A 112,398-nucleotide genomic window follows, 5' to 3' on the forward strand; every position below is an offset into this window, starting at 1 on the left:
TTCGTCACCGAAGCCATATTTCGCTCCCTCCGCAGGCGGTAGGCGCATAAGTCACGCCCCATTAGTCTGAAGAATGCGCGAATACACGACCAGTGTGCTCGACACCGACCATCGGGGCATCACACACAAACCTCGCGCTGATTTCCGCACGGAACGGGCGTGACGAATTCACGGCGCGAATAAGCGCACGTTCGGAGTGGATTTGTGTGCCGCCGACCGGACTCTTGGGGGGTTGTCCGGTCGGCGGCGGCGTCGCCCGCGCGCTGGCGGCGTGCGTCCGACGGCATGGGGGACACCGCCGGGAAACGTCCGTCAGCCCTGATTCAGGAAGCGACACCCCAATAACGCGAATAGCCGCGGCATCGTTCCCAGCCCTGGGTGGCCCTGGTCACCGCATGGCGGCGAGCACGGACCGCAGCGCCGATTCCGCGGCGGGCGCGTCGCCGGCCCGCAGCGCCGCGATCGCCTGGCGGACACCGGCGACCGGGCCCGTCAGCTGGCAGGTCTGCCCGCACGCGGCGGTCCAGGCCAGCCCCGCGATCAGGTCGTCGACCGCCCCGGGACGGGACACGTCGCGAACCACCTTCTCGACGGCGGCCCGCAGCCGCGCGCCCACCTCGACCACCGGAGTCGTCCGACTCGCAACGGCAAGCATGATGGTTCCTCTCGGGATGGCACATCGGTGTGCTTCCAGTATCCACTGTGGAAGAGCGACACGCGCACTGAACACCTGTTCGATGATTTGTGTATGATTTCGGGGTGAGCGTGGCACTGCAGGGATCGCTGTGGGACACCCCGGAGACGGCCGGGTTCCCGCCGCTGTCCGGGGTGCGCCGAGTCCCCCTGTCCGACGGCGCGTGGCTTGACCTGTTCCCCGGATGGCTGCCCGGAGCCGACGACCTGTTCGACCGCCTGGTCGACACCGTGCCGTGGAAAGCCGAACGCCGAAAAATGTACGACTCGGTGGTCGACGTGCCCAGGTTGCTGTGCCACTACCGGGAGGGGGCCACACTGCCCGACGCGGCGCTCACGCAGGCAAGGGACGCGCTCAACGAGCACTACCACCCAGAACACTTCGCCACCGCGGGCCTGTGCTTCTACCGCGACGGCCACGATTCCGTCGCCTGGCATGGCGACCGAATCGGCCGGGGCGCCACGGAGGACACGATGGTCGCGATCGTGTCCGTGGGCGCACCCAGAGCCCTGATGCTGCGGCCCAGGGGTGGCGGCCACACGCTGCGCCATGAGGTGGGACACGGGGACCTGCTGGTGATGGGCGGATCGTGCCAGCGAACGTGGGAACACGCCGTCCCCAAGACCAGCAAACCGGTCGGCCCCCGCATCAGCATCCAGTTCCGCCCGCGCGGGGTGCTCTGACCACCGGTTCCTGTGCGTCGGATTGTCGCAGCGCATGGACGAACCCAGCGACGAGGTGGGAACCTCCGACAACTGGCGTGGACTGACGCGCCTGCGTGCCATGGTCCGGTTGGTCAGGGAGCAGCGTCGTGGTCGGCAATGAACCGACCGCGCTGATCGGTGGGCGAATGAGGCCGCGCCAGTTGGCTGATTCAGGCGCCGTGGACTGAACAGGGCGATCGCCCAGGCCGGGTCAGGCCAGGCCGGGTCGGAGGGCTGGGCTGGGTCGGGTCGGATCGGGCCGCGTTAAGCCGATCACCACCGCGCCCCCTCGACACCACCCCTCCCCACCGCTATCTTGATATCGGATAACTGCTACCGCTTACCCAGGAGCGCCCAATGGACGCAGGCGATGTCGGTCGGCTCATGTTCGGCAGGCCGAGCAGGCTGCGGCTGGCGCTGTGGATTCATCAGCATGCGGGGGCCCGGTTCTACCAGTCCGAGCCGCCCAAGACGGTGATCGCGCAGAGTGCCTGCGGGATCGAGCTGACTCGGTTGGTCGATCTTGGGATGCTGGTGGAGCACCGGGAACCCGCGAACCGCCGCGTCTACTACGAACGCACGCGCAGTCCACTGTGGTCGATCATCGTGGCGGCGTCGAAGGTGGTTGATCCGGTGGACAAGTGATCGACTCGCCGGATGCACCCATGCGCATAAGCATGATGGTATGACGACGATCGAGCACCAGCCCGCGGAACAGCACCGGCACACCCACGGCCCCGAGTGCGGGCACGCGGCCATCGTGCACGGCGACCACGTCGACTACGTCCACGACGGCCACCTGCACCGCGAGCACCGCGAGAACGGCACGGTCCACTACGACGAGTGCGACCGCTGCCAGTGCGACAGCTGCGACGACTCCTGCGCCATCTGCGGCTGCACCGACTGCACCTGCCCCACCTGCAACCACGCCACCTGCGAGTGCGAGGGCTGCGCCGACAGCTGCAACAACTGCACCTGCGCCGACTGCACCTGCCCGACCTGCCACCACGCGGCCTGACACCAGTGCCCCCGACGCGGGAGTATCGAACCTGAACCGAGTGCGCCGGAATGCGGTTACACAGCAGGCTCACAGGTTCAGCACAGGCCTGCCGCATCCGCGTGCCGGATGATTCCAGCCATGTCCGCACACCGGCCGGAGTTGCGTCGATCCGATGGGTCGCCCGTTCGGGTACTCGTCGTCGATGACGAGCCGACGCTCGCCGAGTTGGTGACGCTCGCGCTGCGGTACGAGGGGTGGGACGTGCGCGGCGCGCTCGACGGTGGGAGCGCGGTGCGGGTCGCGCGGGAGTTTCGGCCGACGTGGTGGTGCTCGACATCATGCTGCCCGACTTCGACGGGCTGGAAGTCCTCCGCCGCCTGCGTGCCGAGGCCGGGTCGCTGCCCGTCCTGTTCCTCACCGCGAAGGACTCCGTGGAGGACCGCATCGCCGGGCTGACCGCGGGCGGCGACGACTACGTGACCAAGCCCTTCAGCATCGAGGAGGTCGTGCTGCGGCTGCGCGCCCTGCTGCGCCGCACCGGCATCACCGAGGCCTCCGCCGGGGCGAACCTGGTCGTCGGGGACCTCACGCTCGACGAGGACACCCGCGAGGTGTTTCGCGGCGGCACCGAGATCACCCTGACCGCGACCGAGTTCGAACTCCTGCGCTTCCTCATGCGCAACCCGCGCCGGGTCCTGAGCAAGACCCAGATCCTCGACCGGGTCTGGAACTACGACTTCGGCGGGCAGGCCAACATCGTCGAGCTCTACATCTCCTACCTGCGCAAGAAGGTCGACGCGGGCCGCGAGCCGATGATCCACACGATGCGCGGCGCCGGATATGTCCTCAAACCGGCGCGCTAGGACGCTGCGGGCGCGGCTGATCACCGAGCAGGTGGTCCTGCTGGCGATGGTCTGCCTGGTCATCGGCGTGGTCACCCTCGTGGTGCTGCGCGCGTTCCTGGTCGCCCAGCTCGACCGGCAACTCGCCGACGCGGGGGTGCGGGCCAGCGACTACGTCGGCCGCGACCAGGGCCCCCACCGCGGCAGGCCGCCGATCGACGCCCCCGGCCAGGGCCCCGGCACCCTCAACGTGCTGGTCTACGACGGCCGCGTGCTCGACGCCAAGCTGCAGCGCACCACCGGCAGCCGCGACGACATCCCCGCCGCCCTGCTGCCGACCCTGGCGGCCCTCCCGGCCGACGGCACCGTCCGCGAGCGCGACCTGCGCGGCCTCGGGTCCTACCGGCTCATCGCGAGCCAGGCCGGGCCCGCCACCGTGGTCACCGGCCTGCCGATGGACTCCGTCGACGAGACCCTGTGGGCGGTCGGCCTCGTCCTGGGCGCGGTCTCCCTGGCCGGTCTCACCGTCGCCGCTGTCGCGGGCGTGGTCATCGTCCGTCGCACGCTGCGGCCGCTCGACCGGATGGCCGCGACCGCGCGCCGGGTGGCCGAACTGCCGCTCGACAAAGGCGAGGTGGCGCTGCCGGACCGGGTCGAGGCGGCCGACACCGATCCGCGCACCGAGGTCGGCCAGGTCGGCTCGGCGCTCAACAAGATGCTGGGTCACGTCGCGAACGCGCTCGCCGCCCGGCATGCCAGCGAGACTCGGGTCCGCCAGTTCGTCGCCGACGCCAGCCACGAGTTGCGCACTCCCCTGGCCGCGATCAGCGGCTACGCCGAACTGGCCCGCAGGCAGGGCGACGAGGTGCCCGCGCCGATCGCGCACGCGCTGTCGCGGGTCGAGTCCGAGGCGGCCCGGATGACGACGCTGGTCGAGGACCTGCTGCTGCTGGCCCGGCTCGACTCGGGCCGCCCGCTGTTCGCCGAGCCGGTCGACCTGTCGCGGCTGGTGGTCGACGCGGTCAGCGACGCCCAGGTGGCCGGGCCGGCGCATCACTGGCGGCTCGACCTGCCCGCCGACCCCGTGGTGGTGACCGGCGACGAGGCGCGGCTGCACCAGGTCGTGGCGAACCTGCTGGCCAACGGCCGCACCCACACGCCGCCGGGCACCACGGTCACGATCGGGCTGTCGCGCACCGAGCACCAAGTCGTCCTGACCGTCGCCGACGACGGTCCGGGCATCCCCGCCGACCTGCGCGGCGACGTCTTCGAACGCTTCGTGCGCGGCGACGGCTCCCGTTCGCGCGCGGCGGGCGGCACCGGCCTCGGGCTGGCGATCGTGGCGGCTGTCCTGCACGCTCATGGTGGGTCGGTTTCGGTGGACAGCGAACCCGGGAGGACGTGCTTGACGGTCTTGTTGCCCGCCGGACCCGGCTGAGGACTTTGGACCTGGGACACGTGCCGTACTCACGCGTAGGCTCGGCGGTCACTGGATCCGCTGCGCCCGGGAGGGGTGAAGGCATGAGCACGGCTGGCGGGCCCAAGGCTCCTCCGCGAGGCGGTGGCGGCGATCACTGACCTCTTCTCGCTGCCCGAGCCGAGCCCCGACGGTCACGACAGCGACGCCGATCACCCGCATGGCGCGCGTGTGTCCGGGCACGCCGATCTCAGTACCCGCCCCGATTTCGAGCAATTGCTGCTCGCCCTGTGCAGGCAGGCCGATGGCGACGTGCACCTGGACTTCGCCGAGTTGGACTTCATCGACATCTCCGGCGTGATCACGGTGGTCCGGGCCGCGGGCTCACTGGGCGAAGGCCGGTTCCTGGTGCTGCACAACCCGCCCCCGTCCATGCGCCGAATTCTCGAGCTGCTGGGCCCGGCGGCGGTCGCGCGGAGTGTGCGGATCGACGAAGAAGTGTCCTAGCGGCCCAAGATCGCGCGGACCTCGGAATCCTGCACCTGGTTGAAGTCCTCGTACCAGTACCCGACAGCCACGAAGCGCTGCGGGGTCAGCGGGCACACCACTTCGTCGGCGACTTTTCGCAAGCGCACCAACACATCCGGCGGCGCGACGGGCACCGCGACGACAACGCGGGCCGCGCCCATCCCCCGCACCACCCGCACGGCGGCGGCCATCGTCGACCCGGTCGCCACGCCGTCGTCGACGAGGATCACCGTGCGGCCGGCGAGGTCTCGCGGCGCGGCGCCTGCGCGCAGCAGGTCGGCCCGGCGGTGGATCTCGGCGCGCTCGCCCGCCACGGTGGCGGCCACGTCGGACCAGGACAGGTCGAGGTCGCGCAAGACGTCCTCCGCGCGAACGGTGACGTCGCCCTCCCCCACGGCGCCGACGGCGAGTTCGGGGTGTCCGGGGGCGCCGACCTTGCGCACCAGGACGACGTCGACCTCGGCGCCGAGCCGGGTGGCGACCTCGGCGGCGACCGGCACACCGCCGCGCGGCAGGCCCAGGACCAGTGGGTTCTCCGCGCGCAGGTGAGTGAGCCGACCCGCGAGCACGCGGCCGGCGTCCGCCCGGTCGGCGAAGCGCATGGACCCAGTGTGCGCCAGAGTTGACCTCGGAGGTAATCGACAGCCGTCGTACGGTGGTCTCATGACCACCGCCGCCGCACTCGACCGGTCCGCTGGAGCGCTGCTGCGCCAGTGGCGCGAGCACCGCCGACTCAGCCAGATGGAACTGTCGCTGCGGGCCGACATCTCCACCCGGCACCTCAGTTTCATCGAGACCGGGCGCTCGGTGCCCAGCCGGGACATGGTGCTGCTCCTCGCCGACACTCTGGAGCTGCCGCTACGGGACCGCAACCAGTTGCTCCTTGCCGCCGGCTACGCCCCGGTGTATTCCCAGGACGCCCTGGACTCGCCGCGGCTGGCCGCGGTGCGCACGGCGGTGCGGCAAGTCCTCACCGGGCACAACCCGTTCCCCGCGGTGGCGGTCGACCGGGGCTGGAACCTGGTGGAGGCCAACGAAAGCCTCCTCGCGCAGCTCGACGGTGTCGCCGCGGACCTGTTGGCCTCACCGGTGAACGTGCTGCGGGTCAGCCTGCATCCGCTGGGCTTGGCGTCGCGCATCGTGAACCTCGGTGAGTGGCGGGCACACCTGTTGAGCAGGCTGCGCAGGCAGATCGTCATCACCGCGGACGAGTCGCTCGCCGAACTGCATGACGAGTTGGCGGCGTATCCGTGCGCCGAAGCGGAACCGGTGGTGGACTCGGCGGATGTCGTTGTGCCGCTGCGGTTGCGGCACGACGGCGCGGAGTTGGCGCTGATCAGCACGGTGACGACGTTCGGGACGCCCATGGATGTCACGGTGGCGGAACTCGCGATCGAATCGTTCTTCCCCGCCGACGCGGCCACGGCGGCGGTGCTTCGGGGCTGAACCGTGCTGGTCACCACCGCCGAGGTCGCCCCGGAAAATCCCTAGGGGATCATGCTCCGGTCAGCCACGAGGTCACCAGGAAGTGCTCGATCGAGTCGGTCCGACCCGTCCCCGCGATTCGGTGTTCCTCCTGCAGCGCAAGCACTTCGTCGCGACTGAACCACCGGGCCGCAAGAAGTTCGTCGCGGTCGACGGCGATCTCCGGGCCCTCGGCGACGGCCCGGAAGCCAAGCATCAGCCCCGACGGGAACGGCCATGCCTGCGACGCCCGGTACTCGACCGCGCTCACCGCCACGCCTGCCTCCTCGGCGACCTCGCGTCGGACGGCGTCCTCCAGGCTCTCGCCGATCTCGACGAACCCGGCCAGTGTGGAGAAGGCGTTCGCCGCGGCCCCCCGGTGCCTGCCCAGCAGACAGCGGTCGCCGTACTCGACGAGGGTGATCACAGCGGGCTCGATGCGCGGGAACAGCAGCTTGCCGCAGCCGGTGCAGATCCGCAGGTGGCCACCGTGGGCGGCGCGGGCGGGTGAACCGCAGGCGCCGCAGAACCGCTGGTTGCGGTTCCAGTGCAGCAGGCCCCGCGCGTAGGCGAGCCGGGTCGCGCCCTGCGGGTCCAGGCCGCTCACCAGCCGCCGGATGTCGACGGCCGCGTCGGCCCCGACGGATTCGGTCGCGTCTGCCTCCTCCAGGTCCGACAGGTCGACGGCGAACACGCCCGTGTCGCCGTCGAGGCCGAGGAAGACTGTGTCCTCCCGGCCCTCCGGCACGTCCATCCAGACCGGCTGCTCGGCGCGGACCAGGCAGTGGTCGCGCCACAGGGCGACGGCCTTGGCGTCCTTGCGCAGCCCTGCCAGCCACTGGTCGTCCGAGCGCCTGCCGCCCGCGCGGTCGAGTGTCAGTCCGGTGTAGGCGAGCTCAGACATCGACGGGCCGTTGGAAGAACGTCTCGAGGACCACGATCGTCTGCGTCCCGGTGACGCCGTCGATGTCGAAGATCCCCTTGAGCGCCTGCTGCAACTCGCTGGTGGTCTTGGCGCGCACCTTCGCCAGCAGCGACGGGCTGCCCGCGACGATGTGGGCCTCTTCGACCCACGGGAGCGCGCGCAGGGCCTCGCCGGTCTCGGGCCCGCCCATCCAGGCGGCCGCCTCGATCATCACGTAGGCGAGGACCCCTTTGCCGACGGCGGCCGGGTCGACGTCGATGGTCGTGCGGCGGATGACGCCGCGCTCGCGCAGCTTGCGCACCCGCTCGTGCGCCGCCGCTCCGGAAAGTCCCACCTCCTGCCCCAGCGCCGCATAAGGTGTGGTCGCGTCCTGCTGCAGCCGGGCTAAGAGAGTCCGGTCAATCTCATCCATGCAAACCCCATTGTTTGGTTGACGCCATCCTGCCATAACGGGATCTTGCCGAATCAAATACATACGTGGCTGGACTGCGCGCGGTCGGCGACACTGCGGGGATGACTCCACCGGACTCCTGCGACGTCGCCCACGGGGCCGTCGTGCCCGACACCGACACCCGCACGCTCGTGGCCGTGTTCGCCACCCAGGTGGCCGAGCACCTGCTGCGCTACGGCGCCGACCTCGGCTACCACGTCATCCTGGTCGATCCCGAACCCGCGTCCGGGGGGCTCTCCGCCGTGCCCGCCGACCTCGGACCGGACGCCGACGTCATCGTCACCGACCACCACCGCGAAGAACTCGGCGACGTCCTGCGTGACGTCCTCGCGGCGAACCCGCGCTGGGTCGGCGTGATGGGCAATCCGCGGCACCCCGCGCCGCACGTCCCCGCACTGCGCGCCCTCGGCATCGATGAGGAGCGGATCGCCGCGGTGCACCGGCCGATCGGGCTCAACATCGGCTCGCGCACTCCCGCCGAGATCGCCATCGCGACGCTGGCCGGCCTCATCGCCGACCGCAACGGCAAGCCCGCCGGGTTCGAATTCTGAGGCTGGACACCGTCGAACACCCGGGAGTAGGTTCGCTAAGCGATCGCTTAGCAACTCGACCATCCGGAGGAGTCCGTGTCCCAGCCCCGCACCGCCATCGTCACCGGCGCAGCCCGAGGCATCGGCGCCGCTGTCGCCAAACGCCTCGCCCGTGACGGGTTCGCCGTCGCCGTGATCGACCTGAACGAGGCGAGCTGCGCGGACACCGTCGCGGCGATCGAGGCCGAGGGCGGCAAGGCCCTGGCCGTCGGCGCCGACGTCAGCGACTCCGCGCAGGTCGAGGCCGCCGTCACGAAGGTCGCCGAGGAGCTGGGCACGCCGACCGTGCTGGTCAACAACGCGGGCATCCTGCGCGACAACCTGCTGTTCAAGATGACCGACGACGACTGGGACCTGGTCATGAACGTGCACCTGCGGGGGTCGTTCCTGATGACCCGCGCGGTCCAGAAGCACCAGACCGAGCAGAAGTACGGCCGGATCGTGAACCTGTCGAGCACGTCGGCACTGGGCAACCGCGGCCAGGCCAACTACGCCACCGCGAAAGCCGGTCTGCAGGGCTTCACCAAGACGCTGGCCATCGAGCTGGGCAAGTTCGGCGTCACCGCCAACGCGATCGCCCCCGGGTTCATCGAGACCGAGATGACCGCGGCCACCGCCGAGCGGATGGGGGTCTCCTTCGAGGACTTCAAGAAGGGCGCGGCCTCGATGATCCCGGTCGGGCGCATCGGCCACCCGGACGACATCGCGGCCACCGCGTCGTTCCTGTGCAGCGAGGAAGCCGGGTTCGTCTCCGGCCAGGTCATCTACGTCGCCGGCGGACCGAAGGACTGAGAGTCCGTCCAGGGAGAGAGGTGCGTGAGAGTCGTGATCGAAACGGTTCCTGACGGTCCGGACGGATCGTCCTCATACCGGGAGTATTCGGGCGACCCGTCCGGGCCGTCAGGGGCCGATTCGGCGCGGTTCTCGCGCGCCTCGCTCCCTGGACGGACTCTCCCGCACACCTTCGACGGACTCGACTCACTGACGCGGGCCCAGGGCAAACACTTGGGCTACGGCGAGTGGCACGAGATCACCCAGGAGCAGGTCCAACAGTTCGCCGACGCCACCGGCGACCACCAGTGGATCCACCTCGACACCGAGCGCGCGGCGAAGGGTCCCTTCGGCGGCACGGTGGCGCACGGCTACCTCACGCTGTCGCTGCTTCCCATGCTGGGCCGGGAGATCTACGACTTCCGCGGCTTCTCGATGGGCGTCAACTACGGGCTCAACAAGGTCCGGTTCCCCAGCGCGGTGCGGGTCGGCAAGCGGGTGCGCGCCGGCGCCGAGCTCAAGTCGGTCACCCCGGTCGCGATGGGCGTCCAGGCGGTCTTCGCCTACACCATCGAGATCGAGGGCGAAGCGAAGCCGGGCTGCGTCGCCGAGGCCGTCGTGCTGCTCGTCGCGGGAAAGGACACGACATGACCGACGTCCGCGAGCGGGTCGCCGCGCTCCTCGCCGAGCACGACCCGGCGACGACCGACCGGCTCGACTTCCTGCGCGCCCGGTTCGACGCCGGGCTCGCGTGGGTGCACTTTCCCGAAGGTTTGGGCGGTCTGGGGCTGCCCCGGGCGCAGCAGGAGATCGTGGAGGCCGAGTTGGCCGCCGCGGGCGCGCCCGACAACGACCCGCGGCGCATCGGCATCGGGCTGGGCATGGCCGCGCCGACGATCCTCGCCTTCGGGTCCGAGGAGCTGAAGAAGCGGCTGCTGCGTCCACTGTGGACGGGCGAAGAGGTGTGGTGCCAGCTGTTCTCCGAGCCGGGCGCCGGATCGGACCTGGCCGCCCTGGGCACCAGGGCCCGCCGCGACGGTGACGACTGGCTGGTCACCGGGCAGAAGGTGTGGACGTCGAGCGCGCACACCGCGCGCTGGGCGATCCTGGTGACCCGCACCGACCCGGACGTGCCCAAGCACGCGGGCATGACGTACTTCGTGTGCGACATGACCGACCCGGGTGTCGAGGTGCGGCCGCTGCGCCAGATCACCGGCGAGGCCGAGTTCAACGAGGTCTTCCTGACCGACGTGCGCATCCCGGACGCGCACCGCCTCGGCGAGGTCGGCGACGGCTGGCGGGTCGCGCAGACCACGCTGATGAACGAGCGCGTCGCCATCGGCGGCCGGTCGACCCCGCGCGAGGGCGGGATGATCGGGGTCGTCTCCGACACCTGGCGGGCCAACCCGGACCGGCGCACCCCGGAGGCACACGACCGGCTGCTGAAGCTGTGGGTCGAGGCCGAGGCGTTGCGGCTGGCCGGGATCCGGCTGCGCCAGCAGCTGGCGAACGGCGCGCCGGGACCGGAGGGGTCGGCGATGAAGCTGGCGTTCGCCCGGCTCGCCCAGGAGCTGTCCGGGTTGGAACTGGAGATCACCGAGGACGGCCTGCGCTACGACGACTGGACGCTGCGCCGCCCCGACATGGTCGACTTCACCGGGCGGGACGCGGGATACCGCTACCTGCGCGCCAAGGGGAACTCGATCGAGGGCGGCACGTCGGAGATCCTGCGCAACATCATCGCCGAGCGGGTGCTGGGCCTGCCGAGCGAACCCCGGGTCGACAAGGACGTCGCGTGGAAGGACCTGCCGAAATGAGCGACCCCAACCTGCTGACCTCCGACGTCGAGGAAGCGCTGCGCGCGGGCGTGCGGGACTTGTTGGCGGACAAGGCGGACGCGGACGCCGTGCTGGGCCGCGTCGAGTCGTCCTCCCCGCTGGACATGGACCTGTGGCGAACCTTGGTGGACCTGGGCGCGACGTCGCTGCCGATCCCCGAGTCCCTGGGCGGTCAGGGCGCGGGTTGGCGTGAGGCAGCCGTTGTCGCGGAGGAGGTGGGCCGCGCGGTGGCGCCGGTCCCGTTCCTGGGCAGCACGCTGGCCACGGCCGCGCTGCTACACCTGTCCGATGACACCGACGCGCAGGAAGCGCTGAAGTCGATGGCGTCGGGCGAATCAGTGGTGGTGCTGGCGATCCCGTTGTCCGGTCCGGTGGACGGTCCGCTCGCGCGCACCGTGCGCTCGGTCGCGGACGCCGGGGTTGCGACTCGGTTCCTGGTGCCCGCAGATGGTGGGTTGCACCTGGTCGAGGCGGCTTCCGTGGAGCCGGTGGTGTCGCTCGACCTGACCCGGCCGGTGTGGGATGTGACGTTCGCCGATTCCGGTGTGCGGCTGACCGGTTCCGGTGAGTCCGCTGTGGACAGTGCGCTGCTGGCCGGGTCGGCGATGCTGGCGGCCGAGCAGGTGGGCATCGCCGAGTGGTGCCTGACGACGACGGTGGCGTACCTCAAGCAGCGCTACCAGTTCGGCAGGCCGGTGGGGTCCTTCCAGGCGCTCAAGCACCGGCTGGCGGACCTGTGGCAGTCCATCGTCCTGGCGCGCGCGGCCGCCCTCAACGCGGCCGACGCCCTCGCGACGTCGAGTGCGGACACACGGGTGGCGGTGGCCGTCGCACAGTCCCTCTGCTCGACCGTCGCCGTCCGCGCGGCGGAGGAGTGCGTGCAGCTGCACGGCGGCATCGGGATGACTTGGGAACACCCAGCCCACCTGTACCTGAAGCGCGCCAAGGCCGACGAGCTGGCGCTCGGCACCCCTGGGAAACATCGAGCGACCCTGGCGTCATTGGTTAACCTGCCAGGATGAGCGAGCTGGTTGCCGGGGCCTTCCCCGACGTCACCGCCGCGGCGGCCCGCCGACTCATGGCCGCCGCGGTGGAGTCGTTCGCCGACAACGGTTACCACGCCACCACCACCCGCGACATCTCCACGGCGGCGGGCATGAGCCCGGCGGCGCTGTACGTCCACTTCCCGTCGAAGGCGGCGGTGCTGTCGGCGATCAGTTTGAGCGGCCACGAACGAGCTTTGGCGATCGTCGAGGCAGCCGCCGCGGGCCCCGGAACCCCTATCGACCGAATGCGCGTGTTGGTGGCGGAAATGGCCTCCTGGCACGCCACGCACCACCGGATCGCCCGGATCGTCCAGTACGAGATCACCGCGTTGCCGAAGGCGGATTACGCCACCGTCGCCGATCTGCGCAGGCGCACGGAACGGGTAGTGCGGGCACTGATCGAGGACGGTCTCAGCACCGGCGTCTTCGACTGCGACATCCGTTCGGCGGCAAGGGCGACACTGTCCCTGTGCGTGGACATCGCACGCTGGTACACGGCCGCGAGCACCCCGGGACCGACCGAACTCGGCAAGCGCTACGCAACACTTGTGCTGGCGATGTTGGGTGCGGGCCACCGCTAAGACCGCCAGGCCCAGCTAAAACAGCCAGCCCCTGCTCGCGGCCCACCGCGGCCAGTGGCGTGAGGTGCCTGCATGGATGTTCAAGTGCCGGAACATCAGCCAATCGCCGACCTACCGGTGGGTCGCCAAGCTGCGCGAAGCGCTTCGAGTTCGAAGGTCGGAAACGGGCGTCCCCACATGGCCTGATATCCGTCCACCCCGTGCACGTGTGCCACCTCATCGAAGCAGCGGACGAACGCCCGCCCCAAGGCATCAATGCCTTGACTGCCAACCCAGACCTCGGTCCCCCGAGGCATATGGAGCACCCGCACTCCCACCGAACGCCCGTCCCGGCGGAAGACCCACCGAAACGCCTCAGGCTCGGCCTCGAACTGGACCGTCGTCTCCGGCTCGCCCAGCACAAGCCGCGTCACAGCCGTCAGCAGGTCTTCCGGTGCCGCGCTGATGTAGGACGCTTCGATTTCCGCGGTGGTGTTGTCGTCGCTGACGAGGCATCGGGCCCAGCCGTGGCCGCTGAGGGTCCAGTCGATCCTCATCACACGATGCGGACGTCGACGCCCTCAGCCTCGAAGGCCGCGACGGTCTCCGCGGACGCTTCCGAGTCGGTGATCAGGATGTTGATCGCCGCGGTCGGGCAGATCTGGGCGAACGCGTGCTTGCCCAGTTTCGAGCTGTCGGCAATGCACACCACCTGCCGTGCCCGCTGGGTCATCAGGCGGTTGATGCTGGCCTCGCCCTCATGGTGGGCATAAGCACCTCGAAGGGGGTCCACCGCGTCGACGCCCAGGAAGATGATGTCCAGGGTGATCTCGTCAAGGATTCGCGTCGCCAGGGGGCCGCTCAGTTCGAAGGACTGGGGGCGGGCCACTCCCCCGGTGACCACGATCTTCACGTGTGGGCGGACCGCGAGTTCGTTGGCGATGTTCAGCGCGTTGGTCACCACGGTGACGCCCGGTTCATCCGATTGGGCGAAGTCCGGGCGGATGGCCAGGGCACGGCCGATCTCGGTGGTGGTGGTGCCTCCATTGAGGCCGATGACCGCACCGCGGGACACCAGCGCCGCGGCGGCCTTGCCGATGCGCTCCTTCTCCGAGGCGTGGCGGGCCGTCTTGTAGCGCAGCGGCAGGTCGTAGGCCACGTTGTTCGCGACCGCTCCCCCGCGAGTGCGGGTCAGCAGCTGCTGCTCAGCCAGGTGGTCGAGGTCGCGACGGATGGTGGCCGCGGAGACGTCGAGGTCCCGGGCCAAGTCTTCGACGTCCACCTTGCCGCTCTGGCCGAGCATGTCGAGCAGAGCGCTCAAGCGTTCGTATCGATCCACCACAAACCTCCACGATGCGTCGCGCCCCTTCGATCATGCGCGGTGTCGCAAGGTATCGCCTTGTGGAGCGGTATTCAACGACCAAAACACCTCACTGCGCGTGCGGGAACACGCAGGGATTCTGTCATTTACCGACAACTCCGAACGTCGCTGGTCAGGGCCCCAGCAGCGGCAGCAGCGTGGGTTTCCACACCCCGTCGTGCGCTCGGGCCGTCGCGAGGCGTTCCTCCGGCACGACACCGTAGGTGGTGGTCCGCTGCCTCGACGGCCTGCCCGCCGCGGTGGCGAGGGCCTCCAGGTCGGCGATCGTCTTGTAGCTGCCGTTGTCGCTGCCCGCCATGCGGCTGATGGTCTCCTCCATCAGGGTGCCGCCGAGGTCGTTCGCCCCGCCGCGAAGCACGTCGACCACGCCGCCGTCGCCGAGCTTGACCCAGCTGGTCTGGATGTTGGCGATCCGCCCGTGCAACAGGATCCGGGCCAGCGCGTGCACCGCGCGGTTCTCCAGGTGCGTGGGGCCCGGCCGGGCGATGCCCGCCAGGTACAGCGGCGCGTTGGTGTGGACGAACGGCAGCAGGACGAACTCGCTGAACCCGCCCGTGCGCTCCTGGGTGCGGGCGAGCAGCTTGAGGTGCGCGACCCAGTGCTCGGGCCGGTCGACGTGGCCGTACATCATCGTCGACGTCGTGGGAATGCCCAGGTCGTGCGCGGTCGTCACCACTTCGAGCCAGGTGGCGGTGGGCAGCTTGCCCTTGGTGAGCACCCACCGCACCTCGTCGTCGAGGATTTCCGCGGCCGTGCCGGGCAGCGAGTCGACACCCGCCTCCCGGGCCGCGGTCAGCCAGTCGCGGATGGACAGGTCGGTGCGGCTGGCGCCGTTGACGACCTCCATCGGCGAGAACGCGTGCACATGCAGGCCGGGCGCGCGGCGCTTGACCTCGGCGGCGATGTCGAAGTACGCGGTGCCGGGCAGGTCGGGGTGGATGCCGCCCTGCATGCAGACCTCGGTGGCGCCCACCGACCAGGCCTCCTCGGCGCGCTGCCCGACCTGGTCCAGCGACAGCGTGTACGCGTCGGCGTCGGTGCGGCGCTGGGCGAACGCGCAGAACCGGCAGCCGGTGTAGCAGACGTTGGTGAAGTTGATGTTGCGCGTGACCACGTAGGTGACCACGTCGCCCACCGCGTCGCGGCGCAGGCCGTCGGCCAGCTCCGCCAGGGCTTCGATCTCCGCGCCCGCACCGGCCGACAGCAGAGTCAACGAGTCCGCATCGGACAGTCCGCTCGGGTCCTTCTCCGCGTGCCGCAACGCCTCCAGGAACTCCGGGCGCACGACACCGTCGGATAAGGCCGCGGCGGGACGCTGCGTGACCTGTCCGCGCAACTCGTCCCAGTCGCCGTAGACGGAGTCGAAGTCGTCGCGGCGGTCGCTCGTGCGGCCCTCGGTGTCGATCGACGTGTTCAGGTCGGTTCGGCCGGACTGGGCGAGCGAGACCTCCGGCTCCTGCCACGGCCTGCCGACCAGCGGCGCCGACTCGACGGCCAGCCCGGTGTCCGGGTCGGCCAGCGCGGCCACGTGCGCGGACAGCCGGGGGTCGAGCCACGGCTCGCCGCGGCGCAGGTACTCGGGGTAGATCGTCAGCCGCTCGGCCAGCCGGAATCCGGCCGCCGCCGTCCGCTCCGCCAGCTCGTCGATGTGCGGCCAGGGGCGTTCGGGGTTGACATGGTCCGGGGTGAGCGGTGAGACGCCGCCCCAGTCGTCGATGCCCGCGCGCACGAGGAGCTCGAACTCGCCGCCGATGAGATTCGGCGGGGCCTGGATGCGGGCCTTCGGCCCGAGGATGACCCGGGCGACGGCGACAGTCGCGGCCAACTCCTCGGCCTCCGCGTCCGGCATGCCGCGCATCGCCGTGTCGGGCTTCGCGCGAAAGTTCTGGATGATGACTTCCTGGATGCCGCCGTAGCGCCGGGACACACCGCGGATCGCGAACAGCGACTCGATCCGGTCGGCCAGAGTCTCGCCGATGCCGATCAGCACACCCGTGGTGAACGGCACAGCCGAGCGGCCCGCGTCCTCCAGCACCCGCAGCCGGACCGAGGGCTCCTTGTCCGGGGAGCCGTAGTGGGGCCCACCGGGCTCGGCCCACAGCTTCTCCGAGGTCGTCTCCAGCATCATGCCCATCGACGGCGCGACCGGCTTGAGCCGCTGCAGGTCGGTCCAGCTGAGCACGCCCGGGTTGAGGTGCGGCAGCAGGCCGGTCTCCTCCAACACCCGGATGGCCATCGCGCGGACATAGGACAGCGTGTCGGGGTAGCCGGCGGCTTCCAGCCAGTCCGCGGCGGCGTCCCAGCGGTCCTCCGGCCGGTCGCCTAGGGTGAACAGCGCTTCCTTGCAGCCCATCGCCGCGCCTGCGCGCGCGATCTCCAGGACCTCGTCGGGGCTCAGGAACGGCGCGGGAAGGCGGTGCGGGACCGTGGCGAACGTGCAGTAGTGGCAGCGGTCGCGGCACAGCCGGGTCAGCGGGATGAAGACCTTGCGCGAGTACGTGATGACCCCGGGCCGCCCGGCCGCCTCCAGACCCGCGTCGCGGATGCGGGAGGCGGTGTCGTACAGGTCGTCGAGGTGCTCGCCGCGAGCGTGCAGCAGCACCTCGGCTTCGACCTGGTCAAGCGTGACACCGTCGCGCGCTCGGCGCAGGGCTCGACGCAGCGCGGACTCGGCGGGCACACGGATCACGGACACCTCCACGGGACTTTGTCCCAACCTAATAGGAGGTCAGGACAAAACCCGCGTCCCGCGGAGCAGTCGGACGTGACCCGCGCCTCAGTGGGCTCAGCCGGGCAGCACGCCCGCCAGCGCCTTGCGGGCCTTGCGCGGCGCCTCGGCCACCGTCTCGGTCACCGACTCACCCGCGTCATGGGCCCATTCGCCCAGCTCATGAGCCCGCTTGTTGACCTGGCGGGTGGCCCGCCGAGCCCGCCAGCCCAGCGACGGCTTGCCCTCGGTGTCGCCCACGGCCAGCAGCAGGCCGCCGAGCAGCCCGACGTTCTTCATGAAGTGGATCCGCTGGTTGGTCGCGACCGCGCTGTCCTTCTCGTCCCAGAAGCGGTGCGTGGCCAACGTGGTCGGCACCAGGCTCCCCGCGAGCAGTAGCGACGCGGCCCGCGGGAACTTGTTCAGGGCGAGCGCCACCCCCGCGCCGACCTTGACCGCGCCGTCGATCTTCACCAGGGTCTGCGGGTCGGTCGGCACCTGGGCGGGCAGCCGGTCGCCCGCCGTGCCGATCATGGTGTCCAGCAACGGCTTCGCCGCCTCCGCGTGTGCCGCCGGGTTGCGCAACGCCTCGATCCCGCCGGAGATGAAGATCGCGGCGAGCATCGGTCGGGCCAGCCTGCGCAGGATCATCGTTCTCGTCCTCTCACTCGTCGATCCGGTCCTCGGTGCGCGCCGCCAGTTCGCGGACGTACTCCAGGTCCCCGCACCCCGCGGCGATCCGGTCCTCACGCGCCTCGGCGAACTTCGTCCCCAGTTCGGCGCGCCGCTCGTCGGGCACCGTGTCGCGGGCGTCGTTGAGGATCGTCCGCTCCTCCTCGTCGAGGTGGTGGTTGATTGCCTCGACCAGCTTCTGCAGGTGGTCTTCCCACTCCTCGGAGGAGGTGTCCTCGATCTCGAGGAGGGCCAGCAGCGCCTGGTGCCCCTCCGCGTGCTCCTCCGCGCCGTGCTCGACCTCTTCGGCGTCGATCTTGCGGAACTTCCGCAGCGCCGGGTAGACCTCGGCCTCCTCGGCCTCGGCGTGCGCGACCAGGCGGGTGGACAACTCGGCCAGCACCTTCGCCCGGTCGTTCGTGTCGTCCCGCAGGTCTCGGAACAGGTCCTCGAAGAGCCGGTGGTCAGCGAGGATCAGTTCGATCACGTCGTCGGTCATCTCAATCCCTTCGCCGTCTGAAGACCGGGGTACCCGCGCGCGGCGCGGGTCAACCGTCAGTCACGGTAGGTCGAACGCGAGGCGCGCGCTCGCCGACGCTAGTGCCGACGCCGACGCGGGCAAGAGCGGAAGCCGCACCGCGGGGGTGGCGATTCGGCCCTGGTCGTGCAGGACCGCCTTGATCACCGCGGGGTTGGGCTCGGCGAACAGAGCGGCGGAGAGATCAGCCAATCGGTGGCCCAGGACGCGGGCCCGCTCGACGTCGCCCTTGGCCCAGGCGTCGACCAGTTCGACGTGGGCCGCGGTGCGCACATGAGCGGAGGCGAGGATGCCGCCTTCGGCGCCGAGGGCGAGCAGCGGTCCGGCGAGGACGTCGTCACCCGCGAGCACGGCGAAGCCTGCTGGGCGATGGGCCAGAATCGCGATCGTGGCGGCGTCGAGCGCGCCGACGCTGTGCTTGGTGCCGATGATTCCGGGGATCTCGGCTATGCGGAGGACTGTTTCGGCGGAGAGGGTGAGGGCTGTTCGGTAGGGGACGTTGTAGACGATCAGGGGGACTGGGCTGTTCTTCGCGAGGACGCGGAAGTGCTCGACCACGCCTTCCTCGCTGGGGCGGGTGAAGGGTGGGACGAGGGTGAGGGCGGCCGCTGCCTCCGGGAGTTCGTTGAGGGCTCGCACGGCGGCCGCGGTTGCGTTGCCTCCGGCGCCGATGATCAGGGGGACGTGGCGTTCTCGGGCCACTTCCGCGCAGATTTCGATGACTGTGGCGCGTTCTTGGGGGTCGAGAGTTGCTACCTCGGCTGTGGTTCCGAGGGCGACCAGGCCGGTGGCGCCGTCCGTCAGGACTTCGTGGGCGAGCGCTGCCAGGGAGCGGCGGTCGACCTGATCATCTGCGGTGAAGGGGGTGATCAGTGGGACGAAGATGCCTGTGAGGTTCATGTCTTCGACACTGGTGGCTTTTGTGTCCCTGCACCAGTTCGCGTTGCTTCACAGGGTCGTTAGCGGGGGGTGCCTGTTTGGCTGTTGCGTTCTATTGGTGGTCAGGTCGGGCCGCCGCCTGCTCGCTGGTGGGATCGGCCCGTCTGCTTCCGCGTCTCGGGCCGAATCCACAGCCATCGCTACTGCACTACTCCGAGCCTGCTTCGATGTCACCCTCTACCTGCAGGTATAGCTCCTGGAGCTGCTGCAGGGTCGCCGGGTCGGGGTCGGCCCACATCTTGCGTTCCGCCGCTTCCAGCAGTCGTTCCGCGATGCCGTGCAGGGCCCAGGGGTTGGACTCGGTGAGGAACTTGCGGTTCTCCGGGTCCAGGGCGTAGGTCTGCGCCAGTTTGTCGTACATCCAGTCGGCGACTACGCCTGTCGTGGCGTCGTAGCCGAACAGGTAGTCCACAGTCGCCGCCAGTTCGAAAGCGCCCTTGTAGCCGTGGCGGCGCATGGCTTCGATCCAGCGGGGGTTGACCACCCTGGAGCGGAAGACCCTGTTGGTCTCCTCTTCCAGCGAGCGGGTGCGGACCGACTCCGGCCTGGTGCTGTCGCCGATGTAGGCGGCCGGGGCCTTTCCGGTGAGCGCGCGGACGGTGGCGATCATGCCGCCGTGGTACTGGTAGTAGTCGTCGGAGTCGGCGATGTCGTGTTCGCGGCTGTCGACGTTCTTGGCGGCCACCGCGATCCGCTTGTAGGCCGATTCCATGTCCTCGCGGGCGGGGGCTCCGTCGAGGTCGCGGCCGTAGGCGAAGCCGCCCCAGACCGCGTAGACCTCGGCCAGGTCCGAGTCGTCGCGCCAGTTGTGGCTGTCGATCAGGGGCAGCAGGCCCGCGCCGTAGGCGCCGGGCTTGGAGCCGAAGATTCGAGTCGTCGCGCGGCGTTCGTCCTTGGCGTTGTCCGCCAGGACATGAGCGCGCACATAGTTGTCCTCTTCGGACTCTTCCAGGGCCGCCACCAGTCGCACGGCGTCGTCCAAGAGGTAGACGACGTGGGGGAAAGCGTCGCGGAAGAACCCGGAGATGCGTACGGTGACGTCGATGCGCGGACGGCCCAGTTCCTCCAGGGAGATCACTTCCAGGCCGCTGACCCGGCGCGACGCCTCGTCCCACACCGGGCGGACACCCATGAGTGCCAACACCTCGGCGATGTCGTCGCCCGCCGTGCGCATGGCGGAGGTGCCCCACACCGACAGGCCGACCGAGCGGGGAAACTCGCCGGTGTCGGTCTTGTAGCGGTCCACAAGAGACTCCGCCATGGCCGCGCCGGTCTCCCAGGCGAGCCTGCTCGGGATCGCCTTCGGGTCCACCGAGTAGAAGTTTCGGCCGGTGGGCAGCACGTTGATCAGGCCGCGCAGCGGCGAGCCGCTCGGGCCCGCGGGGACGTAGCCGCCGTCGAGGGCGTGCAGGATGTGGTCGATCTCGTCGGTCGTCTTCGCCAGCCGCGGGACGACCTCCAAGGCGGCGAAGGTCAGGACCTCGGTGACGGCCTCGTTGGCAGTCCCGAGCACCTCGCGGGTGACCTGGGTGGCCGCGTCGATCGACCAGTCGTGGGTCTCCATGGCCTCGACGAGGGCAAGTGCCCGGGCGTCGATCTCGTCGGTCTTGGTGCGGGTCTCCGAACCGTCCTCCGACAGCCCGAGCGCCTCGCGCAGGCCGGGGAGCGCGGACGCCTTGCCGCCCCACATCTGGCGGGCGCGCAGCATCGAGTTGACCAGGTTGACCCGGGCCGCCCCGGTCGGCGCGAGGCCGAGGGTGTGCAGGCCGTCGCGGATCTGGACGTCCTTGATCTCGCACAGCCAGCCGTCGACGTGCAGCAGGAAGTCATCGAACTCGGCGTCGTGCGGGCGGTCTTCCAGGCCGAGGTCGTGGTCGAGCTTGGCGGCCTGGATCAGCGTCCAGATCTGGGCGCGGATCGCGGGCAGCTTCGCCGGGTCCATCGCGGCGATGTTGGAGTGCTCGTCGAGCAGCTGCTCCAGGCGGGCGGTGTCGCCGTAGCTCTCGGCCCGGGCCATCGGCGGGACCAGGTGGTCGACCAGGGTGGCGTGGGCGCGGCGCTTGGCCTGGGTGCCCTCGCCAGGGTCGTTGACCAGGAACGGGTAGATCAGCGGCATGTCGCCGAGCGCGGCGTCGGTCCCGCAGGAGGCGGACATGCCGAGGTTCTTGCCGGGCAGCCATTCCAGGTTGCCGTGCTTGCCGAGGTGGATCATCGCGTGCGCGCCGAAGCTGCCCGCGACCCAGCGGTACGCGGCCAGGTAGTGGTGGCTCGGCGGCAGGTCCGGGTCGTGGTAGATCGCGACTGGGTTCTCGCCGAAGCCGCGCGGCGGCTGGACGATGAGCACGACGTTGTTCGCCTGCAGCGCGGCGAGGACGATCTCACCCTCGGGGTCGTTCGAGTGGTCGACGAACAGTGTGCCCGGGGCCGGGCCCCAGTGCTCCTCCATCGACGCGCGCAGGTCCTCGGGCAGCGTCTCGTACCAGGTGCGGTACTCGGCTGCGGAGATGCGGACCGGGTTGCCGGAGAGCTGCTTCTCGGTGAGCCAGTTCGGGTCCTGGCCGCCCGCCTCGATGAGCGCGTGGATCAGTGCGTCGCCGTCGCCCGCCGAGACGCCGGGCAGGTCGCCGACGTCGTAGCCCGCGTCCTTCATGGCGTTGAGCAGGGCGATCGCGCTGGCCGGGGTGTCGAGGCCGACGGCGTTGCCGATGCGGGCGTGCTTGGTCGGGTAGGCCGACAGCATCAGCGCGATCTTGCGCTCGGCGGCCGGGACGTGGCGCAGGGTCGCGTGCTTGACGGCGATTCCGGCGACGCGGGCGGCCCGCTCGGGGTCGGCGACGTAGACCGACAGGCCGTCCTTGTCCTGCTCCTTGAAGGAGAACGGGACGGTGATGATCCGGCCGTCGAACTCGGGCACGGCGACCTGGGTGGCGGTGTCGAGCGGGGACAGGCCGTCGTCGCTCTCCTCCCACGTGGACCGGCTCGACGTCAGGCACAGGCCTTGCAGGATCGGGATGTCGAGCGCGGCCAGCGCGCCGACGTCCCAGGCGCCGTCGTCGCCGCCCGCACCCGCGTCGGCGGGGCGGGTGCCGCCCGCCGCGAGCACGGTGACGACCAGCGCGTCGACCGTGCCCAGCACTTCGAGGAGCTCTTCGGAGGCGGTGCGCAGCGAGGCGCAGTAGACCGGGACGGCCTGGCCGCCCGCGTCCTCGACGGCACAGGACAGGGCTTCGACGAACGCGGTGTTCCCGGCGATGTGGTGGGCGCGGTAGTAGAGGATGCCGATCTTCGGCCCCTCGGTGCGTCGCGGCTCGCGCTCCAGCGGTCCCCAGGTGGCCAGCTCGACCGGCTTGGCGAAGCCGTTGCCGGTGAGCAGCAGCGTGTCGGACAGGAAGTGGAAAAGCTCGCGCAGGTTGTCGCCGCCGCCGTGCGCGAGGTAGCTGTGCGCCTGCGCGACCACGCCGACGGGAGCGGTCGAGCACTCCATCAGCTCCGCGTCCGGCGCCGCCTCGCCACCGAGGACGACGACTGGGCGGTTGTCCGCGAGGAGGGCGTCGAGGCCTTCCTCCCAGGCCCGGCGGCCGCCGAGGAGGCGGACGATGACCACGTCGACGCCGTCGAGCAGGGCGGGCAGGTCGTCCACACCCAGCCGGGCGGGGTTGCCGAGCCGGTAGTCGGCGCCGCTGGCACGCGCGGAGAGCAGGTCGGTGTCGGAGGTCGACAAGAGCAGGATCATGAGGCCCTTCCTGGGGTCCGCGCCCCGGGTCGTGGTCGCGATGACGGGAGTTCCTGGCTTTCCGGGGAAGCGATTCCCCGGTGACAGTGGCGGGACCGCGCCGGATTCGCACCGGCTTCCTCCACCTGCCATCGCAGTGTCGGGCTCACCCTATATTCGGTCGGTGCCTATCTCCCACCGCCGCTCGGGTGCCGACGCCTGCCCGGGCGCGCTCGACGTCCACCGGGCTGCTGACGGTGGCCTGGCGCGGGTGCGGATCCCGGGCGGTCGACTGACGTTCGCGCAGCTCAGGGCCGTCGCAGAAGCGTCTGCTGACCTGGGCGACGGGGTATTGGAGTTGACCTCCCGGGCGAACCTTCAGGTGCGCGGTTTGGCCGAGGGCGCCGAGGTCGAGTTGGGCGCACGGCTGGCCGAAGCGGGCCTGCTGCCGTCGCTGACGCACGAGAAAGTGCGCAACATCATGTCTTCGCCGCTGGGCGATCCCGGCTTGGCCGCCGAACTGGACGCCGAGCTGTGTGCGACGCCGGAGTTGGCGGCACTGTCCGGCCGGTTCCTGTTCGTCTTCGACGACGGCCGCGGCGACGTGGCGTGGCTGGGCGCGGACGTCGCCGCCCTGCCGGTGGGCGCGGAGGTCGCGATCTTGCTCGGCGGAGCGGACCACGGCGTCCGGGTGCCGCGGCCGGACGTGGTCTCGACGATGCTGGCGTGTGCCCGCACGTTCCTCGAACTGCGCGCCGAGCAGTGGCGGGTCTCCGAGTTGGACGCGAGCGCCATCGCCGCACGGTTCCCCACCACGACCGACCGCGTCGAGCCGGGTGCGCCCGCCGTGGTCGGCCCGGTGGGTCCCGTCGAGTTCGCCGATGGCACGGCCGGGTTCGGTGTCGCGGTCCCCTTGGGCCGGTTGACCTCCGAGCAGGCGCTGAGGCTGGGCCGTGACGTCGTGGTGACTCCGTGGCGCGGTCTGGTGGTCACCGGGCCGGAGCCCGACGTGCCCGATTTGATCACCGACCCCGCTTCGCCGTGGGTCGGGGTCACCGCGTGCACCGGGCGGCCCGGCTGCGCGAAATCCCTGGCCGACGTCCGCGCGGACGCCCGGCCCCTTGACCGACCCGCGCACTGGTCCGGCTGCGCTCGGCGCTGCGGACGACCCGCGGGCGAGGTGATCGACGTGGTGGCCACCGAGAGCGGCTACCAGGTGTCTGGAAGGCAGGAACCTTGATCGACTACATCCGGGACGGCGCGGAGATCTACCGCCGCTCGTTCGCCACGATCCGGGCCGAGGCGGATCTCGCCGGGCTGCCCGAGGACGTGGCCCGCGTCGCGGTCCGCATGATCCACGCCTGCGGCATGGTCGACTTGGTGCGCGACCTCGCTTACTCCCCCGACGTCGTCCGGGCCGCCCGCACGGCCCTGCTCGACGGCGCTCCGGTCCTGTGCGACGCGCACATGGTCGCCTCCGGGGTCACGCGCAAGCGGTTGCCCGCGGACAACGAGATCCTCTGCACCCTGTCGGACCCGAGCGTCCCCGACCTGGCGTCTACTTTGGACAACACGCGCAGCGCGGCGGCCATGGAGCTGTGGCGCGACAGGCTCGAAGGCTCCGTGGTGGCGATCGGCAATGCCCCGACCGCGCTGTTCCGCCTGCTGGAGATGATCGACGAAGGCGCGGGCAAGCCGGCGGCCGTTCTCGGCCTGCCGGTGGGCTTCATCGGGGCGGCAGAGTCGAAGGAAGCTTTGGCGGCACACGGAAGCGTGCCGTACCTGGTGGTTCGCGGGCGGCGGGGCGGCAGCGCCATGGCCGTGGCCGCGATCAACGCGATCGCGAGTGAGCTGGAATGACGGGCACCCTGTACGGAGTCGGGCTCGGCCCCGGCGACCCGGAACTGATGACGGTCAAGGCCGCGCGGCTGATCGGCGAAGCCGACGTGATCGCCTACCACAGCGCCCGCCACGGCAAGTCGATCGCGCGTGGTGTGGCCGCGAAGTACTTGCGGGAAGGACAGATCGAGGAACAGTTGGTCTACCCGCTGACCGTCGAGACCACCGACCACCCGGGCGGCTACGCGGGCGCCATGGCGGAGTTCTACGAGCAGAGCGCTGCCCGGTTGGCCGTGCACCTGGACGCGGGCCGCGATGTCGTGGTCCTGGCCGAGGGCGACCCGCTGTTCTACGGCTCGTACATGCACATGCACAAGCGGCTGTGCGACCGGTACAAGACCGAGGTCGTCCCCGGCGTCACGTCGGTGAGCGCGGCGGCGGCGGTCCTGGGCAGGCCGCTGGTCGAGGGCGAGGAAGTCCTGACCGTGCTGCCCGGAACCCTGCCCGAGGAGGACCTCGCCCGACACCTCGCGGCCACGGACTCGGCAGCGGTGATGAAGCTGGGCCGCACCTTCGGCAAGGTCCGCGCGGCCTTCGAGGCGGCGGGCAAGCTTGACCGGGCGCTGTATGTGGAACGCGCGACCTGGGACCAGGGCCGCAGCATGCCGCTGTCCGAAGTGGACCCGACCACGGTTCCATACTTCTCGCTGGCGCTGCTGCCCAGCCCGATCAACGACGGGGTCGCAGGGCGGGCCGCCGCACCGGTGCCGACGGAGTCGGTCGGCGAGGTCGTCGTGGTCGGCACCGGGCCGGCGGGCCGACCGTGGCTCACCCCCGAAGCACAGGACGCTTTGGCCACGGCCGACGACCTGGTCGGCTACGTCACCTACCTCGACCGCGTGCCCCCGAACCCGCGTCAGCGAAGGCACGCCTCGGACAACCAGGTCGAGGCAGAGCGCGCCGCGTTCGCCTTGGACCTGGCCAAGCGCGGCAGGCGCGTGGCGGTCGTGTCCTCGGGCGACCCAGGCGTGTTCGCCATGGCCGCCGCCGTGCTGGAGGTGGCCGGCGATCCACAGTGGATGGATGTGCCGGTGCGAATCCTTCCCGGCCTCACCGCCGCGCAGGCGGTGGCCAGCCGGGTCGGCGCGCCCTTGGGCCACGACTTCTGCACTATCTCGCTGTCGGATCGACTGAAGCCATGGGACGTCATCACCAATCGCCTCGACGCGGTGGCGGCAGCCGACTTGGTGATCGCCATTTACAACCCGGCATCGAAATCCCGCACCTGGCAACTCGGCGAAGCAAGGGATCTACTACTCAAGCACCGCAAGCCTGACACCCCGGTCGTCATCGGCCGTGACGTCGGCGGCCCAGAGGAGACAATCCGTATCATTGGTCTGGAAGACCTGGACCCAACCACGGTCGACATGCGCTGTCTCCTCCTGATCGGCTCATCACAAACACGAGTAGTCGACCGGGGCAACGGCTCGCGAGTGGTCTTCACCCCCCGCACCTACCCCGGCTAGCCGACACCTATCCCAAGCCCCACGAAACGCAACGGGCCCACGCAACGGCCTGTTTGGGTGGCGTGGCATCTTTGGGGGTGAAGAAAGACCCCTGAACTTACGGTGTTCGTGGGCCGAAGGCTCCCCACTCGCTCTCCACGACAGGGGTCTTTCTTCGTAGGGGCCACAAAGAAACCACTCCACCCAAACAGGCACCCCGACCTCAGGCGAGCACAGCGATCAAGGCAGCAGCGACATCAGCCTGAGGCGGAGCGGCAGGCCACCACTCCCCACCTCGGTCCCGATACGGATACCAACGCTCATCCCGCCCCAACCGAAGCTGCACCTCCCCCACAGTCCACCGATTGCGATACACCGCAACGGAACGTTCCGCGACAGAAGCCAAAGCATCATCCGCGCGAGCACGGGATGCAGCAGGCGGCTGCCAGGAAGTCTCCAACACCCGCAACCCCTGCTCCCCACCATTGCGCCAAGCAGCGACCGCCCGATCAAGCCCCTCAACCGACCGCAGCCGAGCTTCCGCGGCCGGATAGGTCGCCGCGTAGCGAATCGCGTCAGGTCGGCGCGCGAGGTCGAGGACGTCGCCGGTCAGCATCTCGCGGGCACGAGCAGCCGCGTCGGTCGCGAGCAGCTCCAAGGCTTCCGGATCGATGCCCTCGGCAATCGGAACCGACAACACAGTCGGCTGACCGTCAGGAATCGGCGGCGGCTCCGGCAGCCCCACCGGCAACCGAGCGAAGACCTCAGTCGCCTGCTCCGTCACAGCTGGAACGGAACGACCATGCAGATCGCCCAACAACTCCGCCTCATCCTTGCCGCGCAGCAGGAGCAGCACGAACGGATCAGCGTCCAACAGCCAGGACACCTGATACGCCAGGGCCGCCGCGTGACGGCACGGCATCTCCCAGCCCGGACACGAGCAGTCCGGGTCGAGGTCACCGATGTCCGGCAGCAGCCGCACGCCCGCGTCCGCCGCCGCGTCCACCAGTTCGGCAGGCACGTCCCGGTCGAGCAGAGCGGCGATGTGACCGGCCTGCACCGCGACCTGATCGAGAAACCGCCGCCATTCGGCTTCCGACAACGGTTCCAGCCGCATCACCGTCTGATACGACGTGTCGTCCTCGTAGTCGCGCACGGTCGCCGCGAGCCGACCAGGGCTGACCGTGATCGACCCGACGTACCCGGTGTACGCGTACTTGCGCCCCTGCCGCAGTTGCTGCTCGTCGAGCGCCGAGTCCTCCATGGCCTTGATCCACGCCCGCCCCCACCAGGTGCGCGCGAAGTGGCCCGGACGCCGCTTGGCGGGTGGGAAGGCGGGGAATCCGCGGGCTGTCATCGGCCACCCCGCAGTTCCACCAACGCCGCCAGGTCCACATCGGACAGCTCGGTCAGCGCGGACTCGCCGGAGGCGAGGATCGAGTCGGCCAGGTCTCGCTTGGTGCCGAGCATTTCGGCGATGCGGTCCTCCAGTGTTCCCTCGGCGATGAGCCGGTGCACCTGGACCGGCCGGGTCTGGCCGATCCGGTAGGCCCGGTCCGTCGCCTGGTCCTCGACCGCCGGGTTCCACCAGCGGTCGTAGTGCACGACGTGGTCGGCGCGGGTCAGGTTGAGCCCGGTGCCCGCCGCCTTCAGCGACAGCAGGAACACCGGGAACGTCCCCTCGGTGAACTCGGCGACCAGTTGCTCCCGGCGCGGAATGGGCGTGCCGCCGTGCAGCAGGGCCGCGCCGATCCCGCGCTCGCGCAGGTGTCGCTCGATCAGCCGGGCCATGGTCACGTACTGGGTGAAGACCAGGACCGAGCCGTCCTCGGCGAGGATCGTGTCGAGCAGTTCGTCGAGGAGTTCGAGCTTTCCGGACCGGCAGGCCAACTTCGCCGACGGCTCCTTGAGGTACTGCGCGGGGTGGTTGCAGACCTGCTTGAGCCCGGTGATCAGCTTCATCACCAGCCCGCGCCGGGCCATCCCGTCGGCCTGGCGAATGCTTTCCATCGTCTCGCGCACGACGGCCGTGTACAGCGCGGCCTGCTCGTGGCTCAGCGACACCGGCTGGTCGGTCTCGGTCTTGGGCGGCAACTCCGGCGCGATGCCCGGGTCGGACTTGCGCCGCCGCAACAGGAACGGCCGAACCAGCTTGGACAGCCGCCGGGCGAGTTCCTCGTCACGGTCGGCCTCGATCGGCTTGGCCCACTGGGTGCGGAAAGCACCAAGCGTGCCGAGCAGGCCGGGCGTGGTCCAGTCGAGAACCGCCCACAGCTCCGACAGGTTGTTCTCCACGGGCGTGCCGGTGAGCGCGACCCGGGCGTCGGCGGGAATCGTGCGCAGCGCCTTGGCCGTGCTGGACGACGGGTTCTTCACGTGCTGGGCCTCGTCGGCGACGAGCAGGCCCCAGCGGTGCGCGCCCAGTTGTTCGGCGTCCATCCGCATGGTGCCGTAGGTGGTGAGGACGAAGCCGTCGTCGGCCAGGGTGCGGGCGTTGCCGTGGTAGCGGCGGACCGGCGTCCCCGGCGCGAACCGGGTGATCTCGCGCTCCCAGTTTCCCAGCAGCGAAGCCGGGCACACGACCAGCGTCGGACCCTGAGTGTCCTTTTCGGACTGCCGGTGCAGGTGTAGGGCGATCAGCGTGATCGTCTTGCCCAAGCCCATGTCGTCGGCGAGGCAGCCGCCGAGGCCGAGAGACGTCATCCGGGCCAGCCACCGCAGGCCGCGCAACTGGTAGTCGCGCAGCGTCGCGGCGAGCGCGGCGGGCTGGGGCACCGCGTCGGCGCCGCTGTCGGGGTCTGCGATGCGCGCCCGCAGGTCGTCGAGCCACTTGGTGCTGATGACCGCGACCCGCTCACCGTCGATCTCGGTGGTGCCCGCGAGCGCGACCCCGAGCGCCTCCACGGCGCTGACCGGCTTCAACTCGCGATCACGCGCCTTGCGGGCGATCTCCGGGTCGACGAGAACCCACTGGTCGCGAAGCCGCACGACCGGTCGGTGCGCCTCGGCGAGTCGGTCGAGTTCGGCCTTGGTCAGCGGCTGGTCGCCGAGGGCGAGCTGCCAGTCGAACGACAGCACGCCGTCGCCGCCGAGCAGCGAGCGCAGATTCGACGGTGGCTGTGACACGGCGCCGGACTGGCCGATCACGACCTTCGCCGAGATGGACGTCAGTAGCTCCTTGGGCCAGTGGACGTCGATCCCGGCCGCGGCCAGGCGCGGGGCCTGGAGGAACAGGTCGGTGATGTCGGCGTCGTCGAGGATCAGCCGGTCGGGCACCCCGCGAGACAGCAGCGGTTCCAGCGGCGGCCACACCCGGGCGGCGCGGCGCAGGGCGAGGGTGACCTCGATGCGGGCCGAGGGGCCAAGCCCGCCATCGGCCCACAGCTTCTCCACGTCGACCACCACGGCCGAGTCGGCGAGCGAGTGTGCTTGGACGACGGCGTGGAACGCGCCCGAGTTGTAGTCGCCGCCGGGCACCTCCAGCCGCAACGAGACCCGCACGCCCGCGTCGATGCCCGCCGACAGCTCGTCGGACCACGCCCGCAGCTTGGGTGCCTTCGTCGGTGTCCGGGCCGCGAACAGCGGGCCACCCGCGACGAGCGGCGCCGCGGCGGTGCGGGGCATGCCGTCGGCCACCGCGTCGACGAATCCGCGCACCAGCGTGTGCGCGTCAGACAACTCCAGTGGCGTGCGGCCGGGGACCGGGACCGCCCGGGCCGCCGCGGGCATGGCGGCGGCCAGTTCGCGGATGCGTTCGGCGTCGGCCGGGTCGAGTGGGCCCGCCCGCCAGGCGTCGAAGCCGTTCTCGGTGACCCCGGGCATGATCCGCCCGCGAGCCACCAGTTGCAGGCCCACCAGGGCGGCCGCGCCCCAGAACGCGGCCGCCGGGTGGGCGTCGGAGCCGCGCCGGGCGCGGGTGAGCACGGGCACGGCGTCGGCGACGGAGAGCCGCACGACGGGCACCGTCACCGCCTCGCCGTTCGGCTCGGCGATCTCCAGCTCACCGGGCGCGCCGACCCCGTCGGGCAGGTCGCCGTGGAAGGCCACGGACCCGGTCCGCGCGGGCTCGCCCGGTTCGAAAACCGCCGCACACTTGGCGAGGCGGGTTGCGGCGGCGGCCGCGATCATCCCCATAAGTCGTGATTGTCCCTTCGTCGGCGATGGGTCGCGCACTACGCCGGGCGTTCGCCCACCCACTGCACGAGCTGCACCGTGAGCCCGTTGGGGTCGGTGACCTGACAGAGCCGCTCGCCCCACTCCTCGTCCTGGATCGGGACGGTGATCGACACGCCTACGGCCTCAAGCCTGGCGACCTCGGCCTCGATGTCCTCGACTTCCAGCGCGAGGACGACACCCGCCGCGTGCGGGCCTTCGCCGAAGGTGCCGGTCTTGATCAGGCACAGCTCGTACGCCGGGTCGTCGTGCAGGAGCTTGGCGAGGAAGTCCTCGGCCACGACCGTCCGGAACCCGAAGTGCTTGACGTAGAACTCCGCTCCCGCGACCACGTCATCGACGGTGACGGCCACGGTGAAACGGGTGATTCGCATGCGCTCTCCTAGACTGGCGGTACAGCGTACGATCTGCTTTCGTACACCGTATCGTACAGCATACGGAAGGTGTTGCGAGCGTGGCCGAAAAAGTTGAGCGCAGAGAACCCGCGAGGACGATGGCGCTGCTCTGGCGCTCGCCCGGGGACACCGGCCGGGGGCGCAGGCCGGACCTGACCGTGGACGCGGTGGTCGCCGCGGGAATCGAGCTGGCCGACCGCGACGGGCTGGCCGACCTGTCGATGCGCCGGGTCGCGGAGAAGCTCGGCGTCGGGACCATGTCGCTCTACACCTATGTCCCCGGCAAAGCCGACCTCGTCGCCGCGATGCGGGACCAGGTGTCGGGCGAGTTGCCCGTGCCGGACCCGGCCGCAGGGTGGCGGCCCGCCCTGGAGGGATACGCGCGGGAGCTGTGGGCGGCGTATCACCGGCACCCCTGGCTGCTGATGGCGCCGCTCGCGCACGAGTTGCCGGGGCCCAACGAGACGGCGCGGATGGACGCGCTGCTCGCGGTGGCCGAGTCGGCGGGGCTCGGACCCGACGACATGCTCGGCGTGTACCTGCTGCTGGACAGCTACGTGCGCGGCCTGGCGTTCGTCTCGGTCGACGCGCAGAAGGCGTCGGCGCGCAGCGGGCTGACCGAGGTGGAGTGGTGGGCCGAGCGGGAGCCGGTGCTCAACGCCTACGTCACCGCGGCGAAGTTCCCGGCGATGACGAAGGTCGCCGCGGCGGGCGCGTTCGACACCGACGGGTTCGAGTTCGGGCTCGCGCGGACCCTCGACGGGATCGAACTACTGATCCAGTCCCGTCCCTGAACCGCGAACTCACTGTCGGGAACGTGGAACTCAGTGTCGGGAACGTGGGACTCAGTGTCGGGAACGTGGGACTCGCGTGAGCCAGGTGGTGGCTTCGGCGACGGTGGGGACTTGCTCGACGTCCGGGGTCGGGGGTCGGCGGACGATCACGACAGGCAGGTCCAGGTCGCGGGCGGCGTCGAGCTTGGCGACGGTGAGGGCGCCGCCGCTGTCCTTGGTGACGAGCACGTCGATCCGGTGTTCGGTCAGCAAGGCGCGTTCGCCGTCGACGGTGTAGGGGCCGCGGTCGAGCAGCAGGTGCGTCTCGGTGGGCATAGGCGGTTCGGGCGCGTCCACACAGCGGACCAGGAACCAGCCCGGGCAGTCGGCGAACTCGGCGAGGCCCTGGCGGCCGGTGGTGAGGAACACCCGCTCCCCCAGGGTCGGGAGCAGGCGGGCGGCGGCCGGGAGATCGTCGACCCAGTGCCAGTCGTCGCCGGGGCGGGCCGACCAACCGGGGCGGCGCAGCATGAGCAGTGGGACGCCCGAGCGCCTGGCCGCTTCGGCGGCGGAGGCGCTGATGCGTTGGGCGAACGGGTGGGTGGCATCGACCACGGCGTCGACTTGCTCGGCCGTCAGCCAGTCCGCGAGCCCTTCCGGCCCGCCGAAACCGCCGACCCGCACGTCGCCGACCGGAAGCTTCGGGTTCCGGACCCGCCCGGCCAGTGACGACACGACCTCGGTGTCCGGGCGCTCCACCAGCGCGGCGGCCAGGGACCGGGCCTCCCCCGTGCCGCCCAGGATCAAGACCTTCACCACGCCACCCCCGGTGACATCGGGCCGAGCCGACCAGGCACCCTGGTGGTATGACCGAGGAACGGCGCACGCCGGAAGGGCTGCGCTACGGCTGGACGACGGGCGCGTGCGCCACGGCGGCGACGACGGCCGCCTACACCGCGCTGCTCACCGGCGAGTTCCCCGACCCGGTCACCATCACGCTCCCCAAAGGACAGACACCGGCCTTCGCCCTGGCCGTGGAGGACCTCGATCCCGGCAGCGCCATGGCGGGCGTGGTCAAGGACGCGGGCGACGACCCGGACGTCACCCATGGCGCGCTGATCCGCTCGACGGTGCGGCACGGCGAGCCGGGCAGCGGGGTCACGTTCGTCGCGGGGCCGGGCGTCGGCACGGTCACCAAAGCCGGGCTGCCGCTCGCCGTCGGCGAGCCCGCGATCAATCCGGTGCCCCGCACGCTCATGCGCGACCACGTCGCCGTGGTCGCCGCACTGCATGGCGGGACCGGTGACGTCGTGGTCGAGATCTCGGTGGACCGCGGCGAGGAACTGGCCCGCAAGACGTGGAACCCGCGGCTGGGAATCCTTGGCGGGCTGTCCATCCTGGGCACGACGGGAGTCGTGGTCCCGTACTCCTGCTCGGCGTGGATCGACAGCATCCGCCGCGGCATCGACGTCGCCCGGGCGGCAGGCTACCAGCATGTGGCGGGCTGCACCGGCTCGACGTCGGAGCGCACGGTGATGGACCTGTACGGGCTGCCCGAGGACGCCCTGCTCGACATGGGCGACTTCGCGGGAGCGGTGCTCAAGTACCTGCGCCGCCACCCGGTGCCCAAGCTGACCATCGCCGGCGGATTCGCGAAGCTCTCCAAACTCGCCGACGGCCACCTCGACCTGCATTCCGCCCGCTCCCAGGTCAATCTGGCCGCCCTCGCGCGGACCGCCACGGAAGCAGGCGGCGACACCGAGTTGGCAGAACGAATCCTCGGCGCCAACACCGCGCTCGAAGCCCTCACCTTGTCGCAGGCCAACGGAATCCCACTGGGCGACGCCGTCGCCGAGGGCGCCAGGCGCACCGCCGTGGAAGTCCTGCGCGGCGCCGAGGTGGCGGTGGACGTGGTCGCGATCGACCGCGCGGGCGCGATCGTCGGCCGCGCTCACTGACGCTCGCGCGCGGCCGAGTACAGGTGGCTGTCGCAGAATCCCTCCGCCGCGAGCACCCGGCCGACGATGATCACCGCGGTCCGCTTGATGCCCGCTTCCCGCACGCGGGCGGCGATGTCGGACAGCGTGCCGCGCAGGATCACCTCGTCCGCACGCGACGCGTAGGCCACCACCGCGACCGGACACAGTGGACCGTAGTTCGGCACCAGCTCGGCGACGACCTCGTCGATCCGCTGCACGGCCAGGTGCAGCACCATCGTCGCGCGGCTGCGGCCGAGGGTGTCGAGGTCCTCGCCCGCAGGCATCGGGGTGGCGCGCGCCGAGGTCCTGGTCAGCACCACCGTCTGACCGACACCCGGGACGGTCAGCTCGGTGCGCAAAGACGCCGCCGCGGCGGCGAAGGCGGGCACGCCGGGGGTGATGTCGTACGGGATTCCCGCCGCGTCGAGTCGGCGGGCCTGCTCCGCCACCGCGCTGAACACCGACGGGTCGCCGGAGTGCAGGCGGGCGATGTCGTGGCCCTGCGCGTGCGCGGCGATGATCTCGTCGATGATCTCGTCGAGGGTCAGGTTCGCCGTATCGACCTTTCGGGCCCCGGGCGGACACAGGTCGAGCAGCTCGTCGGGCACCAGGGCGCCTGCGTACAAGCACACCGGCGACGCCGAGATGATCCGCTGTCCGCGCACGGTGATCAGGTCCGCCGCTCCCGGGCCGGCCCCGATGAAGTGCACGGTCATGTGTCCTCCTTCTGCACGGTCCACTGCGTGACCGGCAACATCGGCCGCCAGGCGGTGAACCCACCCAGCGGCGCGGCCCGGCTGATCGCCAAGCGGATCAGCTCGCCGCCGAGGTCGGCTCGCCACCGGGTGACGAGCGCCTCGGACTCCAACGTCACGGCGTTGACCACCAGCCTGCCGCCAGGTTTCAGCGCCGCCCAGCCCGCCGCGATCACGCCTTCGACCGTGACCCCGCCGCCGATGAACACCGCGTCCGGCTCGGGCAGGTCCGCGAGCGCGTCCGGCGCGAACCCCGGCACGACGCGCAGCGCGGGGACACCGAGCCTGCTCGCGTTGCGGGCGATGCGGGCCGCGCGGTCCTCGTTCGGCTCGATCGCGATGGCCCGGCAGGACGGGTGGCTGCGCATCCATTCGATGCCGATGCTCCCCGACCCGCCGCCGACGTCCCACAGGAGCTGCCCTGGTTCGGGGGCCAACGCGGCGATGGTGACCGCGCGGATCTCCCGCTTGGTGATCTGGCCATCGTGCTCATACGTGTCGTCCGGTAACCCGGGCGCCGTCGCCAATCGGCGGGCGCCGACGCTGGCCACGCACTCCACGGCCACCACGTTCAGCGCGCCGACCTCGGCCGACCAGCCGTCGGCGATGCCGGTGTCGACCCGCTCACCCGGGCCGCCCACGTCGGTCAGCACGGTCATGACGCTCTCCCCGAACCCACGGGCGGTCAGCAGGGAGGCCACGGCGGCCGGAGTCGAGGCGTCCTCGCTGAGCACCAGCACCCGGGCACCGGGGTGGACCACCGCGTGCAGCCGGGCGACCGGCCGGGCCACCGCGCTGATGATCTCCACGTCCTCCAGCGCCCAGCCCAGCCGCGCGCACGCCAGCGACGCCGACGACGGGTGCGGCAGCACACGGACCTCGGTGAAGCGGCTCAGCGTGGTCCCGATGCCGTAGAAGGTCGGGTCGCCGCTGGCCAGCACGCACACCTCCCGACCGCGGTGCGTGTCGAGCAAGCCCGGGATCGCGGGCAGCAGCGGCGAGGGCCACTCGACCTGTTCTGCCTTGACATCGTCGGGCAGCAGCCCCAGCTGGCGCGCGCCGCCGACGACAACGTCGGCCCTGGCCAACGCGTCGCGGGCCGGGTCGGTCAGTCCCGCCCAGCCGTCCGCTCCGATGCCCACCACTGTCACCACAAATGAAGACGTTAACCGACGGGTAGTCGAGATCCACGCCACGTGGCTTGGCCACCGCATCCCCATCTGCGACGATGTGACCGACCAAGCAGGGTGAGCGAGGAAACCGGTGCGAATCCGGTGCGGTCCCGCCACTGTCACCGGGGAGCGCCACTCCCCCGCGCGCCACCGGGGCACCCGCCCTGGGAAGGCCGGAGCGGCGCGGCGATCCGGGAGCCAGGACACTCCACCCCTGCCAAGACCGACCCGGGCGCGGACCCGGAGTGAGGATCATGGCGTGCTGCCAGCCATCCCTGTTGTGCCGTCTGTCTCCGTCGTGCGCCGATGAGCGGCTACCCGTTCTCCGCCGTCGTCGGCCACGACGATCTCCGCCTCGCCCTGCTGCTCAACTCGGTGCACCCCGGAATCGGCGGCGTGCTGGTCCGAGGGGAGAAGGGCACCGCGAAGTCGACCATCGTGCGCGCGCTGGCCGCCCTGTTGCCGGAGGCCTCGGTTGTCGCGGGCTGCCGGTTCAGCTGCGACCCCGAGCGACCCGACCCGCATTGTCCCGACGGCCCGCACACCGACTTCGACGACGACACCCGGCCCGCGCGGCTCGTCGAGCTGCCGGTCGGCGCGACCGAGGACCGGCTCATCGGCTCCCTCGACCTGGAGCGCGCGTTGACCGAGGGCGTCCGGGCCTACCAGCCGGGTCTGCTCGCCGCAGCGCACCGCGGTGTCCTCTACGTCGACGAAGTCAACCTGCTGCACGACCACCTGGTCGATCTGCTGCTCGACGCCGCCGCCATGGGCCGCGCGCACGTCGAGCGCGAAGGCGTGTCGGTCTCGCACGCCGCGTCGTTCCTGCTGGTCGGCACCATGAACCCGGAGGAAGGCGAGCTGCGCCCGCAGCTGCTCGACCGGTTCGGGCTCACCGTCGAGGTGCGTGCCTCACGGGACGTGCCCACCCGCACCGAGGTCATCCGCCGCAGGCTCGCCTTCGAAGCCGACCCCGCCGGGTTCGCCGAGCGCTGGTCCTCTTCGGACTCCGAGCTGGCGACCCGGATCGTGGCGGCCCGCAAGGCGCTGCCCGAGGTGTCGCTGCCCGACTCCGAGCTGCGTCGCATCGCCGCTGTCTGCGCAGCGTTCGACGTCGACGGCATGCGCGCCGACCTCGTGCTCGCGCGCACCGCGGTCGCGCACGCCGCGTGGCGCGGCGCGGAGCGGGTCGAGGAGTCCGATGTGGAGGTCGCCGCCCGGCTGGCGCTGCCGCACCGGCGCAGGCGCGACCCGTTCGACGAGCCCGGCATCGAGCAGGACCAGCTCGACCAGGCGCTCAAGGACGCGGCTGAGGACGCTGAGCCCGATCCTGATCCCGGACCCGACGGCCCTGGTGGTGGCGCACCCGAGCCCGGCGAGGGACCGAGCGGACCTTCACAAGGACCACAGAACGCCGAAGCGCCGCCGTCACCGTCCGGTGGTCAAGGCCCGGCGACACCGGACCCGGCGTTCCGGGCCCGGCAGCTGGAGATCGCCGGTGTCGGCGAAGGCGCCCCAGGCCGCCGATCCCGCTCGCGCGCGGGCTCCGGTCGGGCGCTGAGGGCCTCGACCTCGCAGGGCTCCGGCATCCACCTGGTCGGCACGCTGACCGCCGCCGCGCCCTACCAGCGCGACCGGGGGCGCACCGGCGCCGGGCTGATCGTGCGCTCCGCCGACGTGCGCAAAGCCGTGCGCGAAGGCCGCGAGAGCAACCTGGTCCTGTTCCTGGTCGACGCGTCCGGGTCCATGGCCGCGCGCAAGCGGATGTCCGCGGTGACCGGCGCCGTCGTCTCCCTGCTGCGCGACGCCTACCAGCGCCGCGACAAGGTCGGCCTGGTCACCTTCCGCGGGTCGTCCGCCGAACTCGCGCTGCCGCCGACCTCGTCGGTGGAAGCGGCGGTGGCGAGGCTGCGTGACCTGCGCACGGGCGGGCGCACCCCGCTGGCCGACGGCCTGCTCCGCGCCCGCAAAACCCTTGCCGTGGAACGTCTCCGTGACCCGCGCAGGCGCGCGCTCCTCGTCGTCGTGACCGACGGCCGGGCCACGGTGGCGGTCTCGCGCGACGCTGTCGGCGACGCGATGCGGGCCGCGGCGATGATCGCGGCCGAAGGCACGGCGAGCGTCGTCGTGGACTGCGAGAGCGGCCCGGTCCGGCTCGGCCTGGCGGGCAAGCTCACCGCCGCGCTCGGCGGCACCGGCCTGCGTCTGGAAGAACTGTCGGCGGACTCGGTGGCGGGCGTGGTTCGCGCCGCCCGCGCCGCGTAGAGGGAGAGAAACACCGATGCCACAAGGCAAACCCGAAGTCGTCCCCGACGACGGCCGAACCACCCGGCAGCGCCGCAACCGGCCGCTGGTGGTGGTCCACACCGGTGAGATGAAAGGCAAGTCGACCGCCGCTTTCGGGCTCGCGCTGCGCGGTTGGAACCAGGGCTGGTCGATCGGCGTGTTCCAGTTCGTGAAGTCCGCGAAGTGGCGCGTCGGCGAGGAGACCGCGTTCCTCGCGCTGGGCAAGGTGCACGAGGAGACCGGCGAGGGCGGACCGGTCGAGTGGCACAAGATGGGTTCGGGGTGGTCCTGGTCGCGCAAGGCGGGCACCGACGACGACCATGCCGAGGCCGCGCGTGAGGGCTGGGCGGAGATCAAGCGCAGGCTCGGCGAGGAGACCCACGGGCTCTACGTGCTCGACGAGTTCACCTACCCGCTCAAGTGGGGCTGGATCGACGTCGAGGATGTCGTGCACACCCTGGCGAACCGGCCCGGCCACCAGCACGTGGTGATCACCGGCCGCGACGCGCCGCAGTCCCTTGTGGACGCCGCCGACCTGGTGACGCACATGACCAAGGTCAAGCACCCGATGGACGCGGGACAGAAGGGCCAGAAGGGCATCGAGTGGTAGCCAGACTGGTCATCGCCGCGCCCGGGTCGGGCAGTGGCAAGACCACGATCGCCACCGGCCTCATGGCCGCGCTGCGCAGACGCGGGCACGCCGTGGCGCCGTTCAAGGTCGGCCCGGACTACATTGATCCCGGCTATCACACGCTGGCCGGTGGCAGGCCGGGGCGCAACCTCGACCCCGTGCTCGTCGGTGAACACCGCGTCGGACCGATGTTCCGCCATGGCGCGCTGGGCGCGGACATCGCGGTCGTCGAGGGCGTGATGGGCCTGTTCGACGGGCGCATCGGCCATCAGGTCGAGGCGGGCGGGTATGGCTCGACCGCGCACGTGGCCGAGCTGATCGACGCGCCCGTTGTGCTGGTGGTCGACACCCGCGGGCAGAGTACGAGCCTGGCCGCCCTGCTGCACGGTTTCCGGTCGTACCGGGCAGGCGTGCGGATGACTGGCGTGGTGCTCAACCAGGTCGGCTCCGACCGGCACGACCAGGTGCTGCGCGAGGCCTGCGCCGATGTCGGGCTGCCCGTGCTGGGCTCGGTGCGGCGCGCGGTCGAGGTCGATGTCCCGTCGCGGCACCTCGGGCTGATCCCCGCGGTCGAGCACGGCGCCGCGGCGATGCGCGCGGTCGAGGCTATGGCCGACCTGATCGACGCCTCGGTGGACCTCGACGCGGTCGTGGGGCTGGCCCGCTCAGCACCGGATTTCCCCGGCCCCGTCTGGGATCCCGCCGAGGAGGTCGCGGCCGTGCCGGGCCGCCCGGTGATCGCGGTCGCCGGGGGCCCGGCCTTCACCTTCGGCTACGCCGAGCATGTGGAGCTGCTCCGGGCGGCCGGCGCGGAGATCGCGGTGGTCGACCCGCTGCGGGATGAGAGCCTTCCTCCGGGCACGGCCGGGCTGGTGCTGCCCGGCGGATTCCCCGAACAGCACGCCGAAGCGCTGTCGGCCAACGAGAAGCTCCGTGCGGACGTCCGCGCGCTGGCCGAGTCGGGCGCGCCGATCCACGCCGAGTGCGGCGGCCTGCTCTACCTGGTGTCCGAACTGGACGGCAAGCCCATGTGCGGCGTCCTGCCCGCGACTGCCGCCATGAACCCCCGGCTGACCCTGGGCTACCGCGACGCCGTCTCGATGGCGGCGTCGCCACTGCGGCCCGAGGGCAGGAGGGTGACCGGCCACGAGTTCCACCGCACGGTCACCACCCCCGTCCACGGCGCCACACCGGCGTGGGCTTGGCGTGACCACGAGGGTGTGACCCGCCGCGAGGGCTTCATCCAGGGCAACGTCCACGCCTCCTACCTGCACACGCACCCGGCGGGCGACCCGGACGCGATCACCGCGTTCGTCACCGCGACCTGAAAGACCGAACCGCCGAGCTCCTCACAAGAGGGGCTCGGCGGTTCGGGTACGACGAAATCAGGCCGTGCGGCGCAGGCTCCGAGTCATCAGAACCGCGAAGGTGACGCCGATAGCCGCCCACAGCACCGCGGAGGTGCCCAGGGAAGCGATCCGGAAGTCCCAGATCAAGTCACCGGGGAAATCCTTTGGGATCTCCTGGAACGACGGCAGCAGCTTCGCCACCGCCGTCACCACGACCACGTACCCGAGCACGGACACCGCGGTGGCGGTGAAGCCGCCGAGCCTCGGGGTCAGCGATCGGGCGAGCACCGTCCCGGCGATCACCAGCACCACCGAGATGCCGATCATCGCGAAGAACAGGGCGGTGCGGTCGCCGATGGTGTCGGCGCTGCCGACGGCGGGCGGGTTCGCCGGGTACGTCAGGAATGGCACCAGCACCACCGCGACGTAGCCGATGCCCGCCACCGCCAGCGCGGTGGAACCCGGGGTGCGGGTGCCGATCCGGCCGTAGGCGAACGCGAAGGCGAGGCCGAACAGCCCACCCAGGCCGAGTCCGAAGACGACGGAGCCGATGCCCAGGCCGACCGTGGACTGGAAGGCCCTGGTGAAGCCCTCTTCCTCCTCGGCGGCCCCTTCGGCGTGGCCATGGGACTCGCCCGCGGGCGCCCCCGCCGCCTCTTCGAGTTCGATTGCGCGGTCGACCGAGGGCTCGCCGAAAGCGGCGGCGAACCCGAAGGCCAAGAGCCCGCCGACCAGACCGGCCAGCAGACCCCAGATCAACACCGATCGGACGGTGAGCGCGGCGGACGCGCTCTCCGGCCGGGTCTCAGAGGTCACGGAGTCGGTCAGTGGCACGGGAAGCCCAGCAGGTGACGCGCGTCGTGAACGAGTTCGTGGACAGAGGTGCCCTCGAAGATCGCCAGCGCACCCTGCTCGGCTCCGACGAAGTACATGGCGAGCAGGGACAGAACACCCACGAAGATCGCGTACGGCAGGGTCTGCCGAATCGGGATGCTCAGCGGGATCGGAGTGGGGTTCGCGACGGCATGCGTCATGAGATCCTCCTCGGGGCTTCACGCGGCCCAGTCAGTGGAGCGGGACGATGGTGGAGGGTCTGACTTCGGCTCCGGGTGCTCCGGGACCGATCACAGTGGCGCGGCCGTGCCGGATTCTCACCGGCTTCCTTCTACCATCAGGGTCGACTCTGAAAAGTATTGGAGCCGGGATGGCACTGTCAACGCGGCCGTTCGGACGGTGGGATATCTCATGAGCGCGACGTTGACCGTGGTCAGCCATGGCGCGACCGCGGCCACCCGAATGGCGGCGTTTCCCCGCGACGAACCGGTCGAGCGGTCGCTCGACGTAGCCGGGCCGGGTCGGGTGGACAGTGCCTCGCGCGGGCCGGAGACGCGATGCGCGCAGACCGCCGCGGCGCTCGGGATCACCGCGGAGATCGACGACCGGCTGCGCGACTGCGACTACGGGCGGTGGCGGGGCCGGACGCTCGACGAGGTCGCGGGCGCCGAACCCGAGGAGGTCGCCCGCTGGCTCACCGACCCGAAGGCCGCCCCGCACGGCGGAGAGTCCATTGTGGACTTGCTGACCCGGGTCGCGGACTGGCTCGACGATCTTCAGCCGGGCAGGCGGATCGTCGCCGTCACACATCCGGCCGTGGTGAAGGCGATGATCGTGACCACCCTTGGCGCCGATCCGCCGGCGTTCTGGCGAATCGACGTGGCACCATTGTCGCGCACGGTTTTCCGTGGCGGCCCGCACCGCTGGAATTTGCGCTGGATTTCCGCAAGCGAATTGACGGAATGACACGCGAACATTTCCGAATACCGGTCGGACCCTGTCGAGAGACCAAGGGACTGACCCACTCGGCCTACCTGTTGTAGCCAATCGTGGTCAATCAGGCGCGGACGGTCGCAATCCGTGAGGAGATCACCAGCCAAACGATCTTCATGGCGGCGACTAACCGATAGCACCGCGTCACATCCGCTCTTGCGCGGAGCGCCGAATGGGGCCACGGTAGTACCAACGAAAGACTCGATCGCGCGCAATTCGACGAATCGATGTATCACCCGCGTGAGCGGACACGATCCCTCCGCGGGTGCAGGCGCCAAGCGGCACCCGGGCGAAAGCGGTGGGCGGTGTTGAGGACAGGGGCGGACAAGGGGCGCGGCAAAGAGGGCAGCCGCACGGACGCGCCGCCCGCCGGAGCCGGGCCGCACGCCAGATCCCCCGATCCGATCCTGCACGACCTCATCGACCTGGCCGCCGCCGCGAAGGTGTCGCAGGACCGGGTCCGCCACCTCCTCGACGCTGTGCTCTCGGTCGGGAGCGACCTGTCCCTGCGCAATGTCATGCGGCGCATCGTCGCCGCGGGCTGCGAGTTGGTCGGCGCCCGCTACGGCGCGCTGGCTGCCCTCGGCGAGAACGGCGAGGTGGTCGAATTCACCCATACGGGCGTCGATGCCGCGACCGAGGCCGCCATCGGCACGCTCCCCTCGGGCGAGGGCGTTCTCGGCCTGGTGATCGACGCGGTCGGCCCGGTCCGCATCGACAAGGTCACGGGCCACGCGGCCGCCGCGGGCTTCCCGGAGCACCATCCCGTGATGGGCTCCTTCATCGGCGTCCCCATCCGGGCCAGGGGTGTGACCCTGGGCGCGCTGTACCTGGCCGACAAGGTCGGCGACGAGGGATTCGACGAGGAGGACGACGAGGTCCTCGGCGCACTGGCCGCGGCGGCAGGCCTCGCGATCGAGAACGCCCGGATGTACCAGGCCAGCCACCGGCGCGAGCAGTGGCTGCGGGCCACCAACGAGGTCACCTCGGTGCTACGCACCGGACCGGACACCGACGAGGGGCTGCGCCTGGTCGCGGCCCGGGCCAGGGCCGTGCCCGACGCCGCCATCGCCGCCGTCTGTGTGCCCGACGGACCCGAGTACCTGGCGGTCCGCGCGGGCGACGGCGCGCCGGCCCCGGCGTTCCACGGTCTGCGCATCCCCATCGTCGACAGCATCACCGGCGACGTGTTCAGCACCGGGCGCGGCCGGATGATCGAGCAACTCGGGAAGGCCGCGTTCACCCGGTCCGCGCACACCTTCCAGCGGCTGCCCGGGCCGATCGCCGACCTGGGGCCCGCGATGTTCGTCCCGCTGCGCACCGGCCCGCACCCGATGGGGGTCCTGATCGTCGCGAAGTACCTGGGCGCCGCGCCATTCGACCAGGACGACCTGGGCATGATCGAGAACTACGCCGGGCACGCCGCGCAGGCCATGGACTTCGCCGAGGCGCAGCAGGACCGGCAGCGGCTGGCACTGTTCGAGGAGCGCGACCGCATCGCGCGCGACCTGCACGACCTGGTGATCCAGCGGCTGTTCGCGGTGGGCATCGGCATCCAGGGCCTGTGCCGTGGGCTCGACGACCAGCCGACCGTCGACCGGCTCAGCACCTACGTCGCCGATGTCGACCAGACGATCCGGGAGATCCGCCGCAGCATCTTCTCGCTGCAGGAGCCCGCGAACGGCCCGTACAGCCTGCGTGGGGAGATCCTCCGGACCATATCCGACGCGACAGTCTCATTGGGCTACGAACCCACCGTGCGGCTTGAGGGGCCGCTCGACTCCGTCGTCCCGCCCGACGCCCACGGCGACCTGATCGCGACCCTGCGCGAGGCCCTGTCCAACGTCGTGCGCCACGCGCACGCCTTCGGTGTGCAGGTCACGGTGGCCGTCGACCGCCGGGCCACCCGGCTGGAGCTGCTCGTCCAGGACGACGGCGTCGGGCTGCCCGGGGACCTTCCCTACCGCAGCGGTCTGGCCAACATGGTCCAACGCGCACACCGCTGGGGCGGCCAGTGTGACTTCGAGATCCCCGCGCGCGGCGGCACCCGGGTGTGCTGGACCGTGCCACTGCCCAGACATGCCGACGCCGAACCGGACGAGGAGACCGATCCATGAGCATCTCGGTGTTCGTGCTCGACGACCACGAAGTCGTTCGTCGGGGCCTGCGGCAACTCCTCGACGCCGAACCGGACATCACCGTGGTGGGTGAGGCCGCCAGCGCCGCCCAGGCCCTGGCCCGGGTGCCCGCGCTGCGACCGCAGGTAGCGATCCTCGACGTCCGGCTGCCCGACGGCGAGGGCGTCAGCGTGTGCCGGGACCTGCGGTCCTCGGTCGTGCCGCCGCCCGCGTGCCTGATGCTGACCTCGTTCTCCGACGACGAGGCCCTGTTCGGCGCGATCATGGCGGGTGCGGCCGGGTACATGCTCAAGCAGGTCAGCGGCAACGACCTGGTCGCCGCGGTGCGCACCCTGGCGGGCGGCGGGTCGCTGCTCGACGCCGGGGTCACCGCTACCGTCCTCGACCGGCTGCGCAGCGGCCGCGGCGAGGACCCGCGCTACAGCACGCTGAGCCCACAGGAGCGCAAGATCCTCGACCTGATCGCCCTGGGCATGACCAACCGGCAGATCGCGGCGCAGCTCTACCTCGCCGAGAAGACCGTGAAGAACTACGTCTCGACCTTGCTGCACAAGCTCGGGTTCGACCGCCGCACCGAGGCCGCCGTCTACGCGACCCGGCTGCAGAACACGCGGACCCCGGCGCCCCGCGAGTGACGTTCGCCCATTGTCACCAGGCTGGGTGGTAAACGCCGAGGTCGGCGTGTCGAATCCGTGTCCGGTTACCGCCGGCGGTAGCGTCGGAGCCGTCCAAGTCTTACCGCGCAACGAATTCCGGTCACACGGGATTGCAGGCGGAAGGGTGACGGTCATGCCGAACACGCTTGTCCCGCTCCCCGCACCCGAACCGGGCCGCATGCCCCACGTCTGCCTGGTCGCGGGCGACGCGCCCGCCGCGGTGAAGATCGCCCCGATAGTCGCGGCGATGCGCCGAAGCGCCCGGGTCCGCCCCCTCGTCATCGCCTGCGGCGACCAGACCGAGGAAGTAGTCGAGGCGCTCTCGGCCTTCGGCATCCTGCCCAGCCTGGTCGTCGAGTCCACTCTGGACGGCCAGACGACGCAAGGAGCCGCCTGGCTGCTCAACACCCTTGACCGCGTCTACGCGGATCTGGCGCCGGACGCGGTCTTCGTCCAGGGCGACAACGCCATCGCGTTCAGCGCGGCCATGGCGGCGTTCTGGCGGCGGATCCCGGTGGTCCACCTCGACGCAGGTGTGCGCTCGCATGACCTGACGGCGCCGTTCCCCCAGGAAGGCCACCGGAGGCTGATCGCCCAGATCAGCTCCCTGCACCTGGCCGCCACGGCCGACGCCGCCGCGAACCTGGCCTGCGAGGCCCACGGCGGCCCCAAGGTCGTCACAGTCGGCAGCACAGCCGTCGACGCGGGCTTCGGCGCCATCGAACGCCACCACGAACACGCCGACGACCGGGTGCGGGCGCTGGAGGAGGCAGTCCTGCACGGCGGCAGCCGAATGGTGCTCGTCTGCCTCGACTCCACACGCTGGAGCCAGGACGACCTGGCGGCCGTGCTGCATGGCGTCGCCGATCTCGTGCTGGCCACCCCGGACCTGGAAGTGGTGCTCCCCGCCGCATACGACAGCGAACTACGCCTGGTGGCCGACGACGTCCTGGGCAGGCTGGTGCGGGTGACGATCATCGACCCGGTGGACCACACCGACCAGGTCTGCCTGCTCTCGATCGCGGCGGCGGTGGTCACCGACTCGAACGTGCTCGCCGAACAGGCTCCCAGCTTCGGTGTGCCCGTACTTGTCCTGGTCGGCGGCGTCGGCGCGTGGGCAGAACCGGAGCGACCCGGCTACCCATGGACAGCCTCCCCCGAACGCGGACTGGTCGCCCGAATCGCGGAGAAGCTGGTCCTAAGCCAAGTGGAACGGCTCGCGGTCCCCCCGGCGCACAACCCTTTCGGCGACGGCTTCGCCGCAGTGCGCTGCGAACAAGCGGTGGAATGGCTGCTGGGCCTACGATCCCGCCCCAGAGAATTCGCCCCCGAGCTGTAATTCGGCCTCCGGCACGCCGGCGCGGCTCGGTCGCGGTGATCCCCATGATCTCCACTCCTGCCCATCCCCGTCCCCATCCACCAAACGCAAGGGCCCGAACAGGCACCCGCACACCAGGCCGGCACGGCCACCCCACATCAGGCCCGCAACGCAGCGCCCCTTGACGGAACAGCCCCCACCCACAATTCTTACGTGATTCTGTCTCACGTTAGCGGGGAGGCTCGCCCATGGTCACCAAGACGGCGACCCCACAGGCAACCACCCGCTGGATCCTCGCCTTCTGCCTGGCCACAGTAGCCACCTTCGTAGGCTGGTACGGACCCCTCCAAATCCTCCTGGGCACCCAAGCCAACCTCATCGACCCAACAGCCAAAGAGAGCATCCTCGCCCTGGTAGCAGGCATCGGCGCCGTCTTCTCGATGATCGCCAACCCCCTCTGGGGCGCCCTCTCCGACCGCACCACCTCAAGGTTCGGCCAACGGGTCCCCTGGGTCGCGGGCGGTGCGATAGCAGGCGCGGGCGGCCTGATGGTGCTGGCCACGGCGGACTCGACCGCGGGCATGATCGCCGGCTGGTCACTGACCCAGATAGCGCTCAACGCCCCCTTCGCCGCCCTCAGCGCCGCGATCCCCGACCAGGTGCCAGTCGACAGACGCGGTGTCGCAGGCGGGTACTTCGGCGTGGCCCAGACGGTGGGCGTCCTTGGCGGCACGGGGCTTGCCTACGCGGGCGGGACCGTCATGAGTGGATACGTGGCCTGCGCGACGTTCGTCGTCCTCGGGTCGCTGCCGTTCGTGCTGCTCCGTCGCGATCGGACAATCACCGAAGCGCCCGCGTGGGACACCAAAGCGTTCCTGCGCGGCTTCTGGATCAGCCCCCGCCTGCACCCGGACTTCGCCTGGGCGTGGCTCACCAGGTTCCTGATCAACCTCGGCAACGCCATCGCGCTCCTGTATCTCCTGTTCTACCTCAAAGACCAGGTCCGGGTCAGCGACCCCGAGGGCGGGGTCGTCGTCCTCACCGGCGTCTACGCGTTGGCGCTGCTGGGCACGGTGCTGGTCGGCGGGTACTGGTCGGACCGGGTCGGCAGGCGGCGGGTCTTCGTGGCAGGGTCGGGAATCGTGATGTCGGTCGCCGCGATGCTGCTCGCCGTTTGGCCGACCTGGCCTGGCGCCATGGTCGCCGCGACCGTGCTGGGTGTCTCGTTCGGGATCTACACCTCGGTGGACTTCGCGCTGATCACCCAGGTGCTGCCCGCCGCCGCCGACCGGGGCAAGGACCTCGGCGTCATCAACATCGCCAACACGCTCCCCCAGGTGCTCGCCCCCGTCGTCGCCGCGCCGATCGTGGGCAGGCTGGGCGGCTATCCCGCGCTGTACACGGTGTCCGCGGGCGTCGGCCTGCTCGGCGCCGCACTGGTCTACCGGATCAAAACAGTTCGCTGAGAGGAACCCGCATGCCGCAGCCCTTCCCGGACTTCCCCGCAGACTTCCTCTGGGGCGCGGCGTCGGCCGCCTACCAGGTGGAGGGGGCGGTCGACGAGGACGGCCGCGGCCGTTCCGTCTGGGACACGTTCACCGCCGAACCGGGCCGGGTGGCAGGCGGTGACACCGGGGCCGTCGCGACGGACCACTACCACCGCTACCGCGAGGACGTGGCCCTGCTGCGCGACCTCGGTGTCGGCGCGTACCGCTTCTCCATCGCGTGGCCGCGGATCGTCCCGGACGGCAAGGGCGCGGTCAACGTCAAGGGGCTCGACTTCTACGACCGGCTGGTCGACGAGCTGTGCGCGGCCGGGATCGCCCCCGCGGCCACCCTGTTCCACTGGGACACCCCGCAGGCCCTGGAGGACGACGGCGGCTGGATCGGCCGCGACATCGTCCACCACTTCGCCGACTACGCCACCGCGGTCGGCGAGCGGCTCGGCGACCGGGTGCGGATGTGGATGCCGCTCAACGAACCCGTGGTCGTCACCATGTTCGGCTACGCGCTGGGCAACCACGCGCCCGGCCGGGCGCTGGGTTTCGAGGCGCTACCCGCCGTGCACCACCAACTTCTCGGGCACGGTCTGGCCACCCAGGCACTGCGCGCGGCCGGGTGTTCCAACATCGGCATCGCGAGCAACCACGGCCCGGTGTGGCCCGCGTCGGACGCCGACGCGGACGTGACCGCCGCGGAGACCTACACGACCCTGGTGAACTGGCTGTTCTCGGATCCGTTGCTGCGCGGACGTTACCCGGTCGACGAGCTGGCCGAGGCGATGCCCGGGCCGGTCGCCGAGGACCTCAAGGTGATCTCCACGCCGCTGGACTTCTTCGGCGTCAACTACTACCAGCCAACCGTGGTGGGCGCCGCGTCAGCGACCGACGGGCCGTCCCCGGTGGTCGAAGGTGCTCTGCTGCCACCAGGTCTGCCGTTCGAGCCGCGCCCGGTCGTCGGCTACCAGACGACCGACTTCGGCTGGCCCGTCGTGCCCGAAGGCCTGCGCGAGACGGTGTCGATGTTCGCCGACCGGTACCGCGAGGATCTGCCGCCGCTCTACATCACCGAAAGCGGCTGCTCCTACCACGACCCCGACCCCGTCGACGGCCGCGTTCCGGACCAGGCCCGCATCGACTACCACGACGCGCATCTGCGCGCCCTGGCCGAAGCGATCGCCGACGGAATCGACGTCCGCGGCTATTTCGCCTGGTCGATCACCGACAACTTCGAATGGGCGGCCGGATACGCGGAACGGTTCGGCCTCGTCCACATCGACTACGCCACGCTGAAGCGGACGCCGAAAGATTCCTACCACTGGTTCCAGGAGCTGATCGGCAAGCAGGCCGGATAATTCCGCTCAGGCATTCACCGGCACTTTTTCGGAAATCTTCGGAAAACGCACGACCTGGGCCGCGTAGGTGAGTCCCGCGCCGAATCCGACGAGCAGCGCCAGCCCGTCGGGGTCGACCTGGCCCTCGCGGATCATCCGCTCCATCGCCATCGGGATGGACGCGGCGGAGGTGTTGCCGTGGTCGACGACGTCGCGCGCCACCACGGCGTCCGGGGCGCCGATCTTGCGGGCGAGCGCCTCGACGATGCGCAGGTTCGCCTGGTGCGGAACGATCGCGGCCAGGTCCTCGGGCCGCACGCCCGCGCGGTCGCAGGCCTGCACCGCGATCGGGTGGATCTCGGTGGTGGCCCAGCGGAAGACGGCCTGGCCCTCCATGTGCATCAGGCCACCCTCGGGGATGTGGATCAGGTCGGCGGCGGAGCCGTCGCTGCCCCACACGATCGGGCCGATCCCGGGGTCGGCCGACGCGCCGACCACGACGGCGCCCGCGCCGTCGCCGAAGATGATGGAGGTGCCCAGGTCGGTCTGGTCGACCAGGGAGGTCATCTTCTCCGTCCCGATGACCAGGACGTGCCGGGCCGAGCCGGAGCGCACCGCGTCGGCGGCCACGGCGAGGGAGTAGCAGAACCCGGAGCAGGCGGCGTTGAGGTCGAACGCGGCCGCGGTGAGCGCGCCGAGGCGGACGGCGACACCGGAGGCGATGCTCGGGATGGGTGCGGGATGGCTGCACGTCGCCACGATCACCAGGTCGACGTCGGCGGCGGTTAACCCCGACGCGGTCAGCGCCTCGAGTCCGGCCGCGACGGCCATGCCCTCGACGGTCTCCTCGTCGCCCGCGAAGCGGCGGGAGACGATCCCGGTGCGCTCACGGATCCACTCGCCGGTGCGGCCGAAGCGGGCCGCGATGACGTCGCTGGGAACCGCCGCGGTGGGGCGATATGAGCCAACGCCGATGAGGCGGGCTCCGGTCGTTCGATCCTGGTCGCGCAAGGCGATGACTGCCACTTCGTCACTTTGTACAACTACCGAAGAGTAACACTTGAGTTGTGACCGAATTCTCACACTAAACGGTGATCTCGCATTCCATACCGGCATTATCTTCGCGTTCCAAAAGTGACCCACGAGTAACACCCGTCGGTAATGTAATCCTCATTTCCTCGACCACTACGGCAGGATGGCCAGGTGAGCACTGACCTGCTGCGGCGCGGCCACTTCATCTTCGAGTCCGGGCACCACGGCGACACCTGGCTGGACCTGGACGTGCTCATCACCGATCCCCGGCAGGCACGCGCCGAAGCCGACCGGCTCGCGGCGATCCTGCGTTATCACCCAGCCGACGCGGTGGTCGGCCCGCTCGACGGCGGGGCTTTCCTCGCACAATGGGTCGCGGCCGCGTTGGGCCTTCGATTCGGCTACACGACCCGAGAACTGGTCGACGGCACACCGAGATACGCCCTGCCCACCTCGATCGACCTGAGAGGCGCGCGGGTGGTGGTGGTCGACGACGCGATCAACCTCGGGTCGGCCACCGAGGCGACCGTGCGCGCGCTGGCCGAGGCGGGCGCGCACCCTGTCGCCCTCGCGAGCGTGTTCGTGTGCGCACCCACCGGCCCGGCTGTCGGGCCGCGCCTAGGGCTCCCCCAGGTGTGGCTGACCGAGGTCCACACCCGCACCTGGCCTGCCGGAAGCTGCCCGACCTGTGTCGGCTGATCAGGCGAAGAACGCGTCGTCGCCCGCCTGATCGAGGTGCAGCTCCAGCAGGTCGGTGGCGTGGCCGCCGTAGAAGGTGAACAGGAGCGATCCACGGCTGACCCTGGTGACGCCGTTGCGGGTCGCGGAGACCTGGTGGATGGCGCAGACATGGCTCTTGCCGTCGCTGTGCACCTCGGACAGGTCGACCCGGAAGGTGCCGTCGGTCAGCTCGCCGAGCTTGCCGTAGTACCCCAGCACCGCTTCGACTCCCTTGTACTCACCGGCGAGTTGGCCCTTGCCCGGCACGTGCTGCACGCAGTCCTTGGCGAGGATCGCCATCAAGGTGTCGATGTCGCCGCTGTTGAACGCGGCGTAGCCCGCGCGCACGGCGGCCACGTTGTCGTCCGCGTAGGGTGCGACCCGCTGGGCCGGACCGGTCGCGTACCCGGTGGCCTCCGGTGAGGCGTCGAGCATCACGCAGGTCTCGTCGCCGATCACCCAGGCATCGTGCCCCGGCGGGATGTCGACCAGGTCGTCGGCGTGGATCTCGAACTCGCGGCCGTCGTCGAGCCGGATGCCCATGGCGCCCGCCTGGACGTAGCCGAGGTGGTGGACCTGACAGGAGTCCGTGCCCGCGAGCGGTTTGACGTCTTCGGACCAGCGCCAGCCCGGCTCGAACATCCCCTTGCCGAGAGTCATCGCGCCCGCGGTGCCCAACACCATCTTGCCGTGGTCACGGAACCTGCGAACCTCGCCGGTCCGCTCCACTCCACTGATTTTGAGGTCTGCCATGGCGACTCCCACGGTTGCCAGCCGGGCGCCACCCGTCCGACTGCTGAGGCGCGGCGGCCCCCAGCCCGCCAACCGTGAATACTGCGCCGTTCGGGTGTACCCGGCTAGGACCAAAGGACCCGTCAGTACTGGTAGAAGCCGCGTCCCGACTTCTTGCCCAACAGACCCGCGTCGACCATGCGCAGCAGCAGCGGGGGCGCGGAGTACAGCTGCTCCTTGAACTCCGAGTACAGGGAGTCGGCGATGGCCTTGGTGGTGTCGAGGCCGATCAGGTCCGTGAGCCGCAGCGGGCCCATCGGGTGGGCGCAGCCCAGGACCATGCCGTTGTCGATGTCCTCGGCGGAGGCGAAGCCGGACTCCATCATCCGGATCGCCGAGAGCAGGTACGGGACCAGGAGCGCGTTGACGACGAAGCCCGCGCGGTCCTGCGACAGGATCACCTGCTTGCCCAGCGCGGTCTCGACGAACGCCTGCGCGCGGGTCTTGGTCTCCTCCGCCGTCAGCAGTGACGGGACAAGCTCGACCAGCTTCAGCACCGGCACCGGGTTGAAGAAGTGGACGCCGATGACGTGTTCCGGGCGGGCGGTGGCCATGCCCAGCTTCATGATCGGGATGGACGAGGTGTTGGAGGCGAAGATGGCGTCGTCGGCCTCGACGACCTTGTCGAGGGTCGCGAAGATCTCGGTCTTGATCGCCTCGTCCTCGGCCACCGCCTCGATGGTGACCTCGCGGTCGGCGAAGTCGGCCAGGTCCGTGGTGAACCGGATGCGCGACAGCGCCGCGTCGCGGTCTTCCTCGGCGAGCTTGCCGCTCTTCACGCCCCGGGCCAGCGACTTCTCGATGCGGGCGCGGCCCGAGTCGAGGGCCGTGGCGTTCACCTCGGCGACGATGACGTCCAAGCCCGCGCGGGCGCAGACCTCCGCGATGCCCGATCCCATCAGGCCCGATCCGATCACGCCGACGCGACTGGTCTCGCTCACTGCTTCACTCCCTGAATTCGACGCCATTGTCGACAACACTGCCGTCACACTGCTTACCAACACTGTTTACCGCAAGCGCTACACATTGCGGCGGTACTGGCCGCCGACCTCGAAGAACGCCTCGGTGATCTGGCCGAGGGTGCACACCCGGGCCGCGTCCATCAGGACCGCGAAGACGTTGCCGTCCGACGCGGCGACCTCGCGCAGCCTGGCCAGGGCCTCCTGCGCTTCGGCGCGGTGGGCTTCCTGGTAGGCGCGGGTGCGGTCGACCTGGGAGCGCTTCTCCTCCTCGGTGGCGCGGGCGAGTTCGATCTCGAAGACCTCGTCCTCGCTGCCCTTCTCCGGCAGGAACGTGTTGACGCCGACCAGCGGCAGCGTGCCGTCGTGCTTGCGGTGCTCGTAGAGCATCGACTCGTCCTGGATGCGGCCGCGCTGGTAGCCGGTCTCCATGGCGCCGAGGACGCCGCCGCGGTCGGAGATGCGGTCGAACTCCGTCAGCACCGCCTCTTCCACCAGGTCGGTCAGCTCGTCGATGACGAAGGAACCCTGCAGCGGGTTCTCGTTCATCGACAGGCCCCACTCCTTGTTGATGATCAACTGGATCGCCATCGCCCGGCGCACCGACGACTCGGTGGGCGTGGTGATCGCCTCGTCATAGGCGTTGGTGTGCAACGAGTTGGCGTTGTCGTAGAGCGCGCACAGGGCCTGCAGCGTGGTGCGGATGTCGTTGAAGTTCATCTCCTGCGCGTGCAGGGACCGGCCCGAGGTCTGCACGTGGTACTTGAGCTTCTGCGACCGCTCCCCCGCGCCGTAGCGCTCCTTCATCGCCACCGCCCAGATCCGCCGCGCGACCCGGCCGATGACCGAGTACTCGGCGTCCATGCCGTTGGAGAAGAAGAACGACAGGTTCGGCGCGAAGTCATCGATGTCCATGCCGCGCGCGAGGTACGACTCGACATAGGTGAAGCCGTTGGCCAACGTGAAGGCGAGCTGGCTGATGGGGTTCGCCCCGGCCTCCGCGATGTGGTAGCCGGAGATCGACACCGAGTAGAAGTTCCGCACCTTGTGCTGGATGAACCATTCCTGGATGTCGGCCATCATCCGCAGCGAGAACTCGGTGGAGAAGATGCAGGTGTTCTGCCCCTGGTCCTCCTTGAGGATGTCGGCCTGCACCGTGCCGCGCACGTTGGCCAGCGCCCAGGCCGAAAGCTCCTGGTATTCCTCAGGATTGGGCTGGCGGTTGTGCTCCATCACGAACGCGTCGACGCGCTGGTCGATCGCGGTGTTGAGGAAGTACGCCAGGATCGTCGGCGCCGGGCCGTTGATCGTCATCGACACCGACGTGGTCGGCGCGGTCAGGTCGAAGCCGTCGTAGAGCGCCTTCATGTCGTCGAGCGAGGCGATGGACACCCCGGAGGTGCCGATCTTGCCGTAGACGTCCGGCGGGGTGTCGGGGTCGCGCCCGTACAGCGTCACCGAGTCGAACGCGGTCGACAGGCGGGTGGCCGGGTTGCCGTGCGAGAGCATCTTGAACCGGCGGTTGGTGCGGTTCGCGTCGCCCTCACCGGCGAACATGCGCGCCGGGTCCTCGCCCTCACGCTTGAACGGGAAGACACCCGCGGTGAACGGGTAGCTGCCGGGCAGGTTCTCCTTGCGCAGGAAGCGAAGCAGCGTCGGCTCGTCGTCGTAGCGGGGCAGCGCGACGCGCGGGACCTTGTTGCCGGACAGGGTTTCCCGCCACAGCTGGGTGTGCAGCTCCTTGTCGCGGACCTTCACGACGAGTTCCTCGGCCCGGTACTGCTCGGCCGTGATCTTCCACTGGGCCAGCAGGTCCTCGGTGTCGCGGTCGACCCGGCGCGCGGCCTCGGCGGCGATCCGGTCGAGGTCGGTGCTCGGCGCGTCGGCCTCGGCGAGCGCGGTCAGCGCCTCCTTGAGCGCGGCGTGCCTGCGGACGGCCTCGACCTGGGCGTCGGTGGCCCGGTGGTAGCCGCGCACGGTCTCGGCGATGTCGGAGAGGTACCGGGCGCGCGCGGGCGGCACGATGGTCGCGGCCGACGTGGAGACCAAGGTGTCGACGTGCGGCAGGACGCCCTCGGCGAACGGGACGCCCTTCTCGGCGAGCAGGCCGCGCAGCTCCTGGTAGAGCGCGGTGACGCCGTCGTCGTTGAAGGTGGCGGCGCTGGTGCCGAAGACCGGCATGTCCTCCCAGGACTTGCCGAACGCCTCGCGGTTGCGCACGATCTGGCGCGCCACGTCGCGGCGGGCGTCCTCGGCGCCGCGGCGCTCGAACTTGTTGATCGCCACGACGTCGGCGAAGTCGAGCATGTCGATCTTCTCCAGCTGCGACGCGGCGCCGAACTCCGGCGTCATCACGTACAGCGAGGTGTCGACGAACGGGACGATCGCGGCGTCGCCCTGGCCGATGCCGGGGGTCTCGACGATGACCAGGTCGTTGCCCGCGGCCTTGCAGGCGGCGATGACGTCGGCGAGCCCGTCGGGGACCTCCGAGGCCGCGCCGCGGGTGGCCAGGCTGCGGAAGAACGTCTGCTCGCCGTCGAGGGAGTTCATCCGGATGCGGTCACCGAGCAGCGCGCCGCCGCCGCGACGGCGGGTCGGGTCGACGGCGATGACCGCGACGCGCAGCTTGTCCTGCTGGTCGAGGCGCAGGCGGCGGACCAGTTCGTCGGTGAGCGAGGACTTGCCGGAGCCGCCGGTGCCGGTGATGCCCAGGACCGGGACGCGCCGGGACGCGGAGGCCTCGGCGATGGCGGCGCGGGCGTCGTCGGCGAGGTTGCCCGCCTCGATCTGGGTGATGGTCCTGGCCAGCGCCCGCTGGTCGCCCGCGAGCAGCGCGTGCGCGTCGGCGGCGGCGACCTCGGACGGGTCGTGGTCGCAGGCCTCGATCATCGAGTTGATCATCTTGGCCAGGCCGAGCGTCTGCCCGTCCTCCGGGGAGAAGATGCGCTCCACGCCGCGCGCGTGCAGCAGCTTGATCTCGTCGGGGACGATGACGCCGCCACCGCCGCCGAAGACCTTGATGTGGCCCGCGCCCTGCTCGGCGAGGAGTTCGACGAGGTAGGTGAAGTACTCGACGTGTCCGCCCTGGTAGGCGCTGATGGCCACACCCTGGACGTCTTCCTGGATGGCCGCGGCGACGACCTCGCGGACCGAGCGGTTGTGGCCGAGGTGGATGACCTCGGCGCCCTGCGACTGCAGGATGCGCCGCATGATGTTGATCGCCGCGTCATGCCCGTCGAACAGGCTCGCCGCCGTCACGAAGCGGACGGGGTGCGCGGGTCGGTACAACTGCGGTGCGGACATGCTCGAGCCTCCGTGGGTCGCCGTACCTAAATAGTTTGTCTTCCTACTATCGGAAGCGCAACCACGCTGTTGTGCACGTCTCCGCCTACGATGACTGCGTGACGACCGTACCGACACCTGAGTCCGTCGCCCGCATGCTCTCCGACGACCTCGCCTCGGCTTCGCTGGGCATCGAGTTGCTGGAGGCCGGGCCCGGGCACGCCACCATGCGGATGACGGTCACCGAGACCATGGTGAACGGCCACGCCATCGGCCACGGCGGGTACGTGTTCCTGCTGGCCGACACCGCTTTCGCCTGCGCGTGCAACAGCCACGGACCGGTCACGGTGGCCGCGGGTGCGGACATCACCTTCGTGGCGTCGGTCAAGCTGGGCGACGAGCTGGTCGCCACGGCGCAGGAGCGCACCCGTTACGGCCGCAGCGGCATCTACGACGTCACAGTGACCAGGGGCGACGAGGTCGTGGCCGAGTTCCGCGGCCGGAGCCGAACCCTGAGATAGGGAGGCGTCATGCTGCCCTGGCTGACCGAGGTGGTCCAGCTGGCGAAGGACAACGTCGCCGCGGGCGGCGGCCCGTTCGGCGCCTTGGTGGTCCGCGAGGGGAAGGTTCTCTCGCGCGGGACCAATCAGGTGACGACGGACCTTGACCCCACGGCGCACGCCGAGGTCGTCGCGATCCGGCGGGCCTGCCAGGTGCTCGGCGATTTCCGGCTGACCGGCTGCGTCCTGGTCTCGTCTTGTGAGCCGTGCCCGCTGTGCCTGGCGGCGGCGCTGTGGGCCCGCGTCGACCGGGTCGTCTACGCCGCGGACCGCGATGACGCGGCCCAGGCGGGCTTCGACGACCGCCGCTTCTACGACGTGTTCACCCAGCCCCGGCGGACGTGGCCGATCGCGGTGGACAACATCCGCACCGGCACCGAACACACCCCGTTCGCCGCGTGGGAGGCCCGACCCGATCGGGTGGACTACTAGCGGGCGAGCAATAACACGGCCAGCCCCTTCCGCGGGCCCCAGGACCGCGCCCACCGCGACGCGTTTCAGGGGGTGGTGGCCAACCCGAACCGGCGCCCAAGCCACGACGGCGGCCAACACGCCCACGATCCAGTGACCGGCGAACGCCGCCACCGTGGTCGCCGCCAGGGCGACCACCTGCAGCGACCCCTTCACAGCGAACGTCGCGAGCAGTGTCGCCGCCATCGCCGCGGCCAACGCCACCATGACACGTGGCGCCCCCACGGCCACCAGGATCGCCACACCCACCAGTGGCGCGACATACCCGAGCAACCGGGTGAGGGCTCGATCGCCCACCCCGCGCACGACCAGGACATAGGGCGCCAGCACCGAGAAGGTCTCGGTGATCGCCACCAGGAGAGCGCTGAACCCGTGCCGCGCATGGTCGAACTAGAACAGGCCCATCAGATGAACGTCTCGGCCAAGTCGGCCTGCCTGACCCGCTCCCGCGAACCGGCGAGCGGCACCTTCACCTGGCCACCAGGAACACGACCAGGCCCGCCGCCGGCCCCACGACCGTGCTCATCGCCACCCGCGGCAGGCTGTGCTCACCGATCTTGACAAGTGCCCAGCCGACCACGACCAGCACCGCCACCGCGATCGGGAGCTGGGCCTGGAGGTTGAAGACGGCGGCCATAGCGACCAAGCCGCCCCAAGCCGCCACCTGGGCCGAGCCGTTCACCAGCGAGGTCATGGCCAATGTCGCCGCCATGGCGAGGGTCAGCGCCACCACCTCGCGAGGCACGCCCGCGGCCAGCATGACCGCCACCCCCACCAGCGGCGCGGCGTACCCGACCAGCGCCCTCGGGAAACCGGGAGCGGGTTCACGCACGACAAGGTTCTGCGGCAGATGTACCGCGCAGATTCCCGCCAGCACACCCCATAACACCGGCAGCCAGAAGCCACCCATGGCCCGCGTGGCCACCATGGCCGCCGCGATGACCGGCAAAAAGTTCGGATACAACGCGTCCCGCACGTTCCGCGCGAACCGCGTGGCGCGGGACTCGGTCATGTGATCGCGAGGAACACGGCGCCGCCGACCGCCGGGCCCAACAGGGCGCCCACCACCACCTGGGCGACGGTGTGGTCGCGCAGGACCACCCGAGACCAGCACACGATGACGAGCGGCACCAGCAAGAGGAAAGACCACGGTCCGTAGAGCAGCGCCACCATCACCACCGCTCCCCCGGCCACCGCGGCGTGCAGCGAGACCTTCCACCACGCCGTCACCGCGATACAGGCGGCCAGGGTGACCGCCATGGCCACCGTCAACGCCACCACCGCCCTCGGCGCGTCACCGACCAGCAGGATCGCCAACCCGACGCCGGTGGACGCGAGCCCGACCAGCAACGGGACGACCCGGTGCTCCCGGTCCCGGACATGGTGGCCGTCCCACCGGCCCTGGCGGGCCCCGCGGATGATGAAGACCATCGGCAGGATGCTCGAGAAGAGCGCCACCACGATCCCCCACATGAGCGTCGGCCCCACCCGATACCCCGTCGCCTGCCAGGCGACGGCCAAGGGCAGCAGGAGAACCACCACCGCGGGCGACAACACCTCGGTCGCCACCTTCGCCAACCGCTTCACCGACAACCACCCGCGGCCAAGAAACCCACGCCCATCCACCCATCCCCGAAACGGCTCGCCCCGATCGACGCCCCCATCCAAGCGGATATCCGACCCTGGCACCTCAACGGCCCACGAGGTACACGGTCCCTGTGGTCCTCAGGCGAAACGTCGTTGCCCGCCCATCAAGGCGGCGGCGAGCATGCCATATGGAAACCGACGTAGTCCGGCACTACTCCTACGGGGTCGAGACCTCCCGACTGGCGAGGACACCGCACGGCGGGCTTGAGTTTCTGCGCACCCAGGAACTGCTCCGTCGAGTTCTCCCGCCGCGAGCGAAGGTGCTCGATGTGGGCGGCGGGACCGGCGTGCACGCCGAGTGGCTGGCCCGCGATGGGCACACGGTGCACCTGATCGACGTGGTCGCCGCACACGCGACCGCCGCCGTGAACCTGCCAGGCGTTACCGCGGTCGTCGGTGACGCCCGCGAACTTCCCGTTGTCGACAACAGCATGGATGTCGTGCTGATGCTCGGCCCGCTCTACCACCTCATTGACGCCGCCGACCGCGCGAAGGCGTTGGCTGAAGGAGTGCGGGTGCTGCGGCCCGGCGGTGTGCTCGCCGCGGCAGGGATCAGCCGCTACCTCTCGATCCTGGAGACGGGCACCGACGGGACTCTCGACGCGGACCTGACGCCCTCGATCGAGGCGGTCATCGCGACGGGCCGCTACGACGGCCACGTCGGGTTCGTCTCGACGCACTGGCACACCGCTGACGAGCTTCGGGCCGAAGTCCAAAGCTGCGGCCTCGACGATGTCGAGGTCTACGGCGTCGAAGGACCTGCCTGGCCCGCCCTGGATGTCGCGGGCGCAAGCGAGTTCGCGGCCCGGGCGGACGCTGCCCTGCGCTGCGCGCGCCTTGTCGAGCGGGATCCGCTGCTGATCAACGCCAGTGCGCACCTCCTGGCACTCGGGATGAAGACCACCGGTTGACAATAGGCAGGCATTTACCTGCATAATGGTCGAGTGACCCTCGAAGTGAACGCGGTGGACTCGGTGTTCAAGGCGCTCGCCGACCCCACCCGACGGCTGCTGCTCGACCGGCTCCGCGAACACAACGGCCAGACGCTGCGCGAACTGTGCGAACACCTGGACATGGCCCGCCAGTCCGCGACCCAGCACCTGGACGTCCTGCGCCGGGCCGACCTGGTGATCGTCGTGCGACGGGGGCGCGAGCGCCTGCACTACCTGAACCCGGCGCCGATCCACGACATCGAGGAACGCTGGATCTCCGGATTCGACAAGCCCCGCCTGCGAACCCTGAACGCCATCAGAAACCAAGCCGAGGAGATAGCCGTGACCGCCACGTCGATTCCGACCTACGTCTACGCCACCTACATCCGCGCGTCCGCGGAACAGGTCTGGCAGGCGCTGACCGACGCCGATCTGACCGCGAAGTACTGGAACCACGCCAACGTCTCGGACTGGCAGCCAGGCTCGACCTGGGAACACCGACGCGTCGACGGGTCGGGCGTCGACGTCGTCGGCAAGGTGATCGAGTCCGAGCCGCCCACCCGTCTGGTCATCACCTTCGAAGACACCCCCGACGCCGAAAGGGAACCGTCGGTCGTCACGTTCCTCATCGAGCCGCACCAAGAGATCGTCCGCCTCACGGTGACCCACGAAAACCTGCCCAACCGCGAAATGCTCGGCGGCATCTCCCACGGGTGGCCCGCCGTGCTGGCGAACCTCAAGTCGCTGATGGAGACCGGCGAGGTGCTCCCCCAGGCCCCGTGGGACATGTCCAAAGTGGACGCCTGACCGACCCCAGCGCACATAAGGAAAACGAGACATGGACACCACCCCGCTCCGCGACGCCTACCGCACCCTGTTGGAGGCGGCAGCCACCGTCGCGAAGGCCGACCCGGCCCCCACCCCGCCCGCGGGCGAATGGGACGCCGACCAGATCCTGGCGCACGTCGCCATTGTCGGCGCCGCCACCATTTCCACCCTTTCCGCGGTCGCCTCGGGCATCCCGACGACCTACGACAACCGCGTCTCCCAGGACGTCTGGACTCTCGCTTACGTCACCGAGGCAGCCGGCGGGAGCGAAGGCCTCAGCGAACGAATCCGCACCCAGGGCGAAGCCCTCTGCTCGCTCGCAGGCCCGGTACTGAGCGAGACCGAATCAGCCACCCTGATACCGGCCCGATTGGTATCCAAAGACCTGATCCTGGTCGACCAGCCCCTCACGCTGGGCGACATCGTCAACGGCCTCGCAGAGTCCGAGCTACCGGGCCACACGGCTCAACTCCTCGCGCTCCTTCCCGAATATGCCGCCGCTTAAGGGAACGGTGGCTACGCTGATCACATGAAAGATGCGGGTGGGCGGCTATCCCAGGACGAGTTCGACCTGTTCAACAAGCTGCTGCACCGCTACTGCGAGTCCGAACTCGACCAGTGGGATCTGTGCATCGTCGACACGACGTACGGCGAGGTGTTTCTCACCCTCACTCGCCACCTTCTGCCCGATCATCCTCACGAGGCGTACACCCGCCTTCCCCGACCGGAATAGCAGCACAGGTCGCGCGGCTCTTCCGGGCTGAGCCGAACAAGGGCAATCCCCACCGGGCCCGCCTCCGAATACTCGTCATCACCGACGAACGGAGAGTCGTGGCCATCGCCTCCACGCTGGCGCAGACCGCCGAACGAGCCATCGGCGCACCCCTCCCCGTCAGGCTGCGCGCCTGGGACGACAGCGAGGCAGGGGCCGCCGACGGCCCGGTCGCCATCGTCCGGTCCCGGCGGGCCCTGCGCAGGCTCCTCTGGGACCCGAACGAGCTCGGCCTCGCCCGCGCGTACGTGAGTGGGGAGCTCGACGTCGAGGGCGACCTGGCCGAAGCCCTGTCCCGCTTCTGGGCGCTCGCCCGCACCGCCAAGCCGAAGCTGACCCTCAAGGACAAGGCCGCGATCGTGCGAACCGGCCTCAAGCTGGGCGTGTTCGGCAAACGGCCGCCCGCGCCCGCCGCCGAGGCCAGGCTGTCCGGCGACGAGCACAGCAAGGACCGCGACCGGGCCGCCATCGCGCACCACTACGACCTGTCCAACGAGTTCTACAGCCGCGTGCTGGACCCCCAGATGGCGTACTCCTGTGCCTACTTCACCAAGCCGGACGACCCGATCGAGGACGCGCAGCGGGCCAAGCTGGACCTGGTGTGCACCAAGCTCGACCTGCGCCCGGGCGACCGGCTGCTCGATGTCGGCTGCGGGTGGGGGTCGCTGGCCATCCACGCCGCGCGGCACTACGGGGCGCGGGTCACCGGGATCACGCTGTCCGCCGAGCAACGCGCGTTCATCCTGGCCAGGCTCGACGAGTACGGCCTGGCCGACCAGGTCGAGGTGCGGCTGCAGGACTACCGCGACCTCGACGACGAGCCGTTCGACGCCATCGGCACCCTGGAGATGGGCGAGCACGTCGGCGCCGCGAACTACCCCGTCTACGCCGCTACCCTGTTCCGCATGCTCAAGCCGCGGGGAAGGCTGTTGCTGCAGCAGATGTCGCGCGGGGCCACGGCGCAGGGCGGTGGCGCGTTCATCGAGTCCTATGTGGCCCCCGACATGAACATGCGCCCGGTCGGGCAGACCGTCGACCTGCTCGAACAGGCAGGCCTGGAGGTCCGCGACGTCCACGCGCTGCGCGAGCACTACGTGTGGACCGTGCGTGCGTGGGCGCGGACCCTCGAGGAGAAGTGGGACGAGCTGGTCGACCTCGTCGGTGAGCAGCAGGCCCGGGTCTGGCGGCTGTACCTGGCGGGCGGCGCGCTCGCGTTCGAGGAGAACCGGATGGGCGTCGACCAGATCCTGGCCGTGCGGCCGACCGCGGACGGCGCCAGCGGCTTCCCCGCGACCCGTGAGGTCTTCCTGTGATCCTCAACCTGGCGGTGACCGCGGCCGTGACGGCCCTGGTGATCGTGGCCGCGTTCGGGATCAGCCTCCGGCGAGGCCGCTACGACACGATCGACACCGTGTGGGGGCTCGGTTTCGTCGTCATCGCGCTCGTCACCTTCGCACTGTCCAGTGGGGACGGTTCCCTCGCGTTCCGGCTCACGGCGACGACGCTGACCGCGGTCTGGGGCCTGCGTCTGGCGGTCCACCTGCACCTGCGCAACCACGGCAAACCCGAGGACCGCCGCTACGCGGAGATCCTCGCCAAAGCCAAGGGCAACCCGAAGGCGCACATGTTCCGGGTGGTGTTCCTCACCCAGGGCGCGGTCATGTGGATCGTGTCGCTGCCGGTGCAGGTCGCCCAGTACGGCCAGCACACCTTCGGTCCGCTCGCCTACCTGGGCGTCGCGCTCTGGCTGGTCGGGTTCACCTTCGAGGCCGTCGGCGACCGGCAGCTGAGCCGGTTCACCGCCGACCCGGCGAACAAGGGCCGGGTCCTCGACACGGGCCTGTGGCGCTACACCCGACACCCCAACTACTTCGGCGACGCCTGCGTATGGTGGGGTCTGTACCTGATCGCCTGCCACTCGTGGGTCGGCGCGGCCACCCTCCCCGCGCCGCTGCTCATGACGTTCCTGCTCGCCAAAGGCACCGGCAAACCCCTGACCGAGAAACACCTGGCAAGCACCCGGCCCGGCTACGCCGACTACGTCGCACGCACCAGCGGTTTCCTGCCGCTGCCACCCAAACCGAAAACGACACCGAGGAGTTCCATCTGATGCGGCCCGGAGATCTCGTTCCCGACTTCAAACTCGCCGACGAGACGGGCGTCGAGCGCTCGCTTTCGGAGTTCCTCGCGACAGGACCGGTCGTCCTGTTCTTCTACCCGGCCGCGATGACCTCGGGCTGCACCGCGGAGAGCTGCCACTTCCGCGACCTCGCCGCCGAGTTCGCCGAGGTCGGCGCCCACCGCGTCGGCATCAGCCCCGACTCGGTCGAGCGGCAGGCCAAGTTCTCCTCGATCCACTCGTTCGACTACCCGCTGCTGTCCGACCCTGACGGCGAGGTTGCCAAGCTGTTCGGCGTGCGCCGCAAGTTCGGCCCCCTGCTGACCAAGCGGATGACCTTCGTGATCGACACCGACAGCAAGGTCCTAGAGGCGATCAAGAGCGAGTTGCGGATGGCCGTCCACGCCGACAAGGCCCTGGACGCCCTCCGCGCCCGCCACCCCTAACCCCCCCATCCCCCAATACGGTCGCGAGTCCAACGGTCAAAACAACGAGTCCAACGTTCAGAACATCGACTTCCGCTTTCACGTCACCGTGAGTTGGAACTGGGATGTTCTGAACGTTGGACTCGTTGTTTTGAACGTTGGACTCGCGACCGTATTGGGGGTTAGCGGGCCCAGTGGATCGTGGTGGTGAGGGTGGGGGTGCCGTCGACGGGGGTTGGGTTGTCGGGGGTGGGGGCGATGCCCGCGGCCGCGACGGTGTCCAGTGTGGACAGGCCGGGGAGGTCGACCGTGCCGAAGACGGTGTAGTTCGGGCGCAGGCGGGAATCGCCGTACACCAGGAAGAACTGGCTGCCATTGGTGTCCGGGCCGGCGTTCGCCATGGCCAGCACCCCGCGGGCGTAGACCTTGCGGGTGCCGGTCGTGTCGCCGGGCCAGTCGGGCAGGTCCGTGGGCAGTTCGTCCTTGTACCGGTAGCCCGGGCCCTTCTCCCCCGTCCCGCTCGGGTCGCCGCACTGCAGCACCTTGAGCGTCGGGTACGCCGTGAGCCGGTGGCACGTGGTCACGTCGTAGAACCCGTGCCGGGCCAGGTGCAGGAAGCTCTGGACGGTGCACGGCGCCTTCGCCCGGTCCAGCGTCAGCCCGATCGGCCCCTGCGAGGTCCGCAGCTTGACCTTGACCAAGCCATGCGAAGGCGTGTGCGCGGGATCGCGCGGCAGCCGGACCGGCCGGGCCGCCGGATCATCCGGGGTCTCCGTGTACTGACACGGGCCTTTGGTCACGCTCGGCTGGTCCTCGGCGGCGGCGACACCGGTCGGGACCATCACCGCGCAGGCGGCGAACACGGTGGCACACAACAGCCTTGTGAGCTGCACAGCTGCTCCTTCGGTCGGGGTCGTAGCAGCGAGCGAGTGTAGGGCGCACGCGCGAGAACCCGACAGGGCCGATCAGGGGTAGCGACCGCCGCGCGCCCACCAGGGGCGCGCGGCGGTAGGGGTCAGCCTCCGGGCGCACCGACGATCAGCTCATCGGCCACCACGGCGTCCGTGCGCAGCGCCTCGAACAGCTTGGGCGCCTTCACCGCGTCCCACAGGATCGCCGACCCGACACCCTTGACGTTCTTGCTGCCGCCCATCGGGACGGTCGTGGTGATCAGCCCGCCGTCACTTGCCCCACCCATCGCGAACGCGACCGACGGCAGGTTGTGCAGGTGCGTGTCGTCGTCGACCGAGATGGCGTCGGGCGCGCTTCCCAGCAGCGGGAACACCTTGAACGGGTTGGCCAGCGTGCCCGCGCTCGTCGCCTTCTTCGTCAGCGCGCCGATGAAGGCCCGCTGGCGGATGACCCGGTCGAGGTCGGCCCGCGGCCCCTTGCGGGTGCGGACGTACCCGAGCGCGTTGGCGCCGTCGAGTTCCTGGCAGCCCGCGGGCAGGTCGATCCCGGCCAGCGGGTCGTTGATCGGGGCTTCGAGGCACATCTCGACCCCGCCCACCGCGTCGACGACGTCGGCGAATCCGGCGAAGCCGATCTCCATGTAGTGGTCGAGCCGCAGGCCGGTCTCGGTCTCCACGGTCTTCGCGAGCAGCTTCGGGCCGCCGAACGCGTACGCCGCGTTCAGCTTGTTCTTGCCCTTGCCCGGGATGTCCACAAGAGAGTCTCGCAGCAGCGACACCAGCGTCGGGCGGGTGTCGTTGTCCGGCACGTGCAGCAGCATGATCGTGTCGGTCCGCTGGCCCTTGGCGTCGCCGGTGGCGAGGCGTTCCTCGTCCTCGGCGCTGAGGCCCTCGCGGCTGTCGGACCCCACGATCAGCCAGTTGGTGCCCGCGCCCGCCGCGGGCCTGCCCTCGTAGTCCTCCAGCGCGTCGATGCGCGTCAGGGAGGACTCCAGGTAGATCCACAGCCCGGCGATGAGCCCGACGATGACCAACAGCGCGGTCAGCGCGATCCGCCGCCCTCGGCGCTTGCGGCGCGGCGGCGGCGACCCGTACGGCTGGTGCTGACCACGGGGTCCCCGCGGCGGAGGCGGCGGCTGGTGTCCTCGGTCGTAGCCCTGCCCGCCCTGCGGCATGGCTCTGGTCGGGGCGTATCTCGGTCGGCCGTGCTGATCCTGCCCATGCCCGTAGCTCACGAGAGTTCTCCAGCCAGACGCTTCACTGAGACCGTTCCCCTTATCTGTCCACGGCAGTGCGGGGAGTCTCCCACTCCCCTTAGCCAAGACGCCGGAGACCCACCTGGGGTTGCGTTCAGTGACCGATGGACAGTTGGCGCACCCCGAGGTAGCCCGACCGGAAACCGGCCTCACAGTACGCCAGGTAGAACTCCCACATCCGGCGGAAAGTGTCATCGAAGCCCAGGTCGGCGACGCCGGACCAGCGCTGCGTGAACCGCTCCCGCCACTGCCGCAGCGTCTCGGCGTAGTCGAGGCCGAAGTCACGGTGGGCGAGCACGCGCAGGCTGGTGTGCCTGGCCACGCTCTCGTCGATCGCCTCGGTCGACGGGATGAGCCCGCCGGGGAAGATGTACTTCTGGATCCACGTGTAGGAGTCGCGCGAGGCGAGCATCCGGTCGTTCGGCATGGTGATCGACTGCAGGCCGAACTTGCCGCCCGGCTTGAGCAACCGGTCGACCGCGGCGAAGTAGGTCGGCCAGTAGCGCTGCCCGACCGCCTCGATCATCTCCACGCTGACGATCGCGTCATAGCTGCCCTGCGCCTCGCGGTAGTCCCGCAACAGGACCTGGACCCGCTCGGACATCCCGGCTTCGGCGACGCGCCGTTCGGCCAGGACCTTCTGCTCGGCCGAGATGGTCAGGGTGGTGACCCGCGCGCCGCGTCGGGCGGCCTGGATCGCCAGGGCGCCCCACCCGGTGCCGATCTCCAGCACGTGCGAGCCCGCGCGCACCCCCGCGTAGTCGAGCATGCCGTCGATCTTGCGGATCTGTCCTCTGTGGAGGTCGGTGTCGCCGGGGGTGAACAGCGCCGACGAGTAGGTCATCGTCTCGTCGAGGAACGCGGCGAACAGGTCGTTGGACAGGTCGTAGTGCCGCTGGATGTTGGCTCGCGCGGCGGCGACCGTGTTGTCCGCGCCCGCGGGCTGGCGCCGGTCGACCCAGCGACGCAGCGTCTGCAGCGCGGGCGGGATGAGCGTGCTGATCCGGGCGGCGAACTCGGTCAGCAGCTCCACCAGGTCCGGGCTGCTCCAGTCGCCGACCATGTAGGCCTCGCCGAAGCCGATCTTGGCGTCGACACCGAGGCGGTGGAAGAACGCGTTCGGCCGGTGCACGCGCAAGACGGGGGCGTCCGGGCCGCCCGCGCCCATCCGGGTGCCGTCGGGGAACAGCACCCGGACCGGCAGGGTGCGGACGGCGTTGGCGAAGACGATCCGCGCGATCCGGGCCCGCGCGGGGCCGCGCGGCGGGGAGTACAGGGTTCCCCAGGGCTGCGCGGATCGGAGAGTGGTGTCGGTCATCGGACTCGTTCCTGGGGGTGTGTACGGGGGACGATGGGGACGCGACGCAGCCACAGGGCGACGCCGTGGCGGCGGATCAGGGCCGAGACCCGGTGTGGCATGAGCGGTCGGCGCGCGACAGTTCGGAGGACCTCGGCCGTGGTCGCCCGGCGTCGCTCACCGACGAGGGTCGCGGTGAACGGCGTCTTCCCGCCCTGGCTCAGGGCCACGGTCAGGGAAAGCACCGCGCCGGGCCGGGGCAGCCGCATCCGGTACGTGCCGCCCATCTCGAGGAAGGGCGAGACGTAGAACTCCTTGTCGGCGCGCGCCCGGCCGCGGTCGTCGGTGCGCAGCAGGTAGCGGTGCCGCCCGCCGTAGGTGTTGTGGACTTCGGCGACCACGCAGACCACGCGGTCAGCCTCGTCGTGCACCCAGTAGACGGTGATCGGGTTGAACACGTAGCCGAGCACCCGCGCGCTAGCCAGCATCAGCACCCGGCCCGTCACCTGGATCCCCTGCGGGACCAGCCAGGCAGCGAGGTTGTCCTTGATGGACGCCGCCGGGTCACCGAGGTGATCGCTCGCGTCGAACCGGGCGAACGGCCGCAGCGGCGCGGGCAGCCGCGGCAGGTCGTCGAGGTCGACCAGCCACAGGTAGATCCGGTGCTGGAAGGACCTGTGCAGCCGTTCGGTTCGGGTGTGGGTGACGACCGCGTCGTAGAGGGCCGCGGTCACGAGGACCAGCCTGCACCGAACGCGGCGGCGGCGCGGACACCGGAGGCGCAGCCGTCTTCGTGGAACCCCCAGCCGTGATAGGCACCCGCGTAGGCCACCGCGCCGTCGTTGAGCGTGGGCAGTTCCCGTTGGGCGGCAACACTTTCCGGGGTGTAGACCGGGTGCTCGTAGACCATCGAGCGCAGCACACGCGACTCGTCGACCCGGTCGCGGGCGTTGAGGCTGACCACGTACTGGTCCTCTCCGGACAGTCCCATCAGCCGGTTCATGTGGTAGCTCACCCGAACCGGACCGTTCGCCGAGTCGCACGCGGGCTTGAGGTAGTTCCACGACGCCCGGGCACCTTCCGCGCGCGGCAGGATCGAGGTGTCGCTGTGCAGGACGGTCTCGTTGACCGAGTAGCTGAACGCGCCGAGAACAGCTCGCTCGGCGGGCGTCGGCTCGGCCAGCAGCCGCAACGCCTGGTCCGGGTGGGTGGCCACGACGGCGTGGTCGAACCGGCGGACCACGTCGGCGTCGTCGCGGACTTCCAGGTGGTCGGCGTGGCGGACCAGCGCGCGCACCGGCGTGGAGACCTCCACGGCGGTCAGGCCTTTCGCCGCGCGCTCGACATAGGTCCGGGAGCCGCCCACGACGGTCCGCCAGGTCGGCGAGCCGGTGACCGAGAGCATCCCGTGGTGGTGCAGGAACTCGAACAGGTACCGGGCCGGGTACCGCATGCTCAGCTCCGCGCCCGCGGACCAGACCGCCGACACCAGGGGGATCAGGAAGTGGTCGACGAAGTACCGCGAATAGCCACCGACCACGACGAACCCGCGCAGAGTGATGTCGCCGGGGTCGTCGCGAAGGACGCGGCGGGCGTGCCGGTGGAAGCGGTTGACCTCGCCGAGCATCCGCAGGAACTTCGGCGAACGCACGTTCGCGGGCTGCGCGAACAGTCCCCGGGCGCCGCGGGCGCCCGCGTATTCCAGGCCGCAGCCCTCGCAGCGCACGCTCATCGACATCTCGGACTCGCGGGTCGCCACACCCAGTTCGCCGAAGAGCCGGATCAGGTTCGGATAGGTCCGCTCGTTGTGGACGATGAAACCGCTGTCCACCTGGGCCATCGAACCCGCCGAGGTCGGCAGGTCATGGGTGTGGGCATGGCCACCGATCCGGTCGTCCGCCTCGAACAGCGTCACGTCGTACCGACGCCGCAGCAGATAAGCCGCCGTCAGTCCGGACACTCCGCCGCCGATGACCGCGACCCGACGCCGCTCCGCCACTGGGGCCTCCGTCAGAGAGGAATGCGCAACCCTTCCGGTGAGGGCTGTCCCAGGGCATTCGTTATGACGGGGTCGAAAGGTTGGGTCCCGAGGGCGCCGAGTGTGAAACCGGTGACGAGCCGGGTCCACGCGGCGGATTTCCGCAGCATGGCGTGGCCCTCGTCGTGCACGTCGAAGTGCGCGACCCGCTCGGTGACGGCCTTGGCGCGCGCCGCGTAGCGGAAGGACAGCTCGGGGTCGGTCATCTTGTCCAGCAGCCCGTGCGCGATGAGGACGGTGCGGCCTGCCAACTGCTCGACCGGTTCGTTCGGCTTCGTCCACGGCGCCAGGGCGCAGACCGCGACCACGGAGTCCGCTCCCGCGACCCGCAGCGCCGTGCGGCCGCCCATCGAGTGGCCGACAAGTGCCACCGGCACGTCGCCGTGGGCGCGGCGGATCTCGTCGAGCGCCCACGCGGCGTCGAGGACGGGATCGAGTTCGGGGGCGTTCCAGCCGCGGTAGCGGTAGCGCAGGGCCCAGGCGGCCACACCGTCGGCGGCGCCCTCGTGCCGGATATCGCGGGCGAACGGGAGCATGCGCAGGTAGGCCGAGCGGTAGCGGTGCACCCGCCCATGGCTGCGCTCGCGGCCGCCGTGGAGCAGGAGCGCCACACCGCGGACGTTCTCGGTCGGACCGTAGACCCGGATGCTGGGCCGCGCACTGTCGTTCACACGACAATCTTCGCAACCGGAGCCAGTCCGGTTCGGTCAGTGTGAGTGAGTACATTCCGGCGGGTGAGCGACCACCTCCAGATCACCACCGCCGCAGGCGCCTTCGACGCGCTGAGCGGAGGTTCCGCGGGCGACCGGCCCGTCCTGCTGTTGCACGGCTTCCCGCAGTCCTCCACCGAGTGGGGGCACGTGGTGGGCGAGCTCGGGCGCGCGGGCTTCCACGCCGTGGCGCCGGACCAGCGTGGCTACTCCCCCGGGGTCAGGCCCGAGGAGGTCGGCGACTACCGGATGGACGACCTGGTCGCCGACGTGCTGGCGATCGCCGACGAGTTGGGCTGGTCCCGGTTCGACCTGGTCGGGCACGACTGGGGCGCCGCCGTCGGCTGGCACACCGCCGCCGAGCACCCCGACCGGATCCGCACGCTGACCGCGGTGTCCGCGCCGCACCCGGCGGCGATCGCGGCCGCCTACCGCGAGGACGAAGACCAGCATCTGCGGTCGCAGTACATCTCGGTGTTCAAGGAGCGCTCGGCGGAGAAGCGGCTGCTCGCCGACAACGCCGCCGCGCTGCGCCAGATGTTCGAGTATCGAGTGCCGCCGTCGCACATCGAGGACTACGTGACCCGGCTGTCCGAACCGGGCGCGATGACGGCGGCTCTGAATTGGTATCGCGCGACGCGGTGGAACGTCACCCCCGACGCGGTGTCGGTGCCCACGATGTACGTGTGGGGCACCGAAGACGTCGCGTTCGGCTCCACAGCGGCCCTGTCCTGCGGCAAGTGGGTCACGGGCGCCTACCGGTTCGAGATGTTGGAGGACGCCTCCCACTGGATTCCAGAGGAGGCACCGGACGCACTGACGGCGTTGCTCCTAGACCACTTGCGCTAGCCACCTGGACGCTGTGCGACATCCCTCTGACGTGGTGGGGCGGGGTCTTCTCGATCTTCCCGGATACCCCTAAGCTCGCCGCATGGCGGCCTGCTCGGTGGCGGGACTGCTCCTGGCCGCGGGCGGGGGCAGGCGGTTCGGGATGCCCAAGGCGCTCGTCCCCTGGGGACCCGGCCTGCTGGTCGAACACGCCGCCGCCACCCTGGTCGACGCGGGCTGCGACCCGGTGATCACCGTCCTCGGCGCCGCCGCCGACGAGGTCCGCGCCCGGTCGAAGCTGCCCGGCGTGGTGGTCGACAACCCCGACTGGGCCGATGGCATGGGCTCGTCGCTGCGGGTCGGCCTGACCGCCCTCGGCGATTGCGACGCGGTGGTCGTGCTGACCGTGGACACGCCGGGGATTACGGCGGAGGCGATCCGCAGGTTCATCGCCATGGCCGCCCCCGGCGCGCTGGCCCGAGCCAGCTACGACGGCGTGCCCGGCCACCCGGTCCTGATCGGCCGCGACCACTGGAGCGGTGTCGCCGAGGCCGCCGACGGCGACACCGGCGCCCGCCCCTACCTCGCCCGCAACCGCGTCACCGACGTGCCGTGCGCTGACATCGCCGACGGCGCCGACGCCGACCGGCCGGGAGATCTGCCAGGGAGGCCCCATGACCAGTGACCTGATGCTCGAGCACCTCGCCGAGGTCGCAACGCACAACGCCGACGCCCTCGACGACGTCGCCGACCTCGTCCTGGCCTGCATCCGCGCCGACGGCCTGGTGCTGACGGGCGGCGCGGGCCACTCCTTGGCGGCCGTCGCCGAGACGTTCTTCCGGGCGGGTGGCCTGGCGTGCGTGCGGCCGCTGTTCCATGAGGACCTGCAGGTGTTCAGCGGAGTGCGGCGCGCCCTGCAGGCCGAGCGCACCCCGGGTCTGGCGCGGTCGGTGTTCCGAAACCTGCACCTGTCGGGTCACGAGGTCCTGTTCGTCTTCTCCAACTCCGGCGTCAACCACTACCCGGTCGAGTTGGCGTTGTGCGCCCTCGACGCGGGCTGCCCGGTCGTGGCCGTGACCTCCCTGGCCGCGACGTCCGCGGCGCCCCGCCGGGCGGGAACGACGCTGGCGCAGAACGCGACGATCGTCCTCGACACGCTGACCGCCCCCGGCGACGTGGCCTACCCGGAATCGAAGCCGGTCACCGCGCCGCTGTCGTCGGTGACGGTCACATACCTGTGGAACCAGATCTTGATCCGCCTCAACGACCGGGCCGCGCGTGAGGGAATGGAGCTGCCGCTGTGGCAGAGCTCCAACATGGCGGGCGGGGACGAGGCGAACGAGGCCCTGATGCAGCGCTACTCGCCGCGGATTCCCACGCTCGCCTGAGCGGCGATGCGGCGAGCGCAGTCCAGAGCCTCGGTGTGGCTCGTGTCGACCTCCAGGTCGTAGTCGACACCCTGGTGGACGACTTCGGCCTGGGACGCGGCCATCCCGACCGCCCGGTCGCCTCTGGCGATCTCGCGGCCCTCGGCGACCGCCTTGTCGCACCGGACACCCACCCAGAGCACATCGAGTCCGTCGAGGGCGTTCTTCCACGGCCGCTGCGATCGCGGACCGCTGAGGAAGACGTCGTCGACGATGATCCTGGCGCCGGCACGGGCCATGGCGGCGATGCCCTCGATCCATGCCGCCTCGAGTCTGCGGAACTCGGGGCCGACGTTCACCTCACCGTCGGGGCTGAACTCGATGCCGCCGGGGGTGTTGTGTGGCATGGCGTCGACGAGAGTGTCGACGCTGATGGACAGCCAGGGGGTGGGGAGGATCGCCTGGAGACAGCGGGCGATGCCGGACTTTCCTGAGCTGGAGCCGCCGTTGAGGACGATCACCTGGGTGGTCACTCGATCACGATAGCTACGCCACGGCGTCCTGTTCGGCGAACTGGGTTCGGTACAGGTCCGCATACCGCCCATCCCGAGTGAGCAGCTCATCATGCGAACCACGTTCGACGATCTGGCCCGCCTCGACCACCAGGATCTGATCAGCGGCGCGGATCGTCGACAACCGGTGGGCGATCACGATGGCTGTGCGACCCTCCAACGCGGTGGCCAACGCCTCCTGGACCGCGACTTCCGACTCCGAGTCCAGGTGCGCTGTCGCCTCGTCGAGGATGACCACGCGAGGTTGTGCCAGCAGCAGCCTGGCGATCGTCAGTCGTTGCCGTTCGCCACCGGAGAGGCGGTACCCGCGCTCCCCCACGACCGTCTCCAGCCCATCAGGCAGTGCGTCGATCAGCTTGCCCAACCGCGCCTGCCGCAGTGCCGACATGATGTCCGCGTCGGTCGCGTCGGGGGCCGCGTACGCCAGGTTGGCGCGGATCGTGTCGTGGAACAGGTGGCCGTCCTGGGTGACCACGCCGACGGTGTCGCGCAGTGCGTCGAAGGACAGGTCGCGGACATCCACACCCGAGAGCCGGACCGCGCCCGAGTCGACGTCATAGAGTCTCGGCACCAGCGAGGCGATGGTCGACTTGCCCGCGCCGGAGGACCCGACCAAGGCGATCATCTTCCCGGGCTCGGCCACGAACGAAACACCGTGCAGCACTTCCTCCCCACCGCGCTGATCCAATACCGCGACCTCCTCCAGGGAAGCCAGCGACACCTTGTCCGCGGCCGGGTACGCGAACCGCACCGAGTCGAATTCGACCGAGACCGCGCCCGTGGGCACCGGGCGCGGGTTGGGCTTCTCGGAGATCATCGGCGGCAGGTCGAGGACCTCGAAGACGCGCTCGAACGAGACAAGCGCTGTCATCACGTCCACGCGCACGTTCGCCAGGGCGGTCAGCGGGCCGTAGAGGCGGGTCAGCAGCAGGGCCAGGGCGACGACCGTGCCGGGCGCGAGGTCGCCCTTGAGCGCCAGGTAGCCGCCGAGGCCGTAGACGAGGGCCTGGGCGAGCGCCGACACCAGCTGCAGGCTGGTCATGAACCAGCGCGCCGCCATGGCGGTGCGGACCCCGATGTCGCGGACGCGGCCCGCGCGCTCGCCGAACTCGACGGCTTCGACGTCGGGGCGGCCGAACAGCTTGACCAGGGTGGCGCCGGGCGCGGAGAACCGCTCGGTCATCTGGGTGGTCATCGACGCGTTCAACGTGGACGACTCGCGCTGCAGGTCGGCCATGTGCCTGCCGACGCGGCGGGCGGGCAGGACGAACACCGGCAGCAGGATCAGCGCCAGCAGCGTGACCTGCCAGGACAGGGTCATCATCACGCCGAGCGAGAGCACCAGGCCGATCACGTTGCTGACCAGGCCGGAAAGTGTGGAGGTGAACGCGCGCTGGGCGCCCATCACATCGTTGTTGAGCCTGCTCACCAACGCGCCCGTGCGGGTCCGGGTGAAGAACGCGACCGGCATGCGCTGCACATGTTCGAACACCGCGCGCCGCAGGTCGTAGATCAGGCCCTCACCGATGCGGGCGGACTGCCACCGCTCGGCGACCCCCAGGACCGCGCCCATGATGGCCAGCGCGGCGATGCCGACGGCCAGCCACACCACCACGGACACGTCGTCGCGGCCGACGATCGCGTCGACGACCTTGCCCGCGAGCAGCGGGGAGGTCACCCCCAGCACCGCCGAGACGACGGTCAGGAGCAAGAAGACGATCAGCCGCGGCCGGTGCCTGCGGCTGAAGGTGAAGACGCGCCGGATGGTGCCCTTGCGCAGCCCCTTGGGCAGGTCGGTCGAACGCATCGAGCGCGCCATGCCTCTCATCATCGAGTTGTCCACGCGCACCCCCTCTCTTGATACAGCTCTCGTACAACACGCGGAACGGGCTGGAACTTCCCGCCCACGTGGGTGGTGGTCGCGATCACGCCGGTAGCCTGCCCTGCGACGGTGACAGAAACGTGGGCGATGGGGGGCTCGGTGCGTGCTGCGCTGCGGCTCGATCTGCTGATCTACGCAGGCGGTGCCGTCGCCGCAGGAGTCACCTCGGTCGCGTCGGAGTTCTATGGGTATCGCGTCTGGGGCAATTTCGCGACAGTCGGCTACCTGGCCGCCGCGGCGCTCACCCTGGCGGCGCCGACACGGCGCAAGATCCCGGTGGTCGTCGCGGCCGTGGGCGCGATCCTGGTGCCGCTGCTGTTCCTCGTGTTCAAGCGCGCGCCGTCGTTCACCTGGGGGCCGTGGCCGTGGTCGTTCCCCGCGCAGCCCGAGGTGTGGGTGGTCGAACGCGCCGCGCGGAACCTGTTCACGCACGGCACGCCGTACACAGACCTGGCCACGCTGGGCCGGGTCGCGCATCCCGACGACTACACGCCCTATGGGCCCGCGATGTCGGTGTTCGGCATGCCGCGGGCACTGTTCGGCGACCACCCGCTGACCGACGCGCGGGTGATGTTCCTGCTGGGCAGCGCCGCGGCGCTCTGGGCGGCGTGGCACGTGCTGCACCGACCGCCGGTCCCCGTGCGGGCCATGCACCTGGTGGCGAACCCGCTCACCGCGCTGACGCTGTGCGTCGCGGGTGATGACGTGGCGGTGATCGCGCTGATCGTGCTCGCGGGCGCGCTCGCCTACCGCGTGCGCCCGGTGTGGAGCGGCGCCGTGTGCGCGGTGATGGTCGCCATGAAGTTGACCGCCCTGCCCGCCACCGCGGTGATCGGCATCGGGGTGCTCGCCGTGTGCGGCGGTCGGGCGCTGGCCCGGTTCCTCGGCTCACTGGTGGGCGTGGGCGCGTTGATCACCGTGCCCGTCCTGGCCGCCGACCCGGCGTCCTTCGTCGAGCACGTGGTCAAGTTCCCGATCGGCCTCGGGCAGGCGTCGTCGCCGGCGTCCAGCCCGCTGCCCGGCCACCTGATCGCCGGGCTCGGCCCGGTGGGTCACACGGTGGCCCTCGTCCTGTTGGGACTGGCCGCCGCGGTGATCACGGGTTGGCTGGTGGTGCGTCCGCCGCTGTCGATGGCGGACGCGATGACGCGCGTCGCGGTGGGGCTCGGTGCGGCGATCGTGTTGGCACCCGCCACGAGGTGGGGTTATCTGGTGTACCCCGTGGCCTTGCTGGGTGCCGCGCTCGCCTTCGCCCGTCCGGCCGACCCGGGCCAGGAGTCCACCGCGGACACCGGACCCGACGTCGAGGCCGGTCTGTCGACCGGTCCCGGTGTCGGCACAACACCGCAACCATCCGGCCTCGGATAAACAGTCTCAGCCGGACGGACGCGCGGCGCTCGCTACTTCTTCTTCGTTCGCGTCGCTCCGCCGCGCCCGCGGAGGGTCACGCCGGACTCCGACAGGACTCGGTGAACGAATCCGTAGGAACGTCCGGTGCTTTCCGCGAGCGCTCGGATGCTGGCGCCCTTCTCGTACTTCTTCTTCAAGTCGCCGGCAAGTTTGTCGCGCGTGGCACCAGTGATCCGCGCGCCTTTCTTGAGGTCAGCCACGTTGTCCGCCTTCCGTCGCGAGTGGTCGGGGCCTTGAAGACCCCTACCGCCGCAATGATCGAACACGGAAGCGCGGATTGCCAGACGAGATGACAAAAAGGTGTGCGACAACGCTGATCACCGCAGATACCCGCTTCGGGACACAGGGTGATCTTCGAATACAAGATCCCTGCGTAATGCCATATTTCAGGCGAGCTGAACGAGTTCGAGATAGTCCGGAGACCAGTGATCCTCAGTCCCGTCAGGGAGAAGGATCACCCTCTCGGGTTCCAGTGCCTCGACCGCTCCGGGGTCGTGGGTGACCAGGACGACGGCGCCGGAGTAGCGGCGCAGGGCGTCGAGGACCTGTTCGCGGCTCGCTGGGTCGAGGTTGTTTGTCGGCTCGTCGAGCAGCAGCACGTTCGCCCGGCTGGAGACCAGGCCTGCGAGCGCGAGGCGCGTCTTCTCACCGCCGGAGAGCGTTCCGGCGGGCTGGTCGAGCTGCTCGCCGCTGAACAGGAACGTGCCGAGCAGCGAGCGCAGCTGCTGTTCCTGGGTGTCGGGCGCGGCGTGGCGGATGTTGGACCACACGCTGGCGTCGTGGTCGAGGGTCTCGTGTTCCTGGGCGTAGTAGCCCAGGCGCAGGCCATGACCAGCGATGACGCCACCCGAGTCGGCCTTCTCCATGCCGCCGAGCAGGCGCAGCAGGGTGGTCTTGCCCGCGCCGTTGAGGCCGAGCACGACGACCCGTGATCCCTTGTCGATCGCCAGGTCGACGCCGGTGAAGATCTCCAGCGATCCGTAGGACTTGCTCAGCCCCTCGGCCATCAGCGGCGTCTTGCCGCAGGGGGCGGGTTCCGGGAAGCGGATCTTGGCGACCTTGTCGCTCTGGCGGACCTCGTCGAGGCCTGCGACGAGCTTCTCGGCGCGCTTCATCATGTTCTGCGCGGCGACGGCCTTGGTGGCCTTCGCGCGCATCTTGTCGGCCTGCGCCATGAGGGCGCCTGCCTTCTTCTCCGCGTTGGCACGCTCGCGCCTGCGGCGCTTCTCGTCGGCGGCGCGCGCGTCGAGGTAGCGCTGCCAGCCCATGTTGTAGAGGTCGACCTCGCCGCGCACGGCGTCGAGGAACCAGACCTTGTTGACCACGTCGGCGAGGAGATCGACATCGTGGCTGATGACCACCAGGCCGCCGCTGTGGCCCTTGAGGAACCCGCGCAGCCAGGCGATGGAGTCGGCGTCGAGGTGGTTGGTGGGCTCGTCGATCAGCAGGATCGTGCCGGAGCCGCCGCCCGCGCCGGACTCGGACGCGGCGAACAGGATGCGCGCCAACTCCACCCGACGGCGCTGACCGCCGGAGAGCGTGGCGAGGGGCTGGGCGAGCACGCGGTCGGCCAGGCCCAGGTTGGAGCAGATGCGGGCCGCCTCGCTCTCGGCGGCGTACCCGCCGAGGCTGGAGAAGCGCTCCTCGAGCCTGCCGTACTTGCGGACCGCGGAGTCGCGCTTGGCCTCGTCGACCAGCTCGGCCATCGAGGTCTGCGCCTTCTCCATCTCGCGAAGCAACTCGTCGAGTCCGCGCGCGGAGAGGACACGGTCGCGGGCGATGACGGACAGGTCGCCTTCGCGTGGGTCCTGCGGGAGGTAGCCGATCTCACCGGTGCGCCGGACGTCGCCGCCATAGGGCTCGCCTTCGCCGGCGAGGACACGCAGCGTGGTCGTCTTGCCCGCTCCGTTGCGGCCGACAAGGCCGATCCGGTCGCCCGGCTGGATGCGCAGGGTGGCGTCGGAGAGCAGGATGCGCGAGCCCGCGCGCAGTTCCAAGTCAGTAGCGGTGATCACGTGAAAGCTCCATCGATCAGGTTGTTGGCATGGCAGGGGTCATCCGCTCACCCGCCGCGGCGGACGAGCCCTCCCGCACATCAGTCGATGAAGAGCACGGGCCCAGTCTACGAGACGGCGTCGACCGGGTCCCGTCCGCACTCGAACCTAAGCGCTCGCTTAGCTATCGTGCAGCCATGACTGACGGTGAATTCGCGGGAAAGACCGCCCTGGTGACCGGGGCCAGCCGAGGCATCGGACTGGCCATCGCCATCGAACTCGCGCGCGGCGGCGCCGCCGTGGCCATCTCGGCCCGCAAGCAGGAGGCGCTCGACGCGGCGGCAGAGGAGATCCGCGCCGCGGCGCCCGGGGCCTCGGTGCTGGCCGTGGCCGCCAACACGAGCTCGGCGGACGACCGCGCGGCGGTGGTCGCGCGGACGATCTCGGAGCTGGGCGGGCTGGACATCCTGGTCAACAACACGGGCATCAACCCGGTGTACGGCGCGCTCGTCGACGCCGATCTCGACGCCGTGCGGAAGATCTTCGACACCAACGTGGTCGGCGCGCTGGGGTTCATCCAGCTCGCGGTGAAGTCGTGGATGGGCGAGCACGGCGGCTCGGTGATCAACATCGCGTCGGTGGCCGGGTTGCGTTCGACCGGGGTGATCGCGGCCTACGGGGCCAGCAAGGCGGCGCTCATCCGGCTCACGGAGGAACTGGCGTGGCAGCTGGGCCCGAAGATCCGGGTGAACGCGGTCGCACCGGGTGTGGTGAAGACCCGCTTCGCGGAGGCCCTGTACGCCGAGGGCGAGGAGAAGGCGGCCGAGGCGTACCCGATGAAGCGACTCGGGGTGCCCGAGGACGTGGCGGGCCTGGTGACGTTCCTCGCGTCGGACCGGTCGGCCTGGATCACCGGTGAAACCATCCGCGTCGACGGCGGCCTGCTGGCGACGGGGACACTCGGATAGACGGTCTTCGGCCCCGCCGAAACTCCGATGCGGGTTTCGGCGGGCCTGAAGTATCGTCCGCCCCCACGCCGATCACCCCCGCCCGCCCCGCATACGACGCCGACGAACGCACCCAACTCGTCGGCTGGCTCGACATGCAGCGCGAGATCATTCGATGGAAGTGCCAGGGAGTGTCCGAGGAGGACGCTCACCGGTCGGTGCTTCCCACCTCACCCCTGATGACCCTCGCGGGCGTCGTGTCACATCTGCGATGGGTCGAGCACTGTTGGTTCCAGGTCATGCTGAACGGCGAGTCCGCGCAGGGGAACCCGCAGTTCGACCAAGCCCTCCCGGACGACGCCGAGATGCTGGTCGACGCAATCCCGTTGGCACAACTGCTGGAAGAGTACGAACGCGAGTGCGAATCATCCAACAAGACCATCGCCGCATACGCGCTTGACGACATCGGCAGGAACCGCGATTTCAAGTCGGGTTCGGCGTCACTGCGATGGATCCTGCTTCACATGATCGAGGAAACCGCCCGCCACGCGGGCCACATGGACACGATCCGCGAGTTGGCGGACGGCACCAAGGGCTACTACTGATCACTTGAGGGACAGCGCTCCCGGTGCATCTCCCGACAACGCTTCTCCAGCTCCGAACGCGATCACTTTCACCGACCGCTTCCCCCAGCTCCGAACGCGGGTCACCTTCAGGGATGCGCCGACTTCCTTGCTCCGGACGGGGTCACCTGTAGGGATGCGTCTGCTCCCTGACTCAGGACTTGGGTCGCGTTCAGGGCTTCGCGATCAGCTTGCTGATCGCGAAGCGACGGCGCTTGCGCCGCCCTTGACAGCGATGATCGAGAATTAAAGTGGCCAAGACGAGGGAGCAGGGGAAGAGCAGGGATAAAGCCAAAGCCGCCAAGGCAACCAGCGTCCGGGCGACCGGCGTCCCGGCCCGGACGGACCGAGCCCCGGCGGCGCGCCCGCCGGTGGCGAGCGTGGCCCGGCCCAGTAAGGCCGTCCGGCGGGCGCCCGCCGTGGCGACCGCGCACCCGGGCGGTTCGGGCGGGTGGTGGCGCGTCGGGCTATTCGTCCTCCGATCAGCTTGAGGTTGTGGGGGCGGGTGCGGCTGGGGTGGGGGCGCTGGGCGGGGTGGGTGGGGTTGCCGGGTCGCCCGGGGGTCGGAAGTCGCCGGGGGTGTGCGTGCCGCCGCGGCGGTCGCCTCTGTCACCCCATGGGGCGTGGTCTCCGCGTGGGCCTCTGCCTGGGCCTGGACCCATGCGGTCTTCGCGGGCGAAGCCCGGGCCGCCTCGGCGGTGGTCGTCGCCTGCTTCGCCGATGAAGTAGCCGCCCACCCCTCCTGCGACGAGCAAGCCCGCCCCGACAAGACCCGCGATCAGGAGACTCACCGTTCGCTTCGGTTTCGCGGGCGCCGCGGCGGCGACCGGGGCGCCCGGCCGCGCTGCGACAGGCTCAGCGGGCGATGCGGCCGCGGGTTGGGCGGCAACCGTTGGCTGGGCCGCAGCTTCGGGTTGAGCGGCGGCCTGGTCGGGCTGGGTGGCCGCAGTCTGGGCCACGTCAGACTGGTTCGGGTCGGGCAGGGCCGCGGTCGGTTGGGTGCCGGGGTCCGGCGGGGTGTTCGCGACGTCGGCTGCTTTGCCCGCGGCGCGGTCGTCCGGGTTCGGCCTGGGTGTGTCGGTCATACGTCCACTGTGCGCACCGAGTCTGTGTCCTGGCTGTGCGTCAGCTGGGAGTCAGCTGTCGCGCACGACTATCTCCACGGAGAAGGCGCGTTCCGCGGCGTCGTCCAGGACTGTGCGGCGGGGGTCGGGGACGTCGAGGATCCTGGGTTCGGCCAACGCGAACACCGGGGCCAGCGAACGCTGTGCGCGCAAGATGTCCAAAGCGCTCTTGTCGCCGCCCAGAACCACCGCGTCCAATTCGGACACTCGGCTGCCGAGCACCTCCGCCACATCCCGGGCAGCGGCCTCCATCGCCTGTCTGACTTGGCCTTCCCGTCGTCGGGCGAAGCGGTGCTGTGACCAGCCGCCCGCCGCGTTGCGGCCGTGGACTTGGCGGCGGCCAGTGCGCGACACGGTCACCTTCCCCGCCTCCGCGACCCCAAGGCTGTGACCACCCAGCCGGACCAGCAGCAACCCGACCTTGCGTGGGCGTTCGAGGTGCGTGATCAACAGATCGATCCGCAGCCCAGCCCACTCCCCCGGTTCGGTGTCGAGCGGCGCGAACGGTACCTCGACGGTCGCGGTGGCGCCGTCCACCGCCTCGACGACGATGGACTCGACGGTGGCCACCGTGCGGCTGACCCCGCCGTGGCGGCAGGCGAACCGGTCGTACCAGCCCGCGATCCGGTCGGCGGTGACCTCCACCGCCCGACCACCGCCGGCGACAGTTCGCGCTTTGCTCATGGGCTCAGAGTACGAAGGAGTCGGACCAGAACTGGCCGGTGCGCCCCGACAGCGCCTCCAACAGGTCCGAGGCCTGACCGTCGGTGAGGGACGCGACGAAGTCGATGACCGCGCGGCCGCGGGCCAGCGACAGGATGGCCGCCGGGCCTGACGGCTGCTCGCCCGCCGCGCCGACGAGGGTCCTCGGGTGGTCGGCGGCCAGCATCGTGTACTCGCCGTGGGCGAGTTCGACCAGGTCGTGGAGCCTGCGCGGGAGCCGGTCAGCCTCGTACCGGTCGCCCATCCACTGCTCCAGCGCCTCGACCAGCGACGTCAGCAGCCGCGCCTGTCCACGCTGGTAGAGGGCCAGATCGGGGCGCAGCAGGACGAACCGGCGGTGGACGAACTTGAGGACCTGCACCTCATGCCACTGCTCGCGGCCCAGCAACACGTGCCCCGACCGGGTCGGTGGGTCGGCCAGCACGTGCACACCGCCGACGAGCCGGGCGGTCCAGCCCGACGCGAAGCGGCCGAAGGCCTGTTCGGCGGCGACCGAGCCGTCGAACGGGACCGACAGCAGATCGTCGACCAGTTCGTCGCGCACCCGCGACACGGCGGCGGCGAAGACCTCGTCGTCGACCATCCACGAGTCGCGCGCGTGCAGGCGGCGACGCAGCGCCTCCAGGGACTGGCCGGGCCTGCGGTGGTGCTCGGCCAGTTCTTCGTCGTCGAAGGCGGCGAACTCGGCGCGGTCGGACTCCCACTGCCCCAGTTCCGCCGACACCGGCGCGTGCTGCAGGACGCCGATGCGGTGGAAGTCCTCAAGGTCGTGGATCGCGTAGGCGATGTCGTCGGCGTTGTCCATGACCGAGGACTCGACGGTCTGCTGCCAGGTCTCGACCCGCTTGTCGAACGACGTGCGGCACTGGGTGAGGTCGTCGAGTTCGGTGACATAGGCGGAGAACTTGCTCGACCCGGTGCCGGGCGCGTCCTTCGGCTCGGCCGCGCCGCGCGGCGGGTCGGACATCTCGCGCGGGTGCGGCGAGGGGTGGGTCAGGCGCGTCCACGGGTACTTGAGCGTCGCGGCACGCACGGCCGCGGTGAGGTCGAGACCGGCCGCACGAGGGCCTCGGGTGTCTGTGGTGGTGATGATCCGGAAGCTCTGCGCGTTGCCCTCAAACCCGTCGGGCAGGCCGAACCGGTGCCGGGCCAGCCGGTCGAGGACCTGCTCGCCGAGGTGGCCGAACGGCGGGTGTCCGAGGTCGTGGGCAAGGGACGCCGCCTCGACGACGTCGGGGTCGCAGCCGCCGAGGTCCTCGAGCAGCGGCGCGAGTTCGGGGTCGGAGATCAGCCGCTCCGCGATGGCCCGTGCGATCTGGGCGACCTTGAGGCTGTGCGTGAGCCGGTTGTGCAGCAACGCGGACCCGCTGGCGCTGACCACCTGCGTGACCCCGCCCAGCCGGGCGAAGAACGGTGAGGCGACGATCCGGTCGCGGTCTCCGCGGAACGGCGTCGCGGCTAGGTCGACCGGACCGGGCCCGGCGTCGCGGCGGGACTCACGGTGGCGGAGGTGATCTGGCATGGACCGAGGCTAATGGCTTGCCCCGCGGTCGGCGGGCTACTTGCCACGGGGACTCGCCCGGACGTGCATGCGTTCGCCTTGCGGGCCGAACAGGCTGAGGATCTCGACGGGCGCGTCGCCGGTGCTGCCGAACCAGTGCGGCAGCCGGGTGTCGAACTCGGCGGCCTCACCCACCTTGAGCACGATGTCGTGCTCGGCGAGGACGAGGCGCAACCTGCCGTTGAGCACGTAGAGCCACTCGTAGCCCTCGTGGGTCCGCGGGTCGGGCTCTTTGCGGCTGGGCGAGATGACCATCTTGTACGCCTGCAGGCCGCCGGGCTGCTGGGTGAGCGCAACCACCGTCGAGTCGCCGTGCCGAACCGGCTTGAGCCGCACCCGCGGGTCGCCGACCGGGGGCGCGCCGACCAGTTCGTCGAGCGGCACCTGGTGGGCGTGGGCGATGGGCAGCAGCAGTTCCAGGCTCGGTTTGCGCTGCCCGGACTCCAGCCGCGACAGCGTGCTGACCGAGATCCCGGTCTTCTCCGAGAGCGCGGCCAGGGTGCAGTCGCGCTGGTTGCGGATGCGCTTGAGCCGGGGTCCGACCTCGGCCAGTACTTCTTCCATCTCTCTATTGCAGAAACAGCAACAAGGTTTGTCAAGTCCGCCCGGGACGGCGCACTCTTGGTGACAAGGAGGTGCTCATGGAAGAAGTAGTGGTCATCGGAGGTGGCGCGGGCGGGCTCAACGCCGCGCTGGTGCTGGCCAGGGCCCGACGCCAGGTCATGGTCGTCGACTCTGGCGCGCCGCGGAACGCGCCCGCTCAGGGAGTCCACGGCTTCCTCACCCGCGACGGCATGCCACCCGCGGAGCTGGTGGCGGCGGGCCGGGCGGAGGTCGAACGGTACGGCGGACGGATGGTGTCGAGCGAGGTCCGCGCGCTGCGGGCCGCGGGCGACGGCTTCGAGGTCGAACTGGCCGACTGGACGGTCCGCACGCAGCGGGTGATCGTGGCGACCGGCCTGCGCGACGAGCTGCCCGAGTTGCCAGGACTGCGGGAGCGGTGGGGCAAGGACGTGCTGCACTGCCCGTACTGCCACGGGTGGGAGGTGCGCGGTGAGCCGGTCGGGGTGCTCGGCACGCGGCCGGAGTCGGTGCACCAGGCCGTCCTGGTGCGCCAGTGGTCCGACGACGTCGTGTTCTTCGCCGACACGCTTGACGAGCCGGGTCGAGCGCGGTTGACCGCGCGCGGAGTCCGGATCGTCGATGGCCGGGTCGAGGGGGTGGTGGTCGCCGGTGACCGGCTGCGCGGGGTGCGGCTGGCGGACGGGTCGGTGGTGGAGCGGTCCGCTCTGTTCGTCGCGCCGGCATTCGTCCCCAACGACGCGCTGCTGACCGGGCTGGGCTGCGCCCGAGTGGACGGCTGGGTCGCGGTGGACCCGAGTGGTCGGACCAGCGTCCCCGGCGTGTGGGCGGTGGGCAACGTGGTGGACCCGAGGGCGCAGGTGGTGACGGCCGCCGCGGCCGGAGCGACGGCGGCGGCCGCGGTGAACATGGACCTGATCGAGGAAGAACTGCTGGAGGGCGCGCGATGACGCACATGGACTGGGCCGCGATGGCCGACATGCTGGAACTGGAAGGCGAAACCCACAGCCCCTATGTGCGCCAGGCACTCGACGAGCTCCGCGATTCGCGCCCCCGGCGGATCCTCGACATCGGCAGCGGCCCGGGCGTCGCGGCGTGCCGCATGGCGGAGGTCTTTCCGGACGCGGAAGTGACAGCGGTGGACGGATCACCGGAACTGCTGCAGCGCGCGGAGAAGCGCGCCGCTCGACTCGGTGTGTCCCTGCGGACGCGGGTGGCGTCCTTCCCGGAAGGGCTGGCCGACCTCGGGCGGGCGGATCTTGTGTGGTCCGGACAGGTCGTGCACCACGTCGGTGATCAGCAGGACGCCCTGAACCGGCTGGCCGGGCTGCTCGAACCGGGCGGTGTCCTGGCCGTCGTCGAGGGCGAGTTGCCCGCGCGTTCGCTGCCGCGTGACCTGGGTTTCGGCAGGCCGGGCCTACAGGCTCGGATGGACGCGACCCGGGAGGAGCGGTTCAGCCAGATGCGGTCGGAGCTGCCCGGGTCGGTGCGGGTGGTGGAGGACTGGCCTTCGATGCTGCGTGCGGCCGGCCTCATCTCGGTGCGCTCCAAGAGCTTCCTCGTGGATCACCCGGCGCCGCTGGCCGAGGGCCCGCGGGCTTCGGTCGCCCGGTACCTGGGGCAGCGCCGCACCATGCTCGACGGCACCCTGGACGCCGAAGACCTCGCCACCCTCGACCGCCTGCTCGACCCCACCGACCCGGAAGGCGTGGCCCTCCGCCCCGACCTCTTCCTCCTCACCGCCAAAACCGTCCACTACGCCCACCTCCCCGCCTAACCCACCCCCACCCGCGAGTCCAACGTTCAGAATAACGAGTCCAACATTCAGAACATCCCCAGTTCCAGTTCGACATGACGTGAGATGGCAGTCGGATGTTCTGAATGTTGGACTCGTTGTTCTGAACGTTGGACTCGCGGGTTGTGGGGAACGTGGTGGGATCGGGGGATGGACGTCGTGGTTGTGGGGGCGGGGCCTGCGGGGTGGGCGGTCGCCCATCACTGTGCGGGGCTGGGGTTGCGGACGGCGCTGGTGGACCCGGATCCGTATGCGCCCTGGGCGGCGACCTACGGGGTTTGGGACGACCAGTGCGCGTTCCTCCCACCCGGCGCGCAGGTCACCCGGGCGACCGCCGTGCGCGCCGCCGGTCGCCGGCTCGACCGCGGGTATTGCGTGCTGCACAACGAAACCGTGCTCGCCGGGTTCGCCAAGTCCGACGTCACGATCTTCGCCGGGCGGGCGCTGGGGGCCGAACACGGCCCGCAGGGCTCCACGGTCACCCTGGACGACCACCGGCGCGTCGCCTGCGCGGTCGTCGTCGACGCCTCAGGCGGTCGACGGGTCCTGACCGGAGGCCTCCAGCGAGGGCCCCGGACCGAGCAGACGGCGTTCGGCGTGGTCGTCCCCGCCAAGGCCGCCGCCGCCTTCGTGGCGCCCGGGGAAGCGGTGTTCATGGACGACTGGATCACCGACGGCGGCCTCGCCACCTTCCTCTACGCCGTGCCGCTGCCCGGTGGCCGGGTCCTGCTGGAGGAGACGAGCCTCGCCGCCCGGCCGGGGGTCGCCCGCGACGTGCTGGCCTCCCGACTCCGGTCGCGGGGCGTCACGCTGACCGACGAGACCGAGTGGGTGCGGTTCGCCCTCGACCTCGGGCCGCCGCGCGGCGGCGACGCGGTCGCGTTCGGGGCCGCGGGCGGGATGATCCACCCGGCAACCGGGTACAGCCTCGGCGACGCCCTCACCGTCGCACCCCAGGTCGCCGCTGCGATCGCCGGAGCCCTGCCCGAAGGACCGGCCAAGGCGAGGGCCGCCGCCCGCGCCACCGTCTGGCCGCCCGCCGCCCGAGTCGTCCACGGGCTGCGGGCGCGCGGCCTGTGCACCCTGACCGCGCTTCCCGCCGAGCGGTTCCCGGCGTTCTTCGACACCTTCTTCGCGCTGCCCGCCGACCTTCGCGACGCCTACCTCACCGGCCGCGACGACATGCGCGGGACGACCGCGGCGATGGCGGCCATGTTTCGAGACGTTCCGTGGAGAATTCGCAGAACCATGGCAATACTGCGGTAATCATTCCCAACGCCGAATTCGCATGATTGGGGCTTTCGGGTCGCGTGTGTGTCCACCGCTCCCCCAATGGTCGTGACGTGGACCACAGGCAAGTGAACAACTGGTGACCTCCGACCACAACAAGGCCTGGAACAGGCATTATGACGCCCGTGACCATGGTTCAGGACGTCAGTTTCGCGTTCCAGCCGTTGCTCAGCACCCGTACCGGTGAGCCCGTCGCGGTGGAGGCACTCGCGCGGCCGAAATCCGGCGGAATCTACGACCTGCTCCGAAAAGCCGGGAAATCCGGCCGCCTGGTCGAAACCGACATCACCCTCGCGAGCCGCGCCGTGCTGGCCGCCGCGCGCCACGACGTCGCCGTGCCGCTGCACGTGAACATCCTCGCCGTGACCGCGACGCAAGCCGAGGAGCTGATCGCCGCGCTGCGTCCGGCGCTCAAGGAGACCGGCAGGCACCAGACCGAGGTGGTCCTGGAGATCAGCCCGCCGTTCAGCCAGGTGCACCGCGCCGAGCTGCTGCGCGGACTCGACCAACTGCGCGAGGTCGGCTACCGCATCGCGTTCGACTCGGTCGGCGACGGCGACCTGCCGCTGTCCCTGCTCGCCGACGTCGCGCCCGACCTGGTCAAACTCGACGCGCACCTGATCGGCGGCCTGCCCGACGAGGCGACCAGCCTGGCGATCGTGGAGAGCCTCGCCCACTTCTGCTCGCGCACCGGCATCCGGCTCGCCGCGGTCGGCGTCGACAGCGAGGACCAGCTGCTCTGCCTCAACCGGCTCGGCGTGCGCCTCGCCCAGGGCGCCCTGCTGGCAGGGGAGACGGCGGACGCGACGACGCTGGTGCCCCTGCCGCGCCAGGTGGCCGACATCATCGAGCTCAACGCGACCAGCCGGACCGCCAACGAGGCCCCCGGCGTGCCGATGGTCGTCGACTTCCTGCGCCCCGCGACGACCCTGCCGGAGACGGTGACCGCCGAGGAGGTCCGCGACGCCCTCGCCGAGGCGCCGACGATCAACGGCGTCATCCTGGTCGACACCTACGGCAGGCCCACGTACTCGGTGGAGCGCAGCCGATTCCTGATCGCGGTGACCGGCCCCTACGGCCACGCCCTCAACGCGAAGAAGCCCGCCAGCAGGCACGCCGACGCGCCGCGGGTGATCCGGGCCGACGCGACCGGGCTGCAGTTGCTGGAGATGGTCGGCGACGCCGACTGGGAGCGCGCGGGCGACGACATCGTGGTGGTGGACAACCACCGGGTGTGCCTGGGCGTGGTCCGGCTGACCGAGGTCGTGCGCGGGGTCGCCGAGTCCAAGATCGAGCAGGCCGCCGCGCTGAACCCGGTGACGCGGCTGCCCGGCGCGGAGATCGTCGACCGCGAGATCGACCGCCGCATCCACAACAACGAGATGTTCGTCGTGGCCTGGCTCGACGTCGACTCGTTCAAGGCGGTCAACGACACCGTCGGGTTCGCCGCCGGCGACGACCTCATCCGCTCGATCGGCCGGGTCCTGGCCGACGCCGAGGCGGACCTGCCGGGCACCCGGGTCAGCCACGTCGGCGGCGACGACTTCCTGATCGTCACCGAGCTCGACGAGATCGCCACCCTCGCCACCCGCGTGGTCGACCAGACCTGGGTGACGGAGGGCATGGCGGTGACCGTGTCGCTGGCCTCGCTGGTCTGCGGCGTGCGCACGGTCGCGTCCTACCGCGAGGCCTCACGGCTGCTCGCCCCGCTGAAGAAGCAGGCCAAGGCGGTCGCCGGATCGAGCTGGGTGCTGACCCGGCCGGGCGCGGACCGCGTCGAGGTGCTGCGCGGTCGTCCCGGTGAGCGGCGAGGCCAGCACGCGATGCGGGTCGACCCGCAGGCCGACACCCGCTACCTCGCCGCCCACCAGGCGGTCTGATCAGGACACGCCTTACTCGACCGTGACGCTCTTGGCGAGGTTGCGCGGCTTGTCGACGTCGCGGCCCAGCTCCACGGCCAGGTGGTAGGCGAGCATCTGCAGGGCGATCGTGAAAACGATCGGGTCGAGCTCGGGCTCGCCGCGCGGCACGCGAATGATGTCGTCGGCCAGGCCGTCGGGCAGCTCAGCGTTCGTCACCGCGATGACCGGGCCGCCGCGCGCCTTGATCTGCTCCATGGTGCTGAGGTTCTTCGACAGCAGTTCGTCGTCCGGCACGATCACGACGCTGGGCATGTCCGCGTCGATCAGCGCGAGCGGCCCGTGCTTGAGCTCCGCGGACTGGTACGCCTCGGCGTGGACGTAGGAGATCTCCTTGAGCTTCTGCGCGCCCTCGCGGGCGACGGGCCAGCCGCGCACCCGGCCGAGGAAGAACATGTGCGTGGCCTTCGAGTAGCGCTTGGCGATCTCCCGCACCTCGTCGTCGGTGGTGAGCACCTGCTCGATGTGCTCGGGCAGCGCCCGCAGCCCGTTGACGATGCGGGCGCCGGACGAGGCCGACAGGTCGCGTACCCGGCCCAGCAGCAGCGCGAGCATCGCGAACGAGACGGACATGTTCGTCATCGCCTTGGTGGACGCGACCGACACCTCGGGTCCGGCGTGCAGGAACACGCCGCTGCCGCACTCGCGGGCGACCGCGCTGCCGACGACGTTGACCGCGCCGATCACCCGACCGCCCTTGCGCCGCAGCTCCTGCACGGCGGCCAGGGTGTCCAGGGTCTCGCCGGACTGGCTGATCGCGACGTAGAGGGTGTCCGGGTCGACCACGGGGTTGCGGTAGCGGAACTCCGACGCCGGTTCGGCGTCGGCCGGGATGCGGGCGAGTTCCTCGACCAGGGACGCGCCCATCTGGCCCGCGTAGTACGCGGAGCCGCAGCCGAGGAACTTGACCCGGCGGACCGCGCGCAGCGCCATCGCGTCGAGGCCGAGACCGCCGAGGTGCGCGGTGGCGAAGCGCTCATCGAGCCTGCCGCGCAGCGCGCGCTCGACTGCCTCGGGCTGCTCGGCCATCTCCTTGCGCATGAAGTCGGGGAAGCCGCCGAGCTCGTAGTCGTCGGCGAGGACGTCGACGGTCGTCGGCTCCTTGCTGGTGCGCCGGGCCTCCAGCGTGCTGGTGCGGTACTCGTCCGCCTTGACCGTGGCCAGCTCGCCGTCGTCGAGGAACACCACGCGCTGGGTGTGGTGCACCAGCGCGGCGACGTCGGAGGCGACGTACATCTCGCCGTCGCCGATGCCGAGCACGATCGGGCTGCCGTTGCGGGCGACGACGAGCTCGTCGGGGCGGGTCCGGTCGAGCACGACCAGGCCGTAGGTTCCCTCGACCTGCCGCACGGCCGCGCGGACGGCGTCCTCGAGCGACCCTTCGCCGAGCGCGGCGGCGATGAGGTGGGCGAAGACCTCGGTGTCGGTCTCGGAGTTGAGCTGGACGCCCTCGGCGGTCAGGCGGGCCCGCAGCGGCTCGGCGTTCTCGATGATGCCGTTGTGCACCACGGCGATCCGGCCCGCCGAGTCGAGGTGCGGGTGGGCGTTGCGGTCCGACGGCTCGCCATGGGTGGCCCAGCGGGTGTGCGCGATGCCGATCGACGAGGCGACCGGGGCGGACTCGGCCAGGCGGTCACGCAGCTCCTGCACGCGCCCGGCGGCCTTGGTGACCACCAGCTTGCCCTTGCGCAGCACGGCCACGCCGGCGGAGTCGTAGCCGCGGTACTCCAGCCGGTGCAGGCCCTCGACCAGCACCGGGGTGGCGTCGCGGTCCCCGACGTATCCGACGATTCCGCACATACATGCTCCCTATCCGTAGACGATGCGGCGCAACTGGCGCTCGGTCAACTCCGGCGGCGCGACCGGCCGGGCGGCCAGTTCGGCCGCCAGTGCCGTCCAGATCTGCGCGTTGCGGTACTGCCTTCCCCGCAGCTCGGCGTGCCTGCGGCGGACGTACTGCTCGGTCGTCTCGCCGAAATACGCGATGACATCGGCGACGACCCGCGCCGCGATCCCGGGCGCGAGCCCGGTGCTCTCGGCGACGTGCCGGACGAGGTCCGGCGGCGGTGACTCGGTCACGACGTCCGACAGTGGCACCACCGCCCCCGTTAGGCAACTTTCCTGCCCGATTTCGGGCAGAATTTCAGGCCGGAGTGATGAAACCGGATTCGTAGGCGGTGATGACCGCCTGGGTGCGATCGCGGGCGCCCAGCTTGGCCAGGACGTTGCCCACGTGGGTCTTGACCGTCTGCAGGCTGACGAACAGCTTCTCGCCGATCTCGCCGTTGGACAGGCCGGTGGCCATCAGGCGCAGAACCTCAGCTTCCCGTTCGGTCAGCCCCGCGGCGGCCAGGCCCCGGTTGCCCTTGTTCGAGCCATGCGCGGCCACCAGCGCGCGGATCGCGGCCGGGAACAGCAGGGAGTCCCCGGTGGCGACCAGGCGTATCGCCTTGATGATGTCGTCGGGCCGGGTCCGCTTGAGCAGGAAGCCGCTAGCGCCGACCCGCAGGGCGTCGTAGACGTAGTCGTCGTTCTCGAAGGTCGTGACGACCAGGACCTTCGGCGGCTCCGCGAACGTCTCCAGCAGGTGGCGGGTGGCCGCGATGCCGTCCACCGCGGGCATCCGGACGTCCATCAGCACCACGTCGGGTCGCAGCCTGGCCACCATAGGGCCGACCTCGGCGCCGTCGCCCGCCTCGCCGACCACCGAGAGGTCCGGTTCCGAGTCGATGATCGCGCGCAGCCCCGCGCGGATCAGTTCCTCGTCGTCGACCAGCAGTACCGTGATCATTCCGCCACCAGTTCCTCGTCGCGCATGCCCGAGCGCAAGGGAATGCGCACGGCCACCACCCAGCGGCCGCCTTGGGCGCCCGCCGACATCTGTCCACGAAGGACGGTCACCCGCTCGCGCATGCCCGCCAGCCCCCGTCCGCCGCCCGGACGCGAACCATCCGCGCCCTCCAGCGGGTTTTCCATATCCAGCGCCAACTCGGCTTCGCGCACCGCCAGCCGCACGGTGACCGGGACCTTCCCCGCGTGCCGCAGGACGTTGGTCAGGCATTCCTGGACGATCCGGTACGCCTCGCGCGACACCGCCGCGGGCAGCCGCGCCACCTCACCATCCACAGTGGACTCCACGGCCACCCCGGCGATCCGGGTGCGGTCGAGCAGCCCCGGCAGGTCGTCGAGGGTCCACTGCGGCACGGTCGGCGCGCGGTCTTCCCGCAGCAGGCCGAGGACATGGTCGAGGTCCTCCAGCGCCGAGCGAGCCGACTCCTCGATCGCGCCGAGCGCCTTGTCGACGAACGCCGGGTCGGCGGCGAGCACGCGGCGCGCGGCGGCGGCCTGGACGGTGACGATGCTCAGCGCGTGGCCGACCGAGTCGTGCAGTTCGCGGGCCAGCCGGTTGCGTTCGGCGAGGTGTTCGGCCCGTTTACGCAGGGCGGCGAGTTCGTCGTCCGGGGTCGGGCCCAGCAATACGGGGGCCAGTCGGATGAACAGCGCCCCGCACCAGGACACGATGTGCACCAGCAGCAGCAGGCCCAGCACGCCGAGCGCCGGGATCCACGCGCCCGCCCAGCCCTTCGGCATCGGCGCCGAAGCCTGACCGAGGTAGAACGACCCGGTGAACGGCACCGCCAACGACGACACGACCGCGGGCGGCAGCGCCAGCGTGATCCCGCTGACGACCCCGCCGACCAGCAGGTGCAGCACCGCCCACGCCGCCGTGCGCCACCGCGCGGGCCAGGACGTCACCCGGCGCGTGGCGTGCTCGGGCACCGCGTCGCCGAGCAGTTCACGCGCCGCGGTCCCCTCGATCACCCGCACGGCCGGGATGAACGACATCACCACGATCGCGGCGACCATCACCAACAGGATCAGCGCCACGATCAGCCCGATCGGCATCCGGTCGCCCGCCACCGAGACCAGGGTGGAGGCCAGGAACACGTACGGGACCAGCAGCGCCCCGCCGATGATCAGGTACACCCAGCGCCGGTAGGTCGTCTCCCGACCCACCGGACCCAGCACCGCCCGCACTCCCACACCACCGATCCTGGCAGACCGCGCCCTGGCCGCCCCTCCCCCGCCCGGTCCGCGGCTGTCCCCCGTGCGAGGGAGGACGGTCACCCGCCCGTGGGAGGCTCACGCGGCGGGCGCCGCGCGACGATTCGGCGCGTCAAAGGGGGAAGGAAGCAATGAACTACGTCCTGCTCAGTGTCGTCGGTTTCGTGGGGTTCGCGGTCAGCGTCAAGATCATGATCGTCGGTGCCCGACGCACGCTCGGGGTGCACGTCGGAACGCTGCGGGCGGCGATCTCCAGCCTGGTCGCCTGGAGCCTCGCGGGGGTTGTCGGCCAAGGGATGCAGGAGGTGCGGCCGGGCGACGAAGCGGCGGTGCTGCTGTTCATCATCCCGCTCTTCGGCGGGACGCTGCTCATCGCCGTCGCGGTCCTCTTCGTCTGGGAGGTCGTGTGGCCCGCGGGCACGGGCCTGGGCCCGATCGGCTCACTGCGCGCGATCCGCGGCCGCTGGGCGCGCACCCGCCGCTACACCCGGATCACCGCGATCGCCGTGCGCCACGGCCTCGGCCCGTACCTGGCGGGCAAGCGCGAGGACAGCGGCCAGGCCCGACTCGCCCGCTCGCTGCGCACCGCGCTGGAGGAAGGCGGGGTCACGTTCGTCAAGCTCGGCCAGGTGCTGTCCACCCGCGCCGACCTGCTGCCGCCGGAGTTCATCGACGAGCTGAGCCTGCTGCAGGACCGGGTCGCCCCGGTGTCGGCCGACGCGATCGACACGGTGCTGCGGGCCGAGTTCGGCGCGGCGCCCGAGGACGTGTTCGCCGAGTTCGACACCACACCGCTGGCGTCGGCCTCGATCGCCCAGGTTCACCGGGCACGGCTGCGCTGCGGCGCGGACGCGGTGGTCAAGGTCCAGCGGCCAGGGGTGCGCGCACAGGTCGAACTCGATCTCGACATCGTGCACCGGCTCGCCCGGACCCTGGAATCCCGCACGTCCTGGGCGCGCTCGCTGGGCGTGGTCGACCTGGCCGCGGGCTTCGCCCAGGCCTTGTTGGAGGAACTGGACTTCCGGGTCGAGGCCCGCAACCTGACCACCGTCGCCGCGGCGTCCGGCGGGCACCTGCCCGACGCGGCGGTGCGGCTGCCGCTGGTGCACGAGAGCACCGAGCGGGTGCTGGTCATGGAGCGGCTCGACGGCGTCCCGCTGCGCAAGGCCGCGGCCGTGCCGGACCCCGCGGGCGCGGCTCGCGAACTGCTGCACTGCCTGCTGCGCCAGGTGGTCCAGGACGGCGTGTTCCACGCGGACCCGCACCCGGGCAACATCCTGCTGCTGTCGGACGGTCGACTCGGGATGCTCGACTTCGGCTCTGTCGGCAGGCTCGACACCTCGCTGCGGACCGGACTTCAAGACCTGCTGCTCGCCATCGACCGCGGTGACGCGGCGGCCCTGCGCGATGGTCTCCTGGCCGTGGTCGAGCGTCCCGCCGAGATCGACGAACGCAAGCTGGAGCGGGCGCTCGGCGGCTTCATGGCCACGCACCTGCAGCACGGGTCCGAACCGGACATCACCATGTTCACCGACCTGTTCCGGCTGGTGACGTCGTTCGGCCTGGCCGTGCCGCCCGCGATCGCCGCGGTGTTCCGGGCACTGACCACGATGGAGGGCACGCTGGCGCGGCTGTCCCCCGGGTTCGACATCGTCCTGGAGTCCCGTTCGTACATGGCCGCGCGGGTCGCGGGTCCCACAGCGGTGGCGGGCGCCCGCGAACTGGTCACCGGCGAGCTGATGGCCATGCTTCCGGTCCTGAGGCGGCTGCCCCGGCGGATCGATCGGATCAGCGGCGCGCTGGAGGAGGGACGCCTCTCGGCCAACGTGCGGCTCTTCGCCGACGAACGCGACCGCGCGCTCGTGACCGGACTGCTCAACCAGGTCATCCTGGCGTTCATCGGGGCCACCGCGGGCATCATGGCCGTGCTGCTGCTCGGCAGTGCGGGCGGGCCGCGGCTGGTTGGGGAAACCACGCTGTATCAAGGCATCGGCTACAACCTGCTGCTGATCAGCGCGCTCATCGGGCTGCGCCTGCTCTTCACCGTGTTCAGCCCTGCTCGCGCAGTGCCCGGAACTCCGCGGCGACATCGTTGAGCTGGAAGTGCGCGTTGAGACCGCTCGGGTTCGGCAGCACCCACAGCTTGGCTTCGCCGATCCGCTCGTCCTGCGGGCCGATCACCGCGTGCGGCACGCCGAAGGCGACCCGGTAGGCGGTGACGCCGACGATGGCGACGGTGTGCGGACGGTACTCGTCGACCACCGCGACCAGGCGTTCGCCGCCCGCGGCCAGTTCCTCGGCGGACAGCTCGTCGGCCCGGGCCGTCGCCCGGGCGACCAGGTTGGTCACGCCCAGGCCGAACTGGGGCAGCAGGTCCTGCTCGTCGGGGCGCAGCAGCCGCGGCGTGAACCCGGACAGGTGCAGGGCGGGCCAGAAACGGTTGCCCGGCCGGGCGAAGTGGTGCCCGGTGGCCGCGGAGTAGAGGCTCGGGTTGATGCCGCAGAACATCACGGCGAGGCCCGGCGCGAGGACGTCGGGAATGGTGCGGTCACGGGCGGCGGCGAGCTGGGCGCGGGTTGGCGGGGACACGCCCTCCATGGGACCAGAACTCGATCAAGCTCGCCACCGGGCCACCCGGTCGTCACATCCCGTCCACCGTTGCCAGTGCACGGGAACGCCGCACCTGAGATCAGGTGCGGCGTTCCCGATGACGAGTACTCAGAGGCAGGCGACGACGGCGGGAAGGCGCGAGTCGAGCTCGTGCATCGTCTGCTGGATCACCAGCGGGTCCCACGCGATCCCGATGTGCTCGACCGGGTCGACCGGGCACATGTCCTGCACCAACTTGTTCTTCACGTTCGACGCCGGGGCCAGCCACGCCGAGGTGTACGGGGTGACGACCTCGTCGTAGCGGGTCTGGATCACGGTGTACTTCACCGCCGGGTCCGTCTCGCCGCCCGCGTTGAGCTGCGTGAGGAACTCCGAACCGGCGAACTGCTGGCTGCACGCCGGACACTGGGTGTCGATGAAGGACTTCGCCAGCGGGATGGAGGTGAGCAGGTTCGACAGTCCCGCGACCGTCGTGCCGTGGTTGGACGGCGCCAGCCCGACCAGCTTGTTGACCTTGCTCGCGCCGCCGAGGTTCTTGATGTAGTAGCGCGGCATCATGCCGCCCTGCGAGTGCCCGACGATGTCCACCTTGGACGCGCCGGTCTTGGCCAGCACCTGGTCGATGAAGGCGGACAGTTCCTTCGCCGAGGTCGCGATGTCACCGGTGCCGTTGATCGTCCGGGTCGGGTCGACGCTGCCGTAGTTCAGGGCGAACACGCAGAAGCCCGCGGCCTGCAGCGCGGGCGACATCGTGCCCCAGTTGTCGTACATGTTCTCGAATGTGCCGTGCACGAGCACCACGGGCCGCGGGTGCAGGAAGCTCAGTGGACACCCGAAGTTGTTCGCACCCGGCGGGGTCGCGTTCGGGTTCGCCACCGAGTACTCGTACGCGCTCTGGAAGTTCGTGGGAGCGTCGGCGGCCGAAGCGGGCCCGATCGTGGCGATCCCAGCGCCCGCGACGAGTGCGACAGCGGCGGCGATCAGGGACACACGGGTGGAACGCGATCTCATGGTGACTTCCTTGAGGTGACTGGACGAACGTTGGCCTTGACCCCTCGGCGGCGTCCGGCCGATGGACCCGACGCCGCCGAGGAAATTACTCCGTTCGGCCGATAAGGGAAGTCACGTTTTGGCCTGCTTCGATTCTTTGTCACAAGAGCACAAGAAATCGCGAGTGGATCACTCCACCTGTGCTCAGACCTGGGCCGTCAGACCCCGCTCGAAGTCGAGCAGGTAGCGCTTGCGGGGCAAGCCGCCGCCGTAGCCGGTGAGGTCGCCGGACGATCCGACCACCCGGTGGCACGGCACGATCAGGCCGATCGGGTTTTTCCCGTTGGCCAGACCCACCGCGCGCGACGCGGCGGGCTTGCCCAGCCGGGCCGCCAGCTCGCCGTAGGAGATGGTCTCGCCGTACGGGATCTCGCGCAGCTGCGTCCACACGCTGCGCTGGAAGTCGGTGCCCGCGAACGTCATGGGCAGGTCGAACCGCTCGCGGTCGCCCGCGAAGTACTCGCCGAGCTGGGTGATCACCTCGCCGAACGCCTCGTCGTCGCGCTCGCCGAAGGTCTCCTCGGGTGGGCGGTGCCGCTGCTGTTCCATGTACAGGCCGCAGAGGACACCGTCGGTGGCGACCAGGGTCAGCGCGCCGACAGGGCTGTCGACGACCGTGTGGGAGCGGGTGATCGTGGCGGTCATGGGTTCTCCTGGGTCGTGGGCATTCGGTTGATGGCGTGTTCGCTCGTGCCCCACAGGTACTGCGTGGCGTAGGCGCGCCAGGGCCGCCAGGCCTGGGCGTGCGCGGTGAGCGCTTTCGGGTCGGTGGGCAGGTCGAGGGCGGCGGCGGCCACCTTGACGCCGAGGTCGCCGGGGACGAAGGCGTCCGGGTCGCCGAGGGCGCGCATGGCGATCATCTCGACGGTCCACGGACCGAAACCGGGCAGTTCCCGCAGGGCCTGGCGGGCGGCGTGCCAGTCGGAGCCGACCCCGAGGTCCAGTTCGCCCGCCGCGAGGGCGCTGACCAGGGTCGTCAGTGTGCGCCTGCGGGACCGCGGCATGGCCAGCGTCTCCGGGTCGATCCCGGCGAGCGCCTCCGGCGTGGGGAACAGGTGGGTGAGGCCGCCGCCGGGGTCGTCGACCGGGTCGCCGTGGGCGGTGACGAGCCGGGCCGCGTGGGTCCGGGCGGCCGCGGTCGACACCTGCTGGCCGAGGACGGCGCGGACGGCGAACTCGGCCGAGCAGACCGTGCGCGGCACCCGCCTGCCCGGGTCCTTCGCGACCAGCGGCGCCAGGTGCGGGTCGCCGGAGAGCAGTTCGTCTACTGCCACCGGGTCGGCGTCAAGGTCGAGCATCCACCGGCAGCGGCTGATCGCGAGGGAGAGATCGCGCAGGTCGGAGAGCATCAGCTTGCAGCCGACGTGCTCCGGGAAGGGGCGCAGCTCGACGATCGCCGGACCGTGCGGCAGCCGGATCGTGCGCCGGTAGGCGCCGTCGCGCCACTCCTCCACCCCCGGCACAGCGGTGGCCGCGAGGTGGCCGAACAGGTTGTCCGGACACAGCGGCGCGCGGAACGGCAGCCGCACGGTCATGGTGGTCGACGGCGTCGCGTCCGGCCTGCCCGCCGGGCGCACTCGCTGTCGCAGCTCGGTGGGCGACTGGGCGAACACCTCGCGGACCGTGTCGTTGAACGTGCGCACGCTGGCGAACCCGGCGGCGGGCGCCACCACGGCCATCGGCAGGGCGGTTGTCTCGATCAGCAGCCGCGCCGTCTGGGCGCGCTGGGCCCGGGCGATGGCCAGCGGGCCCGCGCCGAGTTCGGCCTGCAGCTGCCGCTCGATCTGCCGGACGCTGTAGCCGAGCCTGCGGGCGAGCCCGGGCACGCCCTCGGTGTCGACGACACCGTCGGCGATCAGCCGCATCGCCCGGGCCACCAGGTCGGCCCGCTCATTCCACTGTGGAGAGCCAGGGCTGGCGTCGGGCCTGCACCGCTTGCAGGCGCGGAAACCGGCCTGCTGGGCTGCCGCCGCGCTCGGGTAGAAGCGCATGTTGCGGACCTTGGGCGGGACGACGGGACAGCTGGGTCGGCAGTAGATCCGGGTGGTGAGGACGGCGGTGAAGAACCAGCCGTCGAACCGTGCGTCCTTCGACTGCACGGCTCGCACGCAACGCTCCACCTCGGTGTACATGCGACCAGTCTTCCCCAGGCCACCGACACCGGCTGGCGGGAAAACGACACCGAGGTCGACACCGACGGTGCCGTCGCTTTTCTGCCTGCCCGGCTACCAGACGGGGTGGATGTGCGTGCGGCTCGCCGTCAACGTGCGGCCGCGCAGCCGGGGCACGACCGAACGGTCGTTGCCGTGGCCGTAGCTGATCGGCTGCAGGTCGGGGCTCACCGCGCGGACCACCCGGAACGGTCCCGTCGCGACGTCGGCGCTCGTCACGTCGACCACGGCCACCCGGACCTTCGCCGACCCCAGGACGTGGGCCAGGTCGGTGACCGACGACTCGGCGACCGGTTCACGCAGGTCGCGCAGCCGGGACGTGCCACCGCAGCGGAGCCGGTCGAAGGCGGCGACCCGGTCGAGTGGGAAGTAGTAGGCGGCGTGGTCGAGCATCTCGCGCACGTCTTCTGGGGACTTGGGCACCGGGCGCTCCCGCATGAGACCCGCCAGGTGCGACGCGGTCTGCGCGAGTTCGAGCACCGCGGCCCGGATCGCCGCGCGGGGTGACCGGTCGGCCCCGAGACCCAAGGTCGCACCGGGCCTGCGCTTGCCGTCGCCGAGGGCCAGCGCGGCTGCGGTGACGCCGTACATGCTGGTGGGCAGCAGGTACACCTCGACGGTGACGCCCTGCGTGCGCAGCGCCTCGACGATGGCGGCCAGGTCCGGGTCGAGCGTGTCGTCGAGTTCGACGAACCGGCCCTTGGCGCCGGTCAGCCACGCGGCCATCATCGCGTCGCGCTCGATGAGTTCGAGGACCGCGCGGACGGTGGCCGACTCGGCGTCGGCGCCCGCGGCGAGCCCGTTGGAGGTGCCCTGGCAGATCAGGTGCTCAGGCAGCAACGTCATCGCCAGGTAGGTGAAGACGGCGGGGACCCAGACGGGTCGGTCGGTGCCCAGCCAGGTGCCGCGGACCCACGGGTGGTCGGTGCGGCGGTCGAACGGGGCGAACTCGAACCCGGGGCGGGCGTAGCTTTCCGCTTGGTACAAAGGGAATTCGCGTGGGTCGAGGATGTCCCCAGCCAGGTCGGCGGGCCGCGCCCACACCAGTTTCTCGGCTTCGGGCAGCGACGGCGCGTACCGCTCGACCGCCTCCCCCACCGCCGACAGGATCGCCTCGGCCTGGGTGGCGCCCTTGCCCCAGCCGATCGGCAGGGCCTTCGCCCGCCCTTCGGCGTCGAGGTGGTGTGGGGGCGCGGCGGTGGCGACGAAGGGCAGGTCGGGTCCGGTGCCGAGTGGCTGTTTGAGGGAGATCCACGGAATGACGCCGGTCAGCGGGTCCACCCAACCCGCCAGCGCCTCCAGCAAGGCGGCCGGGTCGTCGCCCGCGGGGAGCCCCACGGTGCCGATGCCCTCGGCGCCGCCGCAGACCTCGCACGACGGCAGGGGAATCACGCGGTGCCAGACGACTTCGCCGTCGACCACCTCGGCGAGGTGGTCGACGAGTTCGCGCGCGCCATTCCGCAGGAGCGCGACGACCCGGTCGGCGTCGGGGTCGGGGAGGTCGAGGCTGCCCGCGTAGCAGCCGTGGCTGCCAGACCGCTCGGTGCGGTCCTCGACCAGCTCGTCGCGGACGACAGTGGTCTTGTCCGGGCCTTCCGGCGGGGTGATCCGGCCGTACAGCAGGCCCGAGACAGCGGCGGTGCGCTCCACGTCGTCATCCACGCCGACAACGATCGACACCGCCGCAGTGCGCTCGACAACGTCATCCGCACTGGCGATAACCGACCGCGCGACCGCCGTCGTGCGCTCCACGTCATCATCCACGCCGACAACGACCGGTCCGGCCACCGCCGTCGTGCGCTCGACATCGTCGGCCCCGGTGATGACGGATCGCGGGACCGCCGTGGTCCGCTCCACATCGTCATCGGCCGCGGTCATGGTCGACCCCGCCACCGCCATGGTGCGCTCCACGACGTCATCGGTTGCGATGGCCACCGAGCGCGGCACGGCGCAAGTGCGGTCCGGATCGTCGGCGGTCGCGGCCGACACCGCTTTCGCGGCGGGGCGGCGCAGTGCGATGCCCATCGCCGAATGGGCGACGGCGATGTGCGCGACCTGCGGGGCGACCGCGCCGAACGAGGCCGCTTTGGCGGCGAGGATGCGCCGGCGCGCGCACTCCGCGCAGCCTGGGCGGCCGGGGACGGACAGCGGACCCACGAGGACCCGGTCACCGTCGAACGTGAGCGCGACAGCGGGAAGTCGGGCGGTACGGGCCCACCGGCCGAACGGAGTCAGGTCTTCCTCGTCCACGGCGACGTGGATCGCGAGTCGCGCCGTCGGCGGCGGCACACAGCCGGGACCGCCGTAGACCACGACGGCGTCCCCGAGTGCTTGTCGCACTCGGGTCAGCGTGGTGGTCTCGCGGCTGGTGGCCTGGTCAGCCCGCACGCACCGCCCCCAAGTCCAAGGCGTGTCGAGGGCGGCCATGGCTCACCAGGGTGAAGTCCGCGGGCGCGGTGATCCCCTTGAGGACCTCCCAGAACCGCAGTTCCTCGTCGCCGCCCCCGCGCAGCGCCTGGGGCGCGGCGGTGGCCCGCGAAGGTGTGGCCACTTTCGCGACGAGTTCCCGGGTGTCTTGCATGGCGGCCTCCTGGTTGCGTACCTCGGTCATGAGGTAGGAGTCGGCAACCGGTCGAGGGATACATCATCCACCCGGGATCTTTGCAGGTCACATCACGTGCGCGAGGAACTCCCCGGTGTAACTGCCCTCGACCTTGACCACGTCCTCCGGCGTCCCCTCGGCGACGATCATGCCGCCGCCCGAGCCGCCCTCCGGACCCATGTCGACGATCCAGTCCGAAGTTTTGATCACGTCGAGGTTGTGCTCGATGACGATCACGGTGTTTCCCTTGTCCACCAAGCCGTTGATCACACCGAGCAGCTTGCGGATGTCCTCGAAGTGCAGGCCGGTGGTCGGCTCGTCGAGGATGTAGACCGTCTTGCCGGTGGAGCGCTTCTGCAGCTCACTGGCGAGCTTGACGCGCTGTGCCTCGCCGCCGGACAGGGTCGGCGCGGGCTGGCCGAGCCGGACGTAGCCGAGGCCGACGTCGACCAGGGTCTGCAGGTGCCGATGGATCGCCTTGATCGGCTCGAAGAACGCCGCGGCCTCCTCGATCGGCATGTCGAGGACTTCGGCGATCGTCTTGCCCTTGTAGTGGACCTCAAGGGTTTCGCGGTTGTAGCGCGCGCCCTTGCAGACCTCGCAGGGCACGTACACGTCCGGCAGGAAGTTCATCTCGATCTTGATCGTGCCGTCGCCCGCGCACGCCTCGCAGCGGCCGCCCTTGACGTTGAACGAGAAGCGGCCGGGCTGGTAGCCGCGGACCTTCGCCTCCGTGGTGGAGGCGAACAGCTTGCGGACGTGGTCGAACACGCCGGTGTACGTGGCCGCGTTGGACCGCGGGGTGCGGCCGATCGGCGACTGGTCGACCTGCACGAGCTTGTCGACCTGGTCGAGCCCGCGCACCCGGGTGTGCCGCCCGGGGACCTGGCGAGCGCCGTTGAGCTTGTTGGCCAGCACGGTCGCGAGGATGTCGTTGACCAAAGTGGACTTGCCCGAGCCGGACACACCGGTGACGGAGACCAGGCAGCCCAACGGGAACGACACGTCGATGCCGCGCAGGTTGTGCTCGCGCGCGCCGACGACGGTGAGCTGGCGCTTCTTGTCGATGGTGCGGCGCACCAGCGGCATCGGGATGACGCTGCGGCCTGCGAGGTAGGCGCCGGTCAGCGATTCCTTGTTCTTGAGCAGGTCCTTGAACGTGCCGCTGTGCACGACCCGGCCGCCGTGCTCGCCCGCGCCCGGACCGATGTCGACGATCCAGTCGGACTGGCGGATGGTGTCCTCGTCGTGCTCGACGACGATCAGCGTGTTGCCCAGGTCGCGCAGCCTGGTCAGGGTCTCGATCAGGCGGTGGTTGTCGCGCTGGTGCAGGCCGATCGACGGCTCGTCGAGCACGTAGAGCACGCCGACAAGGCCCGAGCCGATCTGCGTGGCCAGCCGGATGCGCTGCGCCTCGCCGCCGGACAGGGTGCCGGACGCGCGGTCGAGCGACAGGTAGTCGAGGCCGACGTCGAGCAGGAACCGCAGGCGCGCCTGGATCTCCTTGAGGACCGCGCCGGCGATCATCGTCTCGCGCTTGCCGAGCTTGAGCCCGTCGAGGAACGCCGAGCACTCGCTGATCGACATCGCCGAGATGTCGGCGATCGAGCGGTCGCCGTACTCGCCGTGGTGCAGGGTCACCGCGAGGATCTCCGGCTTGAGTCGAGAACCCTGGCACGAGGGGCACGGCACCTCGCGCATGTAGCCCTCGTACTTCTCCCGCATGTACTCGGAGTCGGTCTGCTCCTGCCGCCGCTCGAGGAACGGGATCACGCCCTCGAACGCCGCGTAGTAGGACCGCTCGCGCCCGTACCGGTTCTTGTAGCGGACGTGCACCTGGTCGTCGACGCCGTGCAGGACCGCCTTCTGCGCCTTCGCGGGCAGCCGCCGCCACGGCGTGTCCATCCGGAACCCGACGGTCTCGCCGAGCGCGGCGAGCAACCGGACGAAGTACTCCGCGGTCTGCCCGCCCGCCCACGGCGCGATGGCGCCGTCTTCGAGGGAGAGCTCGTCGTCGGGGACGACGAGTTCCGGGTCGACCTCCTTCTTGATGCCGATGCCCGTGCAGACCGGGCACGCGCCGTACGGCGAGTTGAAGGAGAACGAACGCGGTTCCAAGTCCTCGACGCCGAGCGGGTGGCCGTTCGGGCAGGCCAAGTGCTCGGAGAAACCGCGGATGCGGCCGGGATCGTGCTCGGGGACGTCGACGAACTCGAGTTCGACGAGGCCGTCGGCCAGCCGCAGCGCCGTCTCCACCGAGTCGGTGAGGCGCTGCTTGGAGGAGGCCTTCACCGAGAGCCGGTCGACGACCACGGCGATGTCGTGCTTCTCCTGCTTCTTGAGCTTCGGCGGCTCGGTCAGCGGGTAGACCTTGCCGTCGACCAGCGCGCGCGAGTAGCCCTGCGTCTGCAGCTGGGAGAACAGGTCGATGTACTCGCCCTTGCGGCCGCGGATCACCGGCGCGAGCACCTGGAACTTCAGGCCGGACTCCATCGCCAGGACCTGGTCGACGATCTGCTGCGGGGTCTGCCTGCTGATCGCCTCACCACAGGTGGGGCAGTGCGGCTTGCCTGCGCGCGCGTAGAGCAGGCGGAGATAGTCGTAGACCTCGGTGATCGTGCCGACCGTGGACCGCGGGTTGCGGCTGGTCGACTTCTGGTCGATCGAGACCGCGGGCGAGAGCCCCTCGATGAAGTCGACGTCCGGCTTGTCCATCTGCCCGAGGAACTGCCGCGCGTAGGCCGAGAGCGACTCGACGTACCGGCGCTGCCCCTCGGCGAAGATCGTGTCGAACGCGAGGCTGGACTTGCCGGAGCCCGACAGTCCGGTGAACACGATCAGGCTGTCCCTGGGCAGGTCGATGTCGACGCCGCGCAGGTTGTGCTCCCGGGCGCCGCGAACGACGAGGCGGTCGGCCACTGAGATCCCTTCGGTAGTGCTCTGAACTCGGGCAACGCGGCATCCGGGGAGGGAGCACGCAGCAGGTTGAGTGGCCACTGGTGGCCGGCACCCATGCTAAAGCCGGGCACCGACAATTCTCGCGGACCGGTCGCGGCGATGCACCCGCGGAGCGGTACCCACGGGTAACCTCACTCGCCTACGCTGGTCCACGGGAGCAGCTTTCGCTCCGTTCACGCCAAGCATGTCGGGGTCCTCATGACTGGGTCGAACACGTCCGCGAACACCATGAACGGCACGACCACCGCGGCCACGCTGGCCGCCGTGCGCGAGGCCACGGCTGTCCTGACCGGTGTGGTCGAGAGATTCGCGGAGACCGACTTCACCCGGCCCAGCCTGTTGCCGGGCTGGACCCGCGGGCATGTGGTCACCCACCTCGCCCGCAACGCCGACGCCCTGGTCAACCTGCTGACCTGGGCGCGCACCGGCATCGAGCACGCGGCCTACCCGAGTCGGGCCGACCGCGACGCCGACATCGCCGACGGCGCGAGCAGGCTAGGCCAGATCCAGCGCGAGGATCTGATCGCGGCCTGCGACCGCTTCATGGTCGAGGCTACGCGACTCGGCCACGAGGACTGGGCGGCGCGGGTGCAGCACCCCTCGGGCGACCCGATCGTCGCCGCGCGGATTCCGCAGATGCGCCTGTTCGAGGTGTGGACCCACCTGGTCGACCTCGACGCCGACGTGGGCTTCGACGCGGTCCCGAACGGCCACCTGGACCTGGTGCTCGACCGGGCGCTGCTCCCCCACCTGAACCGCACCGACGGCCACCCGCTGCGGCTGACCGTCTCACTGCCCGACGGCAGTGAGCGCAGCTGGGAACTCGCCATCGCCCCGGACGGCGGCAGCGAGGTGAGCGGGCCCGCGGCGGCCGCGCTGACCTGGCTGACCGGCCGCGGCAAACCCGCCGACCTCGTCGGCCCCATCCCCGACCTCGGCCCCTGGGGCTAACCCCTCCGGCAAGTGAGTCGCCCGGTCCTGAAACGCCCCTTCCCGCAACTGAGTTCACGATTCGCTCGGTCTGAGCGCCGAACTCGTTTTGTGGACGGGGCGACTCAGTTGCCGGGCGGGGCGACTCGCGTGGGGGTTAGCGGAGTTGGGAGGCTGCCATCGCCCAGGACGGTGGCAGCGACGTGGGTGCGTCCGCGGCGGGTCGGGGGACGGGGCCGGACGGGCCCAGGTCCGCGGACCTGGGCGGACCGGCCGCCTGAGGCTGGGGCACCTGCGGCAGGTCGCGGATCGCCTCCACCACGGCGCTGCCCGCCACACGGGCGCGCAGCCACACGTCGCCGGTGAGCCAGCGGTGGCACGGTTGCTCGACGAGCCGGGTCATCGCCCAGCCCAGCAGCACCGCCATCGCCACACAGGCGACCAGGCGGCCCCACGGTCCGACGCCCAGGTCGAGCAGGAATCGCGCGAGCACGAAGCCGAGTTCCTGGTGGACCAGGTAGACGCCGAACGAGATGCCGCCGAGCCAGCGGATCGGGGTGGCCAGCTGCCGCAGGCCCGGGATGTCCCAGTCGGGGCCGCCCGCGGCCGCGACGATGCCCGCGAGGATGACCCCGAAGGCCACGGTCGACCAGGTGTCGGCGAAGTAGGAGTGGGCGTCCTGCGCGACCAGGACCGCGGCCACGTAGACGGCGAGGTGCTTGCCGGAGAACCGGTCGCGGGTCCACAGCCAGATCGCGATGCCCACGCCGAACAGCGCCACCCGGTGCAGCGCCAGACCGTCGAAGACCGACCGCACCCACTGCGCCGAATCGACGTCGTCACGCCAGACGAACCGGATCACCAGCGGCACCACCACGAGCGACCACAGCAGCCAGGCCAATGCGGCGCCCCGCGACCAGCGGCGCGGCCACAGCAGCGCGGCGGCGAAGAAGGCCATCACCTGCACGGGCAACGTCCAGTAGGAGGGGTCGATCCAGTGGAAGGTCGGCGACCACGCCTGCACCATGAGCAGGTTCGCGGCCAGGTCCGTGACGTTGGGCACATACCACCCGAAAGCGGGCGCGACAGCGCGCGAGACGCCATAGGTGATCACCACCGCGAGCAGGTACGCGGGCAGCAGCCGGGCGAGCCGGTTGCGCAGCCACGTGCCCGTTTCCCCGCGTCGGACGGTCACACAGACGAAGAACGCGGAGATCACCAGCAGCGTGCTGGCGCCGAACTGCAGGGGCAGCACGAACGGGTACGGCCCCAACTCGGCGTGGTTGATCGGCGACTGGTGGGTGACGTGCTGGACGACGACCGAGAAGACGGCCAGCACCCGGATGACGTCCCAGCTCAGCTTGCGTGGGGACCGAGTTCGGATCTCTGTCTCTGAGTTCACGGGCTCGCAGGTGATCGGCGACAGTGGTCAGGTTTCAGGTCACGCTCAGGTAACAGGGTACTGCCCAACCTGCCGCGGTGCCTTCGCGGGTGGAACCAACGGTGGCAGACAGACTACCGTCGGCGACCGTGGACCTCGTCGACGACTACACCGGCCATGTCGAGCCCGGTGGCCCCGCTGCCCGCCGCACCCTGAACGCGCTGACGATCACCAAGGTGTCCGTCGGCCCGTTCGATAACAACGCGTACCTGCTGACCTGCCGCGCCACCCATGAGGCGCTGCTGATCGACGCCGCAGCCGACCCGACACGCCTGTCGGACGTCATCGGCTACGACAAGGACCGACCCAGCCTGAAGACCATCGTCACCACGCACCAGCACGGTGACCACTGGCAGGCGCTGGGCGCGGTCGCCGGAGCCAACGGCGCCAACACGATCGCCCACGAACTGGACGCGGGCCCACTACCGGTCCCCCCGGACCGGTTCGTGACCCAGGGCGACACGGTGGCGGTGGGGCAGGTGGAGCTGGAAGTGATCCACCTGCGCGGCCACACCCCGGGCTCCATCGCGCTGCTCTACCGTGACCCGGACGGCCACCCGCACCTGTTCACGGGCGACTCTCTGTTCCCGGGCGGTCCTGGACGGACAACAGATCCCAAGGACTTCACCAGCCTCATGAACGACCTGGAGTCCCGTGTCTTCGGCGAACTGCCGGATGACACGTGGTTCTACCCCGGCCACGGCGACGACTCGACCTTGGGCGACGAACGCCCGAAGCTGGACGAGTGGCGAGAGCGCGGCTGGTAGGCAGTACGGCCAGCACACCCAAGGCTGCTGAGCACGAGTGCTGCGGTATGGCCGCCTGGTGGCAGCCATACCGCAGCACCACGTAGCACAGCGTGCCACCGCCCGGTAGGGTAAAGGTCATGACAGCGCAGCCCGAGGTCACACAACGAGACCTCCGCAACAGGTCGAAAGAGATCATGGACGCCGTCGAGAGTGGGCGGTCGTTCACCGTCACCCGTGACGGCCATGAGATCGGTGAATTGATCCCGCTGCGCCGGCGTCGACGTTTCGTCGCACGAGCCGAGTTCGTCGCCACGTCACGCAACGCGGCGCAGGTCGACATCGACGCGTTCCGCGCCGATCAAGAAGCCGCGCTCGACCAGGAGCCGCGAAACCCTTATGAGCAGTGACTCTCACGCGCAAGGTCTGCTCGACACCAACATCTTGATCTTGCGTCGCTGGATCGACCCTGCCGAACTGCCGGATGAGATGGCCATCAGCGCGATCACGCTGGCCGAACTCTCGGCAGGGCCACACGAAGTCCGCCGGAACGAGGAGCAGGGCGCCTATGACGAGCACGTGGAACGTGCCCGTCGGCTCGATGTCCTGCAGCGTGCCGAGAGCGAATTCGACCCTGTCCCCTTCGACGTCGAAGCAGCCAGGATCTACGGACGAGTCTCTGCGGCGGTGATTGCCGGAGGACGTAAACCGCGGCGCAGGATGGTCGACCTCATGATCGCCGCTACTGCGATCGCCGAGGATCTTCCCTTGTTCACCACCAATCCAGATGACTTCAAAGGGCTTCAGGACCTGCTGACTGTCGTGCCGGTCACCCGCCCACGAGTGCCTCACGAAGTGCCGTGATCCGGTGTCGTCCAGCCTGCCCCGTTCACCGCTGAATTGCTGTTCCCCGGCGGTCCTGGACGGACAACAGACCCGACAGAGTTCACCAGCCTGATGGACGACTCGGGGTCCCGCGTGTTCGGCGAGCTACCGGACGACACGTGGTTCTACCCGGGCCACGGCGATGACTCCACCTTGAGCACGGAACGCCCCAAGCTGAGCGAGTGGCGCGAGCGCGGCTGGCGAGTCGAGGGAGGCTCCCCACCAAGGCCGATTTGGACGACTCCAGCGGACTTGGGAGCCTGGCATGCCCCAGTCCGCTGGCGGTATCATGACATGAGGAGAGGTCGAGTCTTCGCCGTTCGATGGGAGATGCTGGTCGTGACGGATCGCATGGTGAGCAAGGCGGCCGTAAAGCGGTTCGCCATCCGCTCGACAGCGGCTTCAGCGCACCTCGAACGCCGTACAATTCCCGCTGGATATGTCCGCTCAGAGCGCGTCAAGCAGTTCTTGGCGAAGCGCAGTCAGCGAGCGTGACATCATTCCCGCCAGGTTACGGCGAGACGCCCCTTTCTGCGGACGAAGCCGAGTCACTGCTCCCAGACGTACTAGAAGCACTCGGCTCACCTGCGAGCAAGACCGCCATATACGACCTTGAGCAAGAAGTGCAGCAAGAAGTCGCCGAAACCTTGCTGACCGAGGTGCTCAATGGCAATCGTTCTCTCGGCGAACTACTGACTGACCATTTCCTACGCGACCTACATCGTCAACTTTACGGAGATATCTGGAGTTGGGCGGGGCATCTATCGCAAGCGTGAACTGAACATCGGCGTGACCCCTGAACAGATCGCGGTCGAACTACGCAGCTCCCTGGACAACCTCCGCTATCGCTGGGACTTCACCAACGACTGGACGCCACGGGAATTCGGAATCGCAATCCACGCGGAGACAGTGAGAATTCTCCCGTTTACGGACGGAAACGGGCGCACAACCCGCCTGTTTGCCGATCTCATATTCGTTGCAACACAGGCCAACGAGAAGCTCAATCAGTACGACTGGAACCTCGACAAGGCCCAGTACATCACTCTGTTGCGTGAGTATGACTCTCATCGCGACCCTCGCGAACTAGCGGCATTCATTCCGGTATATCCGCTCGACGATTAGCCATTCGCATGGGCGGGACTTTCCCCGATCCATACGATAAGCGTCTAGATCCTTTCTTGCTCGCGGCCGTTGGCCGTAAGTGGCAGCGCTGAATCAGCCGGGGTATGTTCACCGCCAACGCTGACTTCCCCGGCGGGGTCGGCAAGACGACCAAGCCAGAGGACTGCACGTCCTTGATTGACGACGTGTCGTCCCGCATTCTCGACGTCCTCCCCGATGACACCTGGTTCTACCCAGGCCACGGCGACGACTCGACGCTGGGAGAGCAGCGTCCCCGCCTCGGCGAATGGCGCGAACGCGGCTGGTGAACGACGCGGGCCAGGTCAGCCGTCGGCGCGTTCGCGCCCGGCGACGGCCATCCAACTCGGCTCCCCTACTGGAATCGACGCCGTGCACCGGACGGCGAAGGCCCAGATCCAGTCCGACAGCGGCATGCCGTCCTGCCACTCGGGATTCAGCCAGTGGGGCGGCAGGTTAAGGTGATCACGGCGAGAAGTGCTCTCACCGAACGGATGCGGACCCAGCCGCTCTCGATCACCGCCTAATTCTCGGCTCGTGCTTCGAATGCTCGGTGCAGGTAAGATCCGATCGCCGCTGATCGCGGTGGAGTCGACGATGGCCCCCGGCGAGCCGCGAATCGCCGTGACATGGTGAAAACACCGCACGGGAGGCGTTCCTCCGCCAGGCGATGAGCGGGCTCGCCATCCGGGTCCGCACCCCGTCCGAAATCCGGCGATCCCGCCGTTCCCGCAGGCATTCCTGCTGGGACCACCTCTACGCAGCCCCGCTTTGGCCGCTGCACGGCGCCAACCTGGGCACGCTCGCCCGCACCTGCGACGCGGTCGGCGCGTGTCTCGCATTGCCGCGCTTTCCCTGGGTTCCTGAGGCGCTCGCCCGCGGCAACACGCTGCGCAAACCGCTGTGTGTTCACTGGACCGGCGACCCGCTCGGCTGGCTCGCCCGCCAACGCGAGCGCGGCGTGCGGATCGTCGGGGTCGAGCTCGCCGACGAAGCCGTGCGGTTGGCCGATGTCGGCGCGGCCCAGACCAAGACCGTGCTGGTGCTGGGACATGAACAGCGCGGCATCCCGCCGGAGGCGTTGGACCTGCTCGACACCTGCGTGGAGATCCCGATGATCGGCATTGGGGGCAGCCTCAACGTCGCGGTCGCCGGGTCTTTGGCGCTCTACAAGCTATCCGGGCTGATGTGACCCGGATCCCACACTCCGCTGTCACATCTCGGCGCGCCACGGTGTCCATGTGGTGACGAACGGAGATGCACATGACGAAGCACATCGTGGTCCTCGGTGCCGGGTACTCCGGCCTCATCGCCGCCAAGCTGGCGGCCCGGCACGCCGACGTGGCGGTCACCCTGGTCAACGCCCGTGACCGGTTCGTCGAGCGGGTGCGAATGCACCAGCTCGCCGCCGGGCAGGAGCTGCGGGACCGGCGGCTGGCCGACCTGCTCGACGAGACCGGCGTCACCCTCATCGTCGACCGGGTGACCGGGATCGACGCCGACGCCAGGACGGTCCGGCTCGCGAACCGCGCCGAGCAGCTGCCCTACGACACGCTGATCTACGCCCTGGGCAGCCAGGCCGACGTGGACACCGTCCCCGGGGTCCGCGAGCATGCCGTGACCGTGGCCGGGATCGAGCAGGCGTCCGCCGTGCGCGCGCACGGCACGGTGGCGGTGGTCGGCGGCGGGTTGACCGGGATCGAGGCCGCCACCGAGCTGGCCGAGACCTGCCCGGACCTCAAGGTCCGGCTCGTTACCGGCGGCGTCCTCGGCGGCGCGTTCTCGGAGCGTGGGCGCAAGCACGTGCGGCGGGTGTTCGAACGGCTGCGCATCGATATCCGGGATGAGGTGCGGGTCGCGGAGGTGCGGGCAGACGGGGTGGTGTTGGCCGACGGGGAGCACCTCAGCGCCGACACTGTCGTGTGGACGACCGGGTTCCGGGTGTCACCGCTGGCCCGCGAGGCGGGTTTCGAGGTGGACGAGCACGGCCGGATGGTCGTGGACGACACCCTGCGCTCGGTGTCGCACCCGGATGTCTACGGCATCGGCGACGCCGCGGCCGCCCGCATGTCGACCGGTCAGGAGCTGCGGATGGCTTGTGCCACCGCCATTCCCTGCGCGGTGTACGCGGTGCGGGCGATCGGCGACCGGATGGCGGGCAAGGAAGCCCGGCCACTGAAGTTCCGCTACGTCAACCAGTGCGTGAGCCTCGGCCGCCGCGACGGGCTGATCCAGTTCGTCGGGGCCGACGACAGCCCGACCGAGTCCGTCCTCACGGGACGGATCGCCGCGCTGTACAAGGAGGCGATCGTCAAGGGCGCCTTCCTGTCGCAGCGCCATCCGGGGCTGACCGCCCTTGTCTGACGACACCGGCTGACCGGGCTGGGCCGCGGAAGCGGCCCAGCCTTCCCGATCACGCGGTGGCGTTCTCGCGGCTGAGTTCGGCGCCGAGGGCGTCGAGGAGGTCGGCCATGCCCTCTTCGCGATACTTGGGCTGGTCGAGGCCGTCGAGGAAGGCGCCCTGTTCGGTGTAGGTGAGCAGGGTGCCGTCGCCCTTGGGGGTGAGCTCGACCGTCGCCAGCGACACCGAGATGCGCTGCTCGTCCATGTACATCTCGTACGACGACACGATTCGCTCGTTGGTCACGATGTCCTGGTACCGGCCGCGCATGGTGTGGACCGGCCCACCCTTGGGGCCGCCGCTGCTGGACTCCTCGCCGCCGACGCGGAAGTCGAGGCTCAGCGGGCTGCTGTCCCAGTCCTCCGGGCCCGCGAACCAGCGGGCCTTGAACTCCGGGTCGGCCCAGGCGCTGAAGACACGCTCGGGGGTGGCCGGGTAGACGCGCTCGACGACGAAGGTCGTGTGGGTGACGCTCATGTGTCTGTCCTTTTCTCTTCGGATTCGGTTTCAGGCGCGGTTTCGGCGAGGAAGTCCCCAAGCCGGTCGAGCCTGCTCTCCCAGGTCGCCTTGCGTTGGGTGATCCACTGTTCGGCCATGTTGAGCACTTTCGGCTCTATGCGGCAGGTGCGGACCCGTCCGACCTTTTCGGACTTCACCAGCCCGCTCGCTTCGAGGACCGCCAAGTGCTGCACCACCGCGGGCAGGGACATCGCCAGCGGTTTGGCCAGTTCGCTCACCGAGGCCGGTCCCCTGCCCAACCGCTCGACCATGGTCCGCCTGCTCGGGTCGGCCAGGGCGTGGAAGACCTTGTCGAGATCGCCGCGTTGGTTAAGCACATACTTAAGTATTCACGCCGACGCCGGAATGTCAAGCCGTCAGCCGGGATGAGATCGAAGGCGGTCTGCGCCAAGGAGCAAGGCGGCGCGCACGGGTCCGATAAGGACCGGCGGCGGCCGAAAAGAGGGGCGCGACCCTGCCGTCGGGGGGTGACAGGGCCGCGATGGTGAAGTCGCCGGCGGGGCCCGAGGTGTTACGCCCGGATGGGGTCGTCGAGCGTGGACGGTCACAGTCGAGGCAAGATGGCCGGGACTGATCCGATAATCGCAAGGAGTGAGCATGGCTTTGCAGAAGCCCGAGGTCGACAAGATCGAGGGCGCCCCGCCCGCGGACCTGGTGGTGGAGGACATCACCGTCGGCGATGGCGAGGAGGCCAAGCCCGGCCAGCTCGTCACGGTGCACTACGTCGGCGTCGCCCACTCGACCGGTGAGGAGTTCGACGCCTCCTGGAACCGCAACGACACGTTCAGCTTCCCGCTGGGCGGCGGCCGCGTCATCGCGGGCTGGGACCGCGGCGTGGCGGGCATGAAGGTCGGCGGCAGGCGCAAGCTGGTCATCCCGCCGCACCTGGGCTACGGCGACCGGGGCGCGGGCGGCGCCATCAAGCCGGGCGAGACCCTGATCTTCGTGGTCGACCTGGTCGGCGTGAACTAGTTCGCACGCCCCCTGGGCTCCCGGTCCGCCGGGAGCCCAGGGAAACGCACCCGCGAGTCCCCAGTTCCCGACAGTGAGTTATCAGTCCAAACGGAAACTCACTGTCGGGAACTGGGGACTCGCGGGTGTGTC

Annotated in this window: 109 protein-coding genes, 3 pseudogenes and 2 riboswitches (1 of these 114 running past the window's edge); of the genes and pseudogenes, 58 read left to right on the plus strand and 54 right to left on the minus strand. The window is 70.3% G+C overall.

Features of this window, described 5'->3' with window-relative positions; all coding sequences use genetic code 11:
- A protein-coding gene (locus tag GPZ80_RS22080) for a hypothetical protein (protein WP_187222911.1) crosses the window boundary here: on the minus strand, window positions 1–17 show its start. Its footprint begins 325 nt before the window's first position; the window shows 17 of its 342 coding nt (coding positions 1–17); the start codon lies at window positions 15–17; the stop codon falls past the left edge of the window.
- Between the two features lie 371 nt (window positions 18–388).
- Window positions 389–655 (minus strand): hypothetical protein, encoded by a 267-nt coding sequence (locus GPZ80_RS22085; RefSeq protein ID WP_187222912.1) that lies wholly within the window; start codon window positions 653–655, stop codon window positions 389–391.
- A 104-nt stretch (window positions 656–759) separates the two neighbouring features.
- Here GPZ80_RS22085 and GPZ80_RS22090 point away from each other — a divergent pair, with 104 nt between their 5' ends.
- The 6 genes and pseudogenes from GPZ80_RS22090 (at window position 760) to GPZ80_RS32890 (ending at window position 5,164) form a co-directional block, all read left to right on the plus strand.
- Complete coding sequence (locus tag GPZ80_RS22090) at window positions 760–1,377, plus strand: alpha-ketoglutarate-dependent dioxygenase AlkB (RefSeq protein WP_187222913.1); 618 nt, start codon at window positions 760–762, stop codon at window positions 1,375–1,377.
- Window positions 1,378–1,755: 378 nt separating this feature from the next.
- On the plus strand, window positions 1,756–2,043 hold the full coding sequence (locus GPZ80_RS22095) for a hypothetical protein (protein WP_187222914.1): 288 nt from the start codon (window positions 1,756–1,758) through the stop codon (window positions 2,041–2,043).
- A 40-nt stretch (window positions 2,044–2,083) separates the two neighbouring features.
- Window positions 2,084–2,416 (plus strand): hypothetical protein, encoded by a 333-nt coding sequence (locus GPZ80_RS22100; protein ID WP_187222915.1) that lies wholly within the window; start codon window positions 2,084–2,086, stop codon window positions 2,414–2,416.
- Between the two features lie 108 nt (window positions 2,417–2,524).
- Window positions 2,525–3,261: pseudogene (locus GPZ80_RS22105) on the plus strand (response regulator transcription factor).
- Window positions 3,239–4,678: a sensor histidine kinase gene (locus GPZ80_RS22110; protein WP_187222916.1), complete on the plus strand. Its 1,440-nt coding sequence runs from the start codon at window positions 3,239–3,241 to the stop codon at window positions 4,676–4,678. The pseudogene GPZ80_RS22105 and the gene GPZ80_RS22110 overlap by 23 nt, the downstream one beginning before the upstream one ends.
- Before the next feature lie 123 nt (window positions 4,679–4,801).
- Window positions 4,802–5,164, plus strand: coding sequence for an STAS domain-containing protein (locus GPZ80_RS32890; RefSeq protein WP_187222917.1), 363 nt, complete (start codon window positions 4,802–4,804; stop codon window positions 5,162–5,164).
- On the opposite strand, the gene GPZ80_RS22120 is transcribed toward GPZ80_RS32890, so the two are convergent.
- Window positions 5,161–5,787, minus strand: a complete 627-nt coding sequence (locus GPZ80_RS22120; RefSeq protein ID WP_187222918.1) for a phosphoribosyltransferase — start codon at window positions 5,785–5,787, stop codon at window positions 5,161–5,163. The genes GPZ80_RS32890 and GPZ80_RS22120 overlap by 4 nt on opposite strands.
- A gap of 61 nt (window positions 5,788–5,848) precedes the next feature.
- On the opposite strand from GPZ80_RS22120, the gene GPZ80_RS22125 reads away from it, so the two are divergent.
- Window positions 5,849–6,631 carry a helix-turn-helix domain-containing protein gene (locus tag GPZ80_RS22125; RefSeq protein ID WP_187222919.1) on the plus strand — a complete coding sequence of 261 codons (783 nt, stop codon included), beginning with the start codon at window positions 5,849–5,851 and terminating at the stop codon, window positions 6,629–6,631.
- A 49-nt stretch (window positions 6,632–6,680) separates the two neighbouring features.
- On the opposite strand, the gene nudC is transcribed toward GPZ80_RS22125, so the two are convergent.
- Together nudC and GPZ80_RS22135 are read right to left on the minus strand one after the other, a co-directional pair.
- Window positions 6,681–7,553, minus strand: a complete 873-nt coding sequence (gene nudC, locus GPZ80_RS22130; protein ID WP_187222920.1) for an NAD(+) diphosphatase — start codon at window positions 7,551–7,553, stop codon at window positions 6,681–6,683.
- Entirely contained in the window at window positions 7,546–7,986 is a 441-nt protein-coding gene (locus tag GPZ80_RS22135) for an Lrp/AsnC family transcriptional regulator (protein ID WP_187222921.1), read from the minus strand. The genes nudC and GPZ80_RS22135 overlap by 8 nt, the downstream gene beginning before the upstream one ends.
- 101 nt (window positions 7,987–8,087) lie before the next feature.
- On the opposite strand from GPZ80_RS22135, the gene GPZ80_RS22140 reads away from it, so the two are divergent.
- The 6 genes from GPZ80_RS22140 to GPZ80_RS22165 all read left to right on the plus strand — a co-directional run bounded on the left by GPZ80_RS22140 (window position 8,088) and on the right by GPZ80_RS22165 (window position 12,851).
- Window positions 8,088–8,576 carry an XdhC family protein gene (locus GPZ80_RS22140; protein WP_187222922.1) on the plus strand — a complete coding sequence of 163 codons (489 nt, stop codon included), beginning with the start codon at window positions 8,088–8,090 and terminating at the stop codon, window positions 8,574–8,576.
- Between the two features lie 75 nt (window positions 8,577–8,651).
- Complete coding sequence (fabG, locus tag GPZ80_RS22145; RefSeq protein WP_187222923.1) at window positions 8,652–9,407, plus strand: 3-oxoacyl-ACP reductase FabG; 756 nt, start codon at window positions 8,652–8,654, stop codon at window positions 9,405–9,407.
- Window positions 9,408–9,596: 189 nt separating this feature from the next.
- Entirely contained in the window at window positions 9,597–10,037 is a 441-nt protein-coding gene (locus GPZ80_RS22150) for a MaoC family dehydratase (protein ID WP_187223083.1), read from the plus strand.
- Window positions 10,034–11,203: an acyl-CoA dehydrogenase family protein gene (locus tag GPZ80_RS22155; protein ID WP_187222924.1), complete on the plus strand. Its 1,170-nt coding sequence runs from the start codon at window positions 10,034–10,036 to the stop codon at window positions 11,201–11,203. The genes GPZ80_RS22150 and GPZ80_RS22155 overlap by 4 nt, the downstream gene beginning before the upstream one ends.
- Window positions 11,200–12,246, plus strand: coding sequence for an acyl-CoA dehydrogenase family protein (locus tag GPZ80_RS22160; protein WP_187222925.1), 1,047 nt, complete (start codon window positions 11,200–11,202; stop codon window positions 12,244–12,246). The genes GPZ80_RS22155 and GPZ80_RS22160 overlap by 4 nt, the downstream gene beginning before the upstream one ends.
- Window positions 12,243–12,851: a TetR/AcrR family transcriptional regulator gene (locus tag GPZ80_RS22165; protein WP_187222926.1), complete on the plus strand. Its 609-nt coding sequence runs from the start codon at window positions 12,243–12,245 to the stop codon at window positions 12,849–12,851. The genes GPZ80_RS22160 and GPZ80_RS22165 overlap by 4 nt, the downstream gene beginning before the upstream one ends.
- A gap of 95 nt (window positions 12,852–12,946) precedes the next feature.
- On the opposite strand, the gene GPZ80_RS22170 is transcribed toward GPZ80_RS22165, so the two are convergent.
- From GPZ80_RS22170 to cobN, 7 genes are all read right to left on the minus strand, one after another.
- Window positions 12,947–13,387: a hypothetical protein gene (locus GPZ80_RS22170; RefSeq protein ID WP_187222927.1), complete on the minus strand. Its 441-nt coding sequence runs from the start codon at window positions 13,385–13,387 to the stop codon at window positions 12,947–12,949.
- Window positions 13,387–14,169, minus strand: a complete 783-nt coding sequence (locus GPZ80_RS22175; RefSeq protein WP_187222928.1) for a DeoR/GlpR family DNA-binding transcription regulator — start codon at window positions 14,167–14,169, stop codon at window positions 13,387–13,389. Before GPZ80_RS22175 ends, GPZ80_RS22170 begins: the two co-directional genes overlap by 1 nt.
- A gap of 154 nt (window positions 14,170–14,323) precedes the next feature.
- Entirely contained in the window at window positions 14,324–16,873 is a 2,550-nt protein-coding gene (locus tag GPZ80_RS22180) for a bifunctional FO biosynthesis protein CofGH (protein ID WP_246477361.1), read from the minus strand.
- A gap of 123 nt (window positions 16,874–16,996) precedes the next feature.
- Window positions 16,997–17,569, minus strand: a complete 573-nt coding sequence (locus tag GPZ80_RS22185; RefSeq protein ID WP_187222930.1) for a DoxX family protein — start codon at window positions 17,567–17,569, stop codon at window positions 16,997–16,999.
- Window positions 17,570–17,582: 13 nt separating this feature from the next.
- Window positions 17,583–18,089, minus strand: coding sequence for a hemerythrin domain-containing protein (locus GPZ80_RS22190; RefSeq protein WP_187222931.1), 507 nt, complete (start codon window positions 18,087–18,089; stop codon window positions 17,583–17,585).
- A gap of 60 nt (window positions 18,090–18,149) precedes the next feature.
- On the minus strand, window positions 18,150–19,028 hold the full coding sequence (gene dapA, locus GPZ80_RS22195; protein WP_187222932.1) for a 4-hydroxy-tetrahydrodipicolinate synthase: 879 nt from the start codon (window positions 19,026–19,028) through the stop codon (window positions 18,150–18,152).
- Between the two features lie 187 nt (window positions 19,029–19,215).
- Window positions 19,216–22,800, minus strand: coding sequence for a cobaltochelatase subunit CobN (gene cobN / locus GPZ80_RS22200; protein ID WP_187222933.1), 3,585 nt, complete (start codon window positions 22,798–22,800; stop codon window positions 19,216–19,218).
- Between the two features lie 28 nt (window positions 22,801–22,828).
- Window positions 22,829–22,948, minus strand: a riboswitch (cobalamin riboswitch).
- 15 nt (window positions 22,949–22,963) lie between these two features.
- On the opposite strand from cobN, the gene GPZ80_RS22205 reads away from it, so the two are divergent.
- From GPZ80_RS22205 to GPZ80_RS22215, 3 genes are read left to right on the plus strand one after another with little or no spacing between them, the layout of a single operon-like run.
- Window positions 22,964–24,019, plus strand: coding sequence for a ferredoxin-like domain-containing protein (locus GPZ80_RS22205; RefSeq protein ID WP_187222934.1), 1,056 nt, complete (start codon window positions 22,964–22,966; stop codon window positions 24,017–24,019).
- A complete protein-coding gene (locus tag GPZ80_RS22210; RefSeq protein WP_187222935.1) occupies window positions 24,016–24,639 on the plus strand; it encodes a precorrin-8X methylmutase in 624 nt (207 codons plus the stop codon). The genes GPZ80_RS22205 and GPZ80_RS22210 overlap by 4 nt, the downstream gene beginning before the upstream one ends.
- Window positions 24,636–26,144: a precorrin-2 C(20)-methyltransferase gene (locus tag GPZ80_RS22215; RefSeq protein WP_187222936.1), complete on the plus strand. Its 1,509-nt coding sequence runs from the start codon at window positions 24,636–24,638 to the stop codon at window positions 26,142–26,144. Before GPZ80_RS22210 ends, GPZ80_RS22215 begins: the two co-directional genes overlap by 4 nt.
- A 202-nt stretch (window positions 26,145–26,346) precedes the next feature.
- On the opposite strand, the gene GPZ80_RS22220 is transcribed toward GPZ80_RS22215, so the two are convergent.
- The 3 genes from GPZ80_RS22220 to GPZ80_RS22230 form a co-directional block, all read right to left on the minus strand.
- Window positions 26,347–27,387: an SWIM zinc finger family protein gene (locus GPZ80_RS22220; RefSeq protein ID WP_246477349.1), complete on the minus strand. Its 1,041-nt coding sequence runs from the start codon at window positions 27,385–27,387 to the stop codon at window positions 26,347–26,349.
- Between the two features lie 89 nt (window positions 27,388–27,476).
- Complete coding sequence (locus tag GPZ80_RS22225) at window positions 27,477–30,257, minus strand: SCO1167/SCO6262 family helicase (RefSeq protein ID WP_187222938.1); 2,781 nt, start codon at window positions 30,255–30,257, stop codon at window positions 27,477–27,479.
- A 38-nt stretch (window positions 30,258–30,295) separates the two neighbouring features.
- The gene (locus GPZ80_RS22230) at window positions 30,296–30,670 is read right to left on the minus strand and encodes a VOC family protein (protein WP_187222939.1); all 375 of its coding nucleotides are present in this window, start codon (window positions 30,668–30,670) and stop codon (window positions 30,296–30,298) included.
- A gap of 80 nt (window positions 30,671–30,750) precedes the next feature.
- Between GPZ80_RS22230 and GPZ80_RS22235 the strand changes: the two genes are divergently transcribed.
- The gene (locus GPZ80_RS22235; protein ID WP_187222940.1) at window positions 30,751–31,485 is read left to right on the plus strand and encodes a TetR/AcrR family transcriptional regulator; all 735 of its coding nucleotides are present in this window, start codon (window positions 30,751–30,753) and stop codon (window positions 31,483–31,485) included.
- A 51-nt stretch (window positions 31,486–31,536) separates the two neighbouring features.
- On the opposite strand, the gene GPZ80_RS22240 is transcribed toward GPZ80_RS22235, so the two are convergent.
- Window positions 31,537–32,280: a cobalt-precorrin-6A reductase gene (locus GPZ80_RS22240; protein WP_312880495.1), complete on the minus strand. Its 744-nt coding sequence runs from the start codon at window positions 32,278–32,280 to the stop codon at window positions 31,537–31,539.
- A 50-nt stretch (window positions 32,281–32,330) separates the two neighbouring features.
- Here GPZ80_RS22240 and GPZ80_RS22245 point away from each other — a divergent pair, with 50 nt between their 5' ends.
- The gene (locus GPZ80_RS22245; RefSeq protein ID WP_187222941.1) at window positions 32,331–33,422 is read left to right on the plus strand and encodes a cobalt-precorrin-5B (C(1))-methyltransferase; all 1,092 of its coding nucleotides are present in this window, start codon (window positions 32,331–32,333) and stop codon (window positions 33,420–33,422) included.
- On the opposite strand, the gene cobM is transcribed toward GPZ80_RS22245, so the two are convergent.
- On the minus strand, window positions 33,416–34,159 hold the full coding sequence (gene cobM / locus GPZ80_RS22250) for a precorrin-4 C(11)-methyltransferase (RefSeq protein WP_187222942.1): 744 nt from the start codon (window positions 34,157–34,159) through the stop codon (window positions 33,416–33,418). The genes GPZ80_RS22245 and cobM overlap by 7 nt on opposite strands.
- Window positions 34,156–35,352 carry a precorrin-6y C5,15-methyltransferase (decarboxylating) subunit CbiE gene (gene cbiE / locus GPZ80_RS22255; protein WP_312880496.1) on the minus strand — a complete coding sequence of 399 codons (1,197 nt, stop codon included), beginning with the start codon at window positions 35,350–35,352 and terminating at the stop codon, window positions 34,156–34,158. Before cbiE ends, cobM begins: the two co-directional genes overlap by 4 nt.
- A gap of 100 nt (window positions 35,353–35,452) precedes the next feature.
- A riboswitch (cobalamin riboswitch) is annotated at window positions 35,453–35,578 on the plus strand.
- A gap of 98 nt (window positions 35,579–35,676) precedes the next feature.
- Between cbiE and GPZ80_RS22260 the strand changes: the two genes are divergently transcribed.
- Genes GPZ80_RS22260 through GPZ80_RS22270 form a run of 3 tightly spaced genes read left to right on the plus strand, consistent with a single transcriptional unit; the run spans window position 35,677 to window position 39,615 of the window.
- Entirely contained in the window at window positions 35,677–37,635 is a 1,959-nt protein-coding gene (locus GPZ80_RS22260) for a putative cobaltochelatase (protein ID WP_187222944.1), read from the plus strand.
- Window positions 37,636–37,651: 16 nt separating this feature from the next.
- The gene (gene cobO / locus GPZ80_RS22265) at window positions 37,652–38,266 is read left to right on the plus strand and encodes a cob(I)yrinic acid a,c-diamide adenosyltransferase (protein ID WP_187222945.1); all 615 of its coding nucleotides are present in this window, start codon (window positions 37,652–37,654) and stop codon (window positions 38,264–38,266) included.
- Entirely contained in the window at window positions 38,260–39,615 is a 1,356-nt protein-coding gene (locus tag GPZ80_RS22270) for a cobyrinic acid a,c-diamide synthase CobB (protein ID WP_187222946.1), read from the plus strand. The genes cobO and GPZ80_RS22270 overlap by 7 nt, the downstream gene beginning before the upstream one ends.
- Window positions 39,616–39,672: 57 nt before the next feature.
- On the opposite strand, the gene GPZ80_RS22275 is transcribed toward GPZ80_RS22270, so the two are convergent.
- Window positions 39,673–40,452, minus strand: a complete 780-nt coding sequence (locus GPZ80_RS22275) for a CbtA family protein (RefSeq protein WP_312880497.1) — start codon at window positions 40,450–40,452, stop codon at window positions 39,673–39,675.
- Between the two features lie 8 nt (window positions 40,453–40,460).
- Complete coding sequence (locus GPZ80_RS22280; RefSeq protein WP_091382376.1) at window positions 40,461–40,670, minus strand: CbtB domain-containing protein; 210 nt, start codon at window positions 40,668–40,670, stop codon at window positions 40,461–40,463.
- A 211-nt stretch (window positions 40,671–40,881) separates the two neighbouring features.
- On the opposite strand from GPZ80_RS22280, the gene GPZ80_RS22285 reads away from it, so the two are divergent.
- From GPZ80_RS22285 to GPZ80_RS22310, 6 genes are all read left to right on the plus strand, one after another.
- A complete protein-coding gene (locus GPZ80_RS22285) occupies window positions 40,882–41,436 on the plus strand; it encodes a histidine phosphatase family protein (RefSeq protein WP_187222948.1) in 555 nt (184 codons plus the stop codon).
- A gap of 332 nt (window positions 41,437–41,768) precedes the next feature.
- Entirely contained in the window at window positions 41,769–43,580 is a 1,812-nt protein-coding gene (locus GPZ80_RS22290) for a GAF domain-containing sensor histidine kinase (protein ID WP_187222949.1), read from the plus strand.
- Window positions 43,577–44,236 (plus strand): response regulator, encoded by a 660-nt coding sequence (locus GPZ80_RS22295; RefSeq protein WP_187222950.1) that lies wholly within the window; start codon window positions 43,577–43,579, stop codon window positions 44,234–44,236. The genes GPZ80_RS22290 and GPZ80_RS22295 overlap by 4 nt, the downstream gene beginning before the upstream one ends.
- 154 nt (window positions 44,237–44,390) lie before the next feature.
- The gene (locus GPZ80_RS22300) at window positions 44,391–45,596 is read left to right on the plus strand and encodes a UDP-N-acetylglucosamine 2-epimerase (RefSeq protein ID WP_187222951.1); all 1,206 of its coding nucleotides are present in this window, start codon (window positions 44,391–44,393) and stop codon (window positions 45,594–45,596) included.
- A 227-nt stretch (window positions 45,597–45,823) separates the two neighbouring features.
- Window positions 45,824–47,041, plus strand: coding sequence for an MFS transporter (locus tag GPZ80_RS22305; RefSeq protein ID WP_187222952.1), 1,218 nt, complete (start codon window positions 45,824–45,826; stop codon window positions 47,039–47,041).
- Window positions 47,042–47,052: 11 nt separating this feature from the next.
- Window positions 47,053–48,429 (plus strand): GH1 family beta-glucosidase, encoded by a 1,377-nt coding sequence (locus GPZ80_RS22310; RefSeq protein ID WP_187222953.1) that lies wholly within the window; start codon window positions 47,053–47,055, stop codon window positions 48,427–48,429.
- Between the two features lie 6 nt (window positions 48,430–48,435).
- On the opposite strand, the gene GPZ80_RS22315 is transcribed toward GPZ80_RS22310, so the two are convergent.
- Window positions 48,436–49,434 (minus strand): beta-ketoacyl-ACP synthase III, encoded by a 999-nt coding sequence (locus tag GPZ80_RS22315; RefSeq protein WP_312880498.1) that lies wholly within the window; start codon window positions 49,432–49,434, stop codon window positions 48,436–48,438.
- Between the two features lie 177 nt (window positions 49,435–49,611).
- Here GPZ80_RS22315 and GPZ80_RS22320 point away from each other — a divergent pair, with 177 nt between their 5' ends.
- A complete protein-coding gene (locus GPZ80_RS22320) occupies window positions 49,612–50,139 on the plus strand; it encodes an orotate phosphoribosyltransferase (protein ID WP_187222955.1) in 528 nt (175 codons plus the stop codon).
- On the opposite strand, the gene GPZ80_RS22325 is transcribed toward GPZ80_RS22320, so the two are convergent.
- The 3 genes from GPZ80_RS22325 to icmF all read right to left on the minus strand — a co-directional run bounded on the left by GPZ80_RS22325 (window position 50,140) and on the right by icmF (window position 55,214).
- Window positions 50,140–50,913 (minus strand): nuclear transport factor 2 family protein, encoded by a 774-nt coding sequence (locus GPZ80_RS22325; RefSeq protein ID WP_187222956.1) that lies wholly within the window; start codon window positions 50,911–50,913, stop codon window positions 50,140–50,142.
- A 122-nt stretch (window positions 50,914–51,035) separates the two neighbouring features.
- The gene (locus GPZ80_RS22330; protein ID WP_312880500.1) at window positions 51,036–51,893 is read right to left on the minus strand and encodes a 3-hydroxybutyryl-CoA dehydrogenase; all 858 of its coding nucleotides are present in this window, start codon (window positions 51,891–51,893) and stop codon (window positions 51,036–51,038) included.
- Window positions 51,894–51,971: 78 nt separating this feature from the next.
- A complete protein-coding gene (gene icmF / locus GPZ80_RS22335) occupies window positions 51,972–55,214 on the minus strand; it encodes a fused isobutyryl-CoA mutase/GTPase IcmF (RefSeq protein ID WP_187222958.1) in 3,243 nt (1,080 codons plus the stop codon).
- A gap of 134 nt (window positions 55,215–55,348) precedes the next feature.
- On the opposite strand from icmF, the gene paaI reads away from it, so the two are divergent.
- Complete coding sequence (gene paaI / locus GPZ80_RS22340) at window positions 55,349–55,714, plus strand: hydroxyphenylacetyl-CoA thioesterase PaaI (RefSeq protein ID WP_187223087.1); 366 nt, start codon at window positions 55,349–55,351, stop codon at window positions 55,712–55,714.
- A gap of 9 nt (window positions 55,715–55,723) precedes the next feature.
- The gene (locus GPZ80_RS22345; protein ID WP_187222959.1) at window positions 55,724–56,185 is read left to right on the plus strand and encodes a nucleoside deaminase; all 462 of its coding nucleotides are present in this window, start codon (window positions 55,724–55,726) and stop codon (window positions 56,183–56,185) included.
- Between the two features lie 508 nt (window positions 56,186–56,693).
- Here the strand turns inward: GPZ80_RS22345 and GPZ80_RS22350 are convergent.
- Window positions 56,694–57,236 (minus strand): hypothetical protein, encoded by a 543-nt coding sequence (locus GPZ80_RS22350; protein WP_187222960.1) that lies wholly within the window; start codon window positions 57,234–57,236, stop codon window positions 56,694–56,696.
- Window positions 57,233–57,811, minus strand: coding sequence for a phosphatase PAP2 family protein (locus GPZ80_RS22355; RefSeq protein WP_187222961.1), 579 nt, complete (start codon window positions 57,809–57,811; stop codon window positions 57,233–57,235). The genes GPZ80_RS22350 and GPZ80_RS22355 overlap by 4 nt, the downstream gene beginning before the upstream one ends.
- Window positions 57,812–57,999: 188 nt before the next feature.
- Here GPZ80_RS22355 and GPZ80_RS22360 point away from each other — a divergent pair, with 188 nt between their 5' ends.
- From GPZ80_RS22360 to GPZ80_RS22390, 7 genes are all read left to right on the plus strand, one after another.
- Window positions 58,000–58,782, plus strand: coding sequence for a class I SAM-dependent methyltransferase (locus tag GPZ80_RS22360; RefSeq protein WP_187222962.1), 783 nt, complete (start codon window positions 58,000–58,002; stop codon window positions 58,780–58,782).
- Between the two features lie 33 nt (window positions 58,783–58,815).
- Window positions 58,816–59,610 (plus strand): ArsR/SmtB family transcription factor, encoded by a 795-nt coding sequence (locus GPZ80_RS22365; RefSeq protein WP_312880501.1) that lies wholly within the window; start codon window positions 58,816–58,818, stop codon window positions 59,608–59,610.
- Between the two features lie 31 nt (window positions 59,611–59,641).
- A complete protein-coding gene (locus GPZ80_RS22370) occupies window positions 59,642–60,136 on the plus strand; it encodes a hypothetical protein (protein WP_187222963.1) in 495 nt (164 codons plus the stop codon).
- Between the two features lie 24 nt (window positions 60,137–60,160).
- Window positions 60,161–60,364 (plus strand): hypothetical protein, encoded by a 204-nt coding sequence (locus tag GPZ80_RS22375; RefSeq protein WP_187223118.1) that lies wholly within the window; start codon window positions 60,161–60,163, stop codon window positions 60,362–60,364.
- A 98-nt stretch (window positions 60,365–60,462) separates the two neighbouring features.
- The gene (locus GPZ80_RS22380; RefSeq protein ID WP_312880502.1) at window positions 60,463–61,716 is read left to right on the plus strand and encodes a class I SAM-dependent methyltransferase; all 1,254 of its coding nucleotides are present in this window, start codon (window positions 60,463–60,465) and stop codon (window positions 61,714–61,716) included.
- On the plus strand, window positions 61,713–62,513 hold the full coding sequence (locus tag GPZ80_RS22385) for a DUF1295 domain-containing protein (RefSeq protein ID WP_187222964.1): 801 nt from the start codon (window positions 61,713–61,715) through the stop codon (window positions 62,511–62,513). The genes GPZ80_RS22380 and GPZ80_RS22385 overlap by 4 nt, the downstream gene beginning before the upstream one ends.
- Entirely contained in the window at window positions 62,513–62,968 is a 456-nt protein-coding gene (locus GPZ80_RS22390) for a peroxiredoxin (RefSeq protein ID WP_187222965.1), read from the plus strand. The genes GPZ80_RS22385 and GPZ80_RS22390 overlap by 1 nt, the downstream gene beginning before the upstream one ends.
- A gap of 161 nt (window positions 62,969–63,129) precedes the next feature.
- Here GPZ80_RS22390 and GPZ80_RS22395 read toward each other — a convergent pair whose 3' ends face one another.
- The 6 genes from GPZ80_RS22395 to GPZ80_RS22420 form a co-directional block, all read right to left on the minus strand.
- The gene (locus GPZ80_RS22395) at window positions 63,130–63,789 is read right to left on the minus strand and encodes a peptidylprolyl isomerase (protein ID WP_187223092.1); all 660 of its coding nucleotides are present in this window, start codon (window positions 63,787–63,789) and stop codon (window positions 63,130–63,132) included.
- A gap of 173 nt (window positions 63,790–63,962) precedes the next feature.
- Window positions 63,963–65,093 carry an LCP family protein gene (locus tag GPZ80_RS22400; protein ID WP_312880503.1) on the minus strand — a complete coding sequence of 377 codons (1,131 nt, stop codon included), beginning with the start codon at window positions 65,091–65,093 and terminating at the stop codon, window positions 63,963–63,965.
- Window positions 65,094–65,208: 115 nt separating this feature from the next.
- Window positions 65,209–66,432, minus strand: coding sequence for an SAM-dependent methyltransferase (locus GPZ80_RS22405; protein ID WP_187222966.1), 1,224 nt, complete (start codon window positions 66,430–66,432; stop codon window positions 65,209–65,211).
- Complete coding sequence (locus GPZ80_RS22410) at window positions 66,429–67,154, minus strand: DUF1365 domain-containing protein (protein ID WP_187223096.1); 726 nt, start codon at window positions 67,152–67,154, stop codon at window positions 66,429–66,431. Before GPZ80_RS22410 ends, GPZ80_RS22405 begins: the two co-directional genes overlap by 4 nt.
- Entirely contained in the window at window positions 67,142–68,410 is a 1,269-nt protein-coding gene (locus GPZ80_RS22415) for an NAD(P)/FAD-dependent oxidoreductase (protein WP_187222967.1), read from the minus strand. The genes GPZ80_RS22410 and GPZ80_RS22415 overlap by 13 nt, the downstream gene beginning before the upstream one ends.
- 11 nt (window positions 68,411–68,421) lie before the next feature.
- Window positions 68,422–69,120 (minus strand): alpha/beta hydrolase, encoded by a 699-nt coding sequence (locus tag GPZ80_RS22420; protein ID WP_312880504.1) that lies wholly within the window; start codon window positions 69,118–69,120, stop codon window positions 68,422–68,424.
- A gap of 63 nt (window positions 69,121–69,183) precedes the next feature.
- Between GPZ80_RS22420 and GPZ80_RS22425 the strand changes: the two genes are divergently transcribed.
- The 3 genes from GPZ80_RS22425 to GPZ80_RS22435 all read left to right on the plus strand — a co-directional run bounded on the left by GPZ80_RS22425 (window position 69,184) and on the right by GPZ80_RS22435 (window position 71,375).
- Window positions 69,184–70,008, plus strand: coding sequence for an alpha/beta fold hydrolase (locus tag GPZ80_RS22425; RefSeq protein WP_187222968.1), 825 nt, complete (start codon window positions 69,184–69,186; stop codon window positions 70,006–70,008).
- An 82-nt stretch (window positions 70,009–70,090) separates the two neighbouring features.
- Window positions 70,091–70,672: a nucleotidyltransferase family protein gene (locus GPZ80_RS22430; RefSeq protein ID WP_187222969.1), complete on the plus strand. Its 582-nt coding sequence runs from the start codon at window positions 70,091–70,093 to the stop codon at window positions 70,670–70,672.
- Window positions 70,662–71,375, plus strand: coding sequence for a sugar isomerase domain-containing protein (locus tag GPZ80_RS22435; protein WP_187222970.1), 714 nt, complete (start codon window positions 70,662–70,664; stop codon window positions 71,373–71,375). Before GPZ80_RS22430 ends, GPZ80_RS22435 begins: the two co-directional genes overlap by 11 nt.
- Here GPZ80_RS22435 and cpt read toward each other — a convergent pair.
- Together cpt and GPZ80_RS22445 are read right to left on the minus strand one after the other, a co-directional pair.
- Window positions 71,345–71,887, minus strand: coding sequence for a chloramphenicol phosphotransferase CPT (gene cpt, locus GPZ80_RS22440; protein ID WP_187222971.1), 543 nt, complete (start codon window positions 71,885–71,887; stop codon window positions 71,345–71,347). The two genes, GPZ80_RS22435 and cpt, sit on opposite strands and share 31 nt — an antisense overlap.
- A 13-nt stretch (window positions 71,888–71,900) precedes the next feature.
- A complete protein-coding gene (locus GPZ80_RS22445; protein WP_246477350.1) occupies window positions 71,901–73,733 on the minus strand; it encodes an ABC transporter ATP-binding protein in 1,833 nt (610 codons plus the stop codon).
- 174 nt (window positions 73,734–73,907) lie between these two features.
- On the opposite strand from GPZ80_RS22445, the gene GPZ80_RS22450 reads away from it, so the two are divergent.
- Window positions 73,908–75,176: a glycosyltransferase family 87 protein gene (locus tag GPZ80_RS22450; RefSeq protein ID WP_312880505.1), complete on the plus strand. Its 1,269-nt coding sequence runs from the start codon at window positions 73,908–73,910 to the stop codon at window positions 75,174–75,176.
- 32 nt (window positions 75,177–75,208) lie between these two features.
- Here GPZ80_RS22450 and GPZ80_RS22455 read toward each other — a convergent pair whose 3' ends face one another.
- Both GPZ80_RS22455 and GPZ80_RS22460 read right to left on the minus strand, forming a co-directional pair.
- Window positions 75,209–75,418, minus strand: coding sequence for a helix-turn-helix domain-containing protein (locus GPZ80_RS22455; protein WP_091382460.1), 210 nt, complete (start codon window positions 75,416–75,418; stop codon window positions 75,209–75,211).
- Between the two features lie 186 nt (window positions 75,419–75,604).
- Complete coding sequence (locus GPZ80_RS22460; RefSeq protein ID WP_187222973.1) at window positions 75,605–77,233, minus strand: ABC-F family ATP-binding cassette domain-containing protein; 1,629 nt, start codon at window positions 77,231–77,233, stop codon at window positions 75,605–75,607.
- Window positions 77,234–77,409: 176 nt separating this feature from the next.
- On the opposite strand from GPZ80_RS22460, the gene GPZ80_RS22465 reads away from it, so the two are divergent.
- Window positions 77,410–78,180, plus strand: coding sequence for an SDR family oxidoreductase (locus GPZ80_RS22465; RefSeq protein ID WP_187222974.1), 771 nt, complete (start codon window positions 77,410–77,412; stop codon window positions 78,178–78,180).
- A 71-nt stretch (window positions 78,181–78,251) separates the two neighbouring features.
- Window positions 78,252–78,764, plus strand: coding sequence for a DinB family protein (locus GPZ80_RS22470; RefSeq protein WP_187223102.1), 513 nt, complete (start codon window positions 78,252–78,254; stop codon window positions 78,762–78,764).
- Window positions 78,765–79,264: 500 nt separating this feature from the next.
- Here the strand turns inward: GPZ80_RS22470 and GPZ80_RS22475 are convergent, their stop codons facing one another.
- The 4 genes from GPZ80_RS22475 to GPZ80_RS22490 are packed head-to-tail and all read right to left on the minus strand — an operon-like array spanning window position 79,265 to window position 82,754.
- Window positions 79,265–79,867: a hypothetical protein gene (locus GPZ80_RS22475; protein WP_187222975.1), complete on the minus strand. Its 603-nt coding sequence runs from the start codon at window positions 79,865–79,867 to the stop codon at window positions 79,265–79,267.
- A gap of 51 nt (window positions 79,868–79,918) precedes the next feature.
- On the minus strand, window positions 79,919–80,590 hold the full coding sequence (locus tag GPZ80_RS22480; RefSeq protein WP_187222976.1) for an acVLRF1 family peptidyl-tRNA hydrolase: 672 nt from the start codon (window positions 80,588–80,590) through the stop codon (window positions 79,919–79,921).
- Window positions 80,591–80,594: 4 nt separating this feature from the next.
- Entirely contained in the window at window positions 80,595–82,151 is a 1,557-nt protein-coding gene (locus GPZ80_RS22485) for a deoxyguanosinetriphosphate triphosphohydrolase family protein (protein ID WP_187222977.1), read from the minus strand.
- A 36-nt stretch (window positions 82,152–82,187) separates the two neighbouring features.
- Window positions 82,188–82,754 (minus strand): helix-turn-helix domain-containing protein, encoded by a 567-nt coding sequence (locus GPZ80_RS22490; RefSeq protein WP_187222978.1) that lies wholly within the window; start codon window positions 82,752–82,754, stop codon window positions 82,188–82,190.
- A gap of 77 nt (window positions 82,755–82,831) precedes the next feature.
- Between GPZ80_RS22490 and GPZ80_RS22495 the strand changes: the two genes are divergently transcribed.
- The 4 genes from GPZ80_RS22495 to GPZ80_RS22510 all read left to right on the plus strand — a co-directional run bounded on the left by GPZ80_RS22495 (window position 82,832) and on the right by GPZ80_RS22510 (window position 87,737).
- On the plus strand, window positions 82,832–83,722 hold the full coding sequence (locus tag GPZ80_RS22495) for an NAD(P)/FAD-dependent oxidoreductase (protein ID WP_187222979.1): 891 nt from the start codon (window positions 82,832–82,834) through the stop codon (window positions 83,720–83,722).
- Entirely contained in the window at window positions 83,719–84,549 is an 831-nt protein-coding gene (locus GPZ80_RS22500; RefSeq protein WP_187222980.1) for a class I SAM-dependent methyltransferase, read from the plus strand. Before GPZ80_RS22495 ends, GPZ80_RS22500 begins: the two co-directional genes overlap by 4 nt.
- Before the next feature lie 168 nt (window positions 84,550–84,717).
- Window positions 84,718–85,833, plus strand: coding sequence for a lycopene cyclase family protein (locus GPZ80_RS22505; protein WP_187222981.1), 1,116 nt, complete (start codon window positions 84,718–84,720; stop codon window positions 85,831–85,833).
- Between the two features lie 155 nt (window positions 85,834–85,988).
- Complete coding sequence (locus GPZ80_RS22510) at window positions 85,989–87,737, plus strand: EAL domain-containing protein (RefSeq protein ID WP_246477371.1); 1,749 nt, start codon at window positions 85,989–85,991, stop codon at window positions 87,735–87,737.
- 12 nt (window positions 87,738–87,749) lie between these two features.
- Here the strand turns inward: GPZ80_RS22510 and glmS are convergent, their stop codons facing one another.
- The 4 genes from glmS to GPZ80_RS22530 all read right to left on the minus strand — a co-directional run bounded on the left by glmS (window position 87,750) and on the right by GPZ80_RS22530 (window position 91,820).
- Window positions 87,750–89,576 carry a glutamine--fructose-6-phosphate transaminase (isomerizing) gene (gene glmS, locus GPZ80_RS22515; protein WP_187222983.1) on the minus strand — a complete coding sequence of 609 codons (1,827 nt, stop codon included), beginning with the start codon at window positions 89,574–89,576 and terminating at the stop codon, window positions 87,750–87,752.
- A 9-nt stretch (window positions 89,577–89,585) separates the two neighbouring features.
- Window positions 89,586–89,855, minus strand: coding sequence for a hypothetical protein (locus tag GPZ80_RS22520; protein ID WP_187222984.1), 270 nt, complete (start codon window positions 89,853–89,855; stop codon window positions 89,586–89,588).
- A 64-nt stretch (window positions 89,856–89,919) separates the two neighbouring features.
- Window positions 89,920–90,567: a response regulator gene (locus GPZ80_RS22525; protein ID WP_187222985.1), complete on the minus strand. Its 648-nt coding sequence runs from the start codon at window positions 90,565–90,567 to the stop codon at window positions 89,920–89,922.
- The gene (locus tag GPZ80_RS22530; RefSeq protein WP_187222986.1) at window positions 90,564–91,820 is read right to left on the minus strand and encodes a sensor histidine kinase; all 1,257 of its coding nucleotides are present in this window, start codon (window positions 91,818–91,820) and stop codon (window positions 90,564–90,566) included. The genes GPZ80_RS22525 and GPZ80_RS22530 overlap by 4 nt, the downstream gene beginning before the upstream one ends.
- A 152-nt stretch (window positions 91,821–91,972) precedes the next feature.
- Between GPZ80_RS22530 and GPZ80_RS22535 the strand changes: the two genes are divergently transcribed.
- Window positions 91,973–93,937 (plus strand): ABC1 kinase family protein, encoded by a 1,965-nt coding sequence (locus GPZ80_RS22535; RefSeq protein WP_187222987.1) that lies wholly within the window; start codon window positions 91,973–91,975, stop codon window positions 93,935–93,937.
- Here the strand turns inward: GPZ80_RS22535 and mug are convergent.
- The 7 genes from mug to uvrA form a co-directional block, all read right to left on the minus strand.
- Window positions 93,891–94,430: a G/U mismatch-specific DNA glycosylase gene (gene mug, locus GPZ80_RS22540; protein WP_312880506.1), complete on the minus strand. Its 540-nt coding sequence runs from the start codon at window positions 94,428–94,430 to the stop codon at window positions 93,891–93,893. The two genes, GPZ80_RS22535 and mug, sit on opposite strands and share 47 nt — an antisense overlap.
- Window positions 94,431–94,559: 129 nt before the next feature.
- On the minus strand, window positions 94,560–95,462 hold the full coding sequence (locus tag GPZ80_RS22545) for an esterase/lipase family protein (RefSeq protein ID WP_187222990.1): 903 nt from the start codon (window positions 95,460–95,462) through the stop codon (window positions 94,560–94,562).
- 183 nt (window positions 95,463–95,645) lie between these two features.
- Window positions 95,646–96,146 (minus strand): methylated-DNA--[protein]-cysteine S-methyltransferase, encoded by a 501-nt coding sequence (locus GPZ80_RS22550; RefSeq protein WP_187222992.1) that lies wholly within the window; start codon window positions 96,144–96,146, stop codon window positions 95,646–95,648.
- On the minus strand, window positions 96,143–97,633 hold the full coding sequence (locus GPZ80_RS22555; RefSeq protein WP_187222994.1) for an AlkA N-terminal domain-containing protein: 1,491 nt from the start codon (window positions 97,631–97,633) through the stop codon (window positions 96,143–96,145). Before GPZ80_RS22555 ends, GPZ80_RS22550 begins: the two co-directional genes overlap by 4 nt.
- A 93-nt stretch (window positions 97,634–97,726) precedes the next feature.
- Entirely contained in the window at window positions 97,727–100,099 is a 2,373-nt protein-coding gene (locus tag GPZ80_RS22560; RefSeq protein ID WP_187222996.1) for a SagD/YcaO family ATP-dependent cyclodehydratase, read from the minus strand.
- The gene (locus GPZ80_RS22565) at window positions 100,050–100,283 is read right to left on the minus strand and encodes a hypothetical protein (RefSeq protein ID WP_187222997.1); all 234 of its coding nucleotides are present in this window, start codon (window positions 100,281–100,283) and stop codon (window positions 100,050–100,052) included. The genes GPZ80_RS22560 and GPZ80_RS22565 overlap by 50 nt, the downstream gene beginning before the upstream one ends.
- Window positions 100,284–100,340: 57 nt before the next feature.
- A complete protein-coding gene (gene uvrA / locus GPZ80_RS22570) occupies window positions 100,341–103,193 on the minus strand; it encodes an excinuclease ABC subunit UvrA (protein WP_187222999.1) in 2,853 nt (950 codons plus the stop codon).
- Between the two features lie 237 nt (window positions 103,194–103,430).
- On the opposite strand from uvrA, the gene GPZ80_RS22575 reads away from it, so the two are divergent.
- Window positions 103,431–104,183, plus strand: coding sequence for a maleylpyruvate isomerase family mycothiol-dependent enzyme (locus tag GPZ80_RS22575; RefSeq protein WP_246477351.1), 753 nt, complete (start codon window positions 103,431–103,433; stop codon window positions 104,181–104,183).
- Between the two features lie 136 nt (window positions 104,184–104,319).
- Here GPZ80_RS22575 and GPZ80_RS22580 read toward each other — a convergent pair whose 3' ends face one another.
- Window positions 104,320–105,564: an acyltransferase family protein gene (locus GPZ80_RS22580; RefSeq protein WP_312880507.1), complete on the minus strand. Its 1,245-nt coding sequence runs from the start codon at window positions 105,562–105,564 to the stop codon at window positions 104,320–104,322.
- A gap of 101 nt (window positions 105,565–105,665) precedes the next feature.
- On the opposite strand from GPZ80_RS22580, the gene GPZ80_RS22585 reads away from it, so the two are divergent.
- The 8 genes and pseudogenes from GPZ80_RS22585 to GPZ80_RS22615 all read left to right on the plus strand — a co-directional run bounded on the left by GPZ80_RS22585 (window position 105,666) and on the right by GPZ80_RS22615 (window position 110,738).
- The gene (locus GPZ80_RS22585) at window positions 105,666–106,370 is read left to right on the plus strand and encodes an MBL fold metallo-hydrolase (RefSeq protein ID WP_376771708.1); all 705 of its coding nucleotides are present in this window, start codon (window positions 105,666–105,668) and stop codon (window positions 106,368–106,370) included.
- A gap of 119 nt (window positions 106,371–106,489) precedes the next feature.
- On the plus strand, window positions 106,490–106,759 hold the full coding sequence (locus GPZ80_RS22590; RefSeq protein WP_187223000.1) for a type II toxin-antitoxin system Phd/YefM family antitoxin: 270 nt from the start codon (window positions 106,490–106,492) through the stop codon (window positions 106,757–106,759).
- Window positions 106,749–107,213, plus strand: a complete 465-nt coding sequence (locus GPZ80_RS22595) for a type II toxin-antitoxin system VapC family toxin (protein ID WP_187223001.1) — start codon at window positions 106,749–106,751, stop codon at window positions 107,211–107,213. The genes GPZ80_RS22590 and GPZ80_RS22595 overlap by 11 nt, the downstream gene beginning before the upstream one ends.
- A gap of 15 nt (window positions 107,214–107,228) precedes the next feature.
- A pseudogene (locus GPZ80_RS32900) lies at window positions 107,229–107,435 on the plus strand (MBL fold metallo-hydrolase); the annotation flags it as partial.
- 558 nt (window positions 107,436–107,993) lie between these two features.
- A complete protein-coding gene (locus tag GPZ80_RS32165) occupies window positions 107,994–108,356 on the plus strand; it encodes a Fic family protein (protein ID WP_312880512.1) in 363 nt (120 codons plus the stop codon).
- Window positions 108,357–108,472: 116 nt separating this feature from the next.
- Window positions 108,473–108,664, plus strand: a pseudogene (locus tag GPZ80_RS22605) (MBL fold metallo-hydrolase); the annotation flags it as partial.
- A 380-nt stretch (window positions 108,665–109,044) separates the two neighbouring features.
- Window positions 109,045–109,566: a TrmH family RNA methyltransferase gene (locus tag GPZ80_RS22610; RefSeq protein WP_187223003.1), complete on the plus strand. Its 522-nt coding sequence runs from the start codon at window positions 109,045–109,047 to the stop codon at window positions 109,564–109,566.
- A 71-nt stretch (window positions 109,567–109,637) separates the two neighbouring features.
- Complete coding sequence (locus GPZ80_RS22615; protein WP_187223005.1) at window positions 109,638–110,738, plus strand: NAD(P)/FAD-dependent oxidoreductase; 1,101 nt, start codon at window positions 109,638–109,640, stop codon at window positions 110,736–110,738.
- A 49-nt stretch (window positions 110,739–110,787) separates the two neighbouring features.
- Here the strand turns inward: GPZ80_RS22615 and GPZ80_RS22620 are convergent, their stop codons facing one another.
- Window positions 110,788–111,252: an SRPBCC family protein gene (locus GPZ80_RS22620; RefSeq protein WP_187223006.1), complete on the minus strand. Its 465-nt coding sequence runs from the start codon at window positions 111,250–111,252 to the stop codon at window positions 110,788–110,790.
- Window positions 111,249–111,611 carry an ArsR/SmtB family transcription factor gene (locus GPZ80_RS22625; protein ID WP_187223008.1) on the minus strand — a complete coding sequence of 121 codons (363 nt, stop codon included), beginning with the start codon at window positions 111,609–111,611 and terminating at the stop codon, window positions 111,249–111,251. The genes GPZ80_RS22620 and GPZ80_RS22625 overlap by 4 nt, the downstream gene beginning before the upstream one ends.
- A 280-nt stretch (window positions 111,612–111,891) precedes the next feature.
- Between GPZ80_RS22625 and GPZ80_RS22630 the strand changes: the two genes are divergently transcribed.
- Complete coding sequence (locus GPZ80_RS22630) at window positions 111,892–112,266, plus strand: FKBP-type peptidyl-prolyl cis-trans isomerase (protein WP_187223009.1); 375 nt, start codon at window positions 111,892–111,894, stop codon at window positions 112,264–112,266.
- Window positions 112,267–112,398: the final 132 nt, after the last annotated feature.

The sequence above is a fragment of the Actinokineospora xionganensis genome, from assembly GCF_014323725.1.
Classification (GTDB): domain Bacteria; phylum Actinomycetota; class Actinomycetes; order Mycobacteriales; family Pseudonocardiaceae; genus Actinokineospora; species Actinokineospora xionganensis.

Excerpts from the sequence above, each read along its gene's own strand:
- GPZ80_RS22185 (WP_187222930.1), bottom strand. The coding sequence starts at position 17,569 with ATGATCCTGCGCAGGCTGGCCCGACCGATGCTCGCCGCGATCTTCATC.
- GPZ80_RS22615 (WP_187223005.1), top strand. The coding sequence starts at position 109,638 with ATGACGAAGCACATCGTGGTCCTCGGTGCCGGGTACTCCGGCCTCATC.
- cobO (WP_187222945.1), top strand. The coding sequence starts at position 37,652 with ATGCCACAAGGCAAACCCGAAGTCGTCCCCGACGACGGCCGAACCACC.
- GPZ80_RS22505 (WP_187222981.1), top strand. The coding sequence starts at position 84,718 with ATGGACGTCGTGGTTGTGGGGGCGGGGCCTGCGGGGTGGGCGGTCGCC.
- GPZ80_RS22595 (WP_187223001.1), top strand. The coding sequence starts at position 106,749 with ATGAGCAGTGACTCTCACGCGCAAGGTCTGCTCGACACCAACATCTTG.
- GPZ80_RS22230 (WP_187222939.1), bottom strand. The coding sequence starts at position 30,670 with ATGCGAATCACCCGTTTCACCGTGGCCGTCACCGTCGATGACGTGGTC.
- GPZ80_RS22465 (WP_187222974.1), top strand. The coding sequence starts at position 77,410 with ATGACTGACGGTGAATTCGCGGGAAAGACCGCCCTGGTGACCGGGGCC.
- GPZ80_RS22475 (WP_187222975.1), bottom strand. The coding sequence starts at position 79,867 with ATGACCGACACACCCAGGCCGAACCCGGACGACCGCGCCGCGGGCAAA.
- dapA (WP_187222932.1), bottom strand. The coding sequence starts at position 19,028 with ATGAACCTCACAGGCATCTTCGTCCCACTGATCACCCCCTTCACCGCA.
- GPZ80_RS22285 (WP_187222948.1), top strand. The coding sequence starts at position 40,882 with ATGAGCGCGACGTTGACCGTGGTCAGCCATGGCGCGACCGCGGCCACC.
- GPZ80_RS22300 (WP_187222951.1), top strand. The coding sequence starts at position 44,391 with ATGCCGAACACGCTTGTCCCGCTCCCCGCACCCGAACCGGGCCGCATG.
- GPZ80_RS22125 (WP_187222919.1), top strand. The coding sequence starts at position 5,849 with ATGACCACCGCCGCCGCACTCGACCGGTCCGCTGGAGCGCTGCTGCGC.
- GPZ80_RS22095 (WP_187222914.1), top strand. The coding sequence starts at position 1,756 with ATGGACGCAGGCGATGTCGGTCGGCTCATGTTCGGCAGGCCGAGCAGG.
- GPZ80_RS22590 (WP_187223000.1), top strand. The coding sequence starts at position 106,490 with ATGACAGCGCAGCCCGAGGTCACACAACGAGACCTCCGCAACAGGTCG.
- cobM (WP_187222942.1), bottom strand. The coding sequence starts at position 34,159 with ATGACCGTGCACTTCATCGGGGCCGGCCCGGGAGCGGCGGACCTGATC.
- GPZ80_RS22500 (WP_187222980.1), top strand. The coding sequence starts at position 83,719 with ATGACGCACATGGACTGGGCCGCGATGGCCGACATGCTGGAACTGGAA.
- paaI (WP_187223087.1), top strand. The coding sequence starts at position 55,349 with ATGCTCTCCGACGACCTCGCCTCGGCTTCGCTGGGCATCGAGTTGCTG.
- nudC (WP_187222920.1), bottom strand. The coding sequence starts at position 7,553 with ATGTCTGAGCTCGCCTACACCGGACTGACACTCGACCGCGCGGGCGGC.
- GPZ80_RS22390 (WP_187222965.1), top strand. The coding sequence starts at position 62,513 with ATGCGGCCCGGAGATCTCGTTCCCGACTTCAAACTCGCCGACGAGACG.
- glmS (WP_187222983.1), bottom strand. The coding sequence starts at position 89,576 with ATGTGCGGAATCGTCGGATACGTCGGGGACCGCGACGCCACCCCGGTG.
- GPZ80_RS22305 (WP_187222952.1), top strand. The coding sequence starts at position 45,824 with ATGGTCACCAAGACGGCGACCCCACAGGCAACCACCCGCTGGATCCTC.
- GPZ80_RS22310 (WP_187222953.1), top strand. The coding sequence starts at position 47,053 with ATGCCGCAGCCCTTCCCGGACTTCCCCGCAGACTTCCTCTGGGGCGCG.
- GPZ80_RS22100 (WP_187222915.1), top strand. The coding sequence starts at position 2,084 with ATGACGACGATCGAGCACCAGCCCGCGGAACAGCACCGGCACACCCAC.
- GPZ80_RS22160 (WP_187222925.1), top strand. The coding sequence starts at position 11,200 with ATGAGCGACCCCAACCTGCTGACCTCCGACGTCGAGGAAGCGCTGCGC.
- GPZ80_RS22085 (WP_187222912.1), bottom strand. The coding sequence starts at position 655 with ATGCTTGCCGTTGCGAGTCGGACGACTCCGGTGGTCGAGGTGGGCGCG.
- icmF (WP_187222958.1), bottom strand. The coding sequence starts at position 55,214 with ATGTCCGCACCGCAGTTGTACCGACCCGCGCACCCCGTCCGCTTCGTG.
- GPZ80_RS22550 (WP_187222992.1), bottom strand. The coding sequence starts at position 96,146 with ATGACCGCCACGATCACCCGCTCCCACACGGTCGTCGACAGCCCTGTC.
- GPZ80_RS22110 (WP_187222916.1), top strand. The coding sequence starts at position 3,239 with ATGTCCTCAAACCGGCGCGCTAGGACGCTGCGGGCGCGGCTGATCACC.
- GPZ80_RS22350 (WP_187222960.1), bottom strand. The coding sequence starts at position 57,236 with ATGACCGAGTCCCGCGCCACGCGGTTCGCGCGGAACGTGCGGGACGCG.
- GPZ80_RS22135 (WP_187222921.1), bottom strand. The coding sequence starts at position 7,986 with ATGGATGAGATTGACCGGACTCTCTTAGCCCGGCTGCAGCAGGACGCG.
- cobN (WP_187222933.1), bottom strand. The coding sequence starts at position 22,800 with ATGATCCTGCTCTTGTCGACCTCCGACACCGACCTGCTCTCCGCGCGT.
- GPZ80_RS22575 (WP_246477351.1), top strand. The coding sequence starts at position 103,431 with ATGACTGGGTCGAACACGTCCGCGAACACCATGAACGGCACGACCACC.
- GPZ80_RS22280 (WP_091382376.1), bottom strand. The coding sequence starts at position 40,670 with ATGACGCATGCCGTCGCGAACCCCACTCCGATCCCGCTGAGCATCCCG.
- GPZ80_RS22630 (WP_187223009.1), top strand. The coding sequence starts at position 111,892 with ATGGCTTTGCAGAAGCCCGAGGTCGACAAGATCGAGGGCGCCCCGCCC.
- GPZ80_RS22490 (WP_187222978.1), bottom strand. The coding sequence starts at position 82,754 with ATGGAAGAAGTACTGGCCGAGGTCGGACCCCGGCTCAAGCGCATCCGC.
- GPZ80_RS22140 (WP_187222922.1), top strand. The coding sequence starts at position 8,088 with ATGACTCCACCGGACTCCTGCGACGTCGCCCACGGGGCCGTCGTGCCC.
- GPZ80_RS22170 (WP_187222927.1), bottom strand. The coding sequence starts at position 13,387 with ATGAGGATCGACTGGACCCTCAGCGGCCACGGCTGGGCCCGATGCCTC.
- GPZ80_RS22525 (WP_187222985.1), bottom strand. The coding sequence starts at position 90,567 with ATGATCACGGTACTGCTGGTCGACGACGAGGAACTGATCCGCGCGGGG.
- GPZ80_RS22485 (WP_187222977.1), bottom strand. The coding sequence starts at position 82,151 with ATGCCAGATCACCTCCGCCACCGTGAGTCCCGCCGCGACGCCGGGCCC.
- GPZ80_RS22360 (WP_187222962.1), top strand. The coding sequence starts at position 58,000 with ATGGAAACCGACGTAGTCCGGCACTACTCCTACGGGGTCGAGACCTCC.
- GPZ80_RS22555 (WP_187222994.1), bottom strand. The coding sequence starts at position 97,633 with ATGTACACCGAGGTGGAGCGTTGCGTGCGAGCCGTGCAGTCGAAGGAC.
- GPZ80_RS22370 (WP_187222963.1), top strand. The coding sequence starts at position 59,642 with ATGGACACCACCCCGCTCCGCGACGCCTACCGCACCCTGTTGGAGGCG.
- GPZ80_RS22445 (WP_246477350.1), bottom strand. The coding sequence starts at position 73,733 with ATGCGTTCGACCGACCTGCCCAAGGGGCTGCGCAAGGGCACCATCCGG.
- GPZ80_RS22535 (WP_187222987.1), top strand. The coding sequence starts at position 91,973 with ATGAACTACGTCCTGCTCAGTGTCGTCGGTTTCGTGGGGTTCGCGGTC.
- GPZ80_RS22295 (WP_187222950.1), top strand. The coding sequence starts at position 43,577 with ATGAGCATCTCGGTGTTCGTGCTCGACGACCACGAAGTCGTTCGTCGG.
- GPZ80_RS22620 (WP_187223006.1), bottom strand. The coding sequence starts at position 111,252 with ATGAGCGTCACCCACACGACCTTCGTCGTCGAGCGCGTCTACCCGGCC.
- GPZ80_RS22155 (WP_187222924.1), top strand. The coding sequence starts at position 10,034 with ATGACCGACGTCCGCGAGCGGGTCGCCGCGCTCCTCGCCGAGCACGAC.
- GPZ80_RS22510 (WP_246477371.1), top strand. The coding sequence starts at position 85,989 with ATGGTTCAGGACGTCAGTTTCGCGTTCCAGCCGTTGCTCAGCACCCGT.
- GPZ80_RS22480 (WP_187222976.1), bottom strand. The coding sequence starts at position 80,590 with ATGAGCAAAGCGCGAACTGTCGCCGGCGGTGGTCGGGCGGTGGAGGTC.
- GPZ80_RS22375 (WP_187223118.1), top strand. The coding sequence starts at position 60,161 with ATGAAAGATGCGGGTGGGCGGCTATCCCAGGACGAGTTCGACCTGTTC.
- GPZ80_RS22565 (WP_187222997.1), bottom strand. The coding sequence starts at position 100,283 with ATGACCGAGGTACGCAACCAGGAGGCCGCCATGCAAGACACCCGGGAA.
- GPZ80_RS22325 (WP_187222956.1), bottom strand. The coding sequence starts at position 50,913 with ATGGCAGACCTCAAAATCAGTGGAGTGGAGCGGACCGGCGAGGTTCGC.
- GPZ80_RS22215 (WP_187222936.1), top strand. The coding sequence starts at position 24,636 with ATGACGGGCACCCTGTACGGAGTCGGGCTCGGCCCCGGCGACCCGGAA.
- GPZ80_RS22435 (WP_187222970.1), top strand. The coding sequence starts at position 70,662 with ATGACCAGTGACCTGATGCTCGAGCACCTCGCCGAGGTCGCAACGCAC.
- GPZ80_RS22545 (WP_187222990.1), bottom strand. The coding sequence starts at position 95,462 with ATGAGATCGCGTTCCACCCGTGTGTCCCTGATCGCCGCCGCTGTCGCA.
- GPZ80_RS22560 (WP_187222996.1), bottom strand. The coding sequence starts at position 100,099 with ATGGCCGCCCTCGACACGCCTTGGACTTGGGGGCGGTGCGTGCGGGCT.
- GPZ80_RS22245 (WP_187222941.1), top strand. The coding sequence starts at position 32,331 with ATGACCGAGGAACGGCGCACGCCGGAAGGGCTGCGCTACGGCTGGACG.
- GPZ80_RS22165 (WP_187222926.1), top strand. The coding sequence starts at position 12,243 with ATGAGCGAGCTGGTTGCCGGGGCCTTCCCCGACGTCACCGCCGCGGCG.
- GPZ80_RS22430 (WP_187222969.1), top strand. The coding sequence starts at position 70,091 with ATGGCGGCCTGCTCGGTGGCGGGACTGCTCCTGGCCGCGGGCGGGGGC.
- GPZ80_RS22190 (WP_187222931.1), bottom strand. The coding sequence starts at position 18,089 with ATGACCGACGACGTGATCGAACTGATCCTCGCTGACCACCGGCTCTTC.
- GPZ80_RS22345 (WP_187222959.1), top strand. The coding sequence starts at position 55,724 with ATGCTGCCCTGGCTGACCGAGGTGGTCCAGCTGGCGAAGGACAACGTC.
- GPZ80_RS22610 (WP_187223003.1), top strand. The coding sequence starts at position 109,045 with ATGAGCGGGCTCGCCATCCGGGTCCGCACCCCGTCCGAAATCCGGCGA.
- GPZ80_RS22225 (WP_187222938.1), bottom strand. The coding sequence starts at position 30,257 with ATGGGGATGATCGCGGCCGCCGCCGCAACCCGCCTCGCCAAGTGTGCG.
- GPZ80_RS22405 (WP_187222966.1), bottom strand. The coding sequence starts at position 66,432 with ATGACCGACACCACTCTCCGATCCGCGCAGCCCTGGGGAACCCTGTAC.
- GPZ80_RS22220 (WP_246477349.1), bottom strand. The coding sequence starts at position 27,387 with ATGGAGGACTCGGCGCTCGACGAGCAGCAACTGCGGCAGGGGCGCAAG.
- GPZ80_RS22120 (WP_187222918.1), bottom strand. The coding sequence starts at position 5,787 with ATGCGCTTCGCCGACCGGGCGGACGCCGGCCGCGTGCTCGCGGGTCGG.
- GPZ80_RS22260 (WP_187222944.1), top strand. The coding sequence starts at position 35,677 with ATGAGCGGCTACCCGTTCTCCGCCGTCGTCGGCCACGACGATCTCCGC.
- GPZ80_RS22395 (WP_187223092.1), bottom strand. The coding sequence starts at position 63,789 with ATGGTCCCGACCGGTGTCGCCGCCGCCGAGGACCAGCCGAGCGTGACC.
- GPZ80_RS22495 (WP_187222979.1), top strand. The coding sequence starts at position 82,832 with ATGGAAGAAGTAGTGGTCATCGGAGGTGGCGCGGGCGGGCTCAACGCC.